Annotated in this window: 115 protein-coding genes and 2 pseudogenes (2 of these 117 only partly in view); 30 read left to right on the top strand and 87 right to left on the bottom strand. The window is 40.8% G+C overall.

Annotated features, from left to right (window positions below):
- The 5 genes from RH061_RS02835 to RH061_RS02815 all read right to left on the bottom strand — a co-directional run.
- Positions 1-880, bottom strand: the 5' portion of a protein-coding gene (locus tag RH061_RS02835; RefSeq protein WP_311073792.1) for an AAA family ATPase. Its footprint begins 2720 nt before the window's first position; 880 of the gene's 3600 nt are visible here — the first part of the coding sequence; it begins with the start codon at positions 878-880; its stop codon lies beyond the left edge, outside the window.
- A 163-nt stretch (positions 881-1043) separates the two neighbouring features.
- Complete coding sequence (locus RH061_RS02830) at positions 1044-1562, bottom strand: DUF5381 family protein (protein ID WP_311073791.1); 519 nt, start codon at positions 1560-1562, stop codon at positions 1044-1046.
- A 159-nt stretch (positions 1563-1721) separates the two neighbouring features.
- Positions 1722-2252 carry a DUF5381 family protein gene (locus RH061_RS02825; protein WP_311073790.1) on the bottom strand — a complete coding sequence of 177 codons (531 nt, stop codon included), beginning with the start codon at positions 2250-2252 and terminating at the stop codon, positions 1722-1724.
- On the bottom strand, positions 2245-3027 hold the full coding sequence (locus RH061_RS02820; protein ID WP_311073789.1) for a hypothetical protein: 783 nt from the start codon (positions 3025-3027) through the stop codon (positions 2245-2247). Before RH061_RS02820 ends, RH061_RS02825 begins: the two co-directional genes overlap by 8 nt.
- 9 nt (positions 3028-3036) lie before the next feature.
- Positions 3037-4317 (bottom strand): hypothetical protein, encoded by a 1281-nt coding sequence (locus tag RH061_RS02815; RefSeq protein WP_311073788.1) that lies wholly within the window; start codon positions 4315-4317, stop codon positions 3037-3039.
- 686 nt (positions 4318-5003) lie between these two features.
- Here RH061_RS02815 and RH061_RS02810 point away from each other — a divergent pair.
- On the top strand, positions 5004-7013 hold the full coding sequence (locus tag RH061_RS02810; protein WP_311073787.1) for a methyl-accepting chemotaxis protein: 2010 nt from the start codon (positions 5004-5006) through the stop codon (positions 7011-7013).
- 263 nt (positions 7014-7276) lie between these two features.
- Here RH061_RS02810 and RH061_RS02805 read toward each other — a convergent pair whose 3' ends face one another.
- Together RH061_RS02805 and RH061_RS02800 are read right to left on the bottom strand one after the other, a co-directional pair.
- Complete coding sequence (locus RH061_RS02805; RefSeq protein ID WP_311073786.1) at positions 7277-8440, bottom strand: FAD-dependent monooxygenase; 1164 nt, start codon at positions 8438-8440, stop codon at positions 7277-7279.
- A gap of 217 nt (positions 8441-8657) precedes the next feature.
- Positions 8658-9485, bottom strand: coding sequence for a hypothetical protein (locus RH061_RS02800; protein ID WP_311073785.1), 828 nt, complete (start codon positions 9483-9485; stop codon positions 8658-8660).
- A gap of 209 nt (positions 9486-9694) precedes the next feature.
- Between RH061_RS02800 and RH061_RS02795 the strand changes: the two genes are divergently transcribed.
- The 3 genes from RH061_RS02795 to RH061_RS02785 all read left to right on the top strand — a co-directional run bounded on the left by RH061_RS02795 (position 9695) and on the right by RH061_RS02785 (position 11830).
- Positions 9695-10480: a hypothetical protein gene (locus tag RH061_RS02795; RefSeq protein WP_311073783.1), complete on the top strand. Its 786-nt coding sequence runs from the start codon at positions 9695-9697 to the stop codon at positions 10478-10480.
- A gap of 2 nt (positions 10481-10482) precedes the next feature.
- A complete protein-coding gene (locus RH061_RS02790; protein WP_311073781.1) occupies positions 10483-11133 on the top strand; it encodes a hypothetical protein in 651 nt (216 codons plus the stop codon).
- Positions 11134-11320: 187 nt separating this feature from the next.
- Complete coding sequence (locus tag RH061_RS02785; protein WP_311073780.1) at positions 11321-11830, top strand: GIY-YIG nuclease family protein; 510 nt, start codon at positions 11321-11323, stop codon at positions 11828-11830.
- Positions 11831-12034: 204 nt separating this feature from the next.
- On the opposite strand, the gene RH061_RS02780 is transcribed toward RH061_RS02785, so the two are convergent.
- Positions 12035-13585, bottom strand: coding sequence for an IS1182 family transposase (locus tag RH061_RS02780; RefSeq protein WP_311072822.1), 1551 nt, complete (start codon positions 13583-13585; stop codon positions 12035-12037).
- A gap of 910 nt (positions 13586-14495) precedes the next feature.
- On the opposite strand from RH061_RS02780, the gene RH061_RS02775 reads away from it, so the two are divergent.
- Positions 14496-14984: an RNA polymerase sigma factor gene (locus RH061_RS02775; RefSeq protein WP_311073779.1), complete on the top strand. Its 489-nt coding sequence runs from the start codon at positions 14496-14498 to the stop codon at positions 14982-14984.
- Complete coding sequence (locus RH061_RS02770; protein ID WP_311073778.1) at positions 14981-15880, top strand: anti-sigma factor family protein; 900 nt, start codon at positions 14981-14983, stop codon at positions 15878-15880. Before RH061_RS02775 ends, RH061_RS02770 begins: the two co-directional genes overlap by 4 nt.
- 110 nt (positions 15881-15990) lie before the next feature.
- Here the strand turns inward: RH061_RS02770 and RH061_RS02765 are convergent, their stop codons facing one another.
- The 4 genes from RH061_RS02765 to RH061_RS02750 form a co-directional block, all read right to left on the bottom strand.
- On the bottom strand, positions 15991-17316 hold the full coding sequence (locus tag RH061_RS02765; protein ID WP_311073777.1) for a 6-phospho-alpha-glucosidase: 1326 nt from the start codon (positions 17314-17316) through the stop codon (positions 15991-15993).
- A 39-nt stretch (positions 17317-17355) separates the two neighbouring features.
- Positions 17356-18954 carry a PTS transporter subunit EIIC gene (locus RH061_RS02760; protein WP_311073775.1) on the bottom strand — a complete coding sequence of 533 codons (1599 nt, stop codon included), beginning with the start codon at positions 18952-18954 and terminating at the stop codon, positions 17356-17358.
- Between the two features lie 122 nt (positions 18955-19076).
- Positions 19077-19847: a MurR/RpiR family transcriptional regulator gene (locus RH061_RS02755; RefSeq protein WP_311073773.1), complete on the bottom strand. Its 771-nt coding sequence runs from the start codon at positions 19845-19847 to the stop codon at positions 19077-19079.
- Between the two features lie 277 nt (positions 19848-20124).
- Positions 20125-21072, bottom strand: coding sequence for a hypothetical protein (locus RH061_RS02750; protein ID WP_311073772.1), 948 nt, complete (start codon positions 21070-21072; stop codon positions 20125-20127).
- A 365-nt stretch (positions 21073-21437) separates the two neighbouring features.
- Here RH061_RS02750 and RH061_RS02745 point away from each other — a divergent pair, with 365 nt between their 5' ends.
- Positions 21438-22259 carry an STAS domain-containing protein gene (locus RH061_RS02745; RefSeq protein ID WP_311073771.1) on the top strand — a complete coding sequence of 274 codons (822 nt, stop codon included), beginning with the start codon at positions 21438-21440 and terminating at the stop codon, positions 22257-22259.
- A gap of 87 nt (positions 22260-22346) precedes the next feature.
- Here RH061_RS02745 and RH061_RS02740 read toward each other — a convergent pair whose 3' ends face one another.
- The 9 genes from RH061_RS02740 to RH061_RS02700 all read right to left on the bottom strand — a co-directional run bounded on the left by RH061_RS02740 (position 22347) and on the right by RH061_RS02700 (position 29391).
- A complete protein-coding gene (locus RH061_RS02740) occupies positions 22347-23237 on the bottom strand; it encodes an acyl-ACP desaturase (protein ID WP_311073769.1) in 891 nt (296 codons plus the stop codon).
- Between the two features lie 1079 nt (positions 23238-24316).
- A complete protein-coding gene (locus RH061_RS02735) occupies positions 24317-24922 on the bottom strand; it encodes an alpha/beta hydrolase (RefSeq protein WP_311073768.1) in 606 nt (201 codons plus the stop codon).
- On the bottom strand, positions 24922-25866 hold the full coding sequence (locus RH061_RS02730) for a ring-cleaving dioxygenase (protein ID WP_311073766.1): 945 nt from the start codon (positions 25864-25866) through the stop codon (positions 24922-24924). The genes RH061_RS02735 and RH061_RS02730 overlap by 1 nt, the downstream gene beginning before the upstream one ends.
- A 27-nt stretch (positions 25867-25893) precedes the next feature.
- On the bottom strand, positions 25894-26502 hold the full coding sequence (locus tag RH061_RS02725) for a flavin reductase family protein (protein ID WP_311073764.1): 609 nt from the start codon (positions 26500-26502) through the stop codon (positions 25894-25896).
- Between the two features lie 23 nt (positions 26503-26525).
- The gene (locus tag RH061_RS02720) at positions 26526-27464 is read right to left on the bottom strand and encodes a ring-cleaving dioxygenase (RefSeq protein WP_311073763.1); all 939 of its coding nucleotides are present in this window, start codon (positions 27462-27464) and stop codon (positions 26526-26528) included.
- Positions 27465-27506: 42 nt separating this feature from the next.
- Positions 27507-27902, bottom strand: a complete 396-nt coding sequence (locus RH061_RS02715) for a DoxX family protein (RefSeq protein WP_311073762.1) — start codon at positions 27900-27902, stop codon at positions 27507-27509.
- A 57-nt stretch (positions 27903-27959) separates the two neighbouring features.
- Positions 27960-28394, bottom strand: coding sequence for a MarR family winged helix-turn-helix transcriptional regulator (locus RH061_RS02710; RefSeq protein WP_311073758.1), 435 nt, complete (start codon positions 28392-28394; stop codon positions 27960-27962).
- 72 nt (positions 28395-28466) lie between these two features.
- Complete coding sequence (locus RH061_RS02705) at positions 28467-28994, bottom strand: YceI family protein (protein WP_311073756.1); 528 nt, start codon at positions 28992-28994, stop codon at positions 28467-28469.
- 148 nt (positions 28995-29142) lie between these two features.
- Positions 29143-29391, bottom strand: a complete 249-nt coding sequence (locus tag RH061_RS02700) for a DUF896 domain-containing protein (protein ID WP_311073754.1) — start codon at positions 29389-29391, stop codon at positions 29143-29145.
- A 580-nt stretch (positions 29392-29971) separates the two neighbouring features.
- Here RH061_RS02700 and RH061_RS02695 point away from each other — a divergent pair.
- Positions 29972-30727 carry a plasmid pRiA4b ORF-3 family protein gene (locus RH061_RS02695; protein WP_311073752.1) on the top strand — a complete coding sequence of 252 codons (756 nt, stop codon included), beginning with the start codon at positions 29972-29974 and terminating at the stop codon, positions 30725-30727.
- A 48-nt stretch (positions 30728-30775) separates the two neighbouring features.
- Here RH061_RS02695 and RH061_RS02690 read toward each other — a convergent pair whose 3' ends face one another.
- The 3 genes from RH061_RS02690 to RH061_RS02680 all read right to left on the bottom strand — a co-directional run bounded on the left by RH061_RS02690 (position 30776) and on the right by RH061_RS02680 (position 33027).
- Complete coding sequence (locus RH061_RS02690; protein WP_311073751.1) at positions 30776-31585, bottom strand: cupin domain-containing protein; 810 nt, start codon at positions 31583-31585, stop codon at positions 30776-30778.
- Between the two features lie 188 nt (positions 31586-31773).
- On the bottom strand, positions 31774-32553 hold the full coding sequence (locus RH061_RS02685) for a nitroreductase family protein (RefSeq protein WP_311073750.1): 780 nt from the start codon (positions 32551-32553) through the stop codon (positions 31774-31776).
- Positions 32554-32598: 45 nt separating this feature from the next.
- Entirely contained in the window at positions 32599-33027 is a 429-nt protein-coding gene (locus tag RH061_RS02680) for an acyl-CoA thioesterase (protein ID WP_311073748.1), read from the bottom strand.
- 761 nt (positions 33028-33788) lie between these two features.
- On the opposite strand from RH061_RS02680, the gene RH061_RS02675 reads away from it, so the two are divergent.
- The 3 genes from RH061_RS02675 (at position 33789) to RH061_RS02665 (ending at position 38508) form a co-directional block, all read left to right on the top strand.
- Positions 33789-35069, top strand: a complete 1281-nt coding sequence (locus RH061_RS02675) for an MFS transporter (protein WP_311073746.1) — start codon at positions 33789-33791, stop codon at positions 35067-35069.
- Between the two features lie 193 nt (positions 35070-35262).
- Positions 35263-37092, top strand: a complete 1830-nt coding sequence (locus tag RH061_RS02670) for an alpha/beta hydrolase family protein (RefSeq protein WP_311073745.1) — start codon at positions 35263-35265, stop codon at positions 37090-37092.
- Positions 37093-37275: 183 nt separating this feature from the next.
- Positions 37276-38508, top strand: coding sequence for an MFS transporter (locus RH061_RS02665; RefSeq protein WP_311073744.1), 1233 nt, complete (start codon positions 37276-37278; stop codon positions 38506-38508).
- Positions 38509-38510: 2 nt separating this feature from the next.
- On the opposite strand, the gene RH061_RS02660 is transcribed toward RH061_RS02665, so the two are convergent.
- On the bottom strand, positions 38511-39416 hold the full coding sequence (locus RH061_RS02660) for an AraC family transcriptional regulator (protein WP_311073742.1): 906 nt from the start codon (positions 39414-39416) through the stop codon (positions 38511-38513).
- A 172-nt stretch (positions 39417-39588) separates the two neighbouring features.
- On the opposite strand from RH061_RS02660, the gene RH061_RS02655 reads away from it, so the two are divergent.
- Both RH061_RS02655 and RH061_RS02650 read left to right on the top strand, forming a co-directional pair.
- A complete protein-coding gene (locus RH061_RS02655) occupies positions 39589-39927 on the top strand; it encodes a PadR family transcriptional regulator (protein WP_311073741.1) in 339 nt (112 codons plus the stop codon).
- Positions 39924-40472, top strand: coding sequence for a DUF2812 domain-containing protein (locus tag RH061_RS02650; protein ID WP_311073739.1), 549 nt, complete (start codon positions 39924-39926; stop codon positions 40470-40472). Before RH061_RS02655 ends, RH061_RS02650 begins: the two co-directional genes overlap by 4 nt.
- Before the next feature lie 43 nt (positions 40473-40515).
- Here RH061_RS02650 and RH061_RS02645 read toward each other — a convergent pair whose 3' ends face one another.
- From RH061_RS02645 to RH061_RS02625, 5 genes and pseudogenes are all read right to left on the bottom strand, one after another.
- Entirely contained in the window at positions 40516-40818 is a 303-nt protein-coding gene (locus RH061_RS02645; protein WP_311073737.1) for an EthD family reductase, read from the bottom strand.
- Between the two features lie 442 nt (positions 40819-41260).
- Positions 41261-42532 (bottom strand): annotated as a pseudogene (locus RH061_RS02640) (glutamate-5-semialdehyde dehydrogenase); the annotation flags it as partial.
- Between the two features lie 15 nt (positions 42533-42547).
- Entirely contained in the window at positions 42548-43672 is a 1125-nt protein-coding gene (gene proB, locus RH061_RS02635) for a glutamate 5-kinase (protein WP_311073735.1), read from the bottom strand.
- Between the two features lie 359 nt (positions 43673-44031).
- The gene (locus tag RH061_RS02630) at positions 44032-44202 is read right to left on the bottom strand and encodes a hypothetical protein (protein WP_311073734.1); all 171 of its coding nucleotides are present in this window, start codon (positions 44200-44202) and stop codon (positions 44032-44034) included.
- 251 nt (positions 44203-44453) lie between these two features.
- Entirely contained in the window at positions 44454-45152 is a 699-nt protein-coding gene (locus RH061_RS02625; protein ID WP_311073733.1) for a SurA N-terminal domain-containing protein, read from the bottom strand.
- A 409-nt stretch (positions 45153-45561) separates the two neighbouring features.
- On the opposite strand from RH061_RS02625, the gene RH061_RS02620 reads away from it, so the two are divergent.
- Entirely contained in the window at positions 45562-46284 is a 723-nt protein-coding gene (locus tag RH061_RS02620) for a TspO/MBR family protein (RefSeq protein WP_311073731.1), read from the top strand.
- Positions 46285-46326: 42 nt separating this feature from the next.
- Here RH061_RS02620 and RH061_RS02615 read toward each other — a convergent pair whose 3' ends face one another.
- From RH061_RS02615 to RH061_RS02560, 12 genes are all read right to left on the bottom strand, one after another.
- A complete protein-coding gene (locus tag RH061_RS02615; RefSeq protein ID WP_311073729.1) occupies positions 46327-46572 on the bottom strand; it encodes a YuzF family protein in 246 nt (81 codons plus the stop codon).
- 141 nt (positions 46573-46713) lie between these two features.
- A complete protein-coding gene (locus RH061_RS02610) occupies positions 46714-46914 on the bottom strand; it encodes a hypothetical protein (RefSeq protein ID WP_311073727.1) in 201 nt (66 codons plus the stop codon).
- A gap of 53 nt (positions 46915-46967) precedes the next feature.
- Entirely contained in the window at positions 46968-47273 is a 306-nt protein-coding gene (locus tag RH061_RS02605; RefSeq protein ID WP_311073725.1) for a transporter suffix domain-containing protein, read from the bottom strand.
- A 393-nt stretch (positions 47274-47666) separates the two neighbouring features.
- Positions 47667-48869: an IS110 family RNA-guided transposase gene (locus RH061_RS02600; protein WP_311072619.1), complete on the bottom strand. Its 1203-nt coding sequence runs from the start codon at positions 48867-48869 to the stop codon at positions 47667-47669.
- A 415-nt stretch (positions 48870-49284) separates the two neighbouring features.
- A complete protein-coding gene (locus RH061_RS02595; protein ID WP_311073724.1) occupies positions 49285-50331 on the bottom strand; it encodes a DUF4030 domain-containing protein in 1047 nt (348 codons plus the stop codon).
- Positions 50315-50833, bottom strand: a complete 519-nt coding sequence (locus tag RH061_RS02590) for an RNA polymerase sigma factor (RefSeq protein WP_311073722.1) — start codon at positions 50831-50833, stop codon at positions 50315-50317. Before RH061_RS02590 ends, RH061_RS02595 begins: the two co-directional genes overlap by 17 nt.
- A 646-nt stretch (positions 50834-51479) precedes the next feature.
- Entirely contained in the window at positions 51480-52505 is a 1026-nt protein-coding gene (locus RH061_RS02585) for a DUF4179 domain-containing protein (protein ID WP_311073721.1), read from the bottom strand.
- On the bottom strand, positions 52498-53031 hold the full coding sequence (locus tag RH061_RS02580; RefSeq protein WP_311073720.1) for a sigma-70 family RNA polymerase sigma factor: 534 nt from the start codon (positions 53029-53031) through the stop codon (positions 52498-52500). Before RH061_RS02580 ends, RH061_RS02585 begins: the two co-directional genes overlap by 8 nt.
- Positions 53032-53302: 271 nt before the next feature.
- Positions 53303-53755 carry a DUF5412 family protein gene (locus tag RH061_RS02575; RefSeq protein WP_311073719.1) on the bottom strand — a complete coding sequence of 151 codons (453 nt, stop codon included), beginning with the start codon at positions 53753-53755 and terminating at the stop codon, positions 53303-53305.
- Between the two features lie 468 nt (positions 53756-54223).
- Entirely contained in the window at positions 54224-55519 is a 1296-nt protein-coding gene (locus RH061_RS02570; protein WP_192473839.1) for an IS110 family RNA-guided transposase, read from the bottom strand.
- A 220-nt stretch (positions 55520-55739) separates the two neighbouring features.
- The gene (locus tag RH061_RS02565; RefSeq protein WP_311073718.1) at positions 55740-56204 is read right to left on the bottom strand and encodes a hypothetical protein; all 465 of its coding nucleotides are present in this window, start codon (positions 56202-56204) and stop codon (positions 55740-55742) included.
- Positions 56205-57740: 1536 nt separating this feature from the next.
- The gene (locus tag RH061_RS02560) at positions 57741-57959 is read right to left on the bottom strand and encodes a hypothetical protein (protein ID WP_311073716.1); all 219 of its coding nucleotides are present in this window, start codon (positions 57957-57959) and stop codon (positions 57741-57743) included.
- A gap of 162 nt (positions 57960-58121) precedes the next feature.
- Here RH061_RS02560 and RH061_RS02555 point away from each other — a divergent pair, with 162 nt between their 5' ends.
- Complete coding sequence (locus tag RH061_RS02555; RefSeq protein WP_311073714.1) at positions 58122-58616, top strand: GNAT family N-acetyltransferase; 495 nt, start codon at positions 58122-58124, stop codon at positions 58614-58616.
- Between the two features lie 23 nt (positions 58617-58639).
- Here RH061_RS02555 and RH061_RS02550 read toward each other — a convergent pair.
- From RH061_RS02550 to RH061_RS02530, 5 genes are all read right to left on the bottom strand, one after another.
- Positions 58640-60195, bottom strand: a protein-coding gene (locus RH061_RS02550; protein ID WP_311072970.1) for an IS3 family transposase whose coding sequence is annotated in 2 segments (ribosomal slippage) — positions 58640-59556 and positions 59556-60195 — 1557 coding nt in all. Because the reading frame shifts where the segments join, the coding sequence is not laid out codon by codon here.
- A gap of 165 nt (positions 60196-60360) precedes the next feature.
- Complete coding sequence (locus RH061_RS02545; protein WP_311073712.1) at positions 60361-61482, bottom strand: GerAB/ArcD/ProY family transporter; 1122 nt, start codon at positions 61480-61482, stop codon at positions 60361-60363.
- A gap of 1 nt (position 61483) precedes the next feature.
- A complete protein-coding gene (locus tag RH061_RS02540; RefSeq protein ID WP_311073710.1) occupies positions 61484-62656 on the bottom strand; it encodes a Ger(x)C family spore germination protein in 1173 nt (390 codons plus the stop codon).
- 9 nt (positions 62657-62665) lie between these two features.
- Positions 62666-64000, bottom strand: a complete 1335-nt coding sequence (locus RH061_RS02535; protein ID WP_396654881.1) for a spore germination protein — start codon at positions 63998-64000, stop codon at positions 62666-62668.
- Positions 64001-64256: 256 nt separating this feature from the next.
- Positions 64257-64970 carry a toast rack family protein gene (locus RH061_RS02530; protein WP_311073707.1) on the bottom strand — a complete coding sequence of 238 codons (714 nt, stop codon included), beginning with the start codon at positions 64968-64970 and terminating at the stop codon, positions 64257-64259.
- A 584-nt stretch (positions 64971-65554) separates the two neighbouring features.
- Here RH061_RS02530 and RH061_RS02525 point away from each other — a divergent pair.
- Positions 65555-65950, top strand: coding sequence for a VOC family protein (locus RH061_RS02525; protein ID WP_311073705.1), 396 nt, complete (start codon positions 65555-65557; stop codon positions 65948-65950).
- Between the two features lie 78 nt (positions 65951-66028).
- Here the strand turns inward: RH061_RS02525 and RH061_RS02520 are convergent, their stop codons facing one another.
- The 4 genes from RH061_RS02520 to RH061_RS02505 form a co-directional block, all read right to left on the bottom strand.
- Entirely contained in the window at positions 66029-66583 is a 555-nt protein-coding gene (locus RH061_RS02520) for a hypothetical protein (RefSeq protein WP_311073703.1), read from the bottom strand.
- A gap of 299 nt (positions 66584-66882) precedes the next feature.
- Positions 66883-67677 carry a hypothetical protein gene (locus RH061_RS02515; protein WP_311073701.1) on the bottom strand — a complete coding sequence of 265 codons (795 nt, stop codon included), beginning with the start codon at positions 67675-67677 and terminating at the stop codon, positions 66883-66885.
- Between the two features lie 53 nt (positions 67678-67730).
- On the bottom strand, positions 67731-69788 hold the full coding sequence (locus RH061_RS02510) for a DUF4179 domain-containing protein (protein WP_311073699.1): 2058 nt from the start codon (positions 69786-69788) through the stop codon (positions 67731-67733).
- A 181-nt stretch (positions 69789-69969) separates the two neighbouring features.
- The gene (locus RH061_RS02505) at positions 69970-70173 is read right to left on the bottom strand and encodes a hypothetical protein (RefSeq protein ID WP_311073696.1); all 204 of its coding nucleotides are present in this window, start codon (positions 70171-70173) and stop codon (positions 69970-69972) included.
- 366 nt (positions 70174-70539) lie between these two features.
- Here RH061_RS02505 and RH061_RS02500 point away from each other — a divergent pair, with 366 nt between their 5' ends.
- Complete coding sequence (locus RH061_RS02500; protein WP_311073694.1) at positions 70540-70872, top strand: PadR family transcriptional regulator; 333 nt, start codon at positions 70540-70542, stop codon at positions 70870-70872.
- Positions 70872-71639, top strand: coding sequence for a DUF1129 family protein (locus RH061_RS02495; protein WP_311073692.1), 768 nt, complete (start codon positions 70872-70874; stop codon positions 71637-71639). The genes RH061_RS02500 and RH061_RS02495 overlap by 1 nt, the downstream gene beginning before the upstream one ends.
- 43 nt (positions 71640-71682) lie before the next feature.
- Here RH061_RS02495 and RH061_RS02490 read toward each other — a convergent pair whose 3' ends face one another.
- Complete coding sequence (locus RH061_RS02490) at positions 71683-71949, bottom strand: hypothetical protein (protein WP_311073689.1); 267 nt, start codon at positions 71947-71949, stop codon at positions 71683-71685.
- Positions 71950-72342: 393 nt separating this feature from the next.
- Positions 72343-73323: a c-type cytochrome gene (locus RH061_RS02485; RefSeq protein WP_311073687.1), complete on the bottom strand. Its 981-nt coding sequence runs from the start codon at positions 73321-73323 to the stop codon at positions 72343-72345.
- Positions 73324-73380: 57 nt separating this feature from the next.
- On the opposite strand from RH061_RS02485, the pseudogene RH061_RS02480 reads away from it, so the two are divergent.
- Positions 73381-73686 (top strand): annotated as a pseudogene (locus RH061_RS02480) (NAD(P)/FAD-dependent oxidoreductase); the annotation flags it as partial.
- Between the two features lie 93 nt (positions 73687-73779).
- Here the strand turns inward: RH061_RS02480 and RH061_RS02475 are convergent.
- A complete protein-coding gene (locus RH061_RS02475) occupies positions 73780-74541 on the bottom strand; it encodes an SDR family oxidoreductase (protein WP_311073685.1) in 762 nt (253 codons plus the stop codon).
- Between the two features lie 102 nt (positions 74542-74643).
- Entirely contained in the window at positions 74644-74784 is a 141-nt protein-coding gene (locus tag RH061_RS02470; protein ID WP_311073683.1) for a hypothetical protein, read from the bottom strand.
- A 163-nt stretch (positions 74785-74947) separates the two neighbouring features.
- On the opposite strand from RH061_RS02470, the gene RH061_RS02465 reads away from it, so the two are divergent.
- Positions 74948-75952, top strand: a complete 1005-nt coding sequence (locus tag RH061_RS02465) for a DUF3231 family protein (RefSeq protein ID WP_311073680.1) — start codon at positions 74948-74950, stop codon at positions 75950-75952.
- 505 nt (positions 75953-76457) lie between these two features.
- Here RH061_RS02465 and RH061_RS02460 read toward each other — a convergent pair.
- The 7 genes from RH061_RS02460 to RH061_RS02430 all read right to left on the bottom strand — a co-directional run bounded on the left by RH061_RS02460 (position 76458) and on the right by RH061_RS02430 (position 82885).
- Complete coding sequence (locus RH061_RS02460; RefSeq protein WP_311073678.1) at positions 76458-77066, bottom strand: DedA family protein; 609 nt, start codon at positions 77064-77066, stop codon at positions 76458-76460.
- A 311-nt stretch (positions 77067-77377) separates the two neighbouring features.
- A complete protein-coding gene (locus RH061_RS02455) occupies positions 77378-77512 on the bottom strand; it encodes a hypothetical protein (protein ID WP_264163862.1) in 135 nt (44 codons plus the stop codon).
- Between the two features lie 115 nt (positions 77513-77627).
- Positions 77628-78080 (bottom strand): hypothetical protein, encoded by a 453-nt coding sequence (locus RH061_RS02450; RefSeq protein ID WP_311073675.1) that lies wholly within the window; start codon positions 78078-78080, stop codon positions 77628-77630.
- Positions 78077-78283, bottom strand: coding sequence for a helix-turn-helix transcriptional regulator (locus RH061_RS02445; protein WP_311073673.1), 207 nt, complete (start codon positions 78281-78283; stop codon positions 78077-78079). The genes RH061_RS02450 and RH061_RS02445 overlap by 4 nt, the downstream gene beginning before the upstream one ends.
- Positions 78284-78409: 126 nt before the next feature.
- Positions 78410-78730, bottom strand: a complete 321-nt coding sequence (locus tag RH061_RS02440) for a hypothetical protein (RefSeq protein WP_311073671.1) — start codon at positions 78728-78730, stop codon at positions 78410-78412.
- Between the two features lie 140 nt (positions 78731-78870).
- Positions 78871-79974: an AI-2E family transporter gene (locus RH061_RS02435; protein ID WP_311073668.1), complete on the bottom strand. Its 1104-nt coding sequence runs from the start codon at positions 79972-79974 to the stop codon at positions 78871-78873.
- Positions 79975-81640: 1666 nt separating this feature from the next.
- Positions 81641-82885, bottom strand: coding sequence for an MFS transporter (locus tag RH061_RS02430; protein WP_311073666.1), 1245 nt, complete (start codon positions 82883-82885; stop codon positions 81641-81643).
- A 121-nt stretch (positions 82886-83006) separates the two neighbouring features.
- On the opposite strand from RH061_RS02430, the gene RH061_RS02425 reads away from it, so the two are divergent.
- On the top strand, positions 83007-83657 hold the full coding sequence (locus RH061_RS02425) for a YdeI/OmpD-associated family protein (protein ID WP_311073664.1): 651 nt from the start codon (positions 83007-83009) through the stop codon (positions 83655-83657).
- Between the two features lie 15 nt (positions 83658-83672).
- Positions 83673-84128, top strand: a complete 456-nt coding sequence (locus tag RH061_RS02420) for a GNAT family N-acetyltransferase (protein ID WP_311073662.1) — start codon at positions 83673-83675, stop codon at positions 84126-84128.
- Between the two features lie 42 nt (positions 84129-84170).
- On the opposite strand, the gene RH061_RS02415 is transcribed toward RH061_RS02420, so the two are convergent.
- The 7 genes from RH061_RS02415 to RH061_RS02385 all read right to left on the bottom strand — a co-directional run bounded on the left by RH061_RS02415 (position 84171) and on the right by RH061_RS02385 (position 88266).
- Positions 84171-84695 (bottom strand): YceI family protein, encoded by a 525-nt coding sequence (locus RH061_RS02415; protein ID WP_311073660.1) that lies wholly within the window; start codon positions 84693-84695, stop codon positions 84171-84173.
- A gap of 141 nt (positions 84696-84836) precedes the next feature.
- Positions 84837-85196 carry a hypothetical protein gene (locus RH061_RS02410; protein WP_311073658.1) on the bottom strand — a complete coding sequence of 120 codons (360 nt, stop codon included), beginning with the start codon at positions 85194-85196 and terminating at the stop codon, positions 84837-84839.
- Positions 85197-85252: 56 nt separating this feature from the next.
- Positions 85253-85879, bottom strand: a complete 627-nt coding sequence (locus tag RH061_RS02405; protein ID WP_311073656.1) for a coiled-coil domain-containing protein — start codon at positions 85877-85879, stop codon at positions 85253-85255.
- A 26-nt stretch (positions 85880-85905) separates the two neighbouring features.
- The gene (locus RH061_RS02400) at positions 85906-86352 is read right to left on the bottom strand and encodes a DUF5381 family protein (RefSeq protein ID WP_311073654.1); all 447 of its coding nucleotides are present in this window, start codon (positions 86350-86352) and stop codon (positions 85906-85908) included.
- Between the two features lie 149 nt (positions 86353-86501).
- Positions 86502-87443 (bottom strand): GNAT family N-acetyltransferase, encoded by a 942-nt coding sequence (locus tag RH061_RS02395; protein WP_311073652.1) that lies wholly within the window; start codon positions 87441-87443, stop codon positions 86502-86504.
- Entirely contained in the window at positions 87382-87639 is a 258-nt protein-coding gene (locus RH061_RS02390; RefSeq protein WP_311073649.1) for a hypothetical protein, read from the bottom strand. The genes RH061_RS02395 and RH061_RS02390 overlap by 62 nt, the downstream gene beginning before the upstream one ends.
- Before the next feature lie 111 nt (positions 87640-87750).
- Positions 87751-88266: a DoxX family membrane protein gene (locus RH061_RS02385; protein WP_311073647.1), complete on the bottom strand. Its 516-nt coding sequence runs from the start codon at positions 88264-88266 to the stop codon at positions 87751-87753.
- Positions 88267-88538: 272 nt separating this feature from the next.
- Here RH061_RS02385 and RH061_RS02380 point away from each other — a divergent pair, with 272 nt between their 5' ends.
- The gene (locus RH061_RS02380) at positions 88539-89279 is read left to right on the top strand and encodes a YhcN/YlaJ family sporulation lipoprotein (protein ID WP_311073645.1); all 741 of its coding nucleotides are present in this window, start codon (positions 88539-88541) and stop codon (positions 89277-89279) included.
- Positions 89280-89571: 292 nt separating this feature from the next.
- Here the strand turns inward: RH061_RS02380 and RH061_RS02375 are convergent, their stop codons facing one another.
- From RH061_RS02375 to RH061_RS02350, 6 genes are all read right to left on the bottom strand, one after another.
- Positions 89572-90774, bottom strand: coding sequence for an IS110 family RNA-guided transposase (locus RH061_RS02375; protein ID WP_311072619.1), 1203 nt, complete (start codon positions 90772-90774; stop codon positions 89572-89574).
- Between the two features lie 705 nt (positions 90775-91479).
- Positions 91480-93915: an efflux RND transporter permease subunit gene (locus tag RH061_RS02370; protein ID WP_311073643.1), complete on the bottom strand. Its 2436-nt coding sequence runs from the start codon at positions 93913-93915 to the stop codon at positions 91480-91482.
- 3 nt (positions 93916-93918) lie between these two features.
- Positions 93919-94350, bottom strand: coding sequence for a MarR family winged helix-turn-helix transcriptional regulator (locus tag RH061_RS02365; RefSeq protein WP_311073641.1), 432 nt, complete (start codon positions 94348-94350; stop codon positions 93919-93921).
- A gap of 289 nt (positions 94351-94639) precedes the next feature.
- Positions 94640-94999, bottom strand: coding sequence for a hypothetical protein (locus tag RH061_RS02360; protein ID WP_311073640.1), 360 nt, complete (start codon positions 94997-94999; stop codon positions 94640-94642).
- A 225-nt stretch (positions 95000-95224) separates the two neighbouring features.
- Positions 95225-95971 carry a GNAT family N-acetyltransferase gene (locus tag RH061_RS02355; protein WP_311073638.1) on the bottom strand — a complete coding sequence of 249 codons (747 nt, stop codon included), beginning with the start codon at positions 95969-95971 and terminating at the stop codon, positions 95225-95227.
- A gap of 73 nt (positions 95972-96044) precedes the next feature.
- Positions 96045-97256 carry an MFS transporter gene (locus tag RH061_RS02350; protein WP_311076243.1) on the bottom strand — a complete coding sequence of 404 codons (1212 nt, stop codon included), beginning with the start codon at positions 97254-97256 and terminating at the stop codon, positions 96045-96047.
- A 317-nt stretch (positions 97257-97573) separates the two neighbouring features.
- Between RH061_RS02350 and RH061_RS02345 the strand changes: the two genes are divergently transcribed.
- Positions 97574-98413, top strand: a complete 840-nt coding sequence (locus RH061_RS02345) for a tyrosine-type recombinase/integrase (protein WP_311073636.1) — start codon at positions 97574-97576, stop codon at positions 98411-98413.
- Between the two features lie 314 nt (positions 98414-98727).
- A complete protein-coding gene (locus RH061_RS02340; protein WP_311072287.1) occupies positions 98728-99951 on the top strand; it encodes an IS110 family RNA-guided transposase in 1224 nt (407 codons plus the stop codon).
- Between the two features lie 204 nt (positions 99952-100155).
- Here the strand turns inward: RH061_RS02340 and RH061_RS02335 are convergent, their stop codons facing one another.
- The 9 genes from RH061_RS02335 to RH061_RS02295 form a co-directional block, all read right to left on the bottom strand.
- On the bottom strand, positions 100156-100689 hold the full coding sequence (locus RH061_RS02335) for a hypothetical protein (protein WP_311073634.1): 534 nt from the start codon (positions 100687-100689) through the stop codon (positions 100156-100158).
- 450 nt (positions 100690-101139) lie between these two features.
- Positions 101140-102435 carry an IS110 family RNA-guided transposase gene (locus RH061_RS02330; RefSeq protein WP_192473839.1) on the bottom strand — a complete coding sequence of 432 codons (1296 nt, stop codon included), beginning with the start codon at positions 102433-102435 and terminating at the stop codon, positions 101140-101142.
- Positions 102436-102637: 202 nt separating this feature from the next.
- Positions 102638-102928: a hypothetical protein gene (locus tag RH061_RS02325; RefSeq protein WP_311073633.1), complete on the bottom strand. Its 291-nt coding sequence runs from the start codon at positions 102926-102928 to the stop codon at positions 102638-102640.
- Between the two features lie 105 nt (positions 102929-103033).
- Positions 103034-103870: a DUF2268 domain-containing putative Zn-dependent protease gene (locus RH061_RS02320; RefSeq protein ID WP_311073631.1), complete on the bottom strand. Its 837-nt coding sequence runs from the start codon at positions 103868-103870 to the stop codon at positions 103034-103036.
- A gap of 101 nt (positions 103871-103971) precedes the next feature.
- Complete coding sequence (locus RH061_RS02315; RefSeq protein WP_311073628.1) at positions 103972-104436, bottom strand: GNAT family N-acetyltransferase; 465 nt, start codon at positions 104434-104436, stop codon at positions 103972-103974.
- A gap of 466 nt (positions 104437-104902) precedes the next feature.
- Positions 104903-106198, bottom strand: a complete 1296-nt coding sequence (locus RH061_RS02310; RefSeq protein WP_192473839.1) for an IS110 family RNA-guided transposase — start codon at positions 106196-106198, stop codon at positions 104903-104905.
- A gap of 387 nt (positions 106199-106585) precedes the next feature.
- Entirely contained in the window at positions 106586-107491 is a 906-nt protein-coding gene (locus tag RH061_RS02305; RefSeq protein WP_311073624.1) for a zf-HC2 domain-containing protein, read from the bottom strand.
- On the bottom strand, positions 107488-107976 hold the full coding sequence (locus RH061_RS02300; protein WP_311073622.1) for an RNA polymerase sigma factor: 489 nt from the start codon (positions 107974-107976) through the stop codon (positions 107488-107490). The genes RH061_RS02305 and RH061_RS02300 overlap by 4 nt, the downstream gene beginning before the upstream one ends.
- 457 nt (positions 107977-108433) lie before the next feature.
- Positions 108434-108946 (bottom strand): DoxX family membrane protein, encoded by a 513-nt coding sequence (locus RH061_RS02295; protein ID WP_311073621.1) that lies wholly within the window; start codon positions 108944-108946, stop codon positions 108434-108436.
- A gap of 245 nt (positions 108947-109191) precedes the next feature.
- Here RH061_RS02295 and RH061_RS02290 point away from each other — a divergent pair, with 245 nt between their 5' ends.
- From RH061_RS02290 to RH061_RS02275, 4 genes are all read left to right on the top strand, one after another.
- Entirely contained in the window at positions 109192-109563 is a 372-nt protein-coding gene (locus RH061_RS02290; protein ID WP_311073618.1) for a VOC family protein, read from the top strand.
- A gap of 29 nt (positions 109564-109592) precedes the next feature.
- Positions 109593-110015 (top strand): DUF1801 domain-containing protein, encoded by a 423-nt coding sequence (locus RH061_RS02285; RefSeq protein WP_311073617.1) that lies wholly within the window; start codon positions 109593-109595, stop codon positions 110013-110015.
- Positions 110016-110027: 12 nt separating this feature from the next.
- Positions 110028-110492, top strand: coding sequence for an SRPBCC family protein (locus RH061_RS02280; protein WP_311073616.1), 465 nt, complete (start codon positions 110028-110030; stop codon positions 110490-110492).
- 121 nt (positions 110493-110613) lie between these two features.
- Entirely contained in the window at positions 110614-110937 is a 324-nt protein-coding gene (locus tag RH061_RS02275) for a hypothetical protein (protein ID WP_311073615.1), read from the top strand.
- Positions 110938-111563: 626 nt separating this feature from the next.
- On the opposite strand, the gene RH061_RS02270 is transcribed toward RH061_RS02275, so the two are convergent.
- Both RH061_RS02270 and RH061_RS02265 read right to left on the bottom strand, forming a co-directional pair.
- Positions 111564-112748, bottom strand: a complete 1185-nt coding sequence (locus RH061_RS02270; RefSeq protein WP_311073614.1) for an MFS transporter — start codon at positions 112746-112748, stop codon at positions 111564-111566.
- A 129-nt stretch (positions 112749-112877) separates the two neighbouring features.
- Complete coding sequence (locus RH061_RS02265; RefSeq protein WP_311073613.1) at positions 112878-113372, bottom strand: fasciclin domain-containing protein; 495 nt, start codon at positions 113370-113372, stop codon at positions 112878-112880.
- 1122 nt (positions 113373-114494) lie between these two features.
- Here RH061_RS02265 and RH061_RS02260 point away from each other — a divergent pair.
- Complete coding sequence (locus RH061_RS02260) at positions 114495-114683, top strand: transcription initiation factor TFIIIB (protein ID WP_311073611.1); 189 nt, start codon at positions 114495-114497, stop codon at positions 114681-114683.
- Positions 114684-114721: 38 nt separating this feature from the next.
- On the opposite strand, the gene putP is transcribed toward RH061_RS02260, so the two are convergent.
- Positions 114722-115343: the final stretch of a sodium/proline symporter PutP gene (gene putP / locus RH061_RS02255; protein WP_311073610.1), read on the bottom strand. 848 nt of this gene lie beyond the right edge of the window; the window shows 622 of its 1470 coding nt (coding positions 849-1470); the start codon falls outside the window, past its right edge; the stop codon is at positions 114722-114724.

The following is a 115343-nucleotide window of genomic DNA, read 5'->3' as shown; positions in this document are numbered from 1 at the left end:
CAGCTGCCTGAAGCTTCCCTCTTAAAATAGCCTCGACATCGGCAGGCATCAGCGGTGCTGAAATCGCATAGGATTGTATTCCTTTTAAAATAGGAGCAGGAATTTTATTCGCTACTTCAGCAGGAAGCTGTCCGTGCACTTCCTCTTTCAAATCGACATCACTGTAAAATACAAGAAAATAATTGGAGGCATCCACCATAAGACTGTTTGATGTCCGGAAATAACCCTGCTGGACCAGCCTAGAAACATACTTAAGAACCTCAGCATTCGCCTTCTCCAACCCTATGAAACAAACCGTCCCAATTCCGTATTCAAAGGCCGCCGAACAATCCAGGACGAAATTGCTGTGAATGTCCTCCTCGGTATAATTCCGCAAATCAATCGTCGCCACCCGTTTATAAGGCACAAGTTTTTTCTTATAAAGCTGATCGACCAGCAACTGCAATGTCGTATACTTGCCCGTTCCCGTTGGTCCTGCCAGCAGGATCGTATTTTGAACCTTGCCTTTCTCTCTCTTAAAAAAGGCTTTCTTATAAGAGACCAGCAGCTCATCAATGAATGCTCCCTGGCGCAAAATCCTGCTATTCAGTTCCTTCTTGATCTCAGCAAAAATCGTATCCAACTCTTCATTGGACCGGTTCAAGCCCATCTGTTTCATACCATACTTCGCATCCTTGACTACTTCCCCGACACCGCCAACAGAATGTGGAACATGCTGCGGACTCCCACCTACCGATTCCGTCCTCAAGGCACCAGGATGAACCATCGTCTGCGACTGTCCACCCAACTTCTGCTTCTTGCCCCTGAACCCCTTTGCCTGCACATAATCGACCAATTGAAGCTCAGGCAATAAAATACGAAGCCATTTTTGGAAACCCATGACCCAACCTCACCTTACATATGATTTACTACTAATAATTTTAAACCAATATATAACAATTACAATTAGATTTTCCAAATAATAAAAGACAGCGGGGCGGACCCGCTGTCTTACAAGTTGGTATTTTTATTATTTAGGAGACACATATCAGCCTTCAATAAATTTATGCGCCTCTATTGCCCATACGCTTAATCCAGTTCTCCTTAAATTCAGGGTTCGCATATGGAATAACATAATCATTGATCACCTGGTCCACTTTTTCTTCAGGAACGAGATTATAAGAAGATAACTTGATGGTCTTGTTGTTTGTTGTTTTGATTGCCAGATACTTCAACGAACTGCCAGCCCATTTCATATCTGTGATTTCCTCGATCCGAACTGCCTTGTTCTTCCCTTTGAAATACCCATCCTGAACTGTGTATACTGCCTTCCCGGTAAGTACTGCTCTTAAAACCTTTAACAGCATCGTTCCGAAAAACAATAAGCCAATCACTCCAATGATGATCCCAATGAACGCTCTGACAATATTCGAATCTGGAACTATGTAGAATAAAATAAATAGGGCAGCCAATGTCATGGTAATACCCGAAGTAAGCAGGCAGCCGACTCCCCCGCTGGTGTAAACTACCTCTACTCGATCATCGTAAACTTTTATATTATTCTCTTGAATTTCATTTTCCATATGGCACCTTTTCCAATGAGTCTATGACATTTTCTTCGAGTAATTTGGAAGCAGAGTCGATTCCAAAAACAATGACGAAAAAGGAGCGAAAGGTTCTTCCTCTTACTCCTTTAATTCGCCTCCCGGATGGGACATGAGAACCGTCCCTAAGTCTCACACTCAAGCCCCTTTATTGCCCATGCGCTTTTCCCAATTCGACTTCAATTCAGGTGTGGCAAGAGGAACTAGATATTCCTGTATCACCTGGTTCACTTTTTCTTCGCCTACCAGGTTATAAGTAGGAAATTTGATTTTCTTTTTGTTTGTGGTTTGGACAACAAGGTACTTTAAGCTGGCGCCGCCCCACTTGATATCTTTGATCTCATTGATTCGAACACTATCTTTACGACCTTTTAACAACCCAGACTCAATACTTAATAATGTCTTGCCTGAAAGGATGACACTTATGAGCTTGAGTAAGATGGAGCCTGAAAAAATCAGTCCGATCAGTCCGATGACGATACTTAAAAAGCCTCTTACGAAACCTGAATCAGGCGCTACAACGAACAGAACAAAGGCGGAAAGCAAAGTACCAAACAACGCAGACGATACCATGCAACCGGCACCTGGATTTGTGTAGAGGATCTCGACCTTTCCTTCTGAAACTTTTATATTATGTTCTTCCTGGATCACTTTATCGTTATTATCCATTATTCATTGTTTCCTTTTCTTGCAAATTTTCTTGTACCAGTTTCTTGATTAATTCCTGGCAGCCACATATAACAGTAAATGCTTCATCCACTTTTTCAATGACCCAATTTTCTTGTGGTGCATTCGTAAATAGAATCATATTCTTCGCTTCGGGTTCATTATTCCTGCCATATTCCAGAAATAACATTGTGTTAAGTCTACCCGAAGTTTTTTTAAGTGTTTGATAGAATCGCTGTTTGACGCCCTCCAGCTTCGGAAGCTCGAATAATTTTTGATTATCAGTAAGGGAATCCAGCATAATCTCGAATTCTTCCTGAGAAATAGAAAATCCTGTCTCCTCAGCTGCCGTCTTTTCGCCTACTTGATAGAACTCACTAATGGATGAAACCACATGCTCCAAAGTCACCATTTTAAATACATGTACCTGCTCATCAAATTTCAAAGAATGCTCAAAAAGTTGTCCTTCACTTACATGATAGGAGACGGTTTCCTCGCTCCCATCCTCTCCATGGCGGGATAACTTGATGGACTGATCGGAATGGTTAAGGGCAGATATGACATCGGCAAGTTCATTCACGAGCGCAAACTTATGCTTTTTATAATGCAGCAAATTTTTAGCCAGAAGAGAACGTGTCGATACTTGAAGCACGAGGTCCATTTTTTCATCATCTAAATCACCGAAGTAGACTTGCTTCAGGGCATTTCCCTGCTCAAAGAATCCTTCGGAATAAAAACAGTAAATTAACTCTTCTATTGATAGAGAGAAATGATTCATTAATTCCACCTAATTTCCAAAGGATAAAGATCCTAAAAATGATTTCGAACTGCTCAACAAATTTGATGCATGCGATTTTACGCTGTTGAAGCCATCTTTTACTTTAGATACTCCTGATGCGATTGCTTCTGTCCCCTTATAAATAGAGTCCTTGAAATTTACTGAGACTTTATCTACAACATTTTGCAAAGGAGTGAATCCGGCAATTTTATCTCCGACCCAGCTTCCGGCAATCCCGCCAAGAGTCGCGCCAATCATCGTACCTGGTGGTCCAAGGAAGCTGAGGGCTGCTCCTCCAATTACTGCGCCACCGAGGGATGTGGCTGTTACAACACCGGTTTTGAATACTGCCCTTCCAACTACCTTGGCATTTTCTTCTTTTAACTTTTCAGTGTTGCCGCTGTAGATCGAATAGTTTTCAGTTATTTTAATACCCGCACCAATCGCCTCTGACCCGGCAGTGATGACCCCAGCTAATAAGGCATTTCCTCTTGCAAGTTTCCATCCGCTTTTCAGAACGGTACCTGCATGGCTCTTTACCGCATCCATTCCTGCTCTGAAGGTACCTGAATGCGCTAAAGACTTTCTTAAGTCTGCCATGCTGTCAGTCAGGGAAACCAGATCGTCTGGATAAAAATTTGCCACCCTTTTATAAAGCACTTCTGAGAATTTGGCTCCACTCTTAAATATCACAGATGAAGGCTTGATCATCATTTTAGCCAGGAAATTATTCACCCTTGATCCTTCAATCATGGAAATATATTTGGACATTGGAATATTGAACTTGCCAAACTTAAGTTCATCGAGAACATGGAAAATATGCTTTAAGTCTTTGCCTCTCTTAAACCTGAAACCTAGCAAATGCATAATCCCGGCACCCGCAGAATATTGCAGACCGTGCAAGATATCTTCAAGCCTGCCTATCGTATTATTGTACGTTTCATATAAATCACTGGCGAAACGCCCATCAATCTGTTTCCTTGCCGCCTCAATCGCCTTATTGACAGCGTCTGCCTGGCGATTCACACGGTTTTCCGAATTTGCGTAACGATCGGCGGATTGAATGGTAAAAGACTTCAACTGCTTCATATGCATTTCGATTCGGTTTGAGGACGCCGAAGCACGCCGAAACTGGCCGCTTATTCCATTGCGTCCAAGAATTCGTGGATCAACGCTGCTTCCTACTCCGGAAACCCTATTCTCGATGCTTTGCAGCCTGCTGATTGTATGACTTAGGCCTGAAACAGAACTATTGACTTCATTGATGTTGAATACAATTTTTGAAGACAAGGACCTTCACTTCCCGTTAAAAAAATTTACAAACAACACCAATGAGTTGGTGAAGTTTTCCATACTTTTCATTATAATTGAGAACGTTTTTTAATTAAATATCATTACCTGAATATAGGTTAAAAGGATGATTTAACCATTTAAAAATCAAGGTCTTTTTACCCAATTTTTCCTCTAACTAAACCTGATTTCTTTACAAAAACCTCTTTATCAAAAAATCACAGTAAACATCAGTTCCTTCCGCAGAACCTTCCCCAACATAGGCATGACATTGTACTAAGAAAAACTGAGGAAAAGGAAATAAAAAGAGACAAAGGGCAATTCCTTTGTCCCACTTGTGGCGATATAGGAATGGTTGCCGTCAAGAAACAAAGTTAATCTTAAAACCAATTCTGATTTATCCGTTACCTCTTCTCATTACTCCCTCATCAGAAACGGCAAATCCTTAGTGGAAAATGGTCCACCCTACATTTTAATTTGAAGAACGATTAATAAGGATTACATAGTGAGGAAGCCATTTTTAGATAATCCGCTTTAAAATGTTTGCAATACGATCAGAAAGTAGAAAATTCCTAAACGAGAAATTACTGTATTATTTTTCAAGTATTAAAATTATAAATTCTCTTCCTTTTGTACCGATACATAAACAAGAAGTGGTTTTTGAAGAGGGACTAGGGGGCGGAAGGATGTTCAAGAAAATTCAAACCAAGATTATGCTTACAATGAGCGTGCTAATTGCGATCACGCTAATAGGAGTCTCAGCACTAACGTATTTTCAAACGAAAAGAGAAATTTTATCAAATGTAAATACGAGCTCAACATCGCAAATCGACAATTTAAAGAGCAACATTGATCTTTATCTTAACTTTTATGGCAGTACTATTGACCGCTACAGCAAAGATAACCGTATAGTTGAATATTTAAAAGAAGTGAAGCAAAACGAACAAACAGGAATTGCAGCATATTGGCCTATCGTGAGTAATGATTTCGAGAATTTTATGGGACTTAATCAAAACGTAGCTGTTATTTACGTTGGGGCTGAAACAAAACAATTTAAAACTACTCCAGTTATTGATTTACCGACGGACTTTGACCCTACAGGAAGACCTTGGTATACAGCTGCTCTTGAATCACCAGATAAAGCCCTTTGGACAGAGCCATACCTGGATGCCAGTTCGGGAGAATACGTGGTTACTGTTGTTAAACCCGTTTTAGATCCAGCATCGAAGGAAGTGCTGGGAGTTGTAGGATTAGATTTGAGCCTATCTGGATTATCAGAAATGATTAATAAGACTGCGGTAGGATATAAAGGATACTCCTTGCTTTTGGACAGTAATGGAATGGTGCTTGTCCATCCGAAAGAACAGGGCAAGGATTTAAGTAAGAAACAATATTTCTCCGTATTGAAAGAAAAGGATGCTGGTTTTACAAAATATGAGGAAAGTAACACAGAAAACCAGTTATTTTTCCAAACGTTGGACCAGACAAACTGGAAAATTGGAATGGTGTATGAAACCAACGAATTATTGGCAAGTGCACAAAAGCTAAGAAACTTGATTCTAATCATAGCCTCATTGACGGTTTTCGCTAGTCTTGCCATTACCTATTTCCTGGCGAGAAGTATAGCCAATCCGATTACTTTGTTGAATAGCCAGGTCCAGAAGGTTGCTCAAGGCGACTTAACCGTTAATGTAGTGGCAAATTCCAAGGATGAAACCGGCCAGCTTACCGAACACTTCAATGTGATGGTTGAGAATATGCGCACCTTAATTTCATCTGTAGAAAATTCTGTTGAAAGTGTTAATGATTCTGCTTCGAATCTAACTGCAGTAGCTGAAGAAACCATCGCTGCAAGTGAAGAAGTTGCCAAAGCGATTGGTGAGGTAGCTACAGGAGCCACACAGCAGGCTATGGATTCTGAAGAAGCAAATAATCGTACTGTAAGCCTGTCTCTTCAAATTGAAAGAGTCCAGGAAAGCATGAATCAGATGACAGGACTATCAAGACAAGCCGAGAAAACAAATCAACAAGGACTTGAACAAATGAAGTCCCTTAGACATAGTACCGGAGAAAGTGACGGGGTCATTAAGAATGTCGGCAATGTCATTAACAAGCTGGCATCAAAAGTTCAAGAAATTGAACAAGTTATACATTCCATAACGGAAATTTCCGAACAGACCAATCTTCTTGCTTTAAATGCAAGTATTGAGGCAGCAAGGGCTGGTGATAGCGGAAGAGGTTTTGCCGTTGTGGCAGAGGAAGTTCGAAAACTCGCGGAGCAGTCGGCAAAAGCGGCACAACAGGTTAAACTCACGATATCCTCCATTGAAAACGAAACCCAATCTGTCGTGAAGGAAATGGATCAGACGCTAAAAATTTCTCATTTACAAAACGAAGCAGTTAGCCATACAGAAGTTGCTTTTAATGAAATCTCCCAGACCATTAATAATATCGTACATTCCATTGATACAATAAAGGCGGATGTAGCAAATATCAATGAGCTAAAAGATGATGTTGTAGCATCCATCCAAAGCATCGCATCCGTTGCAGAACAATCGGCAGCTTCATCTGAACAGGTTAGTGCATCTACTGATGAACAGGTACGAGCGTTAGGCTCAGTCACCCAATCTGCAATAGAGCTAAATGAGTCCAGCACCAAATTAGCGGCATTGATAAAAAAGTTTAAAATTTCATAACAGCTTTCAGTGTTCTGTGAGGCCACTAAAATGACCAAAATATAGAAGCCGAATTCACGAGAGGAAGCCATACTCGAAAAGGAGTATGGCTTTTCTTAATGCTAGACAAAGGGATGTTCTTTCAAATGCTACTGTCTTTACTTACGCACTTATCGAGATAGCAAAGAAAAAAGCAAGCGGCTCGGCTGGAATTACTAGAATCACATCAACGACCATTGCTAATTTTTAAAGCACGTTCCCCTTACTATCTCGAAAAAAATCCTTTACAATAATCCCTTAAGCTCTACTTCATATAGAAACTGAAGCTGCTTTTCCAGCACCCTGTCTGGAATAAGCGGGAATAGTGCATCACGAAGAGCGACAGAAACGCGCTCATTCAACTGGGCCACCATTCCAATCCGTTTCGACATTCTTGTAATTTGCCTGGTACGGCTGGTTCGTTCCTGTTCATATCTTTCCAAAGCTTCTTTAATGGGGGAATTCCGTTTCAAATGGCTTGCCAGGATGACTGCGTCTTCAATAGATTGCCCGGCCCCTTGCCCCAAGTTGGGTGTCATGGCATGAGCCGCGTCTCCTAGTAAAACAATACGTCCGAATGCAAAGCGGCGGATTGGCGGCAGATCGTAAATATCATGGTGTAGCAATTGGTGATTGGAGGTTTGCGCTAGTATTTGAGGAATCGGTTCATGATAGCCTTCAAAAATCTTCATCAAGTCCAGGGGTGTAAAGGCTTTTAATTGGGAATCCCGGGCTTTAGCATTCACGCATGCGAACCAATAGATCCGGTTGTCCGGCAAGGGAACCAATCCGAAGCGGCCCCTGCGGCCCCAAGTTTCTATAAATACATTCGGATTATAACCACGCAAATCCGGTCCGGCCTTCACAACCGCCCTCCAACAAGTGTATCCTGCATATCGTGGTTTTGCATTCGGCAGCAGGTTTTCGCGAATGGTGGAGTAAACACCGTCCGCTCCGATCAGTAAATCTCCTTCCTCCGTTGAACCATCTTCAAACCATACTTTGACCCCGTTGTCATTTTGTTCAAAACGATAACAAGTCTTCCCTGTGTGGACAATTTGCTCCGGACCTAGGGCGCCCATAAGCAGCTCCAGGAGCTTTCCTCTCTCAATCGTAACATTATTAGGTCCATACTTGTGGCTAATTACGGCTGTGTCCGTCCGCTGCAGGATTTTCCCTGAAGGCGTAAGGATGCGAAGCTCATCCAACACCCTCCCATCCCGAAGGACTGAATCGCCTGCACCAAACTGTTTCAAAGCTCGAACAGCATTTGCTCCAATGGCGAGCCCGGCACCTGCAAAACGCACTTCCTGCTTGCTTTCGAACACCTTCACATCCATCCCGATTTTGCGCAGGGCAATGGCTGTGCTCAGCCCCCCGATACCAGCGCCAATAATGATTGCTTTCATCGTATCACCACTTCCCAATACATGTGATCCAGCCTTGATCATCGATATAAATAGTGAGACAGCCTCCGGAACTCTTCCACCAAGGATATATTGTAAGTAAATGCTTTTGATAAGAATTACACTAGGTTAATAAGATGTTTTATTATATGACTCCAGATTCGCAATCCGTCTCCATTTTATAATAATGTTTGGGTTCTCCCTAATACAACTATACATCTTAACAAACCTTCATCTCATAAAGCTCCCCAAAATAACGCTCCTGGAACTTCTTATTCAAGATCCCAGTAAAATAAGCAATCGGATTCTTCACTTCCACCTTCGACTTAAGCTTCCGGACGAGCTGCTTGAAGGAGTCAACGGACAGTGATAACAGGAGATCCGTGTCTTTTTCATAGTTGTTCCGATATGCAGAGACCATGCTCATCCGCCAGAATTCCTCGATCGACTTTGAGGTTGGGTAGAAGTATTTTACAAGATTGACGAAATCACTTGGAACCCGGTCACTGACAAAAAGATGATCTTCCGGTGCTTGTTCAGCAAGGGGTTTTACCTCCTGAATTTTGGATGATTGTTCTCCAGCAGCCTTTTCTTCACGTTTATTATTCTTTTTCATGTTAGTTTCAGAAGGAATGATAGTTTTATATTGGTGGCTCAATTGATCGCCATCCGGTAGTTCATTCATCGGGAAACGATTGAATATATACAGGTTGCTAGACTGTGAGCCGTTCTTGCGCGCAGTTTCATAAACAGTGAAAATACCAATCTCACTAGCCTTCAGAATCATCCTTTTAAAAGTAGAACGTGAAATCCCCATCTCCCCATACTCCTCATAAATCGCCTTAAGGACCGTCCCGATCTTCGCATTCGCCACCCCAGGAACCTTTGCAGCAAAACGAGCCAGCCGCTTCAAACCAATCAACTCCCCCTTACTGAAAAAACGCTTCTTATCCGCCATCCACATCTCAAAATGATTGTTAAACTCCTTCAACGAACCAAACTGTGAATACTCCCCAAAACTCTCAACAACCGCCGATTTAATTGTCATGCTAATGCACCACCCTTTCACCCTTTATATATGGATGAAAGGGTGGAAAGGACAGGGTGGGAATCGTAGGATTGTGGCGTTTTTGTGAACATTTAAATGGGAGAGACTTTCTGTAATTTAATTCTTCCTGTGTAGATATCCTTCCTTTATAATTAAAATATGGAAAAATGTGAGAATAAAAAATACTGATAAAAAGAAAGGGGCTTTTTATGAGTTGGTTTAAAGAAAGGGCGGCATATTCTGAACATATGGCCTATCGGGACCTAAATCCCAATCGTTATGTCGAGAAATATGGAACAAACAAACATTCGGACCATAGTAAAGTTTTATCTAGCGATTTGTCAATCAACCAGAATCTTGTGGACAATCTATTATATAAATTAATGATCTTATTACCCAATAGAACATTATCATTGCCACAGAATATAACTATCGTGACAGACTACAAATGGAGTGAACATAGGGATAATGACAGTTCAGTAATTGGCTGTTCGTTATTTTTCACTCTTCTTCAAAACGGGCTACTTTTACGAAGAGGGCGTATCATTTTATCTAATTGGGGAAATAGAGGTGAGCCTGCTTCTGTATATGAAGATGCTTTTTCAAGATTTATCATCGTTGAGTTGTTAAAGCCAAAATCTACTACAAATTATAATGGAATAAATCAATATGGATTCCATAAGTATCTAAATGCAAAGTTTGCAAAGCTAATACCTGAATATAAAATATTAGGTGTCCCGAAAGAAGTGAAGCGAGACATTTTAAAAACACTTGAAACAGACTTCGGATTAACAGTCAAAGATCAATCTATATTATTGGAGTTGGTGAATATACATGATGGTAACAACAAGGAATTACTCAAATTTTTACAACAACTAATAATTATTGGATTAGTAAAAGAAGTACATCGAGGCAGATTGCCAGAGTTGGAATTAACTAGTTTCAATGATAGACCATCAATGAAGGAAATATCCGTAAATAGTTTGGAGAGATAAGGATGATTGTAAAAGCCTCAGGAACTTTTCATGCGTTTGACTCAAAGATTTTTCGTTCAGATTCCTATCTTCAATGGGGAGACTCTCAAAAAACCATCGGATTAGTGATGATGTTGAATCCTGGCAGTTCGCGACTTGCAAACAATACAGATTGGGATTCTTTTATTCATAGATGTGAAAGCGGGGAAGAATTTTCACAATCCGGTGAACTGGAAATGGATCCTACAATGAAGTCTATACACCATATTCTCTCTACATCTAATCCTGAATTGGATGGTATTTTACATATTTATAATCTATTCAACTATCGTTGGGGAAAATCAAATGAGGCAATCCGCACTTATTCTGGGCTTCTTCAAGACTCTCGCTATCAATCATATTTACACTCACCACTCCCTCCACTTGAAAGTTTCCCATGGATTTGGACAGCGTGGTCTGTTGAAAGTGGGGCATCCATCAATAACCGTAAAAAACATATTATAAAGAAATTATCAGGAACTAACCGAATTGCCTTATATTCCTCCCAGAAAGACCATCAAACAAGGAAAGAGTTATTTTGCTATCACCCATGTCCACAACAAAAAGCAAAAAGAGAATGGGTTCAAACTGAGATGATTAAAGAATTTAAAAAATACTATCTTTTGGATAACTAAAGGGCGAATGTCATCTATTTGGACTATTCAAGTGGCTTGTGAATGTGAAGATTATTTTGAGATAGTGGAATCTTCCCTCTTCTCTAAGTACCAGGGTGCTTCACTTCTAACAAATTGTTCTTATGGATTCCTGTCTCTATCTCGAACGGACTTGTAAAAAGCAAAATTCATAGAAAAGAGGACAAATATGCAAAACAAAACAGTTAATCTAATTCAAATAGATTGGCAGGGTCCTTACACCTTAAAAGAGCTACATCTCTTAAATGATGATTCGCTCGATTATGGAATTTATCAGATATACGGAAAGCATATGGTTTACGGAAAGGATGCTTTATTGTATATAGGGAAAGCCGACTATCAAACAATCGGAAAAAGGGTATCCCAAGAAAATTGGTGGGACACAAACGATTCAAACCATTTAAAAATATATGCTGGTCGTTTATCCGGTGAAAAGACTCCAGATGAAGAACAGTGGTCTTATGAAATAGATTTGGCTGAAAAGCTCCTAATCAATGTCCATAAACCTGCTTACAACTCCAAAAGTCTTTCATCTATCCCGGTTGAGATTCAAGATGTACATATTTTAAATTGGGGAGATCATCGGGATTTGCTTCCTGAAGTCTCAGGATTACGCTGGACAAGTAAATTAGATCACCTTTTGTACGATACTTATAAATTGAATACTCCGGTCAAATGATAGAAAAAAGTGGATGATAACCCATCCACTTTTAATAATTCAATTAAGTTGTAACCAACCTTTCTTCCTCTAGACTTAAACTTTAACGATATTCTCCCGCCTTCATTGTCAATAATTTCTGCAGCTGGTCAATTTCTTGGAGACAGAGAGACGGTTCGAGACCACTGAAAAAGTGCCCTTTTTTCCAAAAGGAAATCTCCATTTCTAGGATGCTTCCAGAAAATGAAGATTTTCATTTGGTATTTTGAAATAAATGACAATAAATCGTGTGGAAACAGACTTATTAGAGGATAGGATTTTCGCTATCCTCTTTAAGTTTACCGCCAATGCGGTTAATTTTGCTTGTAAGCCCATGCTTTTTAGACCGTACCCTCTGGCACGATCTAACCCGTGGAAGTTTTTCATTTCCCCGTTCTTCCATTCCTGACAAGCTCTTTTCTTATATTTTACTTTGAACTCATCCGTCTTTTGTTCCTGGCTGTATCCATAGAATTCTGGGGTGTTGATTCCAACGTCCAATATTCTTCCTACTCTGGTTCCTTTGACGCATTGATCCCGGAGTGGACATACTCTGCATTTTTCCCTTTCAAAATAATACTTGTAGGATTGCTTACCGCTTTTTTTCTTTTGGTGAACTTTCCTTACTGTTTGATTGCCCTGTACACAAAACCATTCATCAGAATCTTTGTTATAGCTATATAAATCCTCGTCAATTTTATAAGCCATTTCACTTACTGGTATGTATGGCTTGGCTCCCGCTTCCTTAATTTTGTCCAATATTGGCTTTCTGAAATAGGCTTTATCCCCATAGACTTCGTCTATTGTCATTCCACTTTTTTTCGTTAGCTCCAATAACTGATCAAACTTTTCCCCATCCACATAGGCGCCATTCCCTACATGTACAGCTGTAATAATACGGTCTTCGGTTGTGATCATAAATTCAGTCTTATATCCAAAGAAATGGGATGTCTTACTCTTATGACCAACTCTGGCGTCCTGGTCCACAATAGAGCGAACCCCTTTTTGTTCAATAAATTTAGGGTCCTGTAAGATTTCTTTCGCATTCTCTAGTAATCTCTTGGTTTTTGGGATGTTTTCTGATTCTAGATGTTCTTCTACATTTGAAATGGTTTCTTCAAGATAGGATTTCATTGTCGCTTTGGCTTCTTTATGATCTTCGATTTCTTTATAGTCGGGAATATCTTGATTGATTTCCTTCGGAACTTCGCCACACTCTTCCTCTACGGTCTTAAAGATCTTTTTCGCCAGTCTTTTCATAACTCTTTCTGCGGTACATTTAAAGGTGTTGGCCTCTGAATGGGTTGTATCAATGCTTATCCCAGATGATTTTAGGATTCCTTTTTCCACACCTTGTTTATTGATTTCAACGATGATCTCATCAATCGTAAGATTGCCTTCTAATTTATGCTTGCGAAATTTAGCCAATAGACTTGGATGGGGCAAATCGTCCTCTGGATTAATACCGAGGAAGTACATGAAAGCCAGGTTTAATGAAGCTTCTTCGATTACCTGTTCATCGGATAGATTATAGAGGTATTGCAGCACTAAAAGTTTAACCATAAGCTCCGGCTCTTTTGCAGGTCGGCCATAGTACTTACAATAGGATTTTTCGAGTTTGTCATTGATGAAACTAAAATCTACCACGTCTTTAAGCAATTTCAGCTTATGATTTTCGGGGATTTTATTGTATAATACGGAGTAGATGCTTAACTGCATATCTTTGTCTTTAAGCATAAAAAGAAAACCTTCTTTCTCTTGTATAATTGGTTCTTGGTCGATTCAATTATATCAAATTTAAGAAGGTTTTCTTTTTTATTGTCCAAAATCATCATTTCCACTTAACTGGAAGTGTTTTTCAGTGGCTTCGAACCGTCCCCTTGTCGCATTTCAATGTTCGACCTTACATCAAGGGAAGTTCTATTTTGTAAAATTCACCATATCTTAACTAATATCAAAAGTTCCTCAAAGAGGAGTTATAAGCATGCTGCGGGTTAAATTTATGATTAAACAATTCCTAAAAGAGCCTTTATGGTTTAAAATCTTAATCTCTATAACTTTGCTTATTTCAATAATTTTTAGCAGTGCAACTTTTGCAAATAATGCTTATTATCAAAGTTTCTCCAAATTAGCCGCCGCTATCTTTTTTTGTGCATATGGAATTAAACTGAGGAGGAACCGTTTAACTTCTGTCATCTTATTATCTTCATCAGCTCTATGTATATATCTATCCATTCTGGCTATATCTTAGTGAAGATTCTATTCTGTAGTTCAACAAAAAAGTGCTTTAATCCTGGATGGATTAAAGCTCTTTTTTGTTGAACTTTTTATTGAAGCAAAGAGGCAGTTTAGTTTAAGTGTAAAGATTCACTATTCGCATTGTTTATTATTGTTAAAGATCGCTTGGTAATAAGATATTAGTTAGGATAAAGAATATATTTCACTTAAACTAGACCAATTTCATTGTGAACGATGTGGAGGAAAAATGGCCCCTGATTATTATAAAGAGATACACGGGCAGGAGTATTAACTACAGGATTTCCAATAATTATGGCAGAAGAAAAAAGACCGGGCGTATTTTGTAAAATATTTCTTATATTATTGTAAGATATTTAAGTTTATCGCGTCTTATATGTAAGGGGGGGAGATGGTGACACAGCTTGAGGATATTTATAATAAATACTTTAAAGATGTTTTTTTATATGTGTATAGTTTGTCTGGCGATCAGCATATCGCTGAAGATATCACTTCAGAAACTTTTATGAAGGCATTAACATCGCTAGACAGTTTCAGAGGGGATAGTGATATCCGTGTTTGGTTATGCCAAATTGCCAAAAACAGTTATTACTCTTACTTGCGTAAGAAAAAAAGCTTTGTAGATTTGGAGTCACTTCCAGAATCAGCAAGTGAAGACAATGTAGAACAAGAAATAACCACTTCGGAAGCGTCCATGAAGGTACATGAAATTATCCAGAATTTAAAAGAGCCTTATAAAAAAGTCTTTACGCTCCGTGTATTTGGAGAACTGTCATTTAAGCAAATTGGCAAATTGTATGCAAAAAGTGATAACTGGGCTTGTATTACTTATCACCGTGCTAGAGAAAAGATTAAAGCACGATTGGGGGATTATCGATGAAAATTAGCTGTAATATGATTAGGGATATACTGCCGTTATATGTCGAGAATATGGCAAGTCAAGATACTAGAGATCTCGTTGAAGAACATATAGCTTCTTGTGAAGACTGCAAAAAACGACTTGAAGAAATGAGGACGCTTGAAGAACTGCCAATAGATACCGATATAGCTCCCTTAAGAAATATACAAAATACATTGCGAAGGGAAAAGCTGCAAACGATTATTCTTTCAGTCATGGTAACATTGGTTTTTACATTGGTTACAATGGCTTATCTGACAGAGCCAGCATACATTTCTTATAATGAAAATGCGGTTTCGATCATTGAAAAGGATGACGGAACGGTACTTTTGAATTTTAGTGAAGAAGTCTCCGGATTCCATGTAGAACAAAATCCAGCAGCAGACAATTCAGGTTATGTCTATGATATAACTACATGGGAAACGATTTGGCACCAGAAAATAAGCAAAAACAACCTAGAAAATACTGTCTTGAACCCGAATGGAGAAACGGTCGCTTCAATCTATTATTACAATACCGATGGAAGTGAAAATATTTTAATTTATGGAGATCCAATAACAGATGGTTCTGTCATTACGTTACCTCGGCTAGTTTTAAGCTACTATGTGATATTTGCTATAGGATTTTTACTTATTTGTGGAATTGGATTGGCCATATTCCGTAAGAATGAAAAAATAAGAAATGGACTAGAAAAAATGATTCTATTGCCTATCTCCTACCTGCTTGCTCACTTAACTATAAAAGGGCTTCACTCTACAACTTACCTTGCTAGACGAGACTTTTATGCAATATTACTAGTCACAATTTCTTTATATATTGCGTTGTTAGCTGGAAGGAACCTATTAAAAAAAATATCGATCAAGAAGCCGAAACAATAAATTCACCCACTTTGGATCATTCATGTCTTCATCAACGTAGTAGAATCATAGTCTTATACCCAATAAAAAAAGCGAAAAACGCTGGCGTTTTTCGCTTTTTCTAATACTATCTAATTCAATTCCGGCCAATACCCTCTATTTGCTTCAATTAAATCGTCTAAAATCTCTTTTGCTACTTGTGCGCTTGGGACTGTTTTTGAAAGTGTCAGTGCCTGCCACAATTTTTGATAGCTGCCTTCGATATAGGCTTCGACGACTAATTTTTCGACTGTAACCTGCTGGTACATCAGGGCTCTTTGGAATGCAGGAATCTTCCCCTGGCTCAATGGCTCTGGACCATTGCTTCCAACAATACACGGTACTTCTACCATGGCATCGTCATCAAAGTTGGCGATGGCTCCGTTGTTTTCAACGATCAGCAGCATTCTTTCATGCGTGTTGAAGGCAATCGCGCGTGCAAGATCGACGACGAATGTTGCATGGGCACCCATCTCAAATTCACAGCCTTCTGCTGTACCTCTTTCAACGATAGTTCTAGCCGTTGAAAATACGGTCTTTTCTCTGCCGGCAATGACTTCATTAGCCCTGGTGAATTCCGGATTTGAATGTTCGACCACATAATCAGGATATAGGTAATATTTTAAATAGGTGTTCGGCAAGAATCTTGGGTCAACCGCCAACAGGTCTTTTGCTTTTTTATGCGTATCCTGCCAGCTTGCATCTGTATGCTGGGTGTCGACTTCTTTTTGAGTAAGATAGCCATTCTCCGCCACATAATCGCGGATTTGAGGCAGGTATTCGTTGCCTTCTTTGTCTTTTATGCTTGTCCACCAGCCGAAATGGTTCAATCCGAAGTATCGCACTTCCAAATCACTTGGCTCTTTGCCGATGATGTATGAAATCCTGCGCAGTGTTCCTACAGGCATATCACAAATGTTCAGCACCTTTGAATTTGGGCGAAGAACCCGGCAAGCTTCCGCTACAATGGCAGCAGGATTGGAGTAGTTCAACATCCAGCAGTCCGGTGAATACTTTTCCATCAGGTCAATCATTTCGACCATATCCCCGATGCTTCTCATTCCATATGCAATTCCGCCTGGTCCGCATGTTTCCTGGCCTACGACACCATGTTTTAGCGGAATTTTTTCATCTTTCTCGCGCATTTCATATTTTCCGGTACGGATATGGGCGAAACAGAAGTCAACATCCGTGAACGCTTCTTCCGGGTCAGTTGTAAAACTGTATTCTATATCTGGCGCTTTCTCCTTCATGACAATGTCTAGCGCCTCTCCCAAGACAGCCTGCCTCGCGCCGTCATTATCGTATAATTTCAACTTTCTAAGCGGGAAGCGATCCAGATTGTCCAATAGCATCATGACAATTCCCGGTGTATAGGTACTACCTCCACCTGCAATAACAACTGAGAATTTTTTCATCTTATTCATTCCCTTCTTAAAATCTGTAACTCTGAGATGTTAGTTCGTTTCTAATCCTAAAAAGCTTTCGACATCTTTGCGTATGTTGGTCACCTGCAGGCCGTAAACAACCTGGACATTTTCGTCTTTAATGATGACTCCACTTGCTCCTGTTTGTTGTTTCAGTACATCTGCGTCCACTTTCTCCGGCTGCTCTACTGTCAAGCGAAGTCTTGTGTAGCAGTTCGTAACAGTCTTAATATTCTGTGCCCCGCCTAAAGCGTCGACTATTACTGGAGCGAGTCCAACATTTCCTTGTTGTTCGGGCGTTGGCGCAGTTCCCTTACTTTTCTTTTCTTTGTAATCTTCCTTCGAATACAACTTTGTTTCTGCACCTTCATCTTCTCGTCCGATCGTTTTGAAGTTGAATTTCTGGATCAAGAAACGGAATGCCACATAATATGCTGCGAAGGACATCAAACCGATTAAGATGTAAGTCGGCCAATGTGTCTTTTCAATACCCAGCGGTACGTTAAACAGCAAGAAGTCGATCATTCCATTCGGTCCAATCGCTCTGACATTAAGCAAATCGAACAATACCATTCCTAAACCGCTCAAGACAGCGTGTACCACGAACAACACTGGTGCGACAAACAAGAATGAAAATTCGATTGGCTCAGTGACACCGGCAATGAACGATGTGACTGCAGCAGGAATTAAGATTGCCTTTGCCTTGCCTTTGTTCTCTGGCTTTGCCATATGATACATGGCCAAACATGCACCAATTAAACCGAACATTTTCGAAATACCACGCGCATCCCAAACGACGCTTGCGGAAAGCTCTTTTACATTTGGATCGATGATTTCAGCATAATAAATGTTCCTTGCCCCTTCGAATACTTGTCCGCCAACTTCGGCGACACCGCCCAGGGAGGTATACAAGAATGGTGTATAGATCAAGTGGTGCAGCCCAGTTGGGATCAACAGGCGTTCCAATGCTCCATACAGGAAGATTCCGAAGCTGCCGCTATTCTGGATTAGCGACCCAAGACCCGTAATACCTGATTGGAAAAACGGCCAGATGAATGTAAGCGCAACGGACAACAAGATAACAACTGGAATTAATACGATAAAAACAAAGCGTGATCCACCGTAAATCTGAAATGCACCTTTAAACTCTGTATCAATAAATCGATTGTGAACGATAGCGGTTACAATACCGAGAATGAGTCCCAGGAACACACCCATATCGAGGACTTGTACACCAAGGACCATGGTTTGTCCCGTCCCTTGCAATGATTCCCCTTCATGAAGAATCCCGCTGATCTGCATGAAACGATTCATGGCATTAACAAACACTAAATACCCTAATAACGAGGTAAATCCGGCGATTGCTTTTTCTTTATTCGCCAGCCCAATGGCAATACCTACGGCAAAAATGAGCCCTAAATTGGTCAAAATTGAAACCAATGATCCAGTCAGGATCGTACCGAATCCAGTGGTAATCGGATTATCCAAAAACGGGAGGACCTCCAATAGTCTTGGATTGGTAAATAAATTACCGAAAGCAATTAAAATACCTTCAATTGGCAAAATAAGTATAGGAATGAACATTGCTTTTGAAAAGCGCTGCATAGCTTCCATTATTCTCTTCTTCATTTCGCCTTCCCCTTTCCTGTGTATATATTCAATTTTTTAATAGGTTTAGAATACAATGTAAACGCTTTACCGTCGACAGGTTCAGCCATATAAAAAACGTGTTTCATGGATTGAAACACGTTTCACTGGTTCTGGTCTTTTTTGATCATCGATTCAACATATTTCTTTACGATAAATTCAAACATCAGGAGCAAACTGGGGAAAAAGCTGTTTGGCAGCATATTCCGGTCATCCAGTTTATTGTGGTCAGTAATTTTGAAGTTCAAATTTGAAAGCATAGCAATCCGATTTTCCGTTTCTTTCGTGAACGATACGGTAAAAATGTTATGCTCTTTGGCTGCTTGCAATTTGTCCAGGATCAGCTGTGTTTCCCCAGATTTTGAAATCACGACAAGAGCGCCTATATCTTCCAAATTATTTTCAAATACGCCAATAGAATCACTGCCACTTGCCACGATTGTTTTTCTTCCCAGTACCAATAATTTTTTATACAAGTACTCAGCTGCAATGGACGAAAAACCGGTAGCATAAATAAAGATATAGCGCTGACGAAGATTTAATACATTGTTAATGAATGTTTGGATCTCCTCCAACGAATTGTGGTTCAAAAAATCTTTCTCACTGATTTCAAGGTAATCCTCGATCATTCCGCTTTGCGGTAAATCAGCCTTTTTCACAAGAGGCAAAAGCTGATAATACATATCCACAAAGCCCGCATAGCCCAACTTCTTTGACAACCGGATCACCGTAGCGGGAGAAGTGAAATTCTCCTTTGCAATCCTGCGGACACCCATCTGCAAAACGTTATCAATGTTAACCACGATATACTGTACTAATTGAACTTCCAATTCCGTCAGATTCTTCCCTTGAATGATTTTGCTGATATCGATCATACTCTCACCACACTCACTTTTCTGAGTTGTCATAGGGTCATTTCTAGTGCAAATCAATCCGGCACGGAAGGGTTGTTACATGGCAGTTCCGTGTAAAACATCTCCGTTCTTCATCTGTTTAGTTAGTATAGAGCTATATTGTACCTTATCATGTCCCAGAATTGGAAGGAAGGCAGCTATCTAGAAACTAACTAGAGAAGCATAGAGACATACCATATCCTTCAAAAACTAATCATCTTCCCGTGCTCCCAAACAAAAAAAAGAGGGTTATCCCCCTTTACTCACTACTGAGCATTTCTGCCATCTTTATAGTCTGTAACTCTTTTTGAACAATGCTTATGGACGTAATACTACTCTTGGATCGCTTAGCTAATTCATCAGGCAGCTTTTGAATCTTCTTTTTAGAAGCTACTAAATCTTTTTCTAAACTTTCCACCTCAATTTTAGAGCTGACTTCATCTTCTTTCCAAAACTGAATTGCATTTAGCGTATCATTAGCCATTTCCTGTAATGAAACAAGAAGGGATTCCGCTTTGTTTACTGTAAGTAAAACACTTGAAGACAGTTCAAGAGCTTTATGAGCCTCTATAGTATAATTTTTTAAATCCTCAATCTGATAAATCAAGTTCGAGTTTAACTCTTGTTCAATTTGATATAACAGATCATTGCTTTTTTCTTTTTGATATTCTTCGAATAATAAAGTTAATTTCTTATGAGAATCACTTATCTCTTGTTGAATAACTGTTAAGTTATTCAAACGAAAAAGTATGTTATCAATTTCAGCAAGTTTAATCTGTAGAAAAGCTAAATCAGTACTTACTTTAGTTATTGCAGGATGACCAACCAAAGTGTTGACCCCTCTCACGACGGTAATTGCTGTTCCAAATCCGCCTATTGTATCCTTTATAGGGGCTAAATTTTCTTTTAACAACTCAACATTTTCAAATATTAAATCTATATCCTCATTGTATTTTTCTAGATCGCTAATTATTTTCGGCAGTTCAGTTTCTATTACTTTTAACGAATGATTCCTAGCTTCATCTACTTGGTTCTTTATAGCCTTTGGCTCTGTTGAGGTACTTACACTATTGTCGATAGCTATTTGACTGGCTAGATAGCCGGTGGATCCTGAAATTAGTATTGAGGATATAATTGTAATAGGAAACAAATATCTTTGAAGCACCGGTTTTTGGTTAGATTCCACCCTAGTCTTCTCCAGTTCCATATGCCGCTCCTTCTTCCTAAATCACGGGAATTTTTTGTGATGATAATCAATGTTGACCAGCACCCATTTTTCAATAATAAGGATATAAATGTCGAATGATCAACCTTCGATAATAATTATACGACGTTTTCTTCAATATTTAGGTTATTTATTTTAGAAACGACGTTCTAGCCTAAAGTTTTTTGTCACTTGCAATTCACGAGACAACGGAACCACCCCCTTGTAGTACAGCAGTATTTGGTGCATTTTCCCTAACCTTTGAGAATCAGAAACATTTTTCCGTTTTTTTAGGTAATTCGGTTTATAAATCCGCAGAAAGGGTAAATGATATCAGTTGTAACGTTATTACTTTGGGGGTAAGTAAATTGAATAACATAGATGATTTAAGAGAAGAAATAAAAATCTACTTTAATGATAAAGGTGAAATATTTGAAGGGAATTTGCTCTCTCAAGCAGTTAATGTTTCAGGGAAAATCACGGAGATTTTAGAAAAAGGGAACATTGACCTTTTAAAAAACGCCAGGAAGTTAATTTTCTTCATAATTGATCAAAATGAAAAAGATTTAATCGCTTTTGCAGAGGAGGAGGGAATTGCCTGGGCAGGACATTCTCTAACTCTGTCTTTAAAATTAGAATGGGTTCAAGCAATCAGAAGAACTTTTTGGCAGATAATTGGGGATATTGATGAAGAAAAGAACCTGACTGATGGAAAAAAAGATTTTTATGAAATGGAAGAATTCATAAACGAACAAATAGACCAATTTCTGAACAACTTCTTTCTCAGTTACTCAAAATATAAAGATCAAATGCTCCATAAGCAAAGAGAAATGGTCGAACATTTGTCTGTCCCAATCATTCCAGTAAGTGAGACTGTTTCAGTTCTGCCTCTAATTGGCACAATTGACTCTTTTAGAATTCGAATCATTGAAGAGAAAGTCTTAAATGAAATTGCTAACACAAGGTTCCAAAACTTAGTGATCGACCTATCCGGTGTAGCCATGATGGATAAGGATGTTATCGACTACTTCCAAAAGATCCTGACTGGTGTGGCCATGATGGGCTGCAAAGGCATTCTCACCGGACTCCGACCAGACCTTGTAAGAAAAATGGTCCATGGAGGTATTCTTTTTGAAAAAGATACAGAAACAAGAGGGACCCTTAAAGAGACTTTAAAAAATTACCTATGATGCAGGGAAAAGGCCATTTCGATGGTCTTTTTTTATTTCGACGAGACATGGGAATCCTCCCCATGTCTCCCTCGCTAATCCAACATATCACTTTGTCTTATAAAACCTGTCCCTCACTCTTTTTAAGCGGGCATGATACTTCAGGATATCAAGCCTTGCTTTTTCAGCTTCTGGCGCGATCGGCCGCAGCTTTTCAATTTCCCAGTAGTCTACAATGACATCAAGTACCTGATCAAAATACTCGAGCGGGCCGTAATTGGCTTCTTTGGCAATGATGGACATGCGGTCTTCAAAGTCAGGCATGATGGCACCAGGCATTTTGAAGTTCATGATGACATTCCCCAGGTAGTAGCAGTAATTAGGCTCCAATTGCAGATGATATTTAATGACATCCCGGTAAAAGGCATAATGCAAGGTCTCATCCTTTGCCAGGCGGCGCAGCAGGCTTGATAAATCCCGATCATGAGGACCCGCTACCTTTGCCACATTATTATAAAAGACCATGGTGGCCAGCTCCTGCAAAGAGGTATAAACCATCGTCTCAAATGGCGTATGGAAGTCAGGGTTCCAGCCATTTTCAACGGTTTGCTTATGTAGTTGGTGAAGCCGGTCTGGATTGACATTCCGAGTAATTAATAGATACGTTTCCAGCAGGTTTGAATGCTGGTCCTCTTCTGCTGTCCAGGTATGGACAAAATCCTTGATGACCGTTAAAGATCCTTTGAAGGTCTGATCCAGATAAGAAGTAAACCACGGCAGATTCACTTCCGTTAAAAGAGCTGTTTCAACAGCGGTGATAACAGATCCGGGCAGTGTCACCTGGCTTTCTTCCCAGGGAACACGCCTGAAATCCTGAGCCTTGTCCCATGGCAGAAATTCATGATAGCCCCAGTCAATTTTTTCCGCCCTCTTTTTGTGCTCCTCATATAACTCCCTGACCTTTGGTTCAAGTCTGAAATCTAAATGGTTAGTTAGCAAAGTACACCCTCCATGACGAATAAAGTTTGTTTAAAAAACCGAAATCCAATCCTGAAAACTTTTTACAACTAACTTATAGTACCTGTTACTAAATTTACTATATCATATTAACACTATAGAAAACTAAGATATAAATCCCTCTATATCATTTTGAGTCTTTTAACCTCTTTTTTGATGAGACTTGCTGAGACTTTGAGACTTGGGGACGGTTCTCGCGTCTCATCCAGGAACTGAAATAGTTATGAGAAGAGACTTTATTATTGTTCAAGTCCTTATCAGCACTAAACGACCATCATCAGCACTTTCTTGACAGCTTTTGCTTCTACACCTTCAAACCTGTCACAATAACGAGCTTTTCTTGACAGCTTTGGCCTCTGAACCTTCAAACCTGTCATAATAACGGGGCTTTCTTGACAACTTTGGGCTCTGCTCCATGAAAGCTGTCACAATAAACACCGTTTCTTGACAGCTTTGGGCGCTGTTACCTGAAAGCTGTCACAATAATCACGGTTTCTTGACAGCTTTGGGCCCTGCTACCTGAAAGCTGTCACAATAACCACGGTTTCTTGACAGCTTTGGGCCCTACCCCCTGAAAGCTGTCACAATAATCACGGTTTCTTGACAGCTTTGGGCCCTGCCACCTGAAAGCTGTCACAATAACCACCGTTTCTTGACAGCTTTGGGCCCTGCTACCTGAAAGCTGTCACAATAACCACGGTTTCTTGACAACTTTGGACGCTAGCCCCTAAAAGCTGTCACAATAACCACGGTTTCTTGACAGCTTTGGGCTCTGCTCCATGAAAGCTGTCACAATAATCACGGTTTCTTGACAGCTTTGGGCCCTGCTACCTGAAAGCTGTCACAATAAACACCGTTTCTTGACAGCTTTGGGCCCTGCCACCTGAAAGCTGTCACAATAACCAAGTTTTCTTGACAGCTTTAAGCTCTGCTACCTGAAAGCTGTCACAATAACCACACTTTCTTGACAGCTTTGGGCATCTTCCCTTTATCGTACCTATAATGCCTCTATTCATAACAAAGGGACGGTTCCCCCTAAGGAACCGCCCCCACACTTTTTATTAGAATCTCTCATGATACCACTTAGCCGCTGCTTGCACTTCCTGCTGGGTCAACTGATGCCCTCTATTCTCCCAATGAAGCTCTACATCCGCACTGGCTTTTTCCAGTAGGGACTTCAACTCTTCTGACTCCTGCGGCGAGCAGATCGGGTCGTTTGTTCCAGCCGCAATGAATACCGATGTTCCTGTCAGTTCTGGCAGGTCAATGCCCCTCCTTGGAACCATTGGGTGATGGAGAATGGCGCCTTTCAATGCATTCTGATAGTGGAATAGCAGGCTTGCTGCGATATTCGCCCCATTTGAATAGCCGACGGCAATCACATTGTCGCGGTCAAAGCCGTACTTTTCTGCTGCTTCATCAAGGAATTCATTCAATTCCTTTGTGCGGAAAATCAGATCCTGCTCATCGAAAACACCCTCCGCCAGTCTGCGGAAAAATCGAGGCATTCCGTTTTCCAAGACGTTCCCGCGGACACTTAATACTGATGCTTCATCATCGATCATTCCGGCAAGAGGCAGCAGATCCAGTTCATTGCCTCCTGTGCCGTGAAACAATAACAATGTTGGTTTTGTCGGGACCTTTCCCTTATTGAATATATGTTTCATTATTTATCTCCCTTCAAAACACGAGCTTCTACCTTTGGCAGCATTTCCTCAAATTCTTCCCGTCTTGATTCCAGCCACGATGGCAGCATCAATTTTTCACCTAAAGCATCCATTGGTTCATCCACTGTAAAACCTGGTGGATCGGTCGCTATTTCAAACAGAATGCCCCCGCCTTCGTGGAAATACAAAGCTTTGAAGTAATTCCGGTCAAGAATCTCTGTTGGATAATAGCCTTTCTCCACGAGAAGCTCTCTCCACCTTTTATGCTCCTCTTCATCCTTCGCTCTCCATGCGATATGGTGGACCGTTCCTGCTCCCATCAATCCACGGACGGACGGAGTGAGCTTGATATCGATGGTATTGCCAATCTCAGCTGCTGATTTGAACCTTAGGAAGTTTTCTTCCTGGCCAATATTCTTTAGTCCGAGGATCCCCTCCAGCACCTCTGCTGTTTTATGAGGCTGGGCCGAAATCAATGTCGCTCCGCCAAACCCTTTGATCGCAACATCAGGAGTAACTCCTCCGAAGCTCCAGCTATTTACGGGACCTTCATCTCGTTCGACCAGTTCCAGTTCCAGTCCGTCTGGATCCTGGAATTGCAAATAGTTTTCTCCATACCGGACATTCTGGATGAACCTGACGCCAAACCGTCTCAACCGTTCCTTCCAAAAAGAAAGAGAACCAGTTGGAATGACATAGCTAGTCACCCCGACCTGTCCCGTGCCGATTCGGCCTTTCTGCTGGTTCGCCCATGGAAAAAAGGTGATGACAGTTCCCGGATCCCCGCTTTCATTGGCAAAATAAAGATGATACACTTCAGGGCGGTCAAAGTTGATTGTTTTCTTCACAAGTCTTAACCCAAGTACGCCTGCATAAAAATCAATATTCCTTTGCGCATCGTTTACCATCGCGGTAATATGGTGGATACCTGCTGTTTTCTGCATTCCTCTTCACCCTTTCCTCTTGGGAGTCTACTTCGGCCTTTGTATTTCAAAAATCTCCCCGATTTTCGCGTAATAGTTTCCAGCCAGCCGGCTTACAGCAGCCAGTCCCTCCGGATCAATCCTTCCATTCTCATATATGTTTTCCTCAATATGAAACTGAACGACTTTTCCAATGATAAAATCACAGCCTGGCGTATCTCCTCCGCCTAATTCCAGCGCCTGTTCGAGCACGCATTCCATCCTGATTTTCGCTTCCTTCACACCAGGCACAGCAACCTTCACGCTGTCTGCCGGAGTTAACTTGGCCAACTGCACCTCGCTCTGATCAGAAGGCAGGCTTGCGGCAGTCTGGTTTATTTTTTCAACATTATGCTCGTCAACAATATGAACCACAAACTCTCCTGACTCAAGGATGTTCCTTCCTGTATCCTTCTGGTTCCCGCCTGACCGCTGAATGGACAAGGAAATCATCGGCGGATTGGAAGAAACAATATTGAAGTAGCTGAATGGCGCTCCATTCAATACCCCATCCTTGGACATGGTCGTGACGAAGGCAATCGGCCTGGGAATGATGCTTCCAATCAGGAATTTGTAATTGTCCCTCTCGGAAAGATCGGCAGGATTAATTGACAGCATAGTCATCATCCTCTCTGTTAGATTCAATCCAACTTTCTGACTTCAATCGGAATTAAACCTCTCTCGATTTGGCTTCGATACTGTTCATATTGCTCAGGCAGCATCAATTGTTCTCCCATTGTTTCCTGATCTTCATCATGTGCAAATCCCGGAGGATCGGTCGCAATTTCAAAAAGGATTTCCCCGTGCTCTCTAAAATAAATCGCGTTGAAGTAGTTTCTGTCCTGTACAGGAGTGACACCATATCCATTGGCTGCCACGTATTTCTGCCAATCCAGCTGGTCCTCGTCATCGACTGCTCTCCAGGCAATGTGGTGAACCGTTCCAACACCCATCACCCCGCGTCCAATTGGGGTCAACTTCAGGTCGATGACATTTCCGATGTCTGCTGAAGAACGGAAGCGGATGAAATCTCCTTCCTTGCTTACAAGCTCAAGGCCCATTACTTTTTCCAGCAGTTCAGCCGTTTTTTCCGGTTTGGTCGATAATAGAGTGGCACCGCCGAATCCTTTAATCGCCACTTCAGGTGTAACCTCACCGAAGCTCCAATCATTGAGTTCTCCTTCTTCTCTCTCAACGATCTCCAGATGAAGACCATGGGGATCATCAAATTCGAGATATTGCTCCCCAAAACGTTCCATCATTGTGTATGAAATATTGAATTTTTCCAGTCGCTTTTTCCAAAAATCCATCGCACCCTTTGGTACCACATAGGATGTCACTCCTACCTGGCCGTCACCAACGACTCCCTGGCTTGCTCCTGCCCATGGGAAGAAGGTGATGATGGTTCCCGGCTTTCCGCCTGAGTTCCCGAAATAAAGATGATACGTTTGCGGATCATCAAAATTGACCGTTTGCTTCACCATACGCAAACCCAATACACCAGCGTAGAAATCGACGTTTTCCTGAGGATGGCCAACAATTGCGGTAATATGATGAATTCCCATTGTCTTTTTGCTCATTATTTTCCACTCCTTTTAAAATCTTGATTTCAAGATAAAAGATTATAAAATCGCATCTATGGCGTATTTACCAGGTCCAATTAGCGCTAGTCCGACAGTCACAGCAATCAACGTTAAGTTATATTCATAACCATTCGCAGTGGACCACAAACCATTTGGTGCGTGCACCTTAATAATCGCCATCAGCATGGTTCCTGCAATCATCAGGGCTGCAAGTGGAGTTAAAAATCCTGCACCTAGTAATATTCCCCCAATCAGTTCAGCTAATCCCGCGAAAAGCGCCATGGTTACACCCGGCTTCATGCCGATCGAATCAAACCAGCCACCCGTTCCCTTTAATCCATACCCTCCAAACCAGCCAAAAAGCTTTTGTGCGCCATGTCCAATAAACAAAATACCAATCACCAATCTTATAATTAACAATCCTAAATCCATCATCTAATATCCTCCTGTATTTATCTCGAATTCGAGATATTTATTTAAAAAAATTTATATTCAACAGTTTTTCGCACGGTAACCGATTCTTTTTAATAATGAAATGGTCTGATTAACTTCGCCGGCATCCAGGTCCGAAAAAACCTCTTTTATTTCTAATTCATGCTGCGGGAAAATATCATCCATCAATGCTATCCCCTCAGTCGTGATCACCGCATAGGTTACGCGCCTATCCTCCGGGCACCCCCTGCGTTTCACATAGTTTTTTTGCTCCAATTTATCGATCACATAAGTAATGCTGCCGCTTGAGATCAGGACCTTTTTTCCAATCACCTGTATAGGCTGTTCCCCTCTATGGTACAAAAGCTCCAACACAGAGAATTCTGTTGGATTCAAGCCGAATTTCGCTGCATCTTTCCGAATCACTTCCTGGATGGCCTGAGCGGCACGAATGATCACTGTAACGGCTTTTAACTCATTTTTTTGCAGTTCCATTTCCATTCTCCTTGCCAATGGCCATGCTGGATTCCATACGAATCCAGCAAAACCACTAAGGTTTGAAATGATTTATTGAGCTGGGTTCACTTCTAATTCCACTTTGATTTTGATGTCTTTTCCTACTAGAACGCCGCCAGTTTCTAATGCTGCATTCCAAGTAAGACCGAATTCTTCACGGTTGATTTTTGCTTCTGCTTCAAACCCGTAAACTTCTACACCCCATGGGTTCGTGCCTTTACCGCCAAACTCCACATCAAAAGTTACTGGCTTGGTTACATCCTTGATTGTTAAATCACCAGTCACTTTGTAGTCATCACCGTCTTTTGTGATGCTAGTGGATTTGAAATCCATCGTCGGGTTATTCTCAACATCGAAGAAGTCTGCTGATTTCAAGTGATTGTCACGGTCTTCATTGCGTGTGTCAATGCTGGCAACATCAATTTTAAATGCGATTGAAGCCGTTGTTAAATCTGTCAGGTCTGCTGCTTCAACATCTGCTGTGTAAGATTCAAATTGGCCTTTCACCTTTGATACCATCATATGTTTTACTTCAAATCCAATTGCTGAGTGTGCTTGATCCACTGTCCATTTTGCCATTTTAAAATTCCCCCTGTTTTTTATCTCGATTTCGAGATATTAATTTAAAAAAATATTATCTTGAATTCATTTATTTTTAATTCGAGATAAATTTAACATGAAATCTATTGTAGTGTCAATAACTAATTTCCTGACGTATTGTCAATAACTAATTTCCTGACGACCAGATTGCCTTCTTTCTATTCCTCGCCTGTTCCGTTCGCAATTTTTCAGGAGTCACATCTGCTCCTTCAGGGTCAACAACCGTTGTGTTCAACAGAAGCTCCTGCATCGAACCGCGGAAAATTTCCAGGTACTTTTGCCGCAATGTTTTCATTTCAGCGATTTCACTCTCTGTTAATCCCTCATTCTTTTTCTTTTGAGCAAGTTCATTGATCCTCTTTAAAATATCCTTCATTCTTCCCCTCCTCTGCGCTGAGTAACTTATCTTGAATTAAAGTATCTTGAATTAAGGATAACTGATTTTTTTTCCTTTGTCAATGCCTGTTATCATTCATGGACGATTTTGATGTAGCTTTGCAAGTTCATAAGCGGAGATTTTCCGGCTATTGTTCATAGAGGGTGCTGAATGAGGTCAAATAAGAGGAGAGATTCCGGTTAACTGATGAAAATAAGACAAAATTCAGCGATTTGGATGAAATAGACGGAAAAACGACCCTTATTTTTAGGAAAATTAGAGTTCTTTCCAATTTAAGCGGAATTCTTCCGTTTATTTTTCAGATGGGAGTGATACCATAGAATTCTCACGCCTCCCTCCTGGTCCTGTTAAAAATAGGCCCTGATTCTCTCCGGAACACCAGACCCTCCCCTTGTCTATCTATCAGACATGGTGCGCCCACTAGCTGCTATCTCCCCGAGTTTTCTATCTCCATCTCCCTTTTGAATGGCGTAGAATAAGAAACCATTATATTCTATAACTAAGAATATAATGGTAAATAACCATCTTTGTTGCAGAAACAATACAGAGGAGGCCGAATATGAACAAACAAGAGCTTCTGAAAGATTATTTGCTGAACATCCGCTCATTAGATTCATTCAAGAATCTTAGTCCTTCCGTCCAGAAAGAGCTGGACCAACAACTTCGTAAAATTGAATCGATGCTTCCGGAGCTGGATGGTGAACCCGAAAGGAAAACTTGGAAGCGAATCGGCAGAGCCAGCAAAAAAACGGACACTTATCAATTGAAAGTTTCCTTAAAAGGGGCACGGCCGCCTATTTGGCGGAGGATCCTGGTCCCAGCAAACATCAAATTCCATAAGCTGCATGAAGTGATCCAAGCCGCCATGGGTTGGGATAACGATCATTTATACAGTTTTGAAATCGACAATGTCCTTATTGAAGTTCCCGAATCCGAAGACGAATTCGGTTTCTTCCTCCCTAGTTTCCGTGAAAAAGCAGACTCCAAGAAAGAACAGCTAAACAAATGGATAACCGGGTTAAAGTTCAAATTCACTTATACCTATGATTTCGGCGATAATTGGGAGCATACCATCCTGGTTGAAAAAATTGAAGAGAGTCCCCAAAAGCTTGAACATCCCGTTTGCCTGACAGGAAAACGAGCCTGTCCACCTGAAAACTGCGGAGGCATCTCTAAGTACCAGTCACTCGTGACTAAGGACGGACAATCACATCCAGAATGCGAGGAAGATTTCTTTAAATTTAACGATGACTTTGATCCCGAAGAATTCGATTTGAAAGAAGTCAATGCACGGTTAAAAACGATAAGATTATGAAAAAGTGAAGCAAAGGGAAGTACCCTTTGCTTTTTTCATGCCTCATCCCTACATATTCTTGCTCGCCTGAAGAAGCTTCGATTCTCCTGTACGCTCCCATTCTTCAACTGTTTCATAGGCTTTTTCAGGAGTGTATCCCTTCCCTACCAGGACGCCCATTAGGATGAATTCTTGAAGAATATGCGTAGCATTGATCCCTCTTTTCACGTCCTCTAATCCTTCCTGCACTAAAAACTCCGTGTGCTGAACCCATTCATCTGGAGTCTTGCCAAAAACAACGGTATTTCCATTGCCGTTACCTCCGCCTTCACTCGCCATGGCATCGGCTTTCGTCACGTGGACAGTTCCGAATGGATGGTTAGGAGGCGCATAGATGGAGTAAAGCTTCAACGGAGTATTTCCGGTATTAGTCACATTATGCCATGTTCCGGCTGGAATCATGATCGCAGAATCGTCCACGACTGGGCTTTGAAAGGTCAGGTTTTCTTTACTCTGGCCCATCTGAACCATCCCCTGGCCTTGCTCTATCCGTAAAAATTGATCCACATCAGGATGCATTTCCAAACCGATATCACCGCCAACATCGATGCTCATTAACGTGACTTGTAAATGCGTTCCTGTCCATAACGCCGTACGATATGTGCTGTTTTGCTTTGTCGCTTCATTGATGTTCACCACATATGGATTGGGCCCATAATCCGCTAAAGGAATCATTCCATTCCCGTTAGGATAGCGGTATCCAAGATAACCGTTCACCTGCTGCGCTCCATAAGGGTAGGCCCACTGACCAGACTGTCTTCCATCATAATAACTCGGTCCATAATATGGATTAAAATAACCATTTGGAACATAGTACATTTTTGTCTATCCCTCCCCAGTTAATCAGAATATCCTATGCAATTGGTTTGGGTGATGTACTTAACAGATAGGTTGCAGGAGACACTGGGACGGTTTTTCTATAGCGCATTTAATAATTAAAAACGTCTTAACCTAGTGAAATCAACAGGTTGAGACGCTTTTTATCAGATGGTATTTCATTTTGTTTTTCATTCATTATTCATGAAGTTTTGTCTCTCTAGATAGTTCAGCACTGTTTGTGAAAATCCCTGATGCGATTCCTTCGTATACTTGGCCTTCGTATAAATCTGCGCCAGATTTTTCAGTCCTAATTCTTCTGTCATTTCTTTAAGTTTTGGGACGGCCATGTAGCGGTTCCATCCCTTTTCGTTACGATCTTGATAGATTTCCTGAATCTCTTCATCTGAATAATCCTGATACTGATCGTAGTGAACAAGCCCCTGCATTGGCAGCCGGTCACGCGGGGCAGGGTTTTCCGCTGGATAGCCTAATGAAAAACCAACAACGGGTACGACATTTGGCGGTAAGTTCAGCAGTTCACCAATTTGATCACAATTTGCAAGCGTAGAGCCCATATAGCAAATGCCCAGTCCCTCATTTTCAGCTGCCAAAGCACAGTTTTGTGAGGCCAGGGTTGCATCAATCGCCCCAATCATGAAGCTCATATAATTATCAAAATGGACAGGTGCATCATTGAGCGCAAGCCATTTTCTCATTCTATTAAAATCTGCACAAAAAGTTAGAAGGATAGGAGCATCAACAACCATCGATTGCTCCATATGAGCATTGTATAACTTTTTCTTAAGTTCTTTGTCTTTCGTGACAATGATCGAATAGGTTTGCATATTGCCACTTGAAGAGGCACGAATACCCGCCCCTAAAATTTTGTTGAGCAATTCTTGACTGATTTCCCTATCTTCATATTCCCGAATCGATCGGTGCCCATGGATCACATCATTCAATTCCACAATAATCACTCCTAAGTATCGGGATGGTTCCGCCCGTCCCCGCGTCTATTTTTCTATTTCCACTAAATACTGCTTTAATTGCCCTTTTGTTTCAGAGGAAAGTGGCGCAGACTTTCTAGTGTGCTCGTCCATTTGCACGATGACAGTTTCGGCCACCGCAGCAAGCTTTCCATTTTGATAGATTCCCTGAAATAATGAAAAAGAACTGTTGCCAACTCTTGTGATGGCACTGCCGATTTCCACTGTCCCAGGCCATCGTATTTCAGAAAGTAAATCCAGCTTCAGACTAGCTATGACAAACGAGGCGTTTTCAGCATGCAGCGGCTCCTTTGCATACAGAAGCTCCGTTCTCCCCGTTTCCAGGAAGGTTGAAAACAATGCGTTATTTACATGTCCCTGCCGATCCGTATCTGCATACCTGATCTTGTCATATGCCTTTAATGGAAAATCTTCATATTCCGGTCTCACCTGCATCACCATCATTCCTCCTGCATCTATGCTTCTAGCGTCATTTCCTGCTAGATACATTCTTCAACAAATTAAACGATAAATCCTTCTTCAAAACGCCATTACTAAATATCTTGGATTTAGGCTCGGTCCATTTTTTTAGCTGTATAACAGCACTAAAGCGTCAGCATTGGCACTTTCTTGACAGCTTTGGGCTCTGAACCTTGAAAGCTGTCACAATTACTGCTTTTTCTTGACAGCTTTGGGCCCTGAACCTTGAAAGCTGTCACAATAACTGCTTTTTCTTGACAGCTTCGGGCTCTGAACCTTGAAAGCTGTCACAATAACTGCTTTTTCTTGACAGCTTTGGACTCTGAACCTTGAAAGCTGTCATAATTACTGCCTTTTCTTGACAGCTTCGGGCTCTCCAACCGGAAAGCTGTCACAATAACCACGCTTTCTTGACAGCTTCGGGCTCTCCAACCGGAAAGCTGTCACAATAACCACGCTTTCTTGACAGCTTCGGGCTCTGAACCTTGAAAGCTGTCATAATTACTGCTTTTTCTTGACAGCTTCGGGCTCTCCAACATGAAACCTGTCACAATAACGGCGTTTGAAAGCATAGGGACGTACCTTATGCTCCCAGAATAAATGATTTGAATAGAAGCACTTTAGTCGCCATAGCTGATAAAAAGAAAACGTGAAGAAACACGCTGTTTCAGTAAGTTATCATGACCTTAACTGACTATCCATATATATAGTGTAAAAGCCAACGGGAGTAGAAATCATTGGACAAACAAAATAGCAGGTTTCGGTGGGTTGTATTTGTTTCCGTGTTGTTGACGTACTTATTATTGTCGAGCCAGCGAACGGCTCCGGGGTTGATTACAGAGCAGGTGATGAAGGATTTTCAAGTAACAGCCACAACGATTGGATTACTAACGAGTATCCAATTCTTTGTTTATACGAGTTTGCAAATTCCAATGGGGATTTTGGCTGATCGGTTCGGGCCCAATTTTTTTCTAATCATAGGTGCAATCGTTACTGGGTTAGGCACAATCATTTATAGTCTTGGGACACATGAGGTTGTCCTGTTTTTCGCCAGGATCCTTACGGGTATTGGAGATGCGACTATTTGGGTCAACTTGGTTTTGATTTTAAGCCATTGGTTTAAAGTGAAGGAATTCGTTCGATTAATTGGGATCGCAGGAATGACGGGAAGCCTTGGATTCCTTCTAGCAACTGTCCCTTTCTCCGCTTGGATTGACTTACTTGGCTGGAGAGCAGCATTTTTTTCTGCCGGCATAGCGTTATGTTTAACCGGAATTCTTCTTTACATAGTACTGGTAAAAAAACCAAGACAACTCTTTCCTAATGAAACCGTAACTGTAAAAGATGAAATCCAACATCAAAACATTTCAACGTTACTGAAAAGAATCGTTATGAATCGGCAGGCATGGGCTTTATTCTTCTGTCATTTTGGCGTTGTTGGCGGTTATGTGGGCTTTATTAGTTCATGGGCAGTCCCGTATGGGATGAATATGTACGACCTGACTCGGTCAGATGCCAGCCAACTAATCATGGTTGGTCTTATAGGAGCACTTATAGGGGCCCCGCTAACCAGTTGGATTGCAAGTCGTCTAAAAACAATTAAACGTCCTTATGTCACTGTTCATTTTATTATTTTCACAAGCTGGTCTGCCTTCCTTTTCTTTAAAGGAAATCCTCCACTTTTCATGCTCATTTTGCTTTTCTTCATCATCGGCTTTGGGTTTGGAGCAAGCGCTTTAACTTTTGCCGTCGTTCGTCAATCCTTTCCTATTAAGGAATCTGGCATTGTATCTGGCTTTGCGAATACCGGTGGATTCCTGAGTGCCGTTTTATTGCCAGTATTTTTCGGAAAGGTATTGGATCATTTCCAGTCTGTCTCAGGCAGCATGACGGAAGGCTATTTCTATGGTTTCATCATTCCAGTCATCTTTTCCCTGATTGGCTTGTTTGGAGTGAGTACGATTGAGGAAATACGTCATCGTGAATCGGCAGAATTAGAATCCTCCCGTTTAAAATAAATGCCCCAAAATATAATGAACGCGACTACCGGACTTGGGTGGATCCATAAGTGAGCTGGATGGTTTACTAGAGTCATTTTCTGCTAGATACACGTTTGGCGCCGGGACCCACCCTTATCACAGCAATCTTTAAAAAGGTTTTTATAGATATTCAGCGAATTCTTAATGTAATGGAAAGGAGATGGAAAAAATTATGGTTAAAGAGACTAAGGCTACGGAAGTGAAGCGCTACACAATACAGCAGTTTTATGGATCAGAATCGATTACTGGTAATTCGATTTCAGCTGATGGAAGGAAAGTCTTGTTTTCAGGAGACAAGACAGGGATTTACAACGCGTATTCTGTGTCAGTTGAAGACGGTGTGAGGACACAGCTGACTCATTCTGAGGATAATGCCGTTCTTGTCGCAGGCTACTTTCCACATGATGACCGCTTTTTATTTTTAAGCGATAAGGGCGGGAATGAAATCCTACATATTTATGTGAAAAATGAGAATGGAGAAGAGGTTGACCTCACTCCAGGGGAGCATGAGCGTGCGGAATTTTATGGCTGGAGTCAGGACGGAAAAAGCTTTTTCTACGGCTCCAATAAGCGGAATCCTAGTTACATGGACGTCTATGAAATGGATATTGCCACTTATGAACCTACTTGTATTTTTACGAATGATGAAGGATATGAATTTGGGTCCATCTCTCTAGATAAGCGGTATATTTCCTTAGGAAAAGTGAACAATGCCAATGATTCCAATGTTTACATTTTTGACGTGCAAACCGAGAAGCTTCTGCATGCCACCCCGCATGAAGGGGATATCCAGAACATCCCACAAGCATTCTGCAGGAATTCCGAGAATCTTTATTTCCTCGCTGATGAAAATGAAGAATTCCTCTATCTGAAAAAGTATCATATTTCTACAGGTGTAACAGAGGATGTTGTGAAGGAAAATTGGGATATCATGTTCACGCGCTTCTCCAAACAGAATACCTATATGGTTTATGGGGTGAACCAGGATGCCAGTACGGTCGTGAAGGTTCTTCATATGAGCACTGGAGAATATCTGGACCTGCCACAACTTCCCGAAGGGCAAATTTCGGACTTGAAATTTTCAGCAGATGAGAGTCTAATGACCTTCTTGTTTAATGGCCCGAATTCGCCCACTAATTTATATAGCTACGAGCTTGGAACTTCTCAATTAAAACAGCTCACACATACCCTTAACCCGGAGATCAGCCAGGCAGACTTGGCAGACGCAGAAGTGATTCGCTATCCTTCTTTTGATGGATTGGAGATCCCGGCCATTTATTACCGGCCAAACGTGAAGGCCGGCGAAAAGGCTCCAGCACTTGTCTTTGTCCACGGAGGTCCCGGCGGGCAGTCAAGAACGGATTACAATCCGCTGTTCCAATACCTCGCCAATAACGGCTATGCTGTATTGGCAGTCAATAACCGCGGCAGTTCGGGGTACGGCAAAACGTTCTTTAGCGCAGCCGACCTGAAGCACGGGGAAATTGACCTTGAGGACTGTATCCAGGCCAAGAGGTTTTTGAGGGAACAGGCTGATATCGATGGAGAAAAGATCGGCATCATCGGCGGAAGCTACGGCGGCTATATGGTTCTTGCCGCGCTGGCATTCAGGCCTGATGAGTTCAATGTCGGGGTGGATATCTTTGGTGTCTCGAACTGGGAACGCACGCTGAAAAGCATTCCGGCCTGGTGGGAAAGCTTCCGTGATGCCCTTTATAAAAAAATCGGAAACCCGTTTACACAGACAGAATACATCCGGAGCATCTCTCCATTGTTCCACGCGGACAAGATCAACAAGCCGATGATTGTTTTACAGGGAGCAAATGACCCTCGTGTACTGAAGGTCGAATCCGACGAAATCGTGGCCGCATTAGAAAAGAACAATGTACCGGTAGAATATATCGTCTTCCCTGATGAGGGACACGGATTTATGAAAAAAGAAAACCGGATAAAAGGCTACCAGGCTGTACTGGACTTTTTAGAACAATATTTAAAACGATAATGCTCAAAAAAATCGTCTGGAGTAACTTCCAGGCGATTTTTCAGTACAGAGGCACAAGGACGTTTCTTGCCGACCCGAAAGAGCATAGGCTTCAAAATTGCCACCGACTCTCCAATAAACCGCAAATTTGGAAAAGAAATCATCTCCCTCCCTCTCTATAATCTTTTTTAGGGGGAGATGAAATTGGCATTTATTAAGCAAATGGACTCATATCGTGTCTATATATATACTCGTTTCTGGTCGCAGTTCTTTTTTACATTTATCTTTACGGTTAACTTGCTGTACCATGTGAAGGTCGTCGGACTTGATCCGTTGCAGCTGGTTCTGGTTGGGACTGTTCTGGAGGCAGTTGTGTTCCTGTTTGAGATTCCGACTGGCTTTTTGGCAGATTTAAAAAGTCGCAGGCTTTCTGTGATTTTCGGGTACTTTCTGATTGGGGCCGGGTTTCTGATTGAGGGATCGTTCCCTTATTTCGTGGCCGTTTTAGTGTCGCAGGTTCTCTGGGGGATCGGCTACACGTTTACGAGCGGTGCGCATCAAGCGTGGATTGCCGATGAGATCGGAGAAGACCGCGCTTCCCAGGCGTTTGTTGATGGTGCCAAGGCTGGCAAGCTCGGTGAAGTGATCGCGATTCCTTTGAGTATGTTGATCGGTTATTTTTTCATGATCAATCTGCCGATCATCATTGGCGGATTATCCATGGTGTGCTTGGTTGTTTTCCTGCTCTTTTTTATGAAAGAAGAGAACTTCAAACCTGTCCAACCTAAAAATACTTCCACTTGGAAGACGCTGAAAGGTAATATGAACCAGATGGTCCATTACACAAAGGCCAGTTACCTGATGAGGATTCTCTTCCTGATTGCTCTATTTTTCGGGTTATATAGCGAGGGCTTTGACCGCCTATGGATCTCTCATTTTCTTGAAGAGACCCATCTCGCCTACATGACAGAAGGCCATTTGGTCATCCTGATCGGCAGCATTAATTTTGCCGTAATGCTCCTTTCCTTTGTCGGCCTTCATTTTATCAGCCGGAGTTCCATCCATCATAAGCTGAACACCATCTATGTGTCCCTGTTGATTGGATGTGTTCTGATCATCGTTTCGCTGACCGGTTTTGCTCTTTCAACCGGGATCATCGGTTTGCTGTGCTTTTACCTGATCATCCAGGGAACAAGATCTGTGATGGCACCGCTTGAGGATACATGGCTGAATAAAATCATTCCTGACTCGTCGACTCGCGCGGCGTTCTTTTCGGTAAAAGGCCAGGTTGATGCGATAGGCCAGATTAGCGGAGGGCCGGCAATTGGATTAATTGCCGCTAGTTTTTCGATTAAAATTGCCATGATTACCAGCGCCCTTCTTTTAACGCCGGTAATCTATTTCTATCAATTGGTCATTAAAAAATCTCGAGGATGATTTCATTCTCGAGATTTTTCTTTGATTGGAATATGAATTTCCATATAGACCCTTTTAAAATCCCAGTAATGGCAATGCTCATCATAATACTCAAAGTCAAAGCCCTCTTCATCCACTTCATAGGATGAGTTCGGAAACCAATCCTCGAGTATGTATCTCCACGTCCCTTTGATGGCCGCAGCGAATTGGTCAACCTCAACCAAAGGCGTCCTGAATATGGCATAGACAGCTTCGGGGATTTGGGTAGAAGTTATTTCCGCCGGTAAGCCTTTTTCATCGTCATGGTCTACAGCAAATAAATAACTGCACAAGCCTTCTTCCAGACTGCGGCTCAAATTGATGCAATACTCTCCATGTTTTTTTGGCACCAACTCTTTGTACAGATACCTTTCAATCGAACCGTCTGTCAAACCTTCCTGGTCCCAAAACGCCGGCACGTTTCGGTCAGCAGGGAAATTCTCGATACTGAAGATTTTTCCCGCGACATTGAACGCGTCACGACGGACGATCTGGGGCTGCAAGACAATGCCGCCCGTGTTCTTTTCGTGAAGGCTCATCAGATCCAGTTTTTGCGGCAGCGATGTCGGACCATGCTCCTTATAAAGACTCGGCGGACTTCCAAAACACTTCTTGAACGCCCTCGTAAAGCCAGAATGTGTTTCAAACCCGTAATCCATCGCAATTTCGATGATCTTCTTCCCATTCACTAATTCGTACAGCGCAAACTGGAGCTTCCTTTTGACCACATAATCCATCAATGTATAACCCGTCTGCTTCTGAAAAATCCGCGAAAAATGAAAAGGAGAATACCCCACCATTCGCGCCAGCTCTTCAGCACTCAGTTCCTCTTTAATATGATCCTCTATATAATCAATGACACGCTGAAGCAATAGTAACTGTTGAATCATCCTCACCACTTTACGGGTAATCTCTCTTCTAATTTTACAAGACTTTTGGGAGATATGAACAGAGGGACAGTTCTTGTTTTGGAAAAATATATATATCATTTATTGACATATATATCATTAAACGATATATTATATTTAAATATATATCATTAAACGATATAGAGGTGATGGAATGGCTAGAAACGATGTACTGGAAACTGGTGAACTGACAGATACGTATTACTACATTTTGCTCTCACTTGTCGAAGCCAGACACGGGTATTTGATTATGAAAAACATCGAAGAAATGACCGAAAAGAAGTTTATGATTGGCCCTGCTTCGATGTATACCACGATAAAGAAGCTTTTAACAGCGGGCATGATTGAGCAAATTGGCGATGATACTGATACGCGAAAGACTTATATTGCCACCAGGCAAGGAATTGATTTATTAAAAAAAGATGTGAAACGCAGGGAAGAAATGATCCGGCATGCTAAAGCCATTTTAGACCAGAAAGGGGAGAATGCATGATGGGACAGACAAAATATATAATGAGCGGCGGATTAGCTTTTGACGAAGAAAAGGATATGAGTAAATTGGAGCAGCTCGCTCGCGAAGGATGGATTTTCGATCGTTTCGCCTTCATGGGCTATCGACTAAGGAAAGCTGAGACTCAGGACATTCAGTATTCACTTGACTACCGAAAAGACGCAGACGCTGATTATTTTGCCTATTTTAAAGAAGCTGGCTGGAAACATGAAGGAACAGCAGAAAATTATATTCATATTTTCAGTGCACCAAAAGGAACAGCCCCTATCTATACGGACAGCGATTCCCTGGTTGAAAAATACAGCAGCGAGAAAAGCAGGATGGGCAAAGGTGCCTTAATCATGCTCGCTGCAACCTTATCCATCATGACCGCACTTTGGGTAATCTCCTACTTCTCCCTATTTAGCAGTTTTGAAGGAACAGTGAAAACGGTCATAGGAGTTCTATTCGTTGTTTCACTCATCGGACTGGTGTTTACTTTTATGCCTTATCTAGGATATGCGTACAAATTGAATAAGCTTAAATAACGGACCAAGGGACATTTTTTCAATGTCCCTTCGTTGCGTATAGCTAATCCACAATCGCCACTACTGGCGGCTTATTGAGATAGGTTACAAGATTTTTCACATCTCCCTGCACTTCCTGGAATTCCGGAGTTGCCAGCGCCTGTGCCAGGACTTCTGGATTTTCAAAATGCAGTTCAGCAATCAAGTATAATTTTTCATCTGTATACATGGACTGCAGCACACGATGAACCTCGGCGTCTTTTAAATTTGGAACCTTTTGAACAAGCGGAATATGAACCTCAAAATAGTGCTTTTCAAATCCTGCTTGATCCCTCGGCTGATCGTAAATAACAATAATCTTCGCCATTTTCTTCCCCCTTTGAAAAATAAAATCACAACTTATTATAAATAACCAATTGTTCTTAATAAAGAATAACCCTTCGACAATCTCCTGTATCTCTTTTAATCGCGTAATAAATAAGCGGAGGTTTTCCGGTTAAATCCAGAATCGAGCTGTTTTTGGGGTTTATAAGCGGAGATTTTCCGGTTATGCATCGCAAAGTGCCCTCATATATGCCTATTTTATGTCAATAGGCGGAATTCCTCCGGCTATTTAAGCTATTTTCGGAGCAATTTTCTAAATAAGGGGAATTTCTCCGGTTATTTAGGCTTCTTAACTTGATCCCATAACCGAAAAGGGAGAACAGACACGGGGACAGTTACGCGCTTCTCAACAATGTGGTTGGAATAGTATGAAGCTGCAAAAGGCCCTCCCTGTAAAAACAACAAGGAAGGCCTTCTAGCTAATGTTACCTTACCAACCCATCCCCAACCATGACATACTTCCGAGTAGTCAACGCTGGCAATCCCATAGGCCCTCTAGCATGGAGCTTCTGGGTGGAGATCCCGATTTCTGCCCCAAATCCTAACGCTCCTCCATCTGTGAATCGAGTGGATGCGTTATGATAAAGTGCTGCGGCATCTACTAGCTGCAGGAACTTCTGTGCGTTCTTAGCATTTTCAGTAATAATCGCTTCAGAGTGTTTGGTGCCGTACTGATCGATGTGATCGATAGCTTCATCAATATCATTAACAACCTTGACGGCGATGTCGAGGCTCAGGTATTCGTCGGCCCAGTCACTCTCGTTTGCAGGCACAACATTCGGCAAAACCGCAGCTGCTGCTTCGTCACCATGTACAGTGATACCATTCTCCTGGAAAGCGGCCGCAAGTTTCTCTTTGTTTTTCTCAAGCCACGCCTGGTGCACGATGAGTGTCTCAGCCGCGTTGCACACTGCCGGGCGGTCTGTTTTGGCGTTAATCATGATGTTCAATGCTTTTTCAGTATCCGCTTCTTCGTCCACATAAAGGTGGCAATTCCCTACCCCGGTTTCAAGTACAGGAACCGTTGCGTTTTCGACGACTGCCTTGATCAATGCTCCGCCTCCGCGTGGAATCAGGACATCGATGTGCTCTTTCATCGTGAATAGCTGCTGTGTTGCTTCGCGGTCTGCTGTGGCGATGAACTGGATGGCGTCTACTGGCACCTTTGTGTTTTCAAGTGCCTGGTGCATGATGTCGACGATGGCTTTGTTGGAGTACAGTGCGGACGATCCGCCTTTTAAAATAATGGCGTTTCCTGATTTGAGCGCCAGACCTGCTGCATCAACGGTTACGTTCGGGCGTGCTTCGTAAATCATCCCGATGACGCCGAGTGGGACGCGGATTTCTTTTACATTGAGTCCGTTTTCCAGTGTCCAATCTGAAAGCACGTCTCCAACTGGATCAGCATGATCCGCAACCTGGCGAAGTCCTTCCGCAAAGTCAGCGATTCGTTCACGTGAAAGTGCCAGGCGATCCATGAATGCGTCCTCAAAGCCTTTTTCCCTTCCGTTCTGCAAATCTTTTTCGTTCTCCGCTAAAATCGTTTCATAATTATGATCCAGTGCGTCAGCGAGAATCAGCAACGCCTCATTCTTTTCCTCAGTGGAAAGGATGCTCAGCTGCTTCGCTGCCTTTTTCGCTGCAATCGCTTGGTCCTCTACTGTCGTTGTTTGAGTCATTGTCAATGTCATCAAAACGCCTCCTGTATATTTTTAGACTGATACCGGCAATGCAAAATCACGTGAACAGACAAATGTGTCCTGTTCGATTGCTTCTTTTCGTTCACATTCTTCTTCAATCAGTGTCTCTTCCAATTTTCCGCTAGAATAATTGATTCGTCCGAGTCCAATCTCTTCTCCGGTACCATCCATCACTCTGACGACCGCTCCTTCGCCAAATCTTCCTTTTACCTGAAGGATGTCAGACGGAAGGATGTTTTTCCGGTCTTCGATGATCGCTTCCCTTGATTCCGGACGGATGATGACTTCTCCCTCAGGTCCGGAGTGGAACGCGATCCATTGCTGGTTATTGTCGAGGTTGAAGCCTTCCGGGTCCTGGTTGAAATACGTTCCTTTTGCTGTTCCGCTCACTGCTTTTACAAGGATGTCCTTGCTGTCGGCCTTCCCTAAAAACGAATCGATACCGGATGCCATCGCAATTTTTACAGCGGAGATTTTCGACTTCATTCCGCCTGTACCGACTGCGCTTCCGGAGCCGCCTGCTGCTGCTTCGATTTCAGGAGTGATTTCATGGACCTTATCAAGCAACTTAGCGTCTGGGTTATCGTTCGGATTTGCGTCATACAGTCCGTCGATGTCGGAAAGGATGATCAGCTGGTCTGCCTCAATCAGCGCGGCGACCTTCGCTGACAATGTGTCATTGTCGCCGAAACGCAGGCGATCAACCGTGACCGTGTCATTTTCATTGATGATGGGGATGATCCCTCTCTCTAACAGGACGTTCAACGTATTTTTCATATTGTTGTAGCGATTTTCATTCGCGAAATCGCTTCTCGTGATCAATATCTGGGAAGCGACATACCCATGAGATAAAAAGAGTTCTGAGTAAGATTCCATTAACAGGCCCTGGCCGATCGAAGCGGCTGCCTGCTTTTCCGGTAATGACGTAGGCCGCTGAATGCAGCCAAGCTTGCGGTACCCTGCCGCCACAGCGCCAGATGAAACAACCGCGGTTTCATAGCCCGCGTCCTTCAAGGCCACAATCTGGTTCGCCAGGTTCTCCAGCTTCCGGCGGCTGATTTCCCCGTGCATACTCGTCAGTGAACTGCTGCCAATCTTAATTACAACTCTTTTTATCTTCCTGTCTTGCTCTAACATCCAATACCTCCTTGTGAATCCGTCGGTCTGCAACAGATGAAACAATCACTCATTCAAAAAGTGTTCGTATACCGTTCGTCTTTTGCCAACGTTATTAATGGTAACATCCTCAAGTATACATTCAAGGGATATCCAGCCATTCGTGAGCATAAGGCCGAGATAGTGAATGGAAGCGGTAACATTCTGAAGATAAGGGGTATTAAGTTCCCCTCATCGCTGTTCAGGCTATCTCAAGAGGATATATCAAGGTATATCGGAATCGCTTGATTCGTCGCCTTTACAAAAAGAAACCGCTGAGAATTTAATTTCTCAGCGGTTCATATTAGTGCCCAGCTTCTGTTTAAAAAGGAAAGCTCTATTCATTCACCATCCGTTGAAGGCTCTTTATAATAGTAATTTTTTATGTTATTGCCAGAATTATTACCAGAATTATTGCCAAACCCATTCTTAACAGGTGAAATTAAGAAACCTACAACAACACCCACAGAAAACGCCAATGCCGATAAAGTAAAAATCTCTCTTTTTTCCATAGTTCAACTCCCTCTCCTATTACTAACTTTTCCTTTGTAACTTATGCGCTAATAATAGTGTATAAAAAGAACTATTCTGCAAAGGCAATAAAAATTCCTACTAATTGAATGTAACCTAACAAGTTTGCTAAATTCCAACTGCCTATTTGACAGTGCGTACTCTCCTGCCAATCAAATATACTAAAGTCTTTTCATTACACTAAAAAGAGGATAGACACTGTCTATCCCCCTTCACAAGCATTCAACTTTCTTTACGCCTTAGTGATTTTAATCTTATCTTCATTCTCTTTACGAAGATCGTCTACCAGCTTGCTGATTTTCTCGCTTTCTTTTTGTGAGAGAACTTGCTGCTCAAGTTGTGGTTTGATCTTCTCTAAGTCTTCTGGCTCTTGTTTTTGAGCTTGTGCTAGCTGCTTGTATTGTTCATACATGTCCTGGATTTCTTTATCGCTTGCTTCTACCTTGCCGATTTTGCTGTCCAGGTATTTGTTGACGGTCAGCTGCTTTTTCAGCTGGCTCTTGAGCTCTTTTTCAGTCATTTCATTCTTTTTCAGCGCTTCTTCAAATTGTTTGTCGTCTTCGAAGTTGCCTTTGATCTTTTCCAGTTCTGCATCGACTTCTTTATCTTCTGCTGAGAGGCCGTCCTTCTCTGCTGTCTGGAGAAGCAGCTCTGCATTGATCATTTGGTCAAGAACCGACTTTTCAAGTTCTTCCTTCTGCTTGTCATCCATTTGATCAACCGGCATACCCTGTTGTTCGTAAGTTGCTTTTGTTGCCTCAAGCTCTCTCTCATATTGCTTCTTTGAAATGCCTTCTCCATCCACTGTCGCAACCAAATCTTCTTTATTTTTCTTCTCAGCATCCCCTTTTGAGCTATCATTGCTGCATGCGCCAAGCACAAGAACAGCGATGCTCAATAAGATCATGCCTGTTATAATACGTTTCATCATTAAAATCTCCCCTTTTCAACCAACATGTCCGTCATACTACCATATTACCTGAATGAATAGGGAATTTGTAAGGAAATGTTATCAGATTGTAATATTTTTACGAAAAATGAATGCCCCTCTGGTATAGTGCTCCTTCATACTCGTAATCATTTTAATATTATGAAGCAATCGCTCAAGCCTTTTGCCGTCTTAATCAAACGTTTGATTAAAAAGCGACGAGACCGCACCACTCCTGGCTTTCACCCCAAAACGCCCAGAGCAGAAATCCCTGAACGTCAATCATGTAAAATGTTTTCCCCACCTAACACACTGGAATGTTTATCTCCTTCCCAAAAGGCTAAATGTAGTTATGCGCTTGTCTTAAGTGGAATAGTATAAATAAACTACTAAAATGAAGGCTGGGATGGAAATGGGACGGTTTATCTTGAATCTGATCGCAACGGTTCTCGTGGTAGCGGTCAATGCGCTTGCGAATATCCTGCCGATCAACGGGCAGACGACCGGGGAAATTTCGAATAACCTCGATGTGCTCTTTACGCCGGCTGGATATGTTTTTGGCATCTGGGGATTGATTTATTTCTTATTGTTAATTTGGACAATCAGGCAGTTTCCCGCTTCACGAAGGAATTTGCCGGTATATGAAAAGGCCACTCCGCTTTATCTGCTGAGCTCGGCCCTTAATATTGCCTGGATCCTTTTATGGCATTACGAGTTTTTCCTGCTGACGGTAATTGTGATGATTGGTTTGCTGCTGACTCTAATCAAGCTTTATCATCTCATCAAAAAGGAAGACCATTCATTTTGGAATCTCCTTCCCTTCTCCGTCTACCTCGGCTGGATCAGTGTCGCCACCATCGCCAATATCAGCTATTATTTGAAGTTTATAGGCTGGAATGGATTCGGTCTTTCAGATGTCACCTGGACACTGATCATGCTCGTGGTTGCCACAACCCTGGCCATTTATTTTCACCATAAACATGACGATCGCATCTATCCTCTAGTATTCATCTGGGCCTTTATCGGAATCGGTGTAAAAAACGCAGCCTCCCACCCGACAGTCAGCACCACTTCCTATGTCCTGTCCGCCATCATTTTGATCGCCATCATTTTCAGGATGTTTAGGAAGCAATGAAGCAAAGGGTTTATCCTCCCTTTGCTTCACTTTTTTTACATATTAATTTTCCGGCATGATCCAGAAAATTTCACGGATCCGGACAAAAAAGGTGGAATCATGCTCCTGGACCACCACATGGTCAGGCTTCGCATCCCTCACGATTCCGCTGACAGATCCACGCTTCGTATCCAGGACGACCCTTTTTCCAATCAAATTGCGAAGTGCAGAATAGACATAAGGTTCAACGACAACCACGTTCATTGGCCCATTTTGAGCTCTCTGAGGATACATTCCATTAGGCATCATAATCCTTTTTCTCCCTCCAGACAGTTCACCATTTAATCTAACTATCCTATGAACGCCTGGCTTGGTTTGTTCCCCTCATAAGTCCTTAAAATCCCCATTCCTTAATTATACTGGGACAACAGAACCATCCCCGTATCCAATTCACTTCATCTTTTCCACTCTTTGCCGATGATTCACATCTATCACAATATCTCCCACACCCATGGCAATCAATCCATTTAGTAAAGCGAATAACGGAACAGCTAAATCTCCGCTATCTGAAAAAAGAGACATTATTAATACAACAATACTAAAGAAAACAAAAGCCATCCCTAGTAAATATAACGTTCGACCAACAAACAAACAGATCCACTCCCTCCATTTAATACTATTTCTCTATTATTTTGATTACTGCCTCACGGGTTCTCCCTCTCACCGTCATCTTGCCTGTCTGCATTTCGTTTTTTCTTCCAGTTTTTCGGGTTAAGAGCTGTTCGAATTTTTCGCGCAGCTTCTTTCCCCACCATTAACGCACCGACCCAGAATAATACTTCTGCCATAACCAGAGCGCTTGTAATACTTATTGCTTTCATTTTGCCGCTAATAGGCAAAAAGGGAATCCCCAGGGGCATCACCCACACGATAAAAGATGATATGATCAGGATCATTCCTATTCTATATACCAAAGGTTTCACTGCTGCTTTAGATTTCGTCTCCATCATTTCCTCCCACTGCTCCATCCCGCTTCATAACATCTCAGTCCTTACCCAATATTTTAACAAAATACTGTGCAGCACACTCATTCAACCACAAAAATAAACGCCAATTCTTCTGGATAACGGGTTTACTTGTGAGGTGCAAAACGGTAAATCACAGACAAAATCACATATTAATTCACACCAATTTCACCACACTATTCGCAATACAAAAAGGCTTAGAGAATTTTTCATCTCTAAGCCTTTTTTCATATTATCTTATTGTGCTAAACCAGCTAATAGGAGTCAAGAACTTCTTATTAAAATATTTGTTCTTCCGTGTTATACTTTTGGAGGCACGCCAAATAACCCTCCAAATACTGTTTGGAAGGTTTTTCATTAACTGTTTTATCTTGTTCATTAAGCCATATCTAGGAACTGCTCATTCCTTTTTAGGATTGCATAAATCCAGTGTAAAAGCTTGTTTACACAAGCTATCAGTGCTACTTTTGAAGGCTTTCCTTCATTTCGTTTCCGATCATAATACTCTTTTAGCTTCTTGTTCCTGGAGCTTCTTATACCGCATAAAACGGCCATATACAAAGCGTGCCGTAAACGGCTTGAACCTCGTTTAGTAATATGATTTATAGTAGCTGTAAACTTACCTGATGAATGGACACTTGGATCAATTCCAGCGTAAGCCACAAGTTTTTTAGGGTGATTAAACCGGTCAATTTCTCCGATTTCGGAAATGATCGTTGCCGCGATCTTTCCTCCTATACCGGGAATTGATTGGATTATCTTACATTCTTCAATTTCTTCTGCCAGGACATCTATCTCTGCCTCTATATTGGATAGGTGTTCTTGGTACTGAAGAAGCATAGAGATATACATATCCAAACTGAACAACTGACTTTGATACACACCTTGTTGGAAAGGATTTCGCTCAGCCGAAGCTATTAATTTAGCTACCCTCTCCCTGGCCCAACCTTCAGACCGTTTTATACGCATTCCCACAATTCGCTCCAGTATCTTTACTTCACCAGTCCTCAGAACATCTTCAGATGTAGGAAACTCCTTTAAAATCTGTAGAGAAACTTTTGAAAATAGATCTCCAAAGACTCCCCTATATTCCGGAAATACCTGGTCAAGAATTGTGTGGAATTGAAGTTTTGCCTGAATGTAAAGGTTCGAAACGGCTTCGTATTGCCTTGACAGTGTTCTTAAATTTAGTAGCCTTAGTCCTCGTTTCTTATAAGGCTCAAATTCTTCCTTGTAATACAAAACACAAAGTTGATATGCATCCACGGCATCCGTCTTTACCTTTCTAAGACTGGTTTTCTTGGCCTGATGAGAAATGATGGGGTTTACCAAGATATATAGATATTGACTCTCCTCCAGACATTGAATAATTGGTGTATGGTAATGACCTGTAGATTCAAGAATTACTGCTGGTCTAACGCCAGTCTTTCTTTCTATCTCTTTCAAAAAAGAGATGAAGGTATCTAAATCCTCCTTGATATGTTTTATCCTGAAGCTCTTTCCAAATGGCTTGTCTTTATCTAGAAATGCCTGAGCTTCACTTTCTCCTTTGGCCACATCCAGGCCAACTACTGGATTCAATGATTATCTCTCCCTTTGTTTACTCGCCAGTAACCCCAATACCTTCCTGTAGTTCCATAGCTTCGCTTGTTATACGAGATCAAAATTGTCCCAACCAGCCTCAAACATCATTCTACAAGTAGGGGGCGAACAGTTTATATTACGAGATCTAACTCCCACGCACCCGTACGTTCTACCCTGGCTACTGAAATAATAGGTCCTATAAAAAAAAGAGCCAACCAGTAAATACTGGTTAACTCTATAATACGAAAGCACCCGTTACTTTAAGTACAATCCTTCACATACTTTTTCATATAGTTATCTATCCGAAGTATTTAAATGCGATACGGTTTGATTTTTAAGTGTGAAATACAGATAGCTCTAAAAACTACTAAAATGCCAAACACCCCCTGTAAGTAAAGTGTTTGGCTTATATTTAGTTTGTTATTTTAACAAATGCTTTTTGATTCTTTAATAAGAGTTGAATCGTATAATTGTCATTTTGAATTTGCTCTTTCGTTTCTGGTAAAGCTAAATATTCTTGTATAGCCAATTCGATTTCTTGAATTATTTCTTCAGAAGGTGGTTTATCCAAATCCGTTTTAATTGAAACATAGGAATGCCTTTTTTTCACTTTATAAGATACTCCTGTCAATTGATAAGTCGATTTTCCTGCCATAGCATCATATATATCAGATGCAATATATCCCCAACGACCATTTTGCATACTGTGTTCAAGGTTAAACGTACTAACTTCAATATCTTTTATATCTAAATTTTGTGATTCAATTTCTTTTTCGATATTTGCAATAATTTCATCTGACTCTTTAATATGGTCAGGCATATCAATTGTAACAATGTTAGAAAACCATGTTTTTTTAAGACCTGCTAACTCATAATCTGCTTCTTCAGCGTATCCATATGATTCAAATACATCCTTCACAATCTCACGTACCTTGTTATAAAGACTCTCTTTTTTATCCCCTTGACCATCAGAAAATGCTTCAGTTGCCTCTGAAACCTTTAATTCATATTGGTCATAGCCATTTTCAGATAGATAATTCGTTATCTTAGGTTTCAGATCATTTGTTGCTTGTATTAATGTAGAATCCTTCAAAATGAGAGAAATCTCAATTGTATAGGGAGATGGTGTTGTCCCTACAGAATTAACAGTGTACCCTTCCTTTTCGACTAATTCAAAGAGTTGCGATGTTAAATCGGGGTTATGCTGATCATCTGAAAGATTAGGAGTGATAGAAATTGGTAAAATTTTCACTGCAATACTTGCCATTGTCGGTGAGTAGAATGGCGAAGTGATAATAAGCAGCATACACGCTACAGCAATCCAACCGTAATGTTTTAAATTAGGCTTTTTATTTTTATGTGTACTCTGCAAGATCTTACTTCTAAGTTGGTTTTTAGATTGGTCTGTTATCTTTAATTGTTCTTCTAATTCCCTAAATTGTTCATCTAAGTATTTCATCAGTGGTCCCCCCTCTAATTAATTCATTCTTCAGTTCAACTAACGCTCTTTTTAAATTCATTTTCACTTTACTTTCTGACCAGTTTAAAACGAGGGCTGTTTCTTTAGTTGAGAATTCTTTTAACTTTCGCAAAATGATGACTTGCCTGTAAGAAGGTTTTAATTGTTGAATGGCTCTATATAATTGTTCGTTTTGAAATTTCATTGCTATGATTTGTTCAGGTATTTGCTTGTAGTCTTTCTCTTCCATTGTTAAACCCAAATAATATTGTAACGGGTGTTTTTTTCGAAAATAGTCCTTTGTCACATTATGTGCAATTGAAAATAACCATGTTTTCACAGATGATTTCTGTTCAAATTGCTGTTGATGTCTATACGCTTTTAAAAAAGTTTCCTGTGTTAAATCCTCTGCTTGTTGATAGTCCCGTACCATTAAAATTATGTAGGTTAGAACCGATTCACCATATTCATCAAACCATTTAGTTAATTCCTCTTGTTTCAAAACTGCTCCCCCTTTTCTCTACACTTAGACGCAGATTAAAATGAATCGGTCACGCTTTAAACAATTAAATTCAAATAAAATCAACTTTCATTTCACCATCTTTAAGTAATTTTACAAAATAAAAAAGCACTTATCCCAAGTTGGAACAATGCCACTAATTTTCTATAATTTAAGATGAATTTCCGAATACCCAACAACACTTAAATAAACTATCCTGGTCCTTGAGCACAATAAGAAAAAGCTGTCGAAACGACAGCCATGATCTTCAACTCACGCACCCTAAACTTTTATAACAGGTTAAGGCTTTTTTATTTGCTCTAACTTTAGTTCAAACGCATTTAAAATACCTCTTAATACTGTTTTATTCTGTAATAGCCCCTGCAAAAAACTGTGTCCTTGGGATTAATTGCAATTAGAACTGAATTAATGATATCTGAGGAAGAAACCAAAGGGTTCAGCGAAGTGAAACCAGGCTAATTAGTTTCTTTGTTCATAAAATAAACCAATGAAGACTGTCCGAGAATCTTTTATGGATCCTCGAACACATACATACCTTCATTTTTTTCTGTTAACACCTACCACTTTACGTGGATTAAGTTATGCGGGAATACATGTGATGCTGATGTGTTTGTAATAATTCTTTTTACTATCTCGCTTTATCAAAATTTATTCTCAACTCCAACTCCTCCCCACCCTCACCTATCGTCTTTTTGCTACTATTACTAATAGGCCGGATTGTGAGTGATTCAGGAATAGTATCCTTGGGTGGAAGATTTAAAACTACATGACGACCATTCGTCCCTGCGCTTCCCACCTGTAGGTCTGCTCCTTCAAAAATATTACCTTGATCATCTATTACAGAATAATCAAATGCTTTCCAGGAATCATTTAATTCCTTATTCTTCGGATAATCGATACTGAGATCAATTCTAGTTCCAAGCTGGGAAAAAGAAACATTGTCGACCTTGAAGGTATAAATCTTATCGAGAGTCTGCGCTGTTATATCCCCTTGGAAATTGTAGGTTTCTATCTCTAATTTTTCAAGAGGGAAAGATACCGACCATAAACCCTTTTCCCCAAATAAATCTTCACCGTGTATGGCGATATCAATTTTTTCACCTAACACATCTTGTTTTTCCAGAGTAAGTTCGAAATACTGTATTATCTTTTGTGAATCAATAGCCTTTTGTTTAATTGATCCAACCAAGACTTCAGGTTCTTTCCCATTAATAGTAATATAGCTGAAGCCAGTACTTCTTTCATCCTTATTAATAGAATCAACCGCTTCATACTCTACAGTTACAATTACTCTACTTCCATCGTATACAGCTTCTTTTACAGTCATTGAAATTCCTGCATGAGAATCAGATTTATCAATTGGTGAAGCAAGCTTTTCATTCTTTATTTTTTCTGACGCTATGTCATTAAATTGAGCATAAATAGGGCCAATTACAGGGATTTTTGATAATGTCTCAGCGAAACCAGGGGATACTAGGCCCAACCCAATAACAGAAACAAATAACCCACTAACTAAAGCGATTGACATTTTCCTACTAACCCAACTCCTTTTTTGCTTTTTCGCTTGTAAAATTGCAGCTTTCTCCCTTTTAAGTAAAGCTTCTTCAGGAATACGAATTTTATTAATGTCCTGCATGAATTTATCTTTACTCATAAAAGTACCCCTCCTTTAATATTGGTCTCAATTCTTTCTTTGCTCTATGCAAACAAGACTTCACACTACCTTCCGGGCAATCCAGCATACTGGCAATTTGCTTTACAGAAAGGTCATGATAATACCTCAATAAAATAATGGTCTTATAGTGTGGATCCAAATATTCAAATGCCTTAAATAAATCCATGGATTGGTCAGAATGATCACTATTTCCGCTAAGAAAGGCTTGCCCAAAAGAATCAATGTTATCGGCTGGAAAATGTCGTGATTCTTTACGGATAAAATCAATTGCCTTAAAGACCAGGATTTTTATTATCCAACTTTCAAAGCTCTGTGGATTTTTTAAAGACTTTAAAGATGTATAAGCCTTATAAATAGCTTCCTGGTAAATATCTAGAGCATCATGTTCATTTCTGACGTAGGAATATGCAGTCCGATACAATTTGCCGCGTACACCAGAAATCAATTCTTCAAAGGCTTCATCGCTTCCTTCTTGCGCTTTTCTGACCAAAAAGACTGTATCCATCCCCTCAACTCCTTTTTTATGCCTTAAAGTCGATTGAGCCGGCAAAAACGTTGCAAGAAAATAAAAAATGCCTGTTGCTGCCCGGTCTTGTCTACACTTTCGGACAATACCTAGGTGTACAGGCATCTGTTATTTATTCTATTTAAGCGACCGCTTCGACGTGCGATGAATGTATGTGGCAAAACAAGAGGTGCTTGGTGAGTATACTCTTTCTTCAGGATAGCACCCTTATGTTTAAGTACATTTCTTCACATTTTAGCTATTAGGGAATTTAATCCCTTTCATAACAAGTTTCATAGTCATCTATCATAACCCAACTAGCACAGGCTGCACCCGACTCATCATAAATTTCTTTTCCTATGGTTAATTCGATGCTTCGGCTTTCGTTTGGAAATCCTGGAGCCTCATTAGTAATGTTTAGTGTTTCTTCGTCTACCCAGTTTATTGAAAAATTACTTTTCCCTGGAGCGTAGTATATAGTACGAACCTTATTGCCCTTACCTTCAGTAACTTCTACCCAAACATTTACACCACCCGCAGCTCCACCATAGGTTTTATAATATGAGTTAGCTGTATATTTTCCATTAGGTGATTCCTCAGGACCTACAAAAAATTCACCATTATTAAATTCAAATGTATAGGCAAATTTTATATATATGAACAGACAAGTCAAAGTAAATAAGACAAGAAATAGTATTTTATATCTTAGTCTAATGCTCCGCAACCTACCAATCCCCTATTCCTCTATATTTTATTCTTCTTTAACTAAACTCCCTCAATAAATGAAGCCAAAACGCCGATTTACTCATGTTTTCTTAGAATTTCATAGTCGTTTACCTTCCGGTAACTGGCTTTATAAATGGAGGATCTTCACTTGAAAGGATTTTTTTGGACAGAGTAAGAAAAAAGAGCTACAACCCACTAACCAGTTCCTTACAGAAAATGGTGGATGAGTAAAAATATAACCGCACTGGTGGATGTCCACATTTACTCATGGAGGTCAACCCTCCCATGCCTCACAGAGTCTTCGCTCTCAAATTCCTTCGTCCAACCTTTCCATGAGGTGGATGTCAGCCATGCTGCCCCACAGGGTCTTAGCCCGTAATTTAGTTGCTTTGCCGACTAATCCGTGCTTCAAATGTCTCCAAAATCTATAAAACCAGAACTACTATTCATCTAAACTAAAACAGAGTTACGCTGCCATTTCCGTCTTCTGGGCTAGTGCCAAATGAGGGATGTCCTTTAACATCTTTTCTTCATTAAACTCAAATTGCTTTTTACCAATACTAAAGAGGATCCGGATTAGTTTATTACACAAAGCGATCAGGGACTGCATCTTCTTTAATGGATTATCCGGACGTTGAGTATAGTACGCATGTAACGCCTTAAATGCCGTATTTTTGGCGACAAGAATCATACAAACCCTGAATAACAGGGCCCTTAGCTTCTTACGGCCCCTTTTTGTAATGGTCGTTTTTCCTTTGTGCTTACCCGATGTATTTTCTTTCAAGCTTAAACCGGCCAGCTTGATAATTTGCCTGGGATGATTATATTCGCCTAAATCTCCTACTTCAGCGAAGAAGCCGGCAATTGTATCCCTGCCCACACCTTTTATCGCTAACATTTGTTGTACACCTGGAATATCATTAAGCAGACCGTCAAGTCTTGCATCCAATTCTCCGAATTGTAACTGGATTAATTCATACTTAGCCAGAATGGTTTTTAGCTCAAGCCTGGCCATTTCAGCACCTTGTCGAAGTCCGATGGACTTACTGGCTGCCTGTTTTAACTCGCGAATCTTGTTTAATCCAACACTCCGTGATACGGATTTTCTCAAATGAACGAGTAGTTCTTCTTCGGTGAATACAGCTATTTCATGTGGCAAGGCATAGAGCTTTAAGAATTGTAAAGCAGCCTTACCTTCCCATTTCTTAAATACCTTGAGGAATTCCGGAAAATACCGGTCAATCCAGTTGTGTACCTGTCCTTGGACCGTTTGTAGGTCTTCAGTTAAAAGATCGCGAATTTTCTTTGCCACCCGGAGTTCTGCATAAACACCTTGCGGTATCGTAGGTTCTGCGTATCTTCCGTCCTTGACCAGCTGAGCTATGACCTTGGCATCTTTCACATCATTCTTCGTAGGTGAGTTATCATCCAACTCCTTGCTTTTCTTGACGTGCAAGGGGTTTACAGCGACAAATTTAATCCCGTTATCTTTTAAAATATGGGCCAAGTTAAACCAATAATGGCCTGTCGGCTCCATGCCAACCATCACTTTTTCCATACGCTGTTCTTTTTTAATTTCCGAAATCCATTTAAGAAAATGCTCAATTCCTTCTTTAGTATTTTCAAATTGACATGGAGATCCAAACTCTATTCCCCTAAAATCTTGAGCCCGTGCCACATGCTTGAATTTGGCAATATCGACTCCTATAATAAGAGTCTGAGAAGTTATTTGAGCAATCTTCTTATTCTGGTTATAATTCATTTTAAAGCCTCCTGGTATTTGAGATATCTGTCCTTTTTGCTGGCCAGCGTCAGGACTCTCTCATTCTACCAAGAGGTTATTTTTTTGTTCAAACACCATTTTCCTTCATTACAGGAATGCTGCTCCTATAGTTCAATAAGGAATTCAACAAAAAAGTGCTTAATCCTTCCTGGATCAACGCACCTGTTAGTTCAATATGAATTTATAATAATGGAGATTATCAGACAGACAAATCGATAAATTCTAGTTCAGTTTCTGCTTCTGCTTTCGAACGATAAACGGTAATTTTATCATAGGGTTTCAAGTTGTCTTGCCATGTTCCTATATTACTCAGAAAATCTTCTGCGTTTTCAGAAATTATCAAACACTCTAAATCCCTATTGATATAACAAATTGGTGCGTCACTTTCCAAATCACACTGTTGATAAACAGTTCCGATAAATCCACCTTTACTATCTTTTGCCATAATATCTACATGTGGAACCGTAAAAAACTCTAAATGTGGAATATCATCGTCAAAGATAAATTGAATATCATAATCGCTAGCAAATTTTTGATACTCTTCATTTTTATCATGAGCACTCATAGGAAAAATTGTTGTCCCTGCTAGTATAACTTCAGTATCTTCTATATTTACATTTATGGCTCCAATTAATTCTGTTCTATCTAGATAAACTTTTCTCATATAAACCCCCGTTTAATCTTATTTTAAAGTAAATGCTCATTACTTTTGTGATTTCTTATTCATACAGATAGGTAAGGGTTTGAAGTTATCGCTCCCTTTTCCCCCTGTTCACACCGTACGTGCGACTTTCACCGCATACGGCGTTCCAACTAATCCAATTCAATTTAATCATCAACACCTCAGAAACCTTAGCCCCTTCATGTCTCAATTCTTCCGTTTCAATAAGTCGGTGCCTCCCGTAGGAGGTAAACCTCTATTAGTCTCACAAGAACCTTATTAACCGATAAAGACTTGCCTTACATGATTAAATGATTCTTCATTAGTCTAGTGGCTATCCCTCCAGGCTGATTAGGCCTTTCGTTGGTACTGTGCCACCACTTTCACTGACATAAAGACAAGTTATACAGTAACTAATGTCATTACTGCTTTCCTTGCCAACGCTTCTTCGGGAGTAAGCCCTCCACGTTATCAGCTTACAACGTTGAATTATATCTATTATAGAATGAACTTAGGTGCTTCCTGTAAGCCTGTTAGCATTCATACGCCTGTAACGTATCATGGATTTTCATATTAGTTATTCTTACTTACCCACAGCTAACCTCACAATTTGGTGATATACACATTTCTATGTATCGCAGGTCTAGACCCGTACATTCAGAAGTTCGCCAGCTTAACCTTTTCTTTTAGGTTTATTTGCATTCTCACCATATTCATTCAACTCAAGCATCATGATCTACACCACCCCATCGGGTAGGCTTTCGTCAGCTTAACCTGTTACGGTAAATTCTCACGCCTTTTCACCGAGCTTATAACACTTTCATTCTTACTCAATCCAGTGCTACTCGACTAAGAGAGAACCCTTCGGGGCGTTACCCCTTCATTTGATTCTTCGATATAATCCTTCAGTTCCGAAAGGAACTGCCTAGCCTTTACCAGAGTGATGTTACCATCCTCCATTTTAACTAGGAACATTTCGCACAACTAAACTGCTCCGTTACTTTAAGTACATTGTTTCACAAAGTCTTCTATAACCTTATTTTAATTTTAACATAAATATCCAAACACCTTTATAATACCGTACAATCCACTTACCTAATCAACACAAAATCACACACCCTCCAATAATTATTTCCGTCAATGAGAAATGACCTGTGAATTGATGTGAGGTTTTTAAATAAAATTATAATAAACATTGATATAACAAGAAAAATTGCACTGTGAATTTCAATGTGAAAATCCGTGCAATATGCCTTGTGTTTTACTTGTTTGCACCTCTGAAGTAAACCAGTTATCCTTCTGGATCAACGTTGCTTGGAAATCAAGTTAGATAGGAGGTGATACATAGGATAGCCTCTCATGAATCAATAAACTTACTGATGCATATCACCGGGCATATGTTCCTCCAACTTGTTACCGAAACCCCCGGCTCCTCCTCTTTTCGGGCACATGTCCAAAGTAAATACTGTCGCGCTCCAACATTTCATGTCAGAAACCAGAAAAGATCCTAAAAAAATAAAAAGCATCCCGGAAGGATACTTAATTGTAAACTTTAAGTGGTTGAATATTGACTTTCAACACGATGGTTGCAGGATCGTGAACCATATTTATTTTGTCTACCATGTATTCCTGTTTGTTTATCGTCACGGTATTGCAGGCCCTCAAGGCAGCAATATATTGCTCCCACTGCTTTACATTGGCACTTAAGAGACATTTGTCTTTTATATAATAATCTACTCTGTTCGAAACACGGTTCAACTCTACACCCCCCTCTTGATAGAGTTTATGAACCATGCGGCCTAATCATGACAAGCTATCTTTAAGAAAAAACAATAGGCTACCTTTTCCATTTTGGTTATCAAGAATCGATGTTTCGCGGTATAATCCGATTTAGGATTCTGAAAGAAAGGAAGTTGGATAATGGCAATTACTTATGAGCTCATATCGGAAGAGCAGATTACCACTGTAAAAGATCTCTGCAATGAGTTGATGGTCTACCAGAAATCATTAGCGACGATTCGCCCTGAACTCTTTGATGGCATGAGCTTTGAAACAAGACTTGTTCCATCGATTAAAAACGCGAAAGACAATCAAATCATTGCCGCAATGGATGGGGATCAAGTTGTTGGCTACGTGTATAGCAATGTTTCACCAAAGGAAGTATATTCAAGCGAGTTTGCTACTTTTTTTGACATGGAATCGGTAAAAGGGAATGATGTCGGCTGCCTATCGCAGTTTTATATCAAAGATGGGTATCGTAGCATGGGGATTGGGTCGGTCCTTTTTGAAAAATCAAAGGAATGGCTCGATTCCTTTAACGACGTCCATGACCAATTCATCTATGTATCCAACGGGAATGATGCTGCCCTCAATTTTTACAGAAGCAAAGGGTTTGAACTGCTCCCCGTCAAGTAGACAGTGGAAATAATAAAAACAATCTAGGCGGCTTTAGCCCTGAATTCTAAGGGGCTAAGGCCGTTTAATCTTTTTTGGTAACGTTCATGATTATAAAAGTATATGTACTCATCAATCGCCGCAGAAAGCTCTTCAAAGGTCTTATATTTCTCCATGTAATATTTCTCGCTTTTCAGTGATCCCCAAAAGGATTCCATTGGACCATTGTCAATACATCTTCCGACTCGGGACATACTTTGAGTCATCTGTGCTTGATCTATTCTTTGTTTAAATCCAAAATGGGTATACTGAAAGCCCCTGTCGCTATGTATAAGTGGGCGGTCACCATTCAGTAGGGCCGTGGCCTGATCCAGCGTATCAAACACCAGTTTATTGTTGTTGGAATGTCCAAATACGTAACTAACGATGGCTCCATCATGTAAGTCTTTAATTGCACTCAAATAAGCCTTTTTTGCTTCTCCATACTTGAACTCAGTCACATCAGTTACCCATTTCTCATTAGGACTTTCGGCTTGGAAATTACGGTCTAACACGTTTTCTGCGACGTGTTGAGGGGTTGACTTTTTATATCGATTTTTCTTTTTCCGAATAACGCTTTGAATGCCGACAATCTTCATCAGCCTATAGATTCGCTTTTCATTGAAGCTCTTGCTCAACCTTCTATTCAAAGTCATCGTAATCCTGCGGTAGCCGTAGATTCCTTTAACCTCCTCATGGAGAGCCTTCATTTCTTCTACAAGTATCACATTCTGACATTCACGCTTGGAAGGTGTTCGCTTCAGCCATTTATAATATGCAGACCTGGCCAACCCCGCAATTTCACAAAGCATAACGAAAGAGAATCCTTCTTCTTCGTGAAGTTCCTTGATAGCGATATATTTCTCCTCAAGGCGTATCTGGCTTATCTTCGCCTCCTTTCGATCTCCTCTAACTTTTTTAGGAATAAGTTCTCTGCGCGTAATCGCTCATTTTCACTCGCAAGCCTCTTCATCTCCAATTTCATCTTCTGTTCTGGGGAGAGTTCAACTTCTTCCTTTTTCCTCCCTCGCTTATCCCGAAGGGCTTCTTCGCCGCCATCCTCATACTTTTTAACCCATTGATATACTTGTTGGTAAGAGACCTTAAAGGTCTCAGCTGCCTTCTGATAATCCTTGCCGTTCTCAAGGCAATAGAGCACAATCTCTTTTCGTTCATTTATGGTAGTGTTTCTTCTAGTCATAGTGTTTGTCCTTCCTTTGGAAGTGTCCTTTAATTCTCTATGACCATTATACTTGTTAATCCATTTCTGGAGGACTCGTCTACATGAGATTTCATACTTTCTGATAACATCATTTTGAGAGTAGTCCCCACTAAGATAGTCCTGTACAGCCGCCAGCTTAAGTTCCTTAGAATACCTCTTCCAGGTAGAAGACTTCTTTAATCCTTCTGCTCCGTATTTTTCATACCTGTAGACCCAATCATAAATTGCATGATCATTTACTTTGTATATAAACTTCAGCTCTGAAATAGAATGGCTACCCTTTTTTAACGCCTCTACGATCTTGATTTTATCTTGGAATGAATATGTCCTTTTTGACATAAAAAATACTCCCCTTTAAGTAAACAGATTTTTATTTTTTAATCTGTCTACCTAAAGGGGAGCATATCAGTTTAAAATAAGCCATCAGATTCTGGACGGATTCATCACCGTTCTTAGGAATACATAAAGGAAAGCTCCCTTGCTAGGGAGCTTTTTCATTGTTATTCAAGAAGGTTCGCTGAGCCGGGAATTTCTCCTTCTCTTTTTTACGAATGTGATGAACATGATGAATATCGGCAACAGGATGGCCAAAGGGAGATGGATCAATAAAGGTACGTATTTCAGCCCTACCTCGAGATGCTGTGATAGGTTTTCTGCGTAAGGATAAGACAGCAACAGTATGACCATCAGGATGGAAACCGTCAGAAGCTTTGGTTTTACCTTGTTCATGGTCGTTTTTGCTAGGTTTATGCTTGCGAAAGTGAAGATGGCGATTTTAAAATATCCGCCAAAAATAATGATGATCACCGCGAAGACATCCAGTCTTTTGATGAAATCGAAGAGCGTTACCCCTTCAATTGCATTGATTATAGGGAATGTATAATTCTTGGCTAATTCCGGATGAAGGACTCCAATCGTCAGGAAAGAAATAAGCGATAACAATATCGTAAAAAAGATAATCATCATGTTTCCATTTTTGGACACCGCTGATCTGTGTTCATGATTCAAATAAGGAAAAATCATGACGAAAGCGATCAGCTCTCCGAACGGAAACGTAACCATCGTCGGCAGGACCTTGATGATGTTGTTGAAATCCATATCAAAGATGGGATCGATATATTCCCAATGAAATGTCCCGCTTATGAGAATCCAGATTGGAATCAGCAGGATAAACAACAAAGTCACACTGCCAATAATGACGGCTGAACGGATAAAGGCTTCCAGTCCCTTTACGTAAGTGTAGGCAACCACAAGAAAGATTGAGAATTTGATGAAGAACGGGCTCATCGTATAAAGCAAGGTGCTATTGATGAACATCGTAAAATCGGCCAAAACACGGGAGGCCAAGTAAGCAAAGTACAGGACATACAAAAGAGAAGCAGCCATTCCAAGGAATTTCCCCATGTTCTTTTTCAATATCAGAGCAAGGTTCCCATAATCGTTATTTTTCCACAGATAGACATAGATATGGAATAAAAGCAGCCCTGCTCCCCCTGCAGCTAGACTGACAATCCACGAGGCTTTTTCAGCCGTAAGATTCAGCCCCAGGATAACGGAGCTCCCGAGCAGGAACAGCAGCATCGCGAACATCGTCTCGATGATTCCAATGATTGGCTTGTTCTCCACCTCATCCACCCCCTATCTTGTAGTTTCCGATGCTTTGTACCTTCACTTTCGTATGAAGCTTGATTTCCGCGTTTTTCAGATGGGAGGGCCAATCCGATTTCAGCTTATTCCAATTCTCCGGACTTTCCTCGCTCATGATGAGACCTAAGCCTAAAGGATCCAGCTCATTTTTCTGTGCGATCGTAAGCAGATCCTCCACTTCTTTCTGAATCGTTATCTTGATCTGTTCCTCGAGCAGCTTGATCTCCTGAGGGTTTTCTAAATTAATTTTGCACTTTAACTGGCTAATGTCTCCCGAAAGGTTCAGATTGAAATGAAAAACATATTTGTCTTCGTATATCTCTACTTTCCCCTCTCGAGCTTTATTGCCAAAAATGCGGTAGGTAAATAGGCCATTCTCTCCCTTAGGACAGCTGGCTTCAATAGAATAACCTGATTCAACGCCCTGCAGCATCGAGACATAGGCTGCATCCCGGTAATCAAGGAATTCAACAAGCTTATTTTCTTTGAAAAGAGCCAGCCCTCCATAGGAGATATGTGTTGGACTCGTTGTCTCCAAGTTCCCCTTCTCCTTGCCGCTCTTGAGATCTCCTTCTATTTTGATAAAAGGCATGGCAATATCTTTTCCTTCCTTGATTTCGTCCACCTTGATTTCCGACGCGGTGACCGGAATGTCTCTGCCTAACTTTTGGAGGATGTTCTCAATTTCAAATGCCGAAAAACCTTCAATTGGAGAGTAAAGCTTTAGCAGTTCACTCGCACTAACTCCCTGGGCAATGACTAGATGGGCATCAGTCGGAACCTGAGCCGAATGCATCACATATTGGGTAATGTCCTGGATTTTTCCCTCACGAGCGATTCTTTCACCTAATAGAATGACTTCCAACTGTTTCAAATGCACAAAACGAGAGACATTGACAGAAATTCTTTCCAAAGCAGTATCAATGGTTCTGCCTGTTTCTTTATAAACGACATAAGGCGAGTTGGGGATCTGCGTTTTCCCCGCAATGGCCGCAGGATTGATCAATTGCAGGGAGACTTCATACCCGTCGTCTGCATAATCGATTCCCATCGCAAATGAAAAGGTCATTTCATTTAACTCATGCTTTTCTACAGGAGCAAAGAACACCGCAGCCAACGATAAAAGTATAAAGAGAGTATAAAGATATTTCACTGCTATCACTCATTTACGGCTATTTTTAAGGAGATCGTCCTTATCATATCTTTTCGTTGAATTGATGATTTTTTTTAACGAGAATCGAATAAAGGTATCTTTTAAATCTGCTTTTTTTACAGGAGAGATTGGCGATAAGTAGGGAACGCCAAAGCTATTTAATGATGCAAGATGGTTGACTAAGACAATCGTTCCCAGGATGATCCCATACAAGCCAAAAGTGCTGGCCAAAAACACAAGAATATAGCGAATTCCCTTGATGGCATTGCCGAAAGGATGAACGGGTATCGCGAAATTCAAGACATAAGTGGCTGAAATGACGACCAGTGTAGAGAGCTGGACAATTCCTGCCTCTGCTGCCGATTGCCCTAAAATGATCGTCCCAATGATGGAAAATGCCAGCATGATGCCCGTCGGCAAACGAATGGAGCTTTCCAATAACACTTCGAATATCACCATTAGTAGGATGACTTCAATGACTAAAGGGAGCGGAACGATTTGCCTTTGGGCAGCCAGACTGACAAGCAATTCACTGGGGATCAGCTCCTGATGAAATAAAACAAAAGCGATATAAAAAGGAATCAGGAAAATCGAAGTGACAAAAGAGAGTATTCGGATCAGCCTCGTAAAATCAAACATGGAACTCTCATAATAGTCCTCAGGCGAATGGAAAAACTGGATGAACAGAGCAGGCACGATCAAGACATCTGGTGACCCATCACAAACAATGGCGATCTTTCCCTCCAATAAATGGCCTGCCACCACATCCGGACGTTCTGTTGTCAACACAAGCGGAAAAGGTGTGATTTGGCCCTCGGAAATGCTTTCCTGAATGTATGACGAGTCCAAGATGGACTTCAAATGAACGGATTTGACTTTGTTCCTGACATGATTCAGAATATCGTGATCCGTTTTATCAGCTAAAAACAGAAGAAAAACCCCAGTACTGGTTTCCTCCCCCACCGTCTGATCCTCGATGCTCAATTGATTATTTTTAATGAATCGTTTGATGAGTGAGATATTGTTATTGGCTAGCTCGGTAAAACCGATTTGCGGTCCTTTTAACACCCGCTGGGACTGAGGCGGTGAAAGCGACCGGTCCTTCCAGTCTGCCGTATCAGCAGAAATACAGGAATCAGCACCATCGATAAAAATAAGCGTATTTCCATTAGACAACTCGTTCACTGCTTCTCCGAGGTCGGAAATGCGCTTAATCTTAGAAATTTCGATCGTGTTTTCAATCTGCTGAATCGGCTTTTTCGGCCAATGATCAAGCTTTAAAATCGGGCCTAGTATATGCTCCTGAATCGCCTTTTTATCAGCGATCGTATCCAAATACACCAGGCAGCCTGAAGATTTCGGCGAGAAAAAAATGAACGGATGATTAACTCTTTGTTATGATGAAAGGCATTCTGTATATAATGTAAGTTCTCTTGCAATACCTTCGAAATGCTCATTTGATCTTCATTCATATAAACACCTAAATTACTTTTTCCTTAATATTCCCTGAGGAAGGATTACTATACTGAGAGATACCAGCAGAAAAGAAAAAGGAGTCAATTCATATACGAATTGACTCCTCTCCATTATACCGTTGTGTTTACTTCTCCGTTTTAAACGTTACTTCACCAACCCCAATGTCAGCATCTAGATCGATCTTTATTTTTGCATCTTCGTAAGCTTCATTCACATACATTCCATTGCCTTTTGAAATCAAATCTTCAAATGACGATGAGCCAATTCCTTTATCTACACTGACCCTTACCCCTATATCTTTAGGAAGGATAACGGTCATCTGTCCTACTCCGGATGAAATCCGGCCATCAAAGCTTTCTTTCCAATCTCCTCCGAGATCAACGGTTATTTCACCAACCCCTGCGTTCACTTCAAGATTTGAAAGCTGTAACCCTTTCAAGTCAAGATTGGTGTCTGATGCCCCGGCATTCACGACAAGGTCTAGTGGAACATCCTCATTCAGCTTCAAATCCCATTCATTCTTCATCTTGCCAATTTTAAAATAGTCCGGCTGAGAAATCTCCACCTTGCCTACCTTCCCGTCAAGATCATAGGAAACTTCAGGTTTCATTTTCTCTGGTTCATAGATTGCGTTCCCGCTAACCCATTCATCTGCACCGTGCGCCACATCCATTTTACCGGCTCCAAAATTCAGGACAACCTCAAGCTCCTTAGCGCCGTCCTTCTCGACAACCACTTCATTATCACTACCACTATTCGCAAAAATCATGTTATTGCAACCTGACAACAATAAAACCGCAGACACTGCCGCCAAACCAAAACCGATCATTTTTTTCATATTACTTCGCCTCCAACTGATTATAGGTTAATCATAAGTCATAACCCTCAATCAATTAACAGGCTGCAGCTTTAATAAGGAGTCAGCCTCAAGACCTATATTTGGAACATTTAACCATTTTTAAGCTTACCCATTGAAATAGAGGAAGACAATGAGGAAAATGATCAGTCCGATCATGAAGACCGAACCAAGACTCGCGCTAAACACGACATACACCTTCGTGTGGAGCACAACATGCACAAATAGAACTATAAGCAAACAGACTAACAATAATATGACTACATTCAAATTCTTATTCCTATTCAAAAGATCAGCACCTTATAGTTCCAATTTCGTATGGAAGTTGTTGTCCAAAACCATTTATTCTTTATATATTTTTGCAGTACAAGTTTTATTCATGATTCACCTTCCCTTCCGAAAAATCGTGGGCCTTTCCCTGTATATTGTTCTGCGCAGTCTATTACTTGGCACAGTAGTATAAATCGTCTAAGTAGTACCATAATGGAGAAGGTATGCCAAACAGCTTTGTAGAAATTACATAATAGAAGTTGTTTTTACTTTGTTCTTATCATTAGGAGGTAATCATGGGTAGATTAGTACATTTCGAAATTCATGTAGATAACATGGATCGTGCAAAAAAGTTTTATGGTGAAGTATTTGGATGGGCATTTGAAGATTGGAGCGAATACGCTGGCATGCCTTATTTCGGAGCAGTGACTGGTGGCGAAGATGAGCCTGGAATTAACGGTGCTTTAATGCAACGTCAAGGTCCTCCTCCAGAAGCGAACCAGCCTTTAAATGGATATGCATGTACAATGGGCGTAGAAGATTACGATGTGACCGAAACAACAATCCTTAAAAATGGCGGCGTAGTGGCTTTGCCTAAATACGCTCTGCCTGGCATGGCGTGGCAGGGATACTATAAAGACACTGAAGGAAATATCTTTGGCATTCATCAGCCAGATGTAAATGCAAAATAGAGAGCAACTACAATTATAAAGGAACCCGTGACCGATAAAATAAGGGATATCAAATCATTGCGATTTGATATCCCTTTTTTATGATCCAATTCTTGTGGCTTTGTCCTTTTTCGGCCAAATAAAGTAACTCGCTGTTATCGCGGTATCAATGGCGAGAATGAATCCCCATGTTTTTAAGACAGCGAAAAGGCTTTCCGTCTTAGCCGGGTCTTTGATCAGGAAAATGATCAATCCGAGCATGCTGCCTCCAATCAGGAACGCAGCGTAGTGGCGGATCAGGTTTTTCCTTTCGTTCTGTGAAAATTCCTTTCCCCTCAGACGTTCAGGCTTTTCGCCTTTCTTCAAAATATAGTAACGAAAACGTGAATCTGCCCAGTCAATCATGCTTTTTCCATAGGCAACCGAAACGCCGATATAAATGGCCGCGATCCCGTGTGCAATGGTCGCCGTTGCCCCGCGGTACAAATCATAACTAGTAAGAGCCAGCAACAGCAGATCAATCACTGGAGTCAGAGCCAAGAAAAAGATGCTGAGCCTCTTTTTCTTAAAAACATACCGAATAGTCAGCCCCAGTATAATCACAACCCAAAACGCTATTTCACAGGCTACTATCATCCATGCTATAAAATTCAAGGGAAATCCTCCTTATTTAACTAGACAGAGAGACGGTCCTCTCGCCGCAAAAGTTACAATTTCTTATTATGACTTGGGGCACCAAAACAGTACCCAATCCCATTTAACCGAAGTGGCCCTAACCTAATGTTCCCGGTTTCTCCGCCTCTTCCCTTAACCGGGAACATATCCTAACTTTATGTGCCCGGTTTCTTTGCCTCTCCCCCTAACCGGGAACATATCCTGACTTTATGTGCCCGGTTTCTCTGCCTCTCCCTCTAACCGGGAACATATCCAACTAGACAGAGGTTTGTCGCACCTTATCTCGCTATCTCCACTTGAACAAAGTCACCTAATGCATGTGGGACGCCCAGGATCACGACTATGGAATCGTCGGTTACATAGGTGAAGGCACTTGATGAATCCATGTTATCAGCTTTGGACAATTCATTCAGGAGCTGTTCATTGCCTAAACTGGATATATAGTTCTTTACTTCATTACTATATTCTTCAGATTCATCCGAGAGAATCTTTCCTTGTTTGAACTTGTCAACAAACGCTTCGTCGACTGTGACGAGATCAGACAATGTCACTTTTTCACCTGTTTGGAGATTGACGATGGTGGAATAAGAAAGGTTGATCGGATACATTTGGTTTGTGCTTGTTAGCAGGCCTTGATACAGAAAACTGGCAACCTCTTCATCCTGAAAAGTAGTTTCAAATTTAATTTCACCGGTATATCCCTCATACAAGCCATTCTCGAAAAAATAAGTCGCACCTCTGACAATCACTTCGTTTATGTTCTCCGCTTGCACAAAATCCGGATTTGCTATCTGCGGATAATCGACCTTAATTTCCCCTTTTGTATACTGCTTTTTCACGAAGTTTACAAGCTCTGCTGCATCAGCTGCTTCTTTAGTTCCTTCCGCAGGATCCTGGTCATCTTGGGTTGTCGTTTCCACTGAATCTTGTTTCCCCGTCTCTTCCTGTTGCTGACTTTCAGCGACCTCATCATTATGATCTACACTTGACGAAGGGTTACTTTTTTCCGTGCTGCACGCCGATAAAAATAGCAAAGATACCATCCCGGCAATCATAAGCTTTTGAAATAACATATTGATTCCTCCTTATGAAACAAAGGGACAGTTTCCCGTCCCCAAAATACATATTACTCCTTATCCTGAGACACCAGAACCGTCCCCAGGTCCCAAGCTTCATCCAGGTACTTCATGATGTTATAGCCGGTTATCTGGAGTCTCATGGTTTTCTCTTCAACATCCTCTATCTTCATGCCCATTTCTGTGACGAAATAGCGTGGTTGCTCTAATTTTTCAAAATCGACTCGATCGGTGCGCATATCATATTCGACGCCGTTTTTATCAACAAGTACTGATTTGGAATCCATATGGGTGACATTGAGTTGCTGTCCTTTTTCGTCCACAAAATCAATGTGAAGGGATTCGAATTCCCTATTTTCCAGATCATCATTCCGTACAATCACTTCGGTTGACTGACCGGCCTTGGTTTTATCAATAGAAATGGTACTCCCTGCATATTCAATTTCCTGCGGGAATGCCCCGCTCAGTTCGATGCTCTTATGATCTACAATCGATAAATAGATTGAATCTAAATTGGCTCTGATGTCTTTGACTTTCTCACCATAGAGCGGGTCAAAATAGGCCTGGAATTCAGTCCAGTCACTGTCCAGCTGGTAATCCATAAAATTGCTGCCATAACGATCCGACTCTACCTTTTTATCATTCACTTCCAGCGATTTAAAATTAAGGAAGTCAATTCTCTTTTCCTGCTTTTCAGTATTGATGCCAAATTGTAAAAGAGTGACAGTTGGGGCTACAATCAACTTCTCCAGTCGGACGGCAACACCCTCGAGTTCTTTCTGTTCATTGATTTCGTATTCTGTGGAAGGCTGTTTGGTTACCGGGAATTTGAAACTCCAATCCCCTGCCTTATAGTCACCGGAAGTAAAGCCAAATGACAGTGAAGCATCGTTAGCCAGTCTCTGAAGCCTGGTAATCCTTAACTCGATTTCCCCCTGGTCATCTTTTAGCGGCCTTAGGGCTACCTTTCCATAGAATACATTCTTCTCTTTTTTGTTCATCTCGGCATCAATTTCTGGAAAAGAATAGCGTGGATAGGATTCACGATTCATTATGTCGAATTCGTTCTCGACTGCAAGTCCATCCTCAAAAGTCATGAAATACTGCTTGTCTTCCTTCAAATCATGAATTTCATAGAATACAAGCGTCTGGATGTCATCCGCAACCACACCCTTTATTTTCACCTTCACCCCGCCACTTTCAGCTTCCAGATTCAGCCTCTGCCCAAAACCCTCCTGGAGGAAGGCGCGTAACTGCACATCATCTTCCGTCCAAGCATAATAGACCTTTGGAAATGCACCGGTAATGAAGCCAATCGCCAAAATGAAGGCAAAAGCACTGACAAAGCCAAGGGCCCATTTCTTGCGTTTTTTATTCTTCTGCTGTCTATGTACCTTCTGATTTGTTAATCTCTGTTTGACGTTCTCCATTAGCTGAGGGTCCACTTCCAGGTTATTGACTCCCTCGACTTGATTCAATCTCGTCATCGCGATTTCCTGGAAACTCGCCAGATCCTCCTGACATTCCCGGCAATTATAAAGATGAATCTCGAACTCTATCTTTTCCGGACGCTCCATGCATTTTTCGAGATAATCGATATAATGCTTCTGGAATTGCTCACAGCCATGATAGTCGGCTCCATCTAATTGTTTTCTGGCTGACTGAATCCCCGAGAACAACAACTGCTTTATTTTTTCAGCCGTAACACCAAGGATTTGAGCAGTCTCCTCCAGGGTACAGCCGGCCACATATGTAAGAACCAGCGCATCCTTTTCGGTTCCATTCAGTTGATGAATGGCAGTAAACACATCCTGGCGTGGTTGCATCTCCACTGAATCTGGCAAGCTTGAAATCCCTCGAATGTTTTGAATAAAAATCGAAGTGACCCACATCTTGAATGTTGCATTCCCTTTATACCGCGGCCATTCCTTATGAACCTTCAGAATACTCTGGTAAAAAAGCTCCTCCATCTGCTGCGGGTTGCTAGTATAATACCAGCCAAGCCGATAGAAATATTCCTTATGCCTCTCAAACCAATCCACGACAGATTCAGTCCCCATCTCTTGAATTGCCGCAATCGAAATTGGCTCCATTTTTTCCAGCATCATTTTTAACTTCCCCCCTTTGGACAAAAGACCGTTCACCCATCGTCCAGACTTATGGCCCTCTCTATTTCTGCGACACCAGAACCGTCCCAACGTCTCTCAAACTCTCACCCAGACTTACAATCATAGCCGTTTCACATCTCAACTATTAGAATAATCAGTTATCTCAAACGAGACAGGCCCCTTAAGAACAACAGGCCACCGCTTTCTTCAAATCCTTCTCGCGAACCCAAATCTCGCCTTCTCTGATTTCATATTTTATCCCCGCTTCATCCAGACGCTGGGTTTGGTTATCCGTACTATCTGTCCAGTGGGTATACGATTCCCCTGTGTTGCAAGCCGCTAAAAGAACCAGCACGCTAAAGCTTAAAATAAGCTTTTTCATCAAAATAAAACACATCCTAACTCCTTATCGTTATTTCCACGATACCACAAAATGGCAGGCAGAGACATAGTTTGGACGACAGCTTTGGACATTATTTGGAAAATATAAACCATATAACCCTTGCATTGCAAGATACCTTAATGTATAGTTGGTATATATCTTGCAATACAAGGTACTGATATTTGCACACAAGCCTTGTGATACAAGGTCCTTTTTTTACAATAAAGCCTTGTAATACAAGGTAGTGATAGTTACGATCCATTTCTTTAATACGAGATGACCTGCAACAATATAAGTTACTTATCCAATGCCATGCAAGATAAGTAACGTATTACCTCGCAATTCAAGTTACTGAAAGGAGCCCGTCAGATGGCTGATACGACGCAAATGCTTAAAGGGATTCTCGATGGATGCCTTTTGTCCATAATCAAAGAGGGCGAAATTTATGGGTATGAATTGGCTGCCAAACTAGAGTCCTATGGCTTTCATTCTTTTAGCGAAGGAACGATTTATCCCCTTCTGCTGCGGATGCAGAAAGAGGGCCTGGTAAGCACAACCTTAAGGAAATCGACTGCTGGACCAAAACGGAAGTATTATTCATTGACGGAAAAAGGCGAACAGGAATTGGAGCAATTCGTCCATCGGTGGACGCAACTGAGCTCCTCGGTGAACAATGTATTGAACAAAGGGGGAAATAATTGATGGTTTCGAAACAAGCAGAGCAATTTTTAGTGGAACTGCGGATGTATTTGATCTCAAAAGGAAAGAACGACCAGGAAATCAATGAAATTACCGAAGAACTTGAAGTCCATTTGATGGAGGCGGAAGCAGCCGGCAAGGATGTCAGCCATATCATCGGAGACAGTCCGAAGAATTATATGAAGAGCATTGGCGAATCGATGAAAACCGATTATCGTCAGCTAGCAGGCTTGGTTCCCTTGATGATCCTGCTGATATCAGCATACTTAAGTATCGGCCCTGCCATTGAAGGAACTTTCTCCTTATCACAAGGGACCATTTGGTTTGCGCTAGTCATCAGCTCCATAAGCATCCTGGTTTACGGTGCATTCTTATTCAAAATCATGCCGAAAATCTTTCATTCTAAATGGGGTTACGTGATATTTTTCGGGATCTCCGTAATCGTAACCGGAATAATGGTAGCAATGATGTTATGGTACAAAACACAGGAGTTCGAAGAGATCTTCGTCGCAACGCCAGCGCAAAACAACCTGATCATAGTCCTGTGTGCAGCCATTTTCATCGGTGCAGCTCTCTATACCAAAACCTGGTTCACGGTATTGATTCCTTTATTCCTCTCCATGGGTCCCATTGCGACAAGATTCGTACCAGAAGAAGCAAACAATGACCCGCTATACATCACGATCACCATCATCGCCTTCGTACTAGCATCATCTGTGGCCATAGCCATCTTTATTTTTCAGAGCAAGAAAGATCGAAAAAAGGTTTAACTACCACGAAAGGAGCTCAACTAAGTTAAGCTCCTTTCTGTTTTCACTGAATCTCATGATCAGGATAAATCAATTCATGGTCGACAAAAATCCGGCACTCTACGGTGATCGCACCACCAAGGCTGACCTTGATAATCTGGTCTTCACCTTGATTATTCCTGATTACCCCGTTCAACGTCGCCCGATCAAAAGCAAACCCCAGATTCTGATCCTGTAATTTTCCGTCTACATACAGCTTCTCCCCGCTAAACCACGTATTCTCCACTTGTATATGATGGCCACCGTATGTAACTTCAAACACTTTCTTCATTTCCATCCCCCTATCCTTTCTTTTTATACGAATAGGGAGTTCATAAGTTCCATGAAAAGCCTCCAACTGGAAAAAATCAGCGAAAATTTCCAAGTCGCTAATAAAAATCGATTTTCGCGAGTAAACCGCTCATTTTCGCTAATAAAATCAATTTTTCGCTAATAAATCTCTCATTTTCGCCAATAAAAATATTCTTTCGCCCATAAACAAGACAGGCAGTTGAATGCTGTTATGTGTAAACGATTTAAACCCAATTTCTAAGTAAAATTACACTGTCTGCTTCATTTTTTTCAAAAATCACTCATAAAAAACACTAATTCAATACGGTCTGGACCGGCTTTTCACCCTAACAAAGGGACATGAGAACCGCCCCATGTCCCACCATCTAACTATTTAATCCGGCTGTACAACATTATCAATCTCAGACCAATCGAATGTCCCTTCGCGTATCTTTTCACGCCGGTCTTTTGTGATGATATCGGTTGGGCGTCCGCCTTTTGGCCAGTCTTTATCATGCCCTTCCCAAACAGGTCGCTCATGGGAGAGGATAAAAGCTGCGAGATCTGCCGCTTCTTGGTCCGTCAGGGTTCCACCGTTTGGCGGCATATTATTCTGAATATACCCGACGATTTTTGACATCCGGTTCATCCCCGCACCATCATTGAAGGAATTGTCCCCCCATAAAGCCGGGCCCACAGTAGAGCCTTTTCCTTCACCATTTTGTCCGTGACAGGAGATACAGGTTTTTTCAGTGTAGAGCTTTTCACCATTTTCGATACTTGGCAGCGGAATCTCTTTCATCGTGTTCTGCATTCTCCATGGAAGCTCCGCGCCAACTTCGATGCCATTAGAAATATAAGTCAGGTAAGACATCATTGCCCGCATTTCCTTACTGTCTTCAGCAATCATTTTACCGTTCATGCTGCGCACCATGCATCCGTTAATTCGATCCTCCAGTGTAAAAACTTCCCCTTCCCTAGGGCGATATTGCGGGAATTGAGTCGTCACTCCCACCATCGATGAGGATTGGGCCAGCCCGGCATCTGCATGGCAGCTTGAACAGGATAGCTGATTTCCTACGTATTCATCCAAAACGGTATCCGTTTCATGGAAAACCTTCTGGCCATATTCAATATACTCAGTCATCGGGTTTTTCGGATCCAGGTCCTCCATTGAAGGAGGATTATAGGCAATTTCACCATCTGCCTGATTCCCGTCTTCCTTATTGCTGTCATCCGCCTGCTGATTCGTATTTCCCCCCGCATTCTTGCTTTGCGCTTCTTCCGGGTCCTTATTGGCACTGTCATTACTGCAAGCTGCAAAAATAAACATAATGGCAATCATCAAAAAGCCCAACCATTTAAACTTGCGCATCTTCTCAACTCCTAAGTTCATTTGATACCATTAGCTTCTTTTTTCAACCTCATTTTTATTCATCAGGAACGAGACAGCAAACTGATTCATAAAAAAGACAAGCTGTTCGATGAGTTTAACTCCTGAGGTCAAATTCGAACCAGAATATTACTTGGCGGCATTTTACGGAGGGACAGCGGACGGACTTCCGATTATCGGGGTGTATGATGAGTATCCGAGTAGCTACTTCCTTTTGGCGTTTGCGACAACGGAACGGTATACAGCCAGGTGCTGGCGAAAATCATTGCCGAAGACATTGTAACAGGAAGCAGCCCCAACCTTGAGCTGTATTTGCGGAACAGGCCGCATACTGACAAATGCTAAAAAAAGAGGAAGATCAGTAATCATAAGCAAGCAGTTACGAGTAAACCAAAATAAAGATGGCTCCTCTATCATCCAGAGGAGCCATCTTTATTTTTAAAATGCAGAGGTCCAACCGCCATCGACGGTGAGAACGGTTCCGTTCACAAAGCTGGACTCTTCACTTGCCAGGAACAGGGCAGCTTGTGCGATTTCTTCCGGCTTACCGGCACGAGGAGACAATGAATGGGCCATGCCTGCACGTGACATGCCGAATTCATTGATGTTCGTCATGCTTGAGCCAATATTGGTCTCAACCGCACCCGGTGCAATTGCATTGCAGCGAATGCCTTTTTGCGCATACATGAAACCCGTATTCTTGGTTAACCCAATCACCGCATGCTTGGATGCGCCGTATGCTGCTCCCGCATGAGCTCCGCTGAAGCCGCCAGTGGAAGCAACATTGATGATAATCCCCTTTTCCTTCTCCAGAAAAATCGGGATCGCTTTCCGCATTGCGCGCATAACGCCTTTCGTGTTTACTTCGAAAATTTTGTCCCATTTTTCATCAGCAATGTCACCAACCGGCTCAAACCCATCCATAATGCCGGCATTGTTCACAAGGATATCCAGCGTTCCAAACTCCTGAACCGCTGTATCGACCATATTCTCCACATCAGCCAATTCAGCCACATTCACCTTCAGAGCCTTAGCAGTTCCACCGCTTTCGGCAATCCCCTTTGCTACCACTTCAGCACCTTCACTATTAAAGTCAGCGAGAAGAACCTTCGCCCCTTCACGAGCATAAAGCTCCGCTATCGCCTTCCCCATACCAGATGCCGCACCCGTTACAACCGCCACTTTTCCATCCAATTTCATACGAATTACCTCCCTTGTCATATAAAAAAAGTTTCTATACACTACCTATTATAAATTACCTCCTGGAAGCTATCTTAACCGTTTTGTGAATAATTAGTTAATTTAAGAAATTAAAAAAGAAGCATTGGGCAGCACCTTCCACCCAATACTTCCTTCCCACCCAACCGGTATCTCAATCTTTTGATTGTAGTTTTTCTCATAATGGATCCCTTCGATCAGCAGATTCTCTGGCATGACGAACAATATTCATCCCCTCACCCCACTCCTATGTTAGAGTCGTAACTATGTAAAAAAGTTCATTTTTTTTAAAAAATTCCTGTAGAGCTAAACTGAAGTAATGAAAACACACTTATAAATTGATTATATATTGGATTAAAGGAGGAAATAATACCAGGGAGGTGAAAACATGGATAAAGATAAAATACAGCTTACGTCTTCTGAGATTGGAAGCTTGTGGGGCGAATATGTAAACGGAACAATGATCGATGCAGTAAATAGATATATGTTCACCATAATCGAAGATGAAGCGATTAAAGCGATTTTTGAGGATGCCATTTCGAAATTCGACCGCCAAAAGAAGCAATTGGTTACATTTCTAGAGAATGAAGGATTCCCGGTTCCCGTCGGATTTAGTGAAGCTGATATCAATAAAGGGGCAAAGAGATTGTTCTCCGACATCTTTTGCCTGAATTATTTACATATCATGACAATTCATGGATTGACTGGCCATAACACCGCATTAGGCGTTTCTGTCAGAAAAGACTTACGGGATTTTTACGATTCATGCGATAACGATGGAAAAGAGATGTACCACAACACAATTGAACTATTGCTTGAAAAAGGCAGTTTTCAAAGAGATCCTTTATTTTATCCTAAGAAGGCCCCTGAATTTATTGAAAGTGATGATTTTACAGATGGGATTTTCGGTAAAGGCAGGAGCCTATCTGCCACAGAAATTATCAGCATTTCCTTCAACATCAAAAAGAATATTATGGCTAAGACTCTGTCGATTGCTTTTGGCCAGGTTGCTCACTCCAAGGAAGTAAGAAAATTCTTATCGGATTCTGAGAAGACAGCTGACCAGCAAATTCAGGCTTTTGCAAAAATCATGCACGAAGATAATCTGCCAGTCCCCCGGTCATGGGAAACAGAAGTCACAACATCGAAGGAAGCTCCTTTTTCAGACAAGCTGATGATGTATCATACCGGCTTCTTATTCCAGGCTGCCCAAGTATATCATGGCACAGGCCTGGCCTCCGCCATGCGCACCGATCTTATCAGAACATATGAAACCATCGTTCTCAAAAACCTGATGGTGACAAAGAAATGGTTCGATATTATGACAAAAAATAAATGGCTGGAACAACCACCGCTTGCTCCAAACCGAAAAGAACTCGCAGATGGGAACTAAAAGCTGAAACGTCCTTCCGCAGATGGAGGGACGTTTTTATTTCGCTTACTTTCGCTTAGCTATAAAACGCAAATAAAACATAAAGAGAACAATCAAGACCATCGCATAAAACGATACGGAACGATACCAGACATTCTTCAACTCAGTCCAAAAACTCATGCCGCCCTGTTCTGGGGGCAGAACCGAATAAACCGATACTTCAACATAGAACAGACCAAGGAAAAATAAGAATAAAGGAACAGATATAACCCAAACTAAACGATTGCGATGGAACTCATCAAATGCCTCCTTTTTTTCAACTGAGTACTTGAATTCACCCGCATTTATTGAAATTCAACAAAAAAGGTGCAATCCTCCAACTCAAATTAATGAGAGCATTCACTAAACCAAATGAAGCTCCCGTTGAGTCATTTTCCTTCTAATTTCAATGCTTACCTCGTACCCCTGTTTCGGCTTAACTTACCACAAAAAACGCCAAGAGCTTCATAAGCTCTTAGCGTATCCGCTATACTTTCCTCTTTCTAAAAACCAACACAATTAACAGGCTGATTGAGATCAGCACTAGAATGATATAAATAAACTGAGAGTACACATCTATATACGCAACAATTTCTCCCCAGGAAGCTCCGACAGTTGCACCTAAGTAAACAAGGACTGAATTCCAGATCAACGTACCAATTGTTGTAAACAGCAGGAATGTTCTAAATGCCATTCCTGATATGCCAGCGGGAATGGAAATCAGACTCCGAAGCAATGGAATAACACGGCAAAATAAAACCGTCCATGCCCCATATCGGTCAAACCAGGAATCTGCTTTGTAAATATCATTTTTGGTTACCCGAAGAAGATAGCCCCATTTATCAACAATCCTCCCCAACTTTTCCACGCCCAACTGTCTCCCTAGTCCATATAGCAATACAGCCCCCACCAGTGATCCCACGGTGGAAGAAAGGATGACGCCCGCAATACTAAGATCCGTAGAAGCAGTCATAAATCCAGCAAAAGTTAAAATTACTTCGGATGGTATTGGAGGAAAGATGTTCTCAAGTGCAATCAAGAACATGACACCCGCATAGCCAAATTCCTCCATGATCCCAATTAACCATTTTTCCATGTCATTCTCCTTAAGTTTAATAATCCTTCAATAAAGAAAAAACCTTTACCATATTTCCGGCAAAGGTTTTTCAGACAAAAAAGACCCTTACCGCTAATATGGTAAAGGTCTTGCTAACAACAATGGTTGCCAACAAAGCCGAGAGTCATGAACTCCGTAATGACGACCTTGCTGTAAAAGCTACTCCCCTTTAGGAGTATTCAATTATTAAGTAAATATTAAATGCGTATGCAAAGCTTGTCAACAAATAATTGGATGCCCATCGGACATTCTCTTCCCCTGATTTTATAAGCTTCCATCTTGTGTCGCCTTTACTTCATCTTAGCCAGCTTATTGGTGATTTCCGCGATTTCCTTCTCGACCTCGTAAAGATTCTTCTGCATCCGGTCCCTGCGAGCTGTTAGCACGCTAAGCTGTTCTTTCAATTCCTCTTTAGATCCGCTCATTCCATCGTCCTCCATGATCTGTTTTTAGATAGGAAAAAGGACTTCCCCAGAATATTATGTACAGTTGGTAGGGCTCTAAGTATTGAAATGAACATTTGGTAAATCATCACTTATCTCAAGAACGGACAACAAAAAATAAGTAGGAAACCAAAACACCGACCCATTGGACCGTGGCAAATAAAAAAATCGTTTCCGTACTGTAGTTTGGGTCGCTTAAAAGCATGAGCATGAGAAAAGGTATCATCATGATGGATAAAATCCCGGCTACCAACAGGCTTTTCGCTAGTATACTCACTTGATATTCGTCGTATTGCTTCATCCTTTTTACAAGAATAAGAACGATAATCACAATCGTTAATCCGATGATTAAGTAGCCAATGTATTTCATATTCCCTGTCTTTAAAAAGTCGGACCATCCATTCCAAAAATCCGAGTTCAGCGTTTTACCATGCGAAAGCATACTTGTAAATTCCATATGACCAGCAGTAAAAATAAAAAAGAATGAATAGATGGCAGACATGAAACCAATGAAAATGATATTAATGGCGGGGTGTTTCAGTATACTCACTTTCGCTCACTCTCCTCAAATTCAAATAAATCCTCAATCGTCATATTAAAAAATTTCGCTAAATCATAGGCCAGCCAGATGGAAGGATCGAATTTATTCTTTTCAATCGCATTGATCGCCTGGCGCGACACATTTACCTTTTCACCCAGTTGCGCTTGGGTCAGGCCGAATTGTTCCCTATAGTGTTTGACTTTGTTTTTCAAGATGAATACCTCTCCTCATGTAAGGTTAACCTTACATATAAATTACAAGTATTTCCTTTTAGTGTCAAGTAAACCTTACACCTATCTTCAAAAGAAAAATGCTTTCCCTCATGGAAAAGCATCACTTTACCTTTTGTTAATTCTTTTTATCTTTTCATTTTCAATCATTATTTTCCCGAAGAAACCTGCTACTTCAAGGTCTAATTGATAGGAAGGATCTTCAAAATTTCTATAGGTATTATTTATTTTTGTAATGAAAATTCCTGGTGCATAGCCTCCACGTACTGAGTTCATTAAAATTTTTTCATTACCTTCTTCTATTTGAAAAGCTCCGCATTGTTCATCCAGGCACTGCACCTCATAAGTATCTTCCATCCAAATCGCAAAATCAGCTTCATTCGGCTTATTTATGATCGCGATTACAGCAGCAATCATAACAACCGCCAATAGTATCAGCCACTTTCCGCTTCCTCATACCATCCCTCCCCACTTTGCTGGATTACCTAATGGCATTCGTATTAAAAAAGCGATAGAAGCTAAAATACAGCTCTATCGCCCAAAGACTAATCCAGGATTCTCATGTTAGTTTATGTTGCCTCGGTGGTAATTGTTGCCCTTTTCCGTGCTCTTAAGAACCGGACAAGATTCAAGACGATTGTTTTTGAGACCGCATAAGTTGGAACGGCTAACACCATCCCCAGTACGCCAGCCAAATTTCCAGCTGCCAGTAAAATAATGATAATCGTTGCCGGATGAGTATCCAGGGTTTTACCAAGGATAAGCGGCGACAGCAAGTTCCCTTCGATTTGCTGGGCCGCAAGGATGACGATGACCACCAGCAAAGCTTTTGTCGGTGAATCGAAGAACCCAACCAGTACGGCTGGAGCTCCGCCAATAATCGGTCCAACATAAGGAATGATGTTTGTGAATGCGACGATTAACGCCATAATCAAGGCATAGCGCAAATCAATGATCAAGTACCCGATAAAAGCCAAAATCCCAACCGCAGAGGCGACTGTCACCTGACCCTGTATATAGGCGGAAAGTGTTTCGCCCGTCTCCTTCAGGATTTTCAGCCCTTCATCACGATAATCTTTCGGTATGAACTTTGACACAGCTTGCGGGAACCTGTGCCCATCCTTGAACATGTAAAACAATAGAAACGGCACTGTTACCAGGATGATCGCGATATTGGTGACAATTCCGAGGAATCCTCTCAATCCATTCGTCAGCTTGTTCGGCAAAGTATTCGCATACTCAATCAATCGCTCCTGAACCGTATCAATCATTTCCCGCTGCTCATCCCTGAAGCTTTTAAACTCTGAAGACTGTACAACATCGTAAAAATACTCCGTCGTTTTATCCGCGAAAACAGGAAGATCATTCGCAAGCTCTGTCGCCTGCTTGGAAACAGCTGGAACCAGATTCCCAATCGCCAGAACCAAAAGCGCCCCGAACACCACATAAATGATCAAGATAGCGATCACGCGCGGCACTTTCTTCCGTTGCAGAAAATCAACCACCGGATTCAGCAGGAAATAAAGGAAGCCCGTGATCAGAATCGGAAAGAACACCGTCGAGATGAAAATCCCGATTGGCTCAAACATAAAGGAAATCTTTGTAGAAACATAAATAATGGTCAATATAAGCAAAATTTGAATCAGCCAAAACTGTACTCTCGATTTTTTCAAAATATGTACCCTCTTGCTTTAGATTATTTTGGTAAAAGTATACCAAAATTTCAGGTTAAAAGATAATGTTTTCCAAACCAGAAATCCCGCTCATGCCACCTTTGCTCCCTCACCTAACCTCTTACTTAAAAACGAAAAACAAATTGGCGTTATGATTGTCAACGCGCCAATGGCCAGGGTGGCTCACCATAGTCCTGCTTCTGACAGCTTTCCTTCGTTTGACGCCAAACCTGTCTTAAGTTCGCCTTTCTTCTGACAGCTTTTCTTCATTTGACACCAAACCTGTCTTAAGTTCGCCTTTCTTTTGACAGCTTTTCCCCGTTTGACGCCAAACCTGTCTTAAGTTCGCCTTTCTTTTGACAGCTTTTCTTCATTTGACGCCAAACCTGTCTTAAGTTCGCCTTTCTTTTGACAGCTTTTCTTCATTTGACGCCAAACCTGTCTTAAGTTCGCCTTTCTTTTGACAGCTTTTCTGCGATTGGCATCAAACCTGTCTTAAGTTCGCCTTTCTTTTGACAGCTTTTCTGCGATTGGCATCAAACCTGTCTTAAGTTCGCCTTTCTTTTGACAGCTTTTCCCCGTTTGGCATCAAACCTGTCTTAAGTTCGCCTTTCTTTTGACAGCTTTTCTCCGTTTGGCACCAAACCTGTCTTAAGTTCGCCTTTCTTTTGACAGCTTTTCTGCGATTGGCATCAAACCTGTCTTAAGTTCGCCTTTCTTTTGACAGCTTTTCCCCGTTTGGCATCAAACCTGTCTTAAGTTCGCCTTTCTTTTGACAGCTTTTCTCCGTTTGGCACCAAACCTGTCTTAAGTTCGCCTTTCTTTTGACAGCTTTTCTGCGATTGGCATCAAACCTGTCTTAAGTTCGCCTTTCTTTTGACAGCTTTTCCCCGTTTGGCATCAAACCTGTCTTAAGTTCGCCTTTCTTTTGACAGCTTTTCTCCGTTTGGCACCAAACCTGTCTTAAGTTCGCCTTTCTTTTGACAGCTTTTCTTCATTTGACACCAAACCTGTCTTAAGTTGAGCTTTTTTTTGACAGCTTTACGGCAATCATTGCCAAACCTGTCACGATTTCCTCTTTTTCTTGACAGCTTTATCTCTCCAGCAATCAAACCTGTCACGATTTCTTCTCTTTCTTGACAACTTTACCCCGCCAGCAACCAAACCTGTCACGAATCCCTCTCTTTCTTGACAGCTTTACCCCGCCAGCAACCAAACCTGTCACGATTCCTTCTCTTTCTTGACAGCTTTACCCCGCCAGCAACCAAACCTGTCACGAATCCCTCTTTTTCTTGACAGCTTTACCCCGCCAGCAACCAAACCTGTCACGATTTCCTCTTTTTCTTGACAGCTTTACCCCGCCAGCAACCAAACCTGTCACAATTCCTTCTCTTTCTTAACAGCTTTATCTCTCCAGTAACCAAACCTGTCACGATTCCTTCTCTACTTTGACAGCATTACCCCGGCAGCACTCAAACCCGTTATAACCTCAACTATCCATCCACCCTGCGCTCAAAAAAATAACCGCCCCGAGGTCTTTTGTCCCCCCGAGCGGTTACACCAACTAAGCTTTTACTTTGACCGTTATCTTTACCGACTGGAACTCCGCCTGTTTCGAGTGTAGCATTCCATGCATTACTGAACTTTTCACAGTTGTGATGTTATTTTACGTTTCACTCACCACAGGAACAGGTTCTCCTGCTTCAAGCAGCACTTTGTCACGGCCTAAAAACACTGTAAGAATAAGGATGAATATACCCGTTCCGATTAGCAGCCATTCGATATCAATGAAATCCGCCATTGGACCGAAGACCAACATTCCAAGAGGCATCATTGAGGTTGAAATCATCCCCATGACGCCAAAAACTCTTCCTAAGTAATTCTCTTCGATTTTCTCCTGTAATAACACCGTAGTTGGCGTATTAAAGATTGGCATGGCAATTCCGAATAAAGCCATGAAAGCCAGGTATAGCCAGAAGATAGGAACAATCCCTAACGCTAAAGTACAGGCTCCCATAATAAAACCTGCGAATGCCATTGTCTTCACTTTATTTTTAAAGCCGCCCCATGTAGCGATGATTGCTCCACCTGCCATCATGCCAATTGAAAAGGCAATTTCGATTGCGGTCAGCTCCCAAACATCACCGCCAAAGCTGCGTGTAACCTGCAATGGCGTTAGGAACGCCGCAGGTGCCATGAGCGCGAGGAAAATGGCAAAAAGCAGAAAGAATCGCTTCAGAAACGCCTGACCGTTCACGTATTTGATCCCTTGTTTAAAATCGCTAAAGTAGCTGGTCGTTTGTTTTTCCGCTGCCTTTTCATGAACTGATATTTTTAAAAAGGCTAACAAAGTGACAATCGCGATTGCAGCCGTAATGACGTCGATAAAAAAGATGACCTCAAGTGAAGCCATTGCCAATAGAGCGGCACTGACCATTGGCGATACGAACATGATGACAGCTTGAATGCTTCCATTCGCACCGTTCACCTTTGTCAGTTTATCCTTTGGAACAATCTGCGGTAAAATAGCCCCGACCGCTGGCGTTTGAATTCCTGTTCCAAGAGCCCGAACCGCTGCCATGACAAACAGCAGCCAAACGGAGTCATACCCCATCAAAAAGAGAATGGCCAGAATCAACGTCGAGATAGCAATAAGGCCATCAGATAAAACAATCAATATTTTCCGATTATAGCGGTCCGCCCACACCCCTGCAACGGGTGACAATAAAAAGGTGGGAATGAACCCGCAAATGATGAACAGGGTCATCATTAAACCAGATTCCGTGGTCAAGGTGATATGCCACATGATCGCGTATTGAACCAGGGACGATCCAAATAAGGAAATCGTCTGGCTGCTCAAAAAGAGGATGATATTCTTTAACCAATCCTCCCTGAGATTTTCATTTCCCATGCCGAACACTCATTTCTTAATTTTTATATGATTTAGCCATTGCATCATACCACTTTATATATTCTATAATAAAGATAAAAATCAATAGGTACATAATACTTTATAGCCAAAGGAGTAAATTATGACAATCATAGATAAGTTGAATCTGACTAAGTATAGGAATCTGGCTGTTCTCAACCAACCAGGTGATTATGATCTTTTCGATGGTTATAACACCAAAATTTCCGAAGATCATGATGGTATTTTCATTTTCGTTCAGAGTATTGAGGATATGGTAGATCACACAAAAAGAATCATTAATGGGGAGAGCTTGCAAGAAAAAGGTTACTTATTTTTTGCTTACCCGAAAAAAGGGAACAAACGATATGAATCCTATGTACATAGAGATGAGATTTTCCCAGCCATGAAGGTTGGCGAAGACGGTTATGTGGAAAATAGCGATATTAAATTTTCGAGAATGGTCAGTATGGACGATGTGTTTACTGTCGTAGGATTAAAGCGTGAAAAAAAGCGAGCCCAGAAGTCAATAGCTGCAAGCCAGTGTGTGGCTGATTATGAGGCTCATGTCATAGACATAGAAAAACTGCTTGCGGACCATCCAACTGAACTTAAATTTTACAAAGAGCTGACACCTGGCTATCAAAAAGATTGGGCGCGTTATATTTTTTCGGCCAAGCAGCAAGCAACACGCGATAAACGCCAGGCACAGATGGTCGAGGTCTTATCGGAAGGGTATAAAACCATGGATCTATTCCGTCAGAAAAAGAAATAGAGTCGGGAGTATAGGATGAATATTATAGTTGATGACCTAACAGGTTCTGCAGTGGTTTCATTGATTGGAGAACATTTGCAAGGGATGGAGCTTCACTCCCCTCCCGAGAGCATCCATGCTCTGGGGCTTGATGAGTTAAAAAAACCTGAGATTACCTTTTGGACAATCTGGGAAGGCGAGCAATTAATGGGTTGTGGTGCATTGAAAGAGCTTGATTCCCAGCATGGCGAGCTTAAATCAATGAGAACCTCCAGCGCTCACCTCCGAAAAGGCGTCGCACAGGCAATGCTCGAACATATCATCACGGAAGCCAGGGAGCGCGGCTATTCAAGATTGAGCCTGGAAACTGGTTCGATGGAGGCATTCATCCCTGCAAGGAAGCTCTATGAAAAATACGGCTTTGTTTATTGCCCTCCATTTGGGAATTATTCGGAGGATCTCAATAGTGTATTTATGACTATGGAACTGTAAAGCAAAGGGCGGCTTCCTCTTGGATAGCCGCCCTTTTTTCCATTATGCTGGATTTACTTCTAGTTCTACTTTGATCTTGATATCTTTGCCGACTAGAACGCCGCCTGTTTCAAGTGGAGCATTCCATGTAAGGCCGAATTCTTCACGGTTTACTTTTGCTTCTGCTTCGAATCCGTAAACTTCCACGCCCCATGGGTTTGTGCCTTTGCCGCCGTATTCAACGTCGAATGTGACTGGCTTTGTTACGTCCTTGATTGTCAGGTCGCCAATTACTTTGTAATCATCGCCATCGCGAGTGATGCTTGTTGATTTGAAATCGATTGTTGGATAGTTTTCCACATCAAAGAAATCTGCTGATTTCAAGTGATTTTCGCGGTCCTCGTTGCGTGTGTCGATGCTTGCTACATCAATTTTGAATGCGATTGACGCTGTTGTTAAATCAGTCAGGTCTGCTGCTTCAACGTCAGCTGTATACGAACCGAAATTTCCCTTTACCTTTGATACCATCATGTGTTTCACTTCAAATCCAACTGCTGAGTGCGCCTGATCTACTGCAAATTTAGCCATTCTAAAATCCCCCTGTTTTGTTTTTATCTCGAATTCGAGATATTATCTCAAAAAAATAAATCTCAAAATCAATTATTTTTAATTCGAGATAAATTTATCATGAAATCGACTTCACTGTCAATACACTTTCCAGATATTTTTTCAGGATAAAAGTGTTTCGGCAATCTCCTGATGTTGAGCAACGTCCCAAATGATAAAGGACACAAGGAGGATCATATATAATACTACATACCATCTAAAATATTTCTTCGTTTTTAAAGGAGTAAAGAATAATGCAATAAAAACGGCAGCAAAAAGAGCAATGAGATAGATATTCACTTCCCATAATTGCTTCGCCTCATTAATCGGCAGCATGATTTCAAGCGCTTCCTGAGGTGTAACCTGCTTTTCGACCACTTGCTTATCCCAAAATCCCTCTTCCATTGTCATCAGCATATTCTCCTGGTCAAACTGATAATGAAAACCTAATGGATTGAAGTTCGTTCCCTTCGTAAAAAGCAAAAGCAAGGTCACCACTAGAAAATACATCACTAACGGGAAAAACCATTTATCGAATTTTATAATGGGTCTCCCTCCTTTTCTATAAGCCTAATGTCTGCGATCCTCCACTTTTCAGTCGAATCGTAAAAACCTTCACTCCTGGATATGACGAATTGGTAGTTATTCTCCAGGTCCTCAACGGTAAGATATGTAAGAACGATTTTATCCTTGTTGATATTAAATTCCTTAAGATTTAATACCACGCCAGGGCTCCAATCAAGATTACTATATTTGAAGTTAATATTGCATGGACAATTCCCCTCTTTATCCTTTGTGCCAAAACTTGTGAAATTTTGAAAGGCAATTAAGTCAGCGATCTTTTCAAAGTCCTCCACCGCTTTATAGGCTTCAACAACACTCATCGCATCCATGAAGTCCTCATATTGAACAGAGGCCTGTGATGACGCCACTTCTTCTTCAATGGTTGAAAGATTGACAGCCAAAGTATCGTTTTCAATTTTCAAGTCAGCCTCCACCTTCGACCGTCTTTCAATTTCTTCTTCTAAACTAGTAACTTTCCTTTCAAGTCGCCTTTGATCCTCCTCAAGCTTCGCTGCAGAATCTGCTGTTCTCGCATTATCCAAAAGAGCAAAGGCTGTGATGACCAATAAAATGATGAGGGCTGAGGTTCTAAAATTTTTCATTCGGTACAACTCCGTTTCAAATGAATTTAAAACTTAACAGTCACTTCCTCGGCGTCCTCCCAATTCGGGTTGACTCTCGGGAGATATTTCTTCAATTCATCTGCATAATCTTCTTCTTCCACCATGTTAAAAAGCTCGATTTTCACTTCCGTATCATCCTTTTTCACCAATCCCAGGTAACTGGATGATCCTCTCCAGTAATGGTAATAACCCTTAAGAGATTCAATCTCAACCGCCTGCTCCCCTGATTTGATCAGTCCATCCTCCACCGTAAAAACCACTTTTGGTTTGATAAAGTAAATCGCAGAACGGATGAAAATAGGCAAAAAGAACATGCACCCCAAGCCCACAGCTAACCAAATCAAGTCGATATAAAGAATTCCAAACAGCAGCGCCAGCAAACCCGGGATTGCAAAAACCGCTGACCCTAAAAATTTCACAATCAGTCTCTTTCTTTTCATCACTACTTTCATTTTATCTCGCCTTTCCACAGACATTTATAGGAAAATTATAAACTTGCAGACTAATATTTTCAAAAATTTACCACACCTGAATTATATCATTAGCTCTCCTGCAGTATACCTATAAAAAAGACCCGCCTTCATTTCGAAGGCGGACACTTTCATGGTCTTAACTCAAAATAATCCATCGTAGATGTCTCTTCAAACCCGCATGACTTATAAAGGTTAAGGGCGTTCGAGTTCTCGGCCGCTACCTGCAGCATGATCTCCTGGGCATTTGCTTCCCGCAGCTTTTCGATAGCCAGCAAAAGAAGCGCCCTGCCATAACCTTTTCGGCGGTGCTCCGGCAGCACACCGAGACCAAAGATAGCACCAAGCTTGGATGTCAACTGCAGATTTACTTTCCCGATGATCTGCCCTTCTTTTTCAACAAGATAAGAGGTCATCCCTCGCTTTTCCTCTTCCTCTGGCAAAATTATATCTTCCGGACTGATTTCTTCTTCCACCTGCAAAATCATATCTTCGGTACTAATTTCTTCTTCATTGTTAAAATAGATTGCATTCTGCCGTGCAATCTCGGCTGCGTCCGCGTTCGTCGCTTTCCTGAAAACAATTCCCGCCAGCTGGTCAGGATCAGCCACAAGGGCATCTTTTTTCAAAAACATCTCATATTCAGAATGCTTGTATTGCGCTCCAACTGCGACAATGAATTTCTGCCCCGCTTCCGAGTTACGGTCACTCAGCAGCAGTATGCTGCCAGAGCCCCTGCGCTTCCATTCAGCGATGACCAGCTCAAACAATTTGCTGAAAACACCCTGGCGGCGGTAATCCGGATCCACCATCCCGTTCACTTCCCATGGGCCGCCGAAGCTGCAAATCCCCGCATAGCCAATCAGCTTCTCCCCATCAAAGTACATGAATTCATTAATATCCTGAATACCCTCGCCGCTGTCATAGCTGACACCAAGCTTGTAATCAAGCTCCAGCTTCAATGCCGTCTGGTCAAGATCAATGCACCGCTCCTGAAGCTGGCTGATTAAATCATAATCCTCCTCTTCCATACTCTCTTTTAATTTGATCCACGGCTTCCCTATTCTCTTCACGGGCTACATCCCTTCTGTATAACATCCCCACAGAAAAGGAGGTAACCATCAAGACAAGCGGAATCACAAAACTGCGCTCCACCCCTTCAATGCTTCCAGCCACAATCATCCCCACCAGCATTAACCCAGCTATGATAAAGTAGATCAATGACATATCCTTCTTCTGTTTGGTTGTATATTTTATTCGCTTAAACATAGGTCCACACCTCTTTCTCCTATGAAAAATATAGCATCATCCACAACATAAAAAAATAGCTCCCAGTAAGACTGGAAGCCAATTTATTTTAAAGGGGGATGTTAAATCAAATTAAGCAGCGTTGCGTGCGGCGTCTTCTCCGCGCTTTAAAACTGTTTTGCGGATGAATGGTACAACCCAGCGGTCTAAACCGTATTTGCCAGCGTTGAAACCAGCGGCAAGGATGATGAATCCGAAGAAGATGTCAGTTGGGTTGTGAGATACTGTTCCGGCAAGGAAGAAGCTGAAGTTCATGACCAGGCCGAAGAACATTGCAGCAGTTGTCAGCGTTCCAAGGAGCAAACCAAGCCCAACAAGGAATTCCCCTAGTGGCACGATGAAGTTGAAAATTTCTACATTCGGAATCGCAAAGCTTTCAAGGAATGTAACATACCAGCTGTATACTGCGTTTCCGTCTGGACCTTTTACCGGATTGGCAACCGCATTTTTCAAGAAGCCACTAGCGTCGAAGCCATCACCAGTCAATTTACCCCAACCTGCAGTCATCCAGTTGTAACCTAGCCAAACCCTAATGACAGTCAATATACCAGCAGCAACATTGTTTTCTCTTAACCATTTTGCAAACATGTTCCTCACTCCAATAAGTTAATTAGTATTAGTACACTTATAAGATAACAAATAAATCTCGAAAATAGGGTTATTTGTGAATGAATTCACATTTCTATTGAAATGTTTTGAACAAATTATGTCTACACATAAAATCAGGGTTGAAAAAGCTCAATAACTAACCTACTACTCATCTCTTATTAGGAATTCTGAAAAAATACCTTCTCCCTGCATACTGCGCCAAATTCTAGCCATCATAAGGACGAATAACAACTAGACAAGGAGTGAATATAGTGAAAAAGTCATTCATTTTAGCAGGCTGTGCCGTTTTTACAATGAGCTTGTCTGGATGCGGAGCCAATAACAATGCCGCAGACAATAACCGTGACCAGCAGGTTGAGATTTCACAGGTCAGGCGCGGGCCGGCTACTGAAGGCAACAGGCTTCAACTGGCTGATCGTGCAGAACGCCAGGTAGAGCAGATGCCGGAAGTAGACGACGCACGAGTCATCATCTCCGAAAACGATGCCTATGTAGCGGTCAGACTTGCCGAAAATAACCTGGAGAACGATGGAAATGCAGAAATCAATGATGCATTGGATGGCAACGGCAGGACTTTTGCCAAGAATGGCCGTGTTGACCAGGATGATAGCACCGCTGGAAATGATGGAGTAATCGACGGCCACGGTGATGCAGGAAATGGCGACCGTCAAAACGCTGGCAACAAAAATGGCAACAATGTTTTTGACAATGATAATAATAACGGCAATGGAAACATGAATGGAATTGGCAACACAAACATGAATGGAAACGCAACTGGTAACACCATGAACGGCAATAATGGCCAGCTAGAGCTGCAGATTGAACAAAGAGTGCGCCAGGCCAATAACAGAATCAACAATGTATACGTTTCGGTCGACCGCAATGCATACGACAGAATGGGCACATTCGCAGACGATATCCGCACCGACAGAAACAGGGACGGCATGTTCGAAGACTTCCGTAATACAATGGACGGCTTCTTCGGAAGATAACACTTGAAAGCATAGGGTTGAATTCTAAACCTTTCCGTTTTATGGTGCACATCCTATAAATGACAATGAAAATGGCGTGTAAACTGACATCAGTTTTGACACGCCATTTTTCTAATTTATTGTGTTTTCGGATCCAAAATATAATGGTTATTATTCAACATAAACCAGCTAATAGGAGTCAAGAACTTCTTATTAAAATATTTGTTCTTCCGTGTTATACTTTTGGAGGCACGCCAAATAACCCTCCAAATACTGTTTGGAAGGTTTTTCATTAACTGTTTTATCTTGTTCATTAAGCCATATCTAGGAACTGCTCATTCCTTTTTAGGATTGCATAAATCCAGTGTAAAAGCTTGTTTACACAAGCTATCAGTGCTACTTTTGAAGGCTTTCCTTCATTTCGTTTCCGATCATAATACTCTTTTAGCTTCTTGTTCCTGGAGCTTCTTATACCGCATAAAACGGCCATATACAAAGCGTGCCGTAAACGGCTTGAACCTCGTTTAGTAATATGATTTATAGTAGCTGTAAACTTACCTGATGAATGGACACTTGGATCAATTCCAGCGTAAGCCACAAGTTTTTTAGGGTGATTAAACCGGTCAATTTCTCCGATTTCGGAAATGATCGTTGCCGCGATCTTTCCTCCTATACCGGGAATTGATTGGATTATCTTACATTCTTCAATTTCTTCTGCCAGGACATCTATCTCTGCCTCTATATTGGATAGGTGTTCTTGGTACTGAAGAAGCATAGAGATATACATATCCAAACTGAACAACTGACTTTGATACACACCTTGTTGGAAAGGATTTCGCTCAGCCGAAGCTATTAATTTAGCTACCCTCTCCCTGGCCCAACCTTCAGACCGTTTTATACGCATTCCCACAATTCGCTCCAGTATCTTTACTTCACCAGTCCTCAGAACATCTTCAGATGTAGGAAACTCCTTTAAAATCTGTAGAGAAACTTTTGAAAATAGATCTCCAAAGACTCCCCTATATTCCGGAAATACCTGGTCAAGAATTGTGTGGAATTGAAGTTTTGCCTGAATGTAAAGGTTCGAAACGGCTTCGTATTGCCTTGACAGTGTTCTTAAATTTAGTAGCCTTAGTCCTCGTTTCTTATAAGGCTCAAATTCTTCCTTGTAATACAAAACACAAAGTTGATATGCATCCACGGCATCCGTCTTTACCTTTCTAAGACTGGTTTTCTTGGCCTGATGAGAAATGATGGGGTTTACCAAGATATATAGATATTGACTCTCCTCCAGACATTGAATAATTGGTGTATGGTAATGACCTGTAGATTCAAGAATTACTGCTGGTCTAACGCCAGTCTTTCTTTCTATCTCTTTCAAAAAAGAGATGAAGGTATCTAAATCCTCCTTGATATGTTTTATCCTGAAGCTCTTTCCAAATGGCTTGTCTTTATCTAGAAATGCCTGAGCTTCACTTTCTCCTTTGGCCACATCCAGGCCAACTACTGGATTCAATGATTATCTCTCCCTTTGTTTACTCGCCAGTAACCCCAATACCTTCCTGTAGTTCCATAGCTTCGCTTGTTATACGAGATCAAAATTGTCCCAACCAGCCTCAAACATCATTCTACAAGTAGGGGGCGAACAGTTTATATTACGAGATCTAACTCCCACGCACCCGTACGTTCTACCCTGGCTACTGAAATAATAGGTCCTATAAAAAAAAGAGCCAACCAGTAAATACTGGTTAACTCTATAATACGAAGCACCCTTTAGTTTAAGTACATTATTTCACAATCTTTCGTGTGGAATCAGAACATAAAATATTTTTAAGTATCTTGGCTGGATTTCCTGCCACTTATTGTATTAGAGGGTACATCCTTCGTAACAACAGGACCAGCATAATTGAATAATCTCCAGTAATGACTCTCGGTAAGGTAACACAATAAAAAAACACGCTGAATTCATATTAAGCCGTTCTCTTTTGAGCTACCCGCATAGTAAAAAGCAAATATAAAAACAGTTATAAAAGCAGTGTGTTTCTCTTATGAAATCACACTGCTTTTCGCACGTTTACGAGGCAGTTTAGTTAATAAATTAGATAATTGCTAATAATATATGATTAGGCAATACATTAGGGAATGGCAGAAGGATGGTAAAAAAGTTGGATGAAATAAAAAAGCTGCCGATTTTTATAGATAATAAATCGGCAGCTTTTTTTTATTCAGTTTGAGCATTTTTTATTTTTTTTGTTCCCAATTTCTTTTCAAAAAGGATAATAATTGAAGGTAATACTAACAGTGTACTAATCAAGCAAAACATTGTATCTAATACTGTCGTAATTCCAAAGGCTTTTAACATGAGAAAATCAGAAAAGATAAGGGTACTAAATCCACCAATAACAGTTAAAGCAGATGCTGTAATCGCACGCCCAATTTTTGTCATAGCCGTTATCATAGCTTCTTGAGATTCTATTCCTTTTTCCCTTTCTTCCTGGTATCTTTCCATGAGCAGTATCGTAAATTCAGTTCCTATCCCTAAAATCAATGCACTAAGCACGGCAGTTAAAGGATTAATTGCGACATCTAAGAAGAACATCATTGCCGCAGACCAACCAATGACAAGTACGATAGGAACAATTGGATACAACGCTTGTTTTATTCGACGGTACAGGACAAGTAAACTTAAAAACACTGCTCCAATTCCTAAGAAAGTTGAGAAGTGGCGGTTATCAGTTAAAGTGCTAATGCTTTTAACTGCAAGAACCATCATACCGGTTGAAGTAACTTCTACACCTTCCGGTGATTGAATGTCATTTTCAATGGCTTCTATTAATTCTTTTTGCTGTTCCATCCCCATATTTTTCACACTAAAGGTAATCGAAGCCATTTTTTTGTCTTTTGTAATCATAGATGATTTCATTGCTTCTGGAAGAGATTCAATTAACTGATCAATTTGATCTTTATTAGATGGTGATTGACCATCATTCATCATCGCCATTGCAGATGCAATGCTTGTTGAAGATTCAATGGCATCGTATTTATTAAGCTGACTTTCCTCGAAGTTTTCCATCCATTGAAGCACTTCTGGTCTTGTTACATCTTCAGCTTCAACCATAAAATTCACTTCCATAGTTGAACCGATGGTATCTCGAATTTTATTTAAACCTATTAGTGCAGGTGAATCTTGTGGCATCAGTTTTTCTATATCTGTTTCCACTCTAAGGTTATCTTCAAATGTAAAACCACCAACTGATAGTCCAGTCGCTAATAATAAAATAATCAGAGGGTAGGCAACCACTTTTCTTGATAACCATCCTAGTGCTTTTTCTATCTTATTAGAATGCTGCTTCTTAACAGAATGACTTTTATTTCGATCACGAAGGTTTAAGATGGCAAACATCAAAAATAATTCAAGAATATAAATGACAAATACGCCAATAGCTAACATTTTACCAAAATCTTGAATCATTGGAACTTTAGAAACCAATAAGGTAATAAACCCTGCTGCCATTGTAATGACGGCAATACCTACGGCTGGTCCCATATGCTTAATGGAAGTAATAACAGCTTCTTTTGCATTGCCCGTTTTTGTGAATTCTTCGTCGTATCTATTATGGAATTGGATCGCAAAGTCCGCTCCAAGACCAATTAAGATAGGAAGGATTGCCATTGTTACCATACTTAGTGGAATTCCTAAATATCCCATTAAACCAAAGGTCCATACAATACCAAGAAGTACAATCGGTAAAGTTAATAAGCGCCATTTAACAGGGAAAACAATTAATAAAATTACTAACATAAGGACAACTGACAAACCAAGCATAACTGCCATATCTTTAGTCATGCTATCTTGTATGGCTTGTGTTAGTTTTGGTGTGCCTGATACAAGTGATTCTAGTCCGTTAATGTCTTTTTCCTTAAATGTATCTTCTACATCACTAACAGCTTGGTTCATATCATCAATGGTTAAATTTCCAGCTAATTTTATAACAATTACGGCGTGTTCCCCATTCTGCGGTAAAAGCTTATTAGCCATTTCTTGAGCATTACCATTTTCATCAAAAAGAACGGTTTTAACAAAAGCCTCGTTTGATAAAGAGGGTTCTCCCATTTCTTCCATTTGCTTCATTTGAGCGCCATACTGGGCTTCTATCTGTTGCATTACCTGTAATTTTGTTTCTTCTGCTACTTTTGCTTGAATTTCTTCCGAAGCACCTTGTTCTTTTGCTGTTTGAATAGCTTGGTTGACTGCTTCTTCAACTGTCTGATTAATTTGTTTTTGAAATGCTTCTTTCTGTTGTTGTGCTTTATCAACTGCCAATTCAACCATAGAAGCAGGGCTAAATACAGTATCGATTAAAGGATTTTTATTTAACTCTTTTTGTATGACGTTTATTTCATCAATTGACGAAAGAACATCTTCCTTGTCTCCGGATAACAATACAAAAATGGATTCACCGCCAAATTCTTTCTGAAAACGAAGATTATCTTGAAAAACAGGGTCATCTGATGGGATCATCATATCCTGACCTGTTTTAACTTCAATTTTAGTTGCCCCAATAACCATAATTACTGTCATTAAGATTATTAAAATAATGGATAATAATGATTTCTCTGTTGTCCATTTACTAATTGCTGAAAATAATGACTTCACGAATTATTCCCCTTTCTCCGAGAACGCTTTGTTTAGTAAATTCATAAACGTCTGCGTTTCTTCCTCTGTCCACTTACTAAAATAATGTTCTAAAACTTCATTTCTCTTTTGTGTGATATGGTTATATAATTTTTCGCCTTTTTCTGTGAAACTAATCCAAATAAGCCTTCTATCGGTAGTATCTCTTTCTCTGACGACATAATCTAATTTAGTCATCTTATCAATCAATAAAGAGGCAGCCCCAGTTGTAGTCCCTAGTTCGTTGACTATATCCTTTAAGTTACACTTTTTATCTTTAGCGATGGTTTGAAGTACGATAAATTGAGGAATTGTAATCTTTTCCTCAAATATTTCTTGTGTTTCCTTTCCAAGACTTCTTATCATATGCGAAATAAGATAATCGATTTTTTCATAATCAATTGGTTTATTAATCATAATAATTACCTCCCAAAAGTATCTTAGCATAAAAAGTTTAAAAATAAAACTATTTAATTTTAAAACTAATTTCAGGGAAAAATATAAATTTTGAGGACAAAAGAATGATTCATACAAAAGTTCATCTTAGTTGATTTCGTAATGCAAAATAATAATGAAGGGTTGTAAAATTTGATGATTAACTAAATAAAAACACCCATCTTTTTCAAAGTAACTGCTCCTTTACTTAAATAAAAAAGGTGCGATCTCCTTCTTGAAGATACGGCACCCGTTGGCGAAATAAGAATTTTTAGTTTCTACTCCTACATTGTATAAGGCTTTCTTTTTCAGAAATACCTTTTTCTACTGTAACTTTATTGATTTCAACACCCTTTTCTGGAGTATCAGTTAATGTGAAATGAATTCTATCATAGGGAATGTCACCATGATGTGAACCATAATTTAACGCACTTGCATAAACAATATGCCTACGAGTATCACCTTTTATTCTTTCGATGTCTATTCTTGGACACAATATAAAATCTGAATATTTTTGGTCAAGATAGTAATGGTATCCTGCATATAAAGTTTCTTCGAGCAATTCATTTTTGGGAACTCCATTCCAACCTACCAAGAATAATCCAACAAACACAATAATTATTTTATTCATAAACTATTACTACATCCATTTCAGCAGTTTTCCATATTGGATTTAAATCGAAATCGCTCAACTCTAATTCGTGAATAGATTTTTTCATGTAAAAACTCCTTGTGTTTTACAACAAGTTTTAACTTGTCGTTCTTTAAGTATTCTGCTCCTATAGCTTAATAAGGAATTCAACAAAAAAGTACATTAATCCTTCCTTGTCAACTCACACATTACTTTCACAAATTTTTAGTTTTTCCTTTTGAAAACCTTATTTCGTTCTATAACTGTACATCCATTATTCTGGAATGTTTTAAGCATTGGAATGTTGTTGTGACCAGTGCAGCCAATATAATGGGTGGCCATAAAGTCATTTTTCAATATTTCTAATGCTTGTTGATGAAGAAGTTTGCTTTTCCCCTTCCCTCTTTCGCTTGGAATGATTCCAAAATAAAATATTCTTCCTTCTTTTGAAGTCCCCGCTTCTATATGGGGCATAATTACTCCGATTGGATTTCCATTATCATAAGCAATAATACAAGATTTCTTATAGTTGGGCCCTAATTCTAGCTCTACACTTCGCATTTGTTCGTCAACATTTAGCGAAGAAGGTGCATTTAATGATCCTTTCATTGATTCCTCCCAAACCCTTTTAAACTCTGCTAACGAAAGTTCGTGCAAATCCTTTAGTAAGAACCCGTTTTCAACCTTAAATAAATCATCTAAAACCTTGTGAACAGTAACATTTTCATCATGTAACTTAAACCCATTTTCTATTAAAAGAGAGTCTACTTTTTTGTTGAATTTACTATTAACCAGTATATTTACATTTTTACAGTTCTTTATAAATGACTGACCCATCAGATATGTTATAAGTTCAATTAGCTCTTGATTCGCCAGACTTTTTGTATCTTCTATAGTTACAAAGTTTTCTCCTTTTACAATTTTTATTCTTGCCAATAAATTAAAATTGCTTTGTGAATTCTTTACCTCCATCTTTTCAGCCCCTAAAAGCACAAATATAAAAGCATGGGACCACAGATGATCCGCAGTCCCACTCTATCATTCATTATTCAAATTCGATTATATTCCTAACAAACAAGTGCTTACTTTTATAAACAATTAAACTGACCACTGCAAGCAGTATTCCTGAGATAATAAACACGATTCTTATTTCCAGTAAATCTGCTAACAGTCCCATAACAAGAGAACCAACGCCAAAGATTCCAGTACCGATAGCTCCTAACGAAGTATAAACCGTTGATAACTGTTCTTTTGTAACGCTGGTTTGTATCACTGTTTGTTGAGGTATGCCTTTAATTTGTCCAAAAATCCCTACAAAGAGCGACAATAGGAGTGCAGCGATTGGTATGCTGTTTAGGCTAAATAGTAATGTTACTAAGGAACTCAGGATTGAACCTATAAATATAAAGGTCCCCAATTTCTTTTCAATGATTGAAGAATATTTAATGCAGTAAACACTTCCTAAAATCAATCCTATAAAGAAGGCACCATTGATAAATCCCCACCACTGTCCACCAACCTCTAAAGCATCGTTAACGAACACAAGGAGTATGGCTGCTATCCAAACCGTTCCTGCGATTGTCTCAAAGAAGTCTAGCCAAGCAATCTTTTTTAATACTGGAGTGTTAGATAAATTTACCCATCCCTCTGTAATCTGTTCAAATTTCCCTTTAGCCTTAATTCTATTATCAGCTACACTTTCTAAAAGACTTAGCAAGATGCTTGCTACGATAAACAAACCTCCTGCTAACCAGACCAGTTGCTGTGAGCTCATAATAATTAAGAATAAACTCCCTATGAACCACATCACTGCTTGTATGATCTGCGTAACAGTTTCTGCAAGTCCATTGGCTTTAATTAATTGACTAGGCTTAACATAGTATGGAATTAATGTCTGTCTTATTGGATTTGCACATCCATCTAGTAAAGCAATCAATCCTATGATTGAGAAAATCAAATAATAATTTGATGTTGTAACTCCAACTAACATAAATCCCAGAATAAAAAGCAGAATAGTCTTTCCGATTTGCGATCCAGCCAATAACCATTTAAGATTTACTTTCCCCACCAAGAGTGGTGTCAACAGACTAGATATAAACATGGAAGATGTAATTGTAAATGGTACAAATGAAGAAGCGGTTGCCGAGCCTGTTAATTCAAAAATCGTACTAATAATACTGACCATATACAATACATCGCCAATATTAGCGAGTGATTGACCCAATAGTAATAAAGAAAAGTTTTTATTCAAGTTCATCATTTTATGTCCCCCAATTTCTGAAATGAATTTTACTTAAATAGGGAAACATTTAAATTGGATTGTTCATTAAATATTTACTCCTTTCATATATCTGATAAATCTGGGGGACTAGATTTATCACAAGATTTGTTTGTATCATCATTAAATGTTTATATGAACTTCAGTCATAATTAAGACATTTAAACACATTGAATTTGTAAAACTTATACTGCACACTCATATTTTAGAGGTTTAAATCCTATTCACCAAGTCTAAATTTCTATAAAACTGGCAAGAATACCTTCTAATATCCTAATTAAATAGGAGGGATTGGTTTGTTGTTATCAACTGCTTGGAAATCCTATGAAGCTGATAAACGTATAGAAGGCTTTTCACCTTATACTTTAAAAGCATATGGAATCCAAGCAAAGCTACTCATCGGTTATTTTAATGATCCGAATATCGATAGTTTCGACACAGAAGGATTAAAGAAATATCTTGTTACTCAAGGCAAGGATTTAAAACCCTCAAGTTTGGCCCACAGAATCCGGTTTCTTAAGTCATTGTTCCGCTGGTGTCACGAGGAAGGCCATATATCCATAAATCCAGCAGCAAAGATCAAGGAGCCTAAAGCGGGCAAGAGAATTCCAAAGTTTCTATCGGAAAGGGAGATTGAACTTTTGCGTGAAGCCTGTCTAAGTCCTATGGAAAAGGCACTTTTTGAATTTATGTTTTCAACTGGCTGCAGAATCGGTGAAATTGCTGCACTTGATCGCAATTGCATTAATTGGTCCAACCGTTCTGCCATCGTCAGGGGAAAGGGTGACAAGGAACGTGAAGTGTATTTTAATATTCGGGCAGAGTTATGGCTTAAGCGATACATTGATAGCCGCCAGGATAAAGATCCGGCCATTTTTGTAACAGATAGACAGCCACACAGGATGAGTATTGCCCAAATGAGGTATTACATTAAGAAAATCTCAGCGCGTGCCGGCATAGATAAGGAAATTCATCCCCACCAACTCCGACACAGCTATGCCACCCATTTATTGAATAATGGAGCCCCAGTTGAAGTTATCCAAAGCCTTTTGGGCCACGAGAAAAGTGAAACCACTCGAATATATGCCCAACTAAGCGGAAGGCTGAGACAGGAGTTTTACCAGAAATACTTCTAACAAAGCGAAGAAGCAACGCAAATTATGCGTTGCTTCTGTACTCTTGCACCCGTTAGCCATCCATGAAGCGCAAAAAATCGGCGCTTCACCACAGAGAATGAAAATGGTTCCGAACCGTCAATACTGATTCTACGGCTGGAAGAGGAAGGTCGCTGAACTATGGTGCGTTAGAGCCCATCCGTTAGTCTGACTCCACCGACCACGGTGCACCACTGACTGTAGCTCCCTTTAGGGAAGCACACATGGTAGATTAATCCTATTCTGGTTGATGCACCAGCCTCTATTTCAAGTTTGCCGTAGAAAGGATGTTTTCAATGGATGTAGTCATTGAAAGAGCTTGTGGTATGGATGTCCATAAGGATAACATTACTGCCTGTATCATCACCCCAAAAGGAAAGGAGATTCAAACATTCTCCACCAAAACTGTATTTCTATTACAATTGGTGGACTGGGTAAAACAACATGGCTGTACCCATGTGGCCATGGAAAGCACGAGCGTTTATTGGAAACCCATCGTGAATTTACTTGAAGCTGAGGACATAGAGTTTTTAGTGGTGAATGCCCAACATATGAAGGCCGTTCCAGGACGCAAGACAGATGTTAAGGATGCAGAATGGATTGCCAAACTGCTTCGACATGGACTACTTAAAGCAAGTTATATTCCCGACCGGAATCAAAGAGAGCTGCGCGAGCTGGTTCGCTATCGCCGTAGTATCATTGAAGAGCGAGCTAGACAACATAACCGAATCCAAAAGGTGTTGGAAGGCGCGAACATTAAGCTGGGTTCTGTTGTTTCGGATGTACTAGGTGTTTCGGCAAGAGATATGCTTGACGCAATCGCAGATGGAGAAGAAGATCCTGGGAAACTAGCAAACTTCGCTCGACGCACCATGAAAAAGAAGAAGGACGAACTTGAACTGGCCTTAAAAGGTTATATTAACTCCCATCAAAGATTAATGTTAAAAACCATTTTAGGCCATATTGACTTTCTTACTGAACAAATCGAGATGCTCGATCAAGAAGTCGCGACAAGAGTAAGCGTTCATCAAGAGGATGTAGAAATACTTGATTCCATTCCAGGCATTGCGACGCGGATGGCAGAACAGATCCTTTCTGAAATAGGAACGGATGTAAAAAATCAGTTCCCAACTGCAGCCCACATGTGTTCCTGGGCAGGTTTGGTTCCAGGACAGAATGAAAGTGCAGGGAAAAGGAAATCGGCCAAAACCAAAAAAGGAAACAAATATTTAAGGTCAGCGTTAACTGAAGCAGCTCATTCCGTAAGGGGATCCAAAAACTATCTCGGAGCACTGTATAGGCGTACAGCCTCACGAAAAGGCAAGAAACGTGCTGGAATCGTAGTCGCTCACGCCATGTTACGTATCTCTTATTATCTCTTAACACGGAAAGAAATGTATGTAGACTTAGGCGAAGACTACTTTGATAAGCAGAGACAACAATCTATTGTCAGGCATTCACTGAGACGACTAGAAAGCTTAGGATACATTGTTAAGTTAGAAGAACCTAAAGCATCTTAAACCAGTCCACTCAATTACCATAGATCAATGAATTTGGCGCTCTCCCTTTTTAAAAAACGAACGAGCTGCGTCTTCTTAAGTATTGCCTTTTTTACAGAATCGCAGAAGTTAATTTTCATGGTAGTTTAAGTACAAAACTTCACAATGTTTAATATTCTATGCAATCCACACGAAAACACTATTTTCTACCATTACTAATTCACCTTACATTCTTACTCTCATTATTCGATCTTGGTCGTGAAAGGCTATACAAATCGGAATGTTCATTTCGACTTTTTGACACACACCGGAAAACAAACAAACTGTTCTTGCAATTAAATATAATGTATTACCTAAAGCTTTATCTGTTGAATCGAACCCATTTTCTAAATAAATATCAGAGAATTCTTCAAGAGAGCCTCCATCAACCTCCTCAATCCAGTCACAAGCCCACTCGTCATCTTCTTCGAAGGGATCATTGTATTCATCACAAATGAAAAAGGTGCTGCTCCATCCATTATCCATATCATATTCAAAATAAATTACTTTAGCTGAACTCTTAGCAGCTAAATTCAAGGATTGGGAAATTCCATTCTCAACTGATTCCCGATACTCAGCCATATTTACTTTTTGAATTGTTATTGCTTCATCTTCTCCCGATTTATCAAGACATATTTCATAGTATTTTTTCTCGAAGGTAGCTAAATCACACTTTAATATGTCCTCCTGCATTTCTTCAAGATAATTAAAAATATCCAAATTGCACACCCTTTCTTCTTAAACTCTTCTCCCTCAATAAATGAAGCCAAAACGCCGATTTACTCATGTTTTCTTAGAATTTCATAGTCGTTTACCTTCCGGTAACTGGCTTTATAAATGGAGGATCTTCACTTGAAAGGATTTTTTTGGACAGAGTAAGAAAAAAGAGCTACAACCCACTAACCAGTTCCTTACAGAAAATGGTGGATGAGTAAAAATATAACCGCACTGGTGGATGTCCACATTTACTCATGGAGGTCAACCCTCCCATGCCTCACAGAGTCTTCGCTCTCAAATTCCTTCGTCCAACCTTTCCATGAGGTGGATGTCAGCCATGCTGCCCCACAGGGTCTTAGCCCGTAATTTAGTTGCTTTGCCGACTAATCCGTGCTTCAAATGTCTCCAAAATCTATAAAACCAGAACTACTATTCATCTAAACTAAAACAGAGTTACGCTGCCATTTCCGTCTTCTGGGCTAGTGCCAAATGAGGGATGTCCTTTAACATCTTTTCTTCATTAAACTCAAATTGCTTTTTACCAATACTAAAGAGGATCCGGATTAGTTTATTACACAAAGCGATCAGGGACTGCATCTTCTTTAATGGATTATCCGGACGTTGAGTATAGTACGCATGTAACGCCTTAAATGCCGTATTTTTGGCGACAAGAATCATACAAACCCTGAATAACAGGGCCCTTAGCTTCTTACGGCCCCTTTTTGTAATGGTCGTTTTTCCTTTGTGCTTACCCGATGTATTTTCTTTCAAGCTTAAACCGGCCAGCTTGATAATTTGCCTGGGATGATTATATTCGCCTAAATCTCCTACTTCAGCGAAGAAGCCGGCAATTGTATCCCTGCCCACACCTTTTATCGCTAACATTTGTTGTACACCTGGAATATCATTAAGCAGACCGTCAAGTCTTGCATCCAATTCTCCGAATTGTAACTGGATTAATTCATACTTAGCCAGAATGGTTTTTAGCTCAAGCCTGGCCATTTCAGCACCTTGTCGAAGTCCGATGGACTTACTGGCTGCCTGTTTTAACTCGCGAATCTTGTTTAATCCAACACTCCGTGATACGGATTTTCTCAAATGAACGAGTAGTTCTTCTTCGGTGAATACAGCTATTTCATGTGGCAAGGCATAGAGCTTTAAGAATTGTAAAGCAGCCTTACCTTCCCATTTCTTAAATACCTTGAGGAATTCCGGAAAATACCGGTCAATCCAGTTGTGTACCTGTCCTTGGACCGTTTGTAGGTCTTCAGTTAAAAGATCGCGAATTTTCTTTGCCACCCGGAGTTCTGCATAAACACCTTGCGGTATCGTAGGTTCTGCGTATCTTCCGTCCTTGACCAGCTGAGCTATGACCTTGGCATCTTTCACATCATTCTTCGTAGGTGAGTTATCATCCAACTCCTTGCTTTTCTTGACGTGCAAGGGGTTTACAGCGACAAATTTAATCCCGTTATCTTTTAAAATATGGGCCAAGTTAAACCAATAATGGCCTGTCGGCTCCATGCCAACCATCACTTTTTCCATACGCTGTTCTTTTTTAATTTCCGAAATCCATTTAAGAAAATGCTCAATTCCTTCTTTAGTATTTTCAAATTGACATGGAGATCCAAACTCTATTCCCCTAAAATCTTGAGCCCGTGCCACATGCTTGAATTTGGCAATATCGACTCCTATAATAAGAGTCTGAGAAGTTATTTGAGCAATCTTCTTATTCTGGTTATAATTCATTTTAAAGCCTCCTGGTATTTGAGATATCTGTCCTTTTTGCTGGCCAGCGTCAGGACTCTCTCATTCTACCAAGAGGTTATTTTTTTGTTCAAACACCATTTTCCTTCATTACAGGAATGCTGCCCCCGTTTGTTGAATAAGACTTTGGTTAATTAAAGGTTATCCAACTCGATAATTTAATGTTATTCCTTCAATTTTCATATTAAAAAATCCAGTCCTCTTCTTTAACATTATGGCTGTTCATAGCACTCTTTTTCGCGTCTTCTATTGTGTCGTAAACCTTATCACCAATAACTTCCCAATTTATGCCACAAGAAAAAAGATAACATTCAACACTACCATCATATCGGCAAATTGCAACAGCAGTTATATCGATTGTATCAATTAAATTTCTTTTATCATCAACGAACCCGATATACCCAAATGTATTTTCCAATGAATTTTTAGTAATATGGATTACACTTGCACCATCTAGTTCACTTGGAATCTCCATTTATAACCTCCTGTATTGCACCTTATCTAAGTTAACTATCCTGCACCGTTAGTGAAAGAAGCCAATTTTGTAATTTGGCCATCGCGAACGCTTTTAAGTATTCTTTCAATATCTCAATTTTTGATATTCATTCCAAATTAAATTTGAATTTAAAAAGGTTAGATCCCTTAGTTCCCATCCATTTTTCAGTAGTGTGAGTATTACTTGCATCCCGAAAAAATAGCCGGATTTGCCGAATTTCAAATTCTCATTCAACATAAAGTATTTTGCCATAAGAGATGGGGTTATTTTTTTCTCAAAATCGGTTTTAATATCTTGCTCAATTAAATGAATATTCTCTTTTAGACGATTGTATTGTTGATCATCTAAAAACAACATATTCTGAAGATTACTATGAGAAAAATCCATCTTATTCATAATCAAGGGAGTTAAAGTTGCAAGACCTTCTGCTATAATTAACTGCCCTACCGTCATATTATCTTCTAACAAGGAATCAAAACGCACCAGATGATTAAATTCGTGCTGTATTAATCTCTCAATATCAATATTTGAAAGTCTTTCCAAACCTAAATATAAAAATGGTCTGGATGCAGCAGGCAAGGCCGTTCCATCTATGTGTCCAAAACCGACCAACATATAAACATCAAATTCCTTTGTGAATTTAAAGTAATCACCAGACTTTTTCAGTACTTCAATTACCTCTGCTTGGTCTATAACTTGTGAACTTTTATTTGCCTGTTCAGCTAAAGAATACAAATCAATATGGGGAACTATATCCTGTTTTATTTTATTTATATCTGTCATATACAAATTAGCAAATATGGTATCGAATATTTCTTTGTACTCTTTGTAATAGTTCAGCCAAGCTTCCTCTTTGCTTTGGTTATTTTCCAAGTTTTTAATTACATTAAAAAAAGAGTTCAGCCCGTTGTGTAATTGCATCGTTCCTCCCCCTAAATATGCTATAGTCTTGTCCACTATCCTGCCTCGATAGTTGAATAAGGAATTCAACAAAAGGGAGATAAGCTACCCTGAATCATCGCTTATAAATAACCCTTCATCCTTATAACTTTCCCATCAACCTCTGGACCAACTTCTTCCATTCCCATTTTACGATAAAATTTAATCGCAGCAGCATTTGATGGGGAAACTCTCAGATGATACTCACTTACTTTGCTGTCTGCGAAAAATTGCAAAGCATAACTGTGCAATTCTTTTCCTCTGCCCTTCCCACGCATTTCGGGTATTAAATAATAAAGATTTACATAACCAATATTGTTACCTTCATACTCACGAACGGTTAATTCAAGTTGCCCGATATATTTACCGTCCTCCTCCACTAAAATAAAGCCTTTTGGAAAAGTTGATATTTTTTCATCTAACCAATGGAGATATTCTTTTTCATCACCGAACCCTGTAGTATCTCCAAAACTTACATAAAATGAATCTTTCCTAAATGCAACTACTGTATCTCGATGTTTCTTTATATCAATTTCTTCAAAATTCATTGTTAACACCCCTTGCAAATATCCAATTCCCTTATTCAACATTCCTCCCTCAATAAATGAAGCCAAAACGCCGATTTACTCATGTTTTCTTAGAATTTCATAGTCGTTTACCTTCCGGTAACTGGCTTTATAAATGGAGGATCTTCACTTGAAAGGATTTTTTTGGACAGAGTAAGAAAAAAGAGCTACAACCCACTAACCAGTTCCTTACAGAAAATGGTGGATGAGTAAAAATATAACCGCACTGGTGGATGTCCACATTTACTCATGGAGGTCAACCCTCCCATGCCTCACAGAGTCTTCGCTCTCAAATTCCTTCGTCCAACCTTTCCATGAGGTGGATGTCAGCCATGCTGCCCCACAGGGTCTTAGCCCGTAATTTAGTTGCTTTGCCGACTAATCCGTGCTTCAAATGTCTCCAAAATCTATAAAACCAGAACTACTATTCATCTAAACTAAAACAGAGTTACGCTGCCATTTCCGTCTTCTGGGCTAGTGCCAAATGAGGGATGTCCTTTAACATCTTTTCTTCATTAAACTCAAATTGCTTTTTACCAATACTAAAGAGGATCCGGATTAGTTTATTACACAAAGCGATCAGGGACTGCATCTTCTTTAATGGATTATCCGGACGTTGAGTATAGTACGCATGTAACGCCTTAAATGCCGTATTTTTGGCGACAAGAATCATACAAACCCTGAATAACAGGGCCCTTAGCTTCTTACGGCCCCTTTTTGTAATGGTCGTTTTTCCTTTGTGCTTACCCGATGTATTTTCTTTCAAGCTTAAACCGGCCAGCTTGATAATTTGCCTGGGATGATTATATTCGCCTAAATCTCCTACTTCAGCGAAGAAGCCGGCAATTGTATCCCTGCCCACACCTTTTATCGCTAACATTTGTTGTACACCTGGAATATCATTAAGCAGACCGTCAAGTCTTGCATCCAATTCTCCGAATTGTAACTGGATTAATTCATACTTAGCCAGAATGGTTTTTAGCTCAAGCCTGGCCATTTCAGCACCTTGTCGAAGTCCGATGGACTTACTGGCTGCCTGTTTTAACTCGCGAATCTTGTTTAATCCAACACTCCGTGATACGGATTTTCTCAAATGAACGAGTAGTTCTTCTTCGGTGAATACAGCTATTTCATGTGGCAAGGCATAGAGCTTTAAGAATTGTAAAGCAGCCTTACCTTCCCATTTCTTAAATACCTTGAGGAATTCCGGAAAATACCGGTCAATCCAGTTGTGTACCTGTCCTTGGACCGTTTGTAGGTCTTCAGTTAAAAGATCGCGAATTTTCTTTGCCACCCGGAGTTCTGCATAAACACCTTGCGGTATCGTAGGTTCTGCGTATCTTCCGTCCTTGACCAGCTGAGCTATGACCTTGGCATCTTTCACATCATTCTTCGTAGGTGAGTTATCATCCAACTCCTTGCTTTTCTTGACGTGCAAGGGGTTTACAGCGACAAATTTAATCCCGTTATCTTTTAAAATATGGGCCAAGTTAAACCAATAATGGCCTGTCGGCTCCATGCCAACCATCACTTTTTCCATACGCTGTTCTTTTTTAATTTCCGAAATCCATTTAAGAAAATGCTCAATTCCTTCTTTAGTATTTTCAAATTGACATGGAGATCCAAACTCTATTCCCCTAAAATCTTGAGCCCGTGCCACATGCTTGAATTTGGCAATATCGACTCCTATAATAAGAGTCTGAGAAGTTATTTGAGCAATCTTCTTATTCTGGTTATAATTCATTTTAAAGCCTCCTGGTATTTGAGATATCTGTCCTTTTTGCTGGCCAGCGTCAGGACTCTCTCATTCTACCAAGAGGTTATTTTTTTGTTCAAACACCATTTTCCTTCATTACAGGAATGCTGCCCCGTTTGTTCAATAAGGATTTCAACAAAAAGGTGCCTTAATCCTTCTGGATCAACGCACCCGTTCGTTGAAGATGGACTCATTAATCAGAAATAATGAGTCCATCTTCTGCAACTGGCCCCTGAACAATAGAAATTGGGTATTCAACCAATTCAAAGGATACTTTTTGGCCATGTTTTAGAACTCTGAATACATCAGGAAACTTTTCCGAATCAAGTAAAATAGAACTGTAATTTAGAAAAAAATCGCTGAAAGCAACAACTATTATAAAGTGCTTTTCGGCTTCTTGATTGATATTTTTTTTAATATGTTCCTTCCAGCTAACAACGCAAAATACAAAGAAATTGTGACTAGTAATATTGCATAAAAGTCTCGACTAGCAAGGTAAGTTGTTGAGTGAAGACCTTTTATAGTTAAGTGAGCAAACAGGTAGGAGATAGGCAATAGAATTATTTTTTCTAGTCCATTTCTTATTTTTTCATTCTTACGGAATATGGCCAATCCAATTCCACAAATAAGTAAAAATCCTATAGCAAACATCACATAGTAGCTTAAAACTAGCCGAGGTAACGTAATGATAGAACCATCCGTTATTGGATCTCCATAAATTAAAATATTTTCACTTCCATCGGTATTGTAATAATAGATTGAAGCGACCGTTTCTCCATTCGGGTTTAAGACAGTATTTTCTAGGTTGTTTTTGCTTATTTTATGTTGCCAAATCGTTTCCCATGTAGTTATATCATAGACATAACCTGAATTGTCTGCTGCGGGATATTGTTCTACATGGAATCCGGAGACTTCTTCACTAAAATTCAAAAGTACAGTTCCGTCATTCTTTTCAATGATTGAAACCGCATTTTCATTATAAGAAATGTATGCTGGCTCTGTCAGATAAGCCATTGTAACCACTGCAAAAACCAATGTTACCATGACTGAAAGAATAATCGTTTGCAGCTTTTCCCTTCGCAATGTATTTTGTATATTTCTTAAGGGAGCTATATCGGTATCTATTGGCAGTTCTTCAAGCGTCCTCATTTCTTCAAGTCGTTTTTTGCAGTTTTCACAAGAAGCTATATGTTCTTCAACGATATCTCTAGTATCTTGACTTGCCATATTCTCGACATATAAAGGCAGTATATCCCTAATCATATTACAACTAATTTTCATCGATAATCCTCCAATCGCGCTTTAATCTTTTCTCTAGCACGGTGATAAGTAACACAAGCCCAGTTATCACTTTTTGCATACAATTTGCCAATTTGCTTAAATGACAGTTCTCCAAATACACGGAGCGTAAAGACTTTTTTATATGGCTCTTTTAAATTCTGGATAATTTCATGTACCTTCATAGACGCTTGCGAAGTGGTTATTTCTTGTTCTACATTGTCTTCACTAGCTGATTCCGGAAGTGACTCTAAATCTACAAAGTTTTTTTTCTTACCCAAGTAAGAGTAATAACTGTTTTTGGCAATTTGGCATAACCAAACACGGATATCACTTTCCCCTCTGAAACTGTCTAGCGATGTTAGTGCCTTCATAAAAGTTTCCGAAGTAATATCTTCAGCGATATGCTTATCGCCAGACAAACTATACACATATAAAAATACATCTTTAAAGTATGTATTATAAATATCCTCAATCTGTGTCACCATCTCACCTCCTTACATATAAGACGCGATAAACTCCATTATCTTACAAAAATATAAGAAAAACCGTACAAAATACGTCCGGTCTTTTTTCTTCCACCATAATTATTGGAAATCCTGTAGTCGATACTCCTAAATCCCTTTATAATATTCAGGGACTATTTCTCCTCCACATTTTTCACACTGAAATCGGTTTAGTTTAAGTGAAATATATACAATCTTTATACTAACTAATCCTTATTGCCAAGCGATCTTTAACAATAGGGCCCGTTTGTTGAATAAGAAAAGCGCCCCTTTTCAATTTAAGCAAAATGGGAGACTCCACTCCCCTCAAACGATTTCGCGAAGAAAATGTCTGGATCGCGGAACACTGGAATCAATTGGAGAATCTATTTTCGGGAATATAAAAATGGCTGCCGGATTTCCCGGCAGCCAATTATATTAAATGGGGATTTAATTTAAGTTAAGCAGCGTTGCGTGTCGCTTCTTCTCCGCGTTTGAAAACTGTTTTGCGGATGAATGGGACAACCCAGCGGTCTAAACCGTATTTACCAGCGTTGTAGCCAGCGAACAGGATGATGAAGCCGAAGAAGATGTCAGTTGGGTTGTGAGATACTGTTCCAGCCAGGAAGAAGCTGAAGTTCATCACTAGGCCGAAGAACATCGCAGCAGTTGTCAGTGTACCAAGGATCAAACCAAGTCCGACTAAAAATTCGCCTAGCGGAACGATGAAGTTGAATATATCGACGTTCGGGATCGCGAAGCTTTCAAGGAAGTTCACGTACCAGCCGTATACCATGCTTCCGTCTGGACCTTTTACAGGATTCGCTACGGCGTTCTTCAAGTATCCAGATGCGTCGAACCCTCCAGTTAATTTACCCCATCCAGCAGTCATCCAGTTATATCCAAGCCATATTCTAATAACAGCCAATAGACCAGCAGCAACATTGTTTTCTCTTAACCATTTTGCAAACATGTTCTTCACTCCAATAAGTTATTTATTATTATTACACTATTAAGATATCAAATTTGAATCAAAAAAATACTGTGTTGTGACATTAGTCACAATTCTGTTGAAAAGCTTTGAACGAATTATGACAGAGGGGTTTTTCTTTGGCTTATTGGAGGTTGATTGTAAATTTCTAAATGCCTGTCTATACTAGAAACGAGTGAGATTTTTCAAATATCAGAAGATTCTATATAAAAAGGATGGTAGTGAATATGAAACTCGGTGCATTTTCTGTAAGCCTGACTGTAAAAGACATTGCAGCCTCAAAAATGTTTTACGAAAACCTTGGATTTCAAGCCCTTGGAGGAGACATCAGTCAAAACTGGCTGATTCTTAAGAATGAAAATTGCATTATCGGATTGTTCCAGGGGATGTTTGAAAAGAATATCCTTACCTTTAACCCGGGTTGGAATGAGAATGCCGAAAACCTGGAAAGCTTCACGGATGTTCGCGAACTACAAAAGCAGCTCAAAGGAAAAGGGATTAAGTTTTTGACTGAAGCAGATGAATCCGGAAAAGGTCCGGCTCATTTTACGATTGAAGACCCTGACGGCAATCAGATTCTAGTTGACCAACATAGATAATATTCAAACGAAAGGAGACCTCTTGATCCATGTACGAACTAAAAACAAAGGAAAACGACAATAATGTCATCGAGTTCATCGAAAACGTCGACAGCCCCAAAAAGCGTGAGGATGCTTACAGGTTATTGGATATTTTTACAGAAACGACCGGTTACCCTGCGAAAATGTGGGGACCTAGTATCATCGGGTTTGGATCCTATCATTACAAGTATGATTCCGGTCACGAAGGCGACGCGCCACTTGTAGGCTTCTCTCCTCGGAAAGCGAAAATCAGCCTGTATTTTGCCACCGGTGACACTGAAAGAGAGACATTGCTGGAGGAGTTCGGCAAGCATACCACTGGAAAAGCGTGTGTGTACATAAACAAAGTAGCTGATATTGATGTAGAAGTTTTAAAAGCATTAATCAATCAGTCTGTCACATTTTTAAAAGAAAGATATCCTACTACATAAGGAGACATGAAAATGGAATTAATAACAATCCCCGACCTTTCAGCCAGACCGTTTGGCTTCACAGTAGAGCGCAGCATGGCCTCTTCCCCTGATGTTCTTTATGCGGCATGGACAGAGAAGTTTGACGAATGGTTTGCTGCCCCCGGAACGCTGATCATGAAGGCTGAAGTCAATTCCCTATTTTTCTTCGAGACCGTCTTTAAAACAGAAGAAGATTCTGTTGAGCAGCGCCACCCGCATTACGGAAGATTTCTTCGGTTGATCCCGGACCGCCTGATTGAATTCACCTGGGTAACAGGTGCTGGAGGAACTGAGGGTGCCGAAACCGTGGTGATCATCGAACTTGAACCAAGGGAGAATGGAACTCACCTGAGCCTGACTCACAAAGGATTTCCTCACGAATTATCCAAAAGCCGCCATGATTCAGCCTGGAAAATGATTCTCGAACACCTTGACCAGAAGATGATGGAAGAATAAATGGCTCTCGCTCTAGCTTCCCTTCTGAAATAAAAATGTAAATAACTGGACTCTTTAAAGTCATATTAAACGGGAATATAGATGTTCAAGAGGAGTTATTTTCGAATGGAGGGAAATGACAATGAAGAAATCGACCAAGAACTTTGTCCTGGCTTCCTTGCTGTCAGCTGGCGGCGCCGTGTTGCTGACAGCTGCTTATCGTAAAAGCCAACGGGACGCGATTCGTTTTCTTGAGGATACAGACATGAGAAACAGCGAGAAACTCGACCAAATGGAGAGTGTCGATGCGGGCATAGACCCAGCTGAAAGAGGTCTCACCCAGCTTGATTCCGCCATGCGCGCAGAATGGCAGGCCAACGGTTTCCCTCAGACCCATATGGAAATGGAAGAGCTAGCAAAGGAAACCGATGCTGAAAAAAATACAAACTACGCACCGACTATGTAAATTGAAAACCCACCTAGATACTGCGACCACTTAGACTGTGGACAAACTCACTAATAATGAGCTTGTTTGCAGTCTATTTGTTTTAGTGAATTAGCAATGGAGACACTTTTTCGCGCATGCTTTGAAAAATACGGTATCCATCAGCCTTATGGAGACACATTTTGACGCATGTTCTGAAAAATGCGGTATCCATCGGCCTTATGGAGACACATTTTGACGTGTGTTCTGAAGAAAGCGGCACCCATCGGCCCTATGGAGGCACATTTTCACGTGGCTTCTGAAGAAAGCAACTTCCATCGGTCTTATGGAGACACATTTTGACGCATGTTCTGAAAAATGCGGTATCCATCGGCCCTATGGAGACACATTATGACGCATGGTCTGAAGAAAGCAGCTTCCATCGACCTTATGGAGACACTTTTTCGCGCGTGCTCTGAAAAATGCGTTATCCATCGGCCTTATGGGGACACATTATGACGCATGTTTTGAAAAATGCGGTTCCCATCACCTTTATGGAGACACATAATGACGCATGACCTAAAAAACGAGGCTTCCATAACTGGAATCCATGCGCCGTCATTTCGACCATATACAAAAACCTCGCCAAATTCCCGCGAGGTTTTTGTTTACGCATTCTGCATAAGGGCTTTTTCTTTTTTTCCATGAAGAGTATAGTAGATAAAAACTCCGACGATGATCAGCGGCACCATTGCCATGTACAGCCCGCGATATCCGTAGTCTGGCACCATGTATCCAAGCAGGAACGGACCGACGCCTATTCCGATATCCATCATGATGAAGAAGGTCGAGGTGGCCAGGCCCATGCGATGCGGCGGTGTCATTTTGATAGCGACTGTCTGGGCGACAGATTGAAAGTTCCCGTATCCTAACCCGATGAGCGCAGCAGCAAGCAGGAACACAGCGCCTGAAGTCGCCTGGCTCAAGACCAACATCCCTAACGCAAAAGCAATCATGGCCGGATAAGCAACGAAATTCGCTCCTTTTGCATCCATCAATTTCCCCGTGAACGGACGTGAAAATAAGACGGCCATTGCGTAAACAAAGAAGTACATGCTTCCTGCCTCTGTCAGATTAGCTTCTTTCGCAAATGACGCGATAAAGGAAAGAGTCCCGGAATATGCGAGCGCAATGACGAACATAACGATCGAAACCGGCAATGCATTGGGCTCCAGGTACCTCGCCAAACTGAATCCACCGCTGTGGGCACCTTCTGCACTACTATCCACAACAGGTTCTTTTACCATGAAAGCAATCGGCAAACAAAGCATCCCAACTATGAGAGAAAAAATGAACATACTTTCGTAGCCAAATTGGCTGATCATCGGCAGACCGATCAGCGGACCAATTGCCGTCGATAAAATCACACTCAAGCTGAAATAGCTGATTCCTTCCCCTTTCCTGCTGGCAGGAACCACCTGCGCCACAATCGTTCCCGTGGCGGTGGACGCAAACCCAATCCCGACACCGTGGAGAAAACGGACAACTAGCAAGACATAAATATTGGAGGGGACCAGATAAAGTGCAGTAATCAAAACGAAAAACAATATCCCGCCGATCAACATCTTTTTGCTGCCGATCCTCGCAACCTCTTTGCCTCCATACAATCTGGCAAAAAGAACGCCGATAATGAAAATGCTCGAGGCAAGACCAGCCATGCTCGTTGACGCATCATAAGCATCGGTAGCATAGGAAGCCATCGTTACAATCAATAGATACATAGAAAGCATCATCACGAAATTCACAAGTGAAACCGAAATGAAATCCTTCGTCCATAATTTTTCTTTCTGCATACATCCACCTTCTAAGTTGTACAATATATTTCGAAATCCGAATTAATTATACCGCTTTTAAAAATGTATGTCTATGGAGGTGAACTTGCAAAAAAAGACTGAACCCTCATCGGATCCAGTCATGCACACTTATTTTGGCAGCAACACTTTATCAATGACGTGTATGACACCATTTGATGCCTCAACGTCAGGAGTTGTCACATTGGCATCATTTACTTGAACAGGATCAAGTGAGATCGTTACATTTTTCTTCGCAAGTGTCTGTGCCTGCATGCCTTCCTTCAAATCACCCGACATAACTTTGCCAGGAAGCACATGGTATAGCAGGATATCCTTCAGATCCTGTCTTGCTAACAACTCATCAGCTGTAATTCCTAGATCCTTCAAAAGCTTATTGAACGCTTCATCTGTCGGCGCGAAAACGGTGAACGGCCCTTCGCCTTTCAAGGTTTCAACCAGACCTGCTTTCTCGAGGGCAGCTGCGAGAATTTTAAAATTACCTGCAGCTACTGCCGTATCGACAATATCCTTTTTATTTCCTGGATTGCCAGCAGCAAAACCAGGGTTCGCAATTGACATGACCATCATCACTGCCAAAAGCATCACCGCAAACTTCTTCATCATGAGAAACACTCCTTTTTCCAATAGAGGCCTGTTTAACCTCTGTATTTTACAAAAGGTAGTATTCTCCATCATTGCAGTTTTATCCCCAGATTGTATTGACTGATTTCATATGCATCTTAGGCACTTGCTTCAAATATTCTTTTTGACCCTTAAAAAACACCTATATTACCTTTAACCTTCTAGTTAGCTCGTTTCGGGTTTATAGAATTTTTCTATATGACCTTTTGCTGCTTCCAGACTCGTTTTGGGCTTATAGAATTGTTCTTTGTGACCTTTTTTGCTTCGGAGCATCGTTTCGGGCTTATAGAATGTTTCTATAGGACCTTTTTCTGCTTCCAGACTCGTTTTGGGCTTATAGAATTGTTCTATATGACCTTTTGCTGCTCCCAGCCTCGTTTTGGGTTTATAGAATTTTTCTATGTGACCTTTTTTGCTTCGGAGCCTCGTTTTGGGCTTATAGAATTTTTCTATATGACCTTTTGCTGCTCCCAGACACGTTTTGGGCTTATAGAATTTTTCTATATGACCTTTTGCTGCTCCCAGCCTCGTTTTGGGCTTATAGAATTTTTCTATATGACCTTTTGCTGCTTCCAGACACGTTTCGGGTTTATAGAATTTTTCTATGTGACCTTTTTTGCTTCGGAGCCTCGTTTTTTGGGCTTATAGAATTTTTCTATATGACCTTTTGCTGCTTCCAGACTCGTTTTGGGCTTATAGAATTGTTCTATGTGACCTTTTGCTGCTCCCAGCCTCATTTTGGGCTTATAGAATGTTTCTTTATGACCTTTTGCTGCTTCCAGACTCGTTTTGGGCTTATAGAATTGTTCTATGTGACCTTTTGCTGCTCCCAGCCTCATTTTGGGCTTATAGAATGTTTCTATATGACCTTTTTACTGCTCCCAGACTCGTTTTGGGCTTATTGAATTTTTATATATGACCTTTTGCTGCTCCCAGCCTCGTTTCGGGCTTATAGAATGTTTCTTTATGACCTTTTGCTGCTCCCAGACTCGTTTTGGGCTTATAGGGTCTCCAAATCAACCCACCACATGATCAAGTTCTTGAAACTTCCTGCACCCCCATTCGTAAAATCACTATGAGCGTTTTTTGAAAGGGATGATATCTATGAACTTTGCGAAAGAGTGTCCTAAATGCGGCGGAACAGAGATTGGAAAAGGTAGACACGATGGATATGCTGTTATGCGTCCTGAGAATAAGGTGATGAGCCTAGGCTCTGAGATTCTCCACATTATTTGTACTGACTGTGGATTCATCATTGAAAGCTATGTGAGGAAACCGGAAAAATTCAAATAAAGGGCTGCCAGCAATACCGGCAGCCCTTTTCTTTTATTTTACTCAGACATAATGTTTTCCATTTCGTTAAACTCTTCTTTTACCGCTTTGCCTGGTCCGGTTGTGATTTTACTTACAACAATGACGGCAATCAAGCTCAAGAAGAATCCTGGGACCATTTCATACAGGATTGCTGACAATCCATCGATGCTGATCCAGATGATGACGGTAAGTGCACCGACGACGATACCTGCTAGCGCACCCCAACGGTTCATCTGCTTCCAGTACAAGCTTAGAAGCATGACTGGTCCGAATGCGGCACCAAATCCAGCCCATGCATTACCGACTAATGAAAGAATCGTGTCGTTAGGTGTATAAGAAAGTGCGATACCTACCAATGCGACAAGCAATACGGCTGCACGGCCGACGAATACCAATTCTTTGTCACTTGCTTCACGGCGGAAGAACGCTTTGTAAAAGTCCTCCGTCAACGCACTTGAAGTAACAAGCAGCTGTGAAGAAATTGTACTCATGATCGCGGCCAAAATCGCAGCAAGCAGGAATCCAGTGATATAAGGATTGAACAAGATATTCGCAAACATGATGAATACTGTTTCTGGATTTTCAAGAGTTACATTGTTCACTTGCACATAAGCAATCCCGACAAGACCGACTGCCAAA

Source organism: Mesobacillus jeotgali (assembly GCF_031759225.1).
Taxonomy (GTDB): domain Bacteria; phylum Bacillota; class Bacilli; order Bacillales; family Cytobacillaceae; genus Mesobacillus; species Mesobacillus jeotgali_B.
This window is presented reverse-complemented; position numbering and strand designations above follow the sequence as displayed.

Bases quoted from the DNA above. Each gene is read 5' to 3' on its own strand.
- RH061_RS02830 (WP_311073791.1), bottom strand. From the start codon at position 1,562: ATGGAAAATGAAATTCAAGAGAATAATATAAAAGTTTACGATGATCGA.
- RH061_RS02825 (WP_311073790.1), bottom strand. From the start codon at position 2,252: ATGGATAATAACGATAAAGTGATCCAGGAAGAACATAATATAAAAGTT.
- RH061_RS02820 (WP_311073789.1), bottom strand. From the start codon at position 3,027: ATGAATCATTTCTCTCTATCAATAGAAGAGTTAATTTACTGTTTTTAT.
- RH061_RS02810 (WP_311073787.1), top strand. From the start codon at position 5,004: ATGTTCAAGAAAATTCAAACCAAGATTATGCTTACAATGAGCGTGCTA.
- RH061_RS02805 (WP_311073786.1), bottom strand. From the start codon at position 8,440: ATGAAAGCAATCATTATTGGCGCTGGTATCGGGGGGCTGAGCACAGCC.
- RH061_RS02800 (WP_311073785.1), bottom strand. From the start codon at position 9,485: ATGACAATTAAATCGGCGGTTGTTGAGAGTTTTGGGGAGTATTCACAG.
- RH061_RS02795 (WP_311073783.1), top strand. From the start codon at position 9,695: ATGAGTTGGTTTAAAGAAAGGGCGGCATATTCTGAACATATGGCCTAT.
- RH061_RS02790 (WP_311073781.1), top strand. From the start codon at position 10,483: ATGATTGTAAAAGCCTCAGGAACTTTTCATGCGTTTGACTCAAAGATT.
- RH061_RS02785 (WP_311073780.1), top strand. From the start codon at position 11,321: ATGCAAAACAAAACAGTTAATCTAATTCAAATAGATTGGCAGGGTCCT.
- RH061_RS02780 (WP_311072822.1), bottom strand. From the start codon at position 13,585: ATGCTTAAAGACAAAGATATGCAGTTAAGCATCTACTCCGTATTATAC.
- RH061_RS02775 (WP_311073779.1), top strand. From the start codon at position 14,496: ATGGTGACACAGCTTGAGGATATTTATAATAAATACTTTAAAGATGTT.
- RH061_RS02770 (WP_311073778.1), top strand. From the start codon at position 14,981: ATGAAAATTAGCTGTAATATGATTAGGGATATACTGCCGTTATATGTC.
- RH061_RS02765 (WP_311073777.1), bottom strand. From the start codon at position 17,316: ATGAAAAAATTCTCAGTTGTTATTGCAGGTGGAGGTAGTACCTATACA.
- RH061_RS02760 (WP_311073775.1), bottom strand. From the start codon at position 18,954: ATGAAGAAGAGAATAATGGAAGCTATGCAGCGCTTTTCAAAAGCAATG.
- RH061_RS02755 (WP_311073773.1), bottom strand. From the start codon at position 19,847: ATGATCGATATCAGCAAAATCATTCAAGGGAAGAATCTGACGGAATTG.
- RH061_RS02750 (WP_311073772.1), bottom strand. From the start codon at position 21,072: ATGGAACTGGAGAAGACTAGGGTGGAATCTAACCAAAAACCGGTGCTT.
- RH061_RS02735 (WP_311073768.1), bottom strand. From the start codon at position 24,922: ATGAAACATATATTCAATAAGGGAAAGGTCCCGACAAAACCAACATTG.
- RH061_RS02730 (WP_311073766.1), bottom strand. From the start codon at position 25,866: ATGCAGAAAACAGCAGGTATCCACCATATTACCGCGATGGTAAACGAT.
- RH061_RS02725 (WP_311073764.1), bottom strand. From the start codon at position 26,502: ATGCTGTCAATTAATCCTGCCGATCTTTCCGAGAGGGACAATTACAAA.
- RH061_RS02720 (WP_311073763.1), bottom strand. From the start codon at position 27,464: ATGAGCAAAAAGACAATGGGAATTCATCATATTACCGCAATTGTTGGC.
- RH061_RS02715 (WP_311073762.1), bottom strand. From the start codon at position 27,902: ATGATGGATTTAGGATTGTTAATTATAAGATTGGTGATTGGTATTTTG.
- RH061_RS02710 (WP_311073758.1), bottom strand. From the start codon at position 28,394: ATGGAACTGCAAAAAAATGAGTTAAAAGCCGTTACAGTGATCATTCGT.
- RH061_RS02705 (WP_311073756.1), bottom strand. From the start codon at position 28,994: ATGGCAAAATGGACAGTGGATCAAGCACACTCAGCAATTGGATTTGAA.
- RH061_RS02700 (WP_311073754.1), bottom strand. From the start codon at position 29,391: ATGAAGGATATTTTAAAGAGGATCAATGAACTTGCTCAAAAGAAAAAG.
- RH061_RS02695 (WP_311073752.1), top strand. From the start codon at position 29,972: ATGAACAAACAAGAGCTTCTGAAAGATTATTTGCTGAACATCCGCTCA.
- RH061_RS02690 (WP_311073751.1), bottom strand. From the start codon at position 31,585: ATGTACTATGTTCCAAATGGTTATTTTAATCCATATTATGGACCGAGT.
- RH061_RS02680 (WP_311073748.1), bottom strand. From the start codon at position 33,027: ATGCAGGTGAGACCGGAATATGAAGATTTTCCATTAAAGGCATATGAC.
- RH061_RS02670 (WP_311073745.1), top strand. From the start codon at position 35,263: ATGGTTAAAGAGACTAAGGCTACGGAAGTGAAGCGCTACACAATACAG.
- RH061_RS02660 (WP_311073742.1), bottom strand. From the start codon at position 39,416: ATGATTCAACAGTTACTATTGCTTCAGCGTGTCATTGATTATATAGAG.
- RH061_RS02655 (WP_311073741.1), top strand. From the start codon at position 39,589: ATGGCTAGAAACGATGTACTGGAAACTGGTGAACTGACAGATACGTAT.
- RH061_RS02650 (WP_311073739.1), top strand. From the start codon at position 39,924: ATGATGGGACAGACAAAATATATAATGAGCGGCGGATTAGCTTTTGAC.
- RH061_RS02645 (WP_311073737.1), bottom strand. From the start codon at position 40,818: ATGGCGAAGATTATTGTTATTTACGATCAGCCGAGGGATCAAGCAGGA.
- proB (WP_311073735.1), bottom strand. From the start codon at position 43,672: ATGTTAGAGCAAGACAGGAAGATAAAAAGAGTTGTAATTAAGATTGGC.
- RH061_RS02630 (WP_311073734.1), bottom strand. From the start codon at position 44,202: ATGGAAAAAAGAGAGATTTTTACTTTATCGGCATTGGCGTTTTCTGTG.
- RH061_RS02625 (WP_311073733.1), bottom strand. From the start codon at position 45,152: ATGATGAAACGTATTATAACAGGCATGATCTTATTGAGCATCGCTGTT.
- RH061_RS02620 (WP_311073731.1), top strand. From the start codon at position 45,562: ATGGGACGGTTTATCTTGAATCTGATCGCAACGGTTCTCGTGGTAGCG.
- RH061_RS02615 (WP_311073729.1), bottom strand. From the start codon at position 46,572: ATGATGCCTAATGGAATGTATCCTCAGAGAGCTCAAAATGGGCCAATG.
- RH061_RS02605 (WP_311073725.1), bottom strand. From the start codon at position 47,273: ATGATGGAGACGAAATCTAAAGCAGCAGTGAAACCTTTGGTATATAGA.
- RH061_RS02595 (WP_311073724.1), bottom strand. From the start codon at position 50,331: ATGAAATACTTAGATGAACAATTTAGGGAATTAGAAGAACAATTAAAG.
- RH061_RS02585 (WP_311073721.1), bottom strand. From the start codon at position 52,505: ATGAGTAAAGATAAATTCATGCAGGACATTAATAAAATTCGTATTCCT.
- RH061_RS02580 (WP_311073720.1), bottom strand. From the start codon at position 53,031: ATGGATACAGTCTTTTTGGTCAGAAAAGCGCAAGAAGGAAGCGATGAA.
- RH061_RS02570 (WP_192473839.1), bottom strand. From the start codon at position 55,519: ATGAATTATAACCAGAATAAGAAGATTGCTCAAATAACTTCTCAGACT.
- RH061_RS02565 (WP_311073718.1), bottom strand. From the start codon at position 56,204: ATGAGAAAAGTTTATCTAGATAGAACAGAATTAATTGGAGCCATAAAT.
- RH061_RS02555 (WP_311073714.1), top strand. From the start codon at position 58,122: ATGGCAATTACTTATGAGCTCATATCGGAAGAGCAGATTACCACTGTA.
- RH061_RS02530 (WP_311073707.1), bottom strand. From the start codon at position 64,970: ATGAAAAAAATGATCGGTTTTGGTTTGGCGGCAGTGTCTGCGGTTTTA.
- RH061_RS02525 (WP_311073705.1), top strand. From the start codon at position 65,555: ATGGGTAGATTAGTACATTTCGAAATTCATGTAGATAACATGGATCGT.
- RH061_RS02515 (WP_311073701.1), bottom strand. From the start codon at position 67,677: ATGTTATTTCAAAAGCTTATGATTGCCGGGATGGTATCTTTGCTATTT.
- RH061_RS02510 (WP_311073699.1), bottom strand. From the start codon at position 69,788: ATGATGCTGGAAAAAATGGAGCCAATTTCGATTGCGGCAATTCAAGAG.
- RH061_RS02500 (WP_311073694.1), top strand. From the start codon at position 70,540: ATGGCTGATACGACGCAAATGCTTAAAGGGATTCTCGATGGATGCCTT.
- RH061_RS02495 (WP_311073692.1), top strand. From the start codon at position 70,872: ATGGTTTCGAAACAAGCAGAGCAATTTTTAGTGGAACTGCGGATGTAT.
- RH061_RS02490 (WP_311073689.1), bottom strand. From the start codon at position 71,949: ATGAAGAAAGTGTTTGAAGTTACATACGGTGGCCATCATATACAAGTG.
- RH061_RS02485 (WP_311073687.1), bottom strand. From the start codon at position 73,323: ATGCGCAAGTTTAAATGGTTGGGCTTTTTGATGATTGCCATTATGTTT.
- RH061_RS02475 (WP_311073685.1), bottom strand. From the start codon at position 74,541: ATGAAATTGGATGGAAAAGTGGCGGTTGTAACGGGTGCGGCATCTGGT.
- RH061_RS02465 (WP_311073680.1), top strand. From the start codon at position 74,948: ATGGATAAAGATAAAATACAGCTTACGTCTTCTGAGATTGGAAGCTTG.
- RH061_RS02460 (WP_311073678.1), bottom strand. From the start codon at position 77,066: ATGGAAAAATGGTTAATTGGGATCATGGAGGAATTTGGCTATGCGGGT.
- RH061_RS02455 (WP_264163862.1), bottom strand. From the start codon at position 77,512: ATGAGCGGATCTAAAGAGGAATTGAAAGAACAGCTTAGCGTGCTAACA.
- RH061_RS02430 (WP_311073666.1), bottom strand. From the start codon at position 82,885: ATGGGAAATGAAAATCTCAGGGAGGATTGGTTAAAGAATATCATCCTC.
- RH061_RS02425 (WP_311073664.1), top strand. From the start codon at position 83,007: ATGACAATCATAGATAAGTTGAATCTGACTAAGTATAGGAATCTGGCT.
- RH061_RS02420 (WP_311073662.1), top strand. From the start codon at position 83,673: ATGAATATTATAGTTGATGACCTAACAGGTTCTGCAGTGGTTTCATTG.
- RH061_RS02415 (WP_311073660.1), bottom strand. From the start codon at position 84,695: ATGGCTAAATTTGCAGTAGATCAGGCGCACTCAGCAGTTGGATTTGAA.
- RH061_RS02405 (WP_311073656.1), bottom strand. From the start codon at position 85,879: ATGAAAAATTTTAGAACCTCAGCCCTCATCATTTTATTGGTCATCACA.
- RH061_RS02400 (WP_311073654.1), bottom strand. From the start codon at position 86,352: ATGAAAGTAGTGATGAAAAGAAAGAGACTGATTGTGAAATTTTTAGGG.
- RH061_RS02390 (WP_311073649.1), bottom strand. From the start codon at position 87,639: ATGTTTAAGCGAATAAAATATACAACCAAACAGAAGAAGGATATGTCA.
- RH061_RS02385 (WP_311073647.1), bottom strand. From the start codon at position 88,266: ATGTTTGCAAAATGGTTAAGAGAAAACAATGTTGCTGCTGGTATATTG.
- RH061_RS02365 (WP_311073641.1), bottom strand. From the start codon at position 94,350: ATGATTAATAAACCAATTGATTATGAAAAAATCGATTATCTTATTTCG.
- RH061_RS02360 (WP_311073640.1), bottom strand. From the start codon at position 94,999: ATGAATAAAATAATTATTGTGTTTGTTGGATTATTCTTGGTAGGTTGG.
- RH061_RS02355 (WP_311073638.1), bottom strand. From the start codon at position 95,971: ATGGAGGTAAAGAATTCACAAAGCAATTTTAATTTATTGGCAAGAATA.
- RH061_RS02350 (WP_311076243.1), bottom strand. From the start codon at position 97,256: ATGAACTTGAATAAAAACTTTTCTTTATTACTATTGGGTCAATCACTC.
- RH061_RS02340 (WP_311072287.1), top strand. From the start codon at position 98,728: ATGGATGTAGTCATTGAAAGAGCTTGTGGTATGGATGTCCATAAGGAT.
- RH061_RS02330 (WP_192473839.1), bottom strand. From the start codon at position 102,435: ATGAATTATAACCAGAATAAGAAGATTGCTCAAATAACTTCTCAGACT.
- RH061_RS02325 (WP_311073633.1), bottom strand. From the start codon at position 102,928: ATGGAGATTCCAAGTGAACTAGATGGTGCAAGTGTAATCCATATTACT.
- RH061_RS02320 (WP_311073631.1), bottom strand. From the start codon at position 103,870: ATGCAATTACACAACGGGCTGAACTCTTTTTTTAATGTAATTAAAAAC.
- RH061_RS02315 (WP_311073628.1), bottom strand. From the start codon at position 104,436: ATGAATTTTGAAGAAATTGATATAAAGAAACATCGAGATACAGTAGTT.
- RH061_RS02310 (WP_192473839.1), bottom strand. From the start codon at position 106,198: ATGAATTATAACCAGAATAAGAAGATTGCTCAAATAACTTCTCAGACT.
- RH061_RS02305 (WP_311073624.1), bottom strand. From the start codon at position 107,491: ATGAAAATTAGTTGTAATATGATTAGGGATATACTGCCTTTATATGTC.
- RH061_RS02300 (WP_311073622.1), bottom strand. From the start codon at position 107,976: ATGGTGACACAGATTGAGGATATTTATAATACATACTTTAAAGATGTA.
- RH061_RS02295 (WP_311073621.1), bottom strand. From the start codon at position 108,946: ATGTTTGCAAAATGGTTAAGAGAAAACAATGTTGCTGCTGGTCTATTG.
- RH061_RS02290 (WP_311073618.1), top strand. From the start codon at position 109,192: ATGAAACTCGGTGCATTTTCTGTAAGCCTGACTGTAAAAGACATTGCA.
- RH061_RS02285 (WP_311073617.1), top strand. From the start codon at position 109,593: ATGTACGAACTAAAAACAAAGGAAAACGACAATAATGTCATCGAGTTC.
- RH061_RS02280 (WP_311073616.1), top strand. From the start codon at position 110,028: ATGGAATTAATAACAATCCCCGACCTTTCAGCCAGACCGTTTGGCTTC.
- RH061_RS02275 (WP_311073615.1), top strand. From the start codon at position 110,614: ATGAAGAAATCGACCAAGAACTTTGTCCTGGCTTCCTTGCTGTCAGCT.
- RH061_RS02270 (WP_311073614.1), bottom strand. From the start codon at position 112,748: ATGCAGAAAGAAAAATTATGGACGAAGGATTTCATTTCGGTTTCACTT.
- RH061_RS02265 (WP_311073613.1), bottom strand. From the start codon at position 113,372: ATGATGAAGAAGTTTGCGGTGATGCTTTTGGCAGTGATGATGGTCATG.
- RH061_RS02260 (WP_311073611.1), top strand. From the start codon at position 114,495: ATGAACTTTGCGAAAGAGTGTCCTAAATGCGGCGGAACAGAGATTGGA.